106 protein-coding genes and 2 pseudogenes (1 of these 108 running past the window's edge) are annotated in these 101,135 nt (G+C 65.7%); 55 read left to right on the top strand and 53 right to left on the bottom strand.

All coding sequences use genetic code 11. The features are described from left to right. Positions 1–61 precede the first annotated feature (61 nt). From L0C21_RS17045 to L0C21_RS12985, 6 genes are all read left to right on the top strand, one after another. On the top strand, positions 62–148 hold the full coding sequence (locus L0C21_RS17045) for a small membrane protein YohP (protein ID WP_445557829.1): 87 nt from the start codon (positions 62–64) through the stop codon (positions 146–148). An 845-nt stretch (positions 149–993) separates the two neighbouring features. After that, positions 994–1,719, top strand: a complete 726-nt coding sequence (locus L0C21_RS13005) for a LuxR family transcriptional regulator (RefSeq protein ID WP_259276437.1) — start codon at positions 994–996, stop codon at positions 1,717–1,719. A gap of 223 nt (positions 1,720–1,942) precedes the next feature. Then, on the top strand, positions 1,943–2,608 hold the full coding sequence (locus tag L0C21_RS13000) for a GntR family transcriptional regulator (RefSeq protein ID WP_310593342.1): 666 nt from the start codon (positions 1,943–1,945) through the stop codon (positions 2,606–2,608). A 296-nt stretch (positions 2,609–2,904) separates the two neighbouring features. Next, a complete protein-coding gene (locus L0C21_RS12995; RefSeq protein WP_259278764.1) occupies positions 2,905–4,254 on the top strand; it encodes a PHP domain-containing protein in 1,350 nt (449 codons plus the stop codon). Next, positions 4,187–6,175: a helix-hairpin-helix domain-containing protein gene (locus L0C21_RS12990; protein ID WP_259278763.1), complete on the top strand. Its 1,989-nt coding sequence runs from the start codon at positions 4,187–4,189 to the stop codon at positions 6,173–6,175. The genes L0C21_RS12995 and L0C21_RS12990 overlap by 68 nt, the downstream gene beginning before the upstream one ends. Positions 6,176–6,387: 212 nt before the next feature. Further along, positions 6,388–7,200: a hypothetical protein gene (locus L0C21_RS12985; protein WP_259278762.1), complete on the top strand. Its 813-nt coding sequence runs from the start codon at positions 6,388–6,390 to the stop codon at positions 7,198–7,200. Positions 7,201–7,262: 62 nt separating this feature from the next. Here L0C21_RS12985 and L0C21_RS12980 read toward each other — a convergent pair whose 3' ends face one another. After that, on the bottom strand, positions 7,263–8,246 hold the full coding sequence (locus L0C21_RS12980) for a peptidoglycan-binding protein (protein ID WP_259278761.1): 984 nt from the start codon (positions 8,244–8,246) through the stop codon (positions 7,263–7,265). Between the two features lie 172 nt (positions 8,247–8,418). Here L0C21_RS12980 and L0C21_RS12975 point away from each other — a divergent pair, with 172 nt between their 5' ends. After that, positions 8,419–9,216, top strand: a complete 798-nt coding sequence (locus tag L0C21_RS12975; RefSeq protein ID WP_259278760.1) for a crotonase/enoyl-CoA hydratase family protein — start codon at positions 8,419–8,421, stop codon at positions 9,214–9,216. An 85-nt stretch (positions 9,217–9,301) separates the two neighbouring features. Here L0C21_RS12975 and L0C21_RS12970 read toward each other — a convergent pair whose 3' ends face one another. Continuing rightward, entirely contained in the window at positions 9,302–9,901 is a 600-nt protein-coding gene (locus L0C21_RS12970) for an NYN domain-containing protein (protein ID WP_259278759.1), read from the bottom strand. Positions 9,902–10,254: 353 nt separating this feature from the next. On the opposite strand from L0C21_RS12970, the gene L0C21_RS12965 reads away from it, so the two are divergent. Then, positions 10,255–10,485, top strand: a complete 231-nt coding sequence (locus L0C21_RS12965) for a sulfurtransferase TusA family protein (RefSeq protein ID WP_259278758.1) — start codon at positions 10,255–10,257, stop codon at positions 10,483–10,485. Positions 10,486–10,491: 6 nt separating this feature from the next. Here the strand turns inward: L0C21_RS12965 and L0C21_RS12960 are convergent, their stop codons facing one another. Continuing rightward, a complete protein-coding gene (locus L0C21_RS12960) occupies positions 10,492–11,484 on the bottom strand; it encodes a hypothetical protein (RefSeq protein WP_259278757.1) in 993 nt (330 codons plus the stop codon). Positions 11,485–11,723: 239 nt separating this feature from the next. On the opposite strand from L0C21_RS12960, the gene L0C21_RS12955 reads away from it, so the two are divergent. Next, positions 11,724–12,074 carry a GFA family protein gene (locus tag L0C21_RS12955; RefSeq protein ID WP_259278756.1) on the top strand — a complete coding sequence of 117 codons (351 nt, stop codon included), beginning with the start codon at positions 11,724–11,726 and terminating at the stop codon, positions 12,072–12,074. Between the two features lie 33 nt (positions 12,075–12,107). On the opposite strand, the gene curA is transcribed toward L0C21_RS12955, so the two are convergent. From curA to purL, 3 genes are all read right to left on the bottom strand, one after another. Continuing rightward, a complete protein-coding gene (curA, locus tag L0C21_RS12950) occupies positions 12,108–13,139 on the bottom strand; it encodes an NADPH-dependent curcumin/dihydrocurcumin reductase (RefSeq protein ID WP_259278755.1) in 1,032 nt (343 codons plus the stop codon). Positions 13,140–13,243: 104 nt separating this feature from the next. After that, positions 13,244–13,666: an organic hydroperoxide resistance protein gene (locus tag L0C21_RS12945; RefSeq protein ID WP_259278754.1), complete on the bottom strand. Its 423-nt coding sequence runs from the start codon at positions 13,664–13,666 to the stop codon at positions 13,244–13,246. Between the two features lie 454 nt (positions 13,667–14,120). Continuing rightward, complete coding sequence (gene purL, locus L0C21_RS12940) at positions 14,121–16,325, bottom strand: phosphoribosylformylglycinamidine synthase subunit PurL (protein ID WP_259278753.1); 2,205 nt, start codon at positions 16,323–16,325, stop codon at positions 14,121–14,123. Between the two features lie 219 nt (positions 16,326–16,544). Here purL and L0C21_RS12935 point away from each other — a divergent pair, with 219 nt between their 5' ends. After that, a complete protein-coding gene (locus L0C21_RS12935) occupies positions 16,545–16,898 on the top strand; it encodes a RidA family protein (protein ID WP_259278752.1) in 354 nt (117 codons plus the stop codon). A 77-nt stretch (positions 16,899–16,975) separates the two neighbouring features. Here the strand turns inward: L0C21_RS12935 and L0C21_RS12930 are convergent, their stop codons facing one another. Next, on the bottom strand, positions 16,976–17,302 hold the full coding sequence (locus L0C21_RS12930; protein ID WP_259278751.1) for a type II toxin-antitoxin system PemK/MazF family toxin: 327 nt from the start codon (positions 17,300–17,302) through the stop codon (positions 16,976–16,978). Beyond that, the gene (locus L0C21_RS12925; RefSeq protein ID WP_259278750.1) at positions 17,299–17,520 is read right to left on the bottom strand and encodes an antitoxin MazE family protein; all 222 of its coding nucleotides are present in this window, start codon (positions 17,518–17,520) and stop codon (positions 17,299–17,301) included. The genes L0C21_RS12930 and L0C21_RS12925 overlap by 4 nt, the downstream gene beginning before the upstream one ends. Positions 17,521–17,715: 195 nt before the next feature. Here L0C21_RS12925 and L0C21_RS12920 point away from each other — a divergent pair, with 195 nt between their 5' ends. After that, the gene (locus L0C21_RS12920; protein WP_259278749.1) at positions 17,716–18,702 is read left to right on the top strand and encodes a hypothetical protein; all 987 of its coding nucleotides are present in this window, start codon (positions 17,716–17,718) and stop codon (positions 18,700–18,702) included. 68 nt (positions 18,703–18,770) lie between these two features. Here the strand turns inward: L0C21_RS12920 and purQ are convergent, their stop codons facing one another. From purQ to purC, 3 genes are all read right to left on the bottom strand, one after another. Further along, positions 18,771–19,436 (bottom strand): phosphoribosylformylglycinamidine synthase subunit PurQ, encoded by a 666-nt coding sequence (purQ, locus tag L0C21_RS12915; RefSeq protein ID WP_259278748.1) that lies wholly within the window; start codon positions 19,434–19,436, stop codon positions 18,771–18,773. Between the two features lie 104 nt (positions 19,437–19,540). Further along, on the bottom strand, positions 19,541–19,780 hold the full coding sequence (gene purS / locus L0C21_RS12910) for a phosphoribosylformylglycinamidine synthase subunit PurS (RefSeq protein ID WP_259278747.1): 240 nt from the start codon (positions 19,778–19,780) through the stop codon (positions 19,541–19,543). Further along, positions 19,777–20,565 carry a phosphoribosylaminoimidazolesuccinocarboxamide synthase gene (purC, locus tag L0C21_RS12905; protein WP_259278746.1) on the bottom strand — a complete coding sequence of 263 codons (789 nt, stop codon included), beginning with the start codon at positions 20,563–20,565 and terminating at the stop codon, positions 19,777–19,779. Before purC ends, purS begins: the two co-directional genes overlap by 4 nt. Positions 20,566–20,844: 279 nt before the next feature. Between purC and L0C21_RS12900 the strand changes: the two genes are divergently transcribed. From L0C21_RS12900 to L0C21_RS12885, 4 genes are all read left to right on the top strand, one after another. After that, a complete protein-coding gene (locus L0C21_RS12900) occupies positions 20,845–21,168 on the top strand; it encodes a DUF1476 domain-containing protein (RefSeq protein WP_259278745.1) in 324 nt (107 codons plus the stop codon). Between the two features lie 52 nt (positions 21,169–21,220). After that, positions 21,221–21,457 carry a BolA family protein gene (locus tag L0C21_RS12895; protein WP_259278744.1) on the top strand — a complete coding sequence of 79 codons (237 nt, stop codon included), beginning with the start codon at positions 21,221–21,223 and terminating at the stop codon, positions 21,455–21,457. Positions 21,458–21,473: 16 nt separating this feature from the next. Further along, positions 21,474–21,806 carry a Grx4 family monothiol glutaredoxin gene (grxD, locus tag L0C21_RS12890; protein WP_259278743.1) on the top strand — a complete coding sequence of 111 codons (333 nt, stop codon included), beginning with the start codon at positions 21,474–21,476 and terminating at the stop codon, positions 21,804–21,806. 79 nt (positions 21,807–21,885) lie between these two features. After that, positions 21,886–23,304: a pyridoxal phosphate-dependent decarboxylase family protein gene (locus L0C21_RS12885; RefSeq protein ID WP_259278742.1), complete on the top strand. Its 1,419-nt coding sequence runs from the start codon at positions 21,886–21,888 to the stop codon at positions 23,302–23,304. A 182-nt stretch (positions 23,305–23,486) separates the two neighbouring features. On the opposite strand, the gene L0C21_RS12880 is transcribed toward L0C21_RS12885, so the two are convergent. The 6 genes from L0C21_RS12880 to L0C21_RS12855 form a co-directional block, all read right to left on the bottom strand. Then, positions 23,487–23,939 (bottom strand): OsmC family protein, encoded by a 453-nt coding sequence (locus tag L0C21_RS12880; protein ID WP_259278741.1) that lies wholly within the window; start codon positions 23,937–23,939, stop codon positions 23,487–23,489. Next, positions 23,936–24,562: a GntR family transcriptional regulator gene (locus L0C21_RS12875; RefSeq protein WP_259278740.1), complete on the bottom strand. Its 627-nt coding sequence runs from the start codon at positions 24,560–24,562 to the stop codon at positions 23,936–23,938. Before L0C21_RS12875 ends, L0C21_RS12880 begins: the two co-directional genes overlap by 4 nt. Before the next feature lie 124 nt (positions 24,563–24,686). Beyond that, positions 24,687–25,388, bottom strand: coding sequence for a haloacid dehalogenase type II (locus L0C21_RS12870; RefSeq protein WP_259278739.1), 702 nt, complete (start codon positions 25,386–25,388; stop codon positions 24,687–24,689). Then, on the bottom strand, positions 25,385–25,981 hold the full coding sequence (locus L0C21_RS12865; protein ID WP_259278738.1) for a GNAT family N-acetyltransferase: 597 nt from the start codon (positions 25,979–25,981) through the stop codon (positions 25,385–25,387). Before L0C21_RS12865 ends, L0C21_RS12870 begins: the two co-directional genes overlap by 4 nt. Before the next feature lie 127 nt (positions 25,982–26,108). Continuing rightward, positions 26,109–27,032 carry a cysteine synthase A gene (gene cysK, locus L0C21_RS12860; protein ID WP_259278737.1) on the bottom strand — a complete coding sequence of 308 codons (924 nt, stop codon included), beginning with the start codon at positions 27,030–27,032 and terminating at the stop codon, positions 26,109–26,111. A gap of 79 nt (positions 27,033–27,111) precedes the next feature. Beyond that, entirely contained in the window at positions 27,112–28,440 is a 1,329-nt protein-coding gene (locus tag L0C21_RS12855) for an MFS transporter (RefSeq protein WP_259278736.1), read from the bottom strand. Positions 28,441–28,711: 271 nt separating this feature from the next. Between L0C21_RS12855 and L0C21_RS12850 the strand changes: the two genes are divergently transcribed. Continuing rightward, positions 28,712–29,581, top strand: a complete 870-nt coding sequence (locus L0C21_RS12850) for an LOG family protein (RefSeq protein WP_374940237.1) — start codon at positions 28,712–28,714, stop codon at positions 29,579–29,581. Between the two features lie 19 nt (positions 29,582–29,600). On the opposite strand, the gene L0C21_RS12845 is transcribed toward L0C21_RS12850, so the two are convergent. Both L0C21_RS12845 and L0C21_RS12840 read right to left on the bottom strand, forming a co-directional pair. Beyond that, complete coding sequence (locus L0C21_RS12845; RefSeq protein WP_259278734.1) at positions 29,601–30,389, bottom strand: GntR family transcriptional regulator; 789 nt, start codon at positions 30,387–30,389, stop codon at positions 29,601–29,603. 189 nt (positions 30,390–30,578) lie between these two features. Continuing rightward, a complete protein-coding gene (locus L0C21_RS12840) occupies positions 30,579–31,115 on the bottom strand; it encodes an NUDIX hydrolase (protein WP_259278733.1) in 537 nt (178 codons plus the stop codon). Between the two features lie 48 nt (positions 31,116–31,163). Between L0C21_RS12840 and L0C21_RS12835 the strand changes: the two genes are divergently transcribed. Next, on the top strand, positions 31,164–32,102 hold the full coding sequence (locus tag L0C21_RS12835) for an isopenicillin N synthase family dioxygenase (RefSeq protein ID WP_259278732.1): 939 nt from the start codon (positions 31,164–31,166) through the stop codon (positions 32,100–32,102). 79 nt (positions 32,103–32,181) lie between these two features. Then, a complete protein-coding gene (locus L0C21_RS12830; RefSeq protein ID WP_259278731.1) occupies positions 32,182–32,982 on the top strand; it encodes a potassium channel family protein in 801 nt (266 codons plus the stop codon). Between the two features lie 48 nt (positions 32,983–33,030). On the opposite strand, the gene L0C21_RS12825 is transcribed toward L0C21_RS12830, so the two are convergent. Next, positions 33,031–33,531 (bottom strand): PRC-barrel domain-containing protein, encoded by a 501-nt coding sequence (locus tag L0C21_RS12825; protein ID WP_259278730.1) that lies wholly within the window; start codon positions 33,529–33,531, stop codon positions 33,031–33,033. 72 nt (positions 33,532–33,603) lie between these two features. Continuing rightward, the gene (nfi, locus tag L0C21_RS12820) at positions 33,604–34,326 is read right to left on the bottom strand and encodes a deoxyribonuclease V (protein WP_259278729.1); all 723 of its coding nucleotides are present in this window, start codon (positions 34,324–34,326) and stop codon (positions 33,604–33,606) included. A 91-nt stretch (positions 34,327–34,417) separates the two neighbouring features. Here nfi and L0C21_RS12815 point away from each other — a divergent pair, with 91 nt between their 5' ends. Next, positions 34,418–35,278 (top strand): HpcH/HpaI aldolase/citrate lyase family protein, encoded by an 861-nt coding sequence (locus L0C21_RS12815; RefSeq protein ID WP_259278728.1) that lies wholly within the window; start codon positions 34,418–34,420, stop codon positions 35,276–35,278. Positions 35,279–35,448: 170 nt separating this feature from the next. On the opposite strand, the gene L0C21_RS12810 is transcribed toward L0C21_RS12815, so the two are convergent. The 3 genes from L0C21_RS12810 to L0C21_RS12800 form a co-directional block, all read right to left on the bottom strand. Further along, positions 35,449–36,765, bottom strand: a complete 1,317-nt coding sequence (locus tag L0C21_RS12810) for a hypothetical protein (protein WP_259278727.1) — start codon at positions 36,763–36,765, stop codon at positions 35,449–35,451. 146 nt (positions 36,766–36,911) lie between these two features. After that, positions 36,912–37,373 (bottom strand): hypothetical protein, encoded by a 462-nt coding sequence (locus L0C21_RS12805; protein ID WP_259278726.1) that lies wholly within the window; start codon positions 37,371–37,373, stop codon positions 36,912–36,914. A gap of 85 nt (positions 37,374–37,458) precedes the next feature. Continuing rightward, the gene (locus L0C21_RS12800; RefSeq protein ID WP_259278725.1) at positions 37,459–37,839 is read right to left on the bottom strand and encodes an Mpo1-like protein; all 381 of its coding nucleotides are present in this window, start codon (positions 37,837–37,839) and stop codon (positions 37,459–37,461) included. A 181-nt stretch (positions 37,840–38,020) separates the two neighbouring features. On the opposite strand from L0C21_RS12800, the gene L0C21_RS12795 reads away from it, so the two are divergent. The 5 genes from L0C21_RS12795 to L0C21_RS12775 all read left to right on the top strand — a co-directional run bounded on the left by L0C21_RS12795 (position 38,021) and on the right by L0C21_RS12775 (position 44,807). Beyond that, positions 38,021–38,953 carry a DMT family transporter gene (locus L0C21_RS12795; RefSeq protein ID WP_259278724.1) on the top strand — a complete coding sequence of 311 codons (933 nt, stop codon included), beginning with the start codon at positions 38,021–38,023 and terminating at the stop codon, positions 38,951–38,953. 145 nt (positions 38,954–39,098) lie between these two features. After that, positions 39,099–39,506 (top strand): MerR family transcriptional regulator, encoded by a 408-nt coding sequence (locus L0C21_RS12790; RefSeq protein ID WP_310593388.1) that lies wholly within the window; start codon positions 39,099–39,101, stop codon positions 39,504–39,506. A gap of 14 nt (positions 39,507–39,520) precedes the next feature. Continuing rightward, entirely contained in the window at positions 39,521–41,314 is a 1,794-nt protein-coding gene (locus tag L0C21_RS12785; RefSeq protein WP_259278723.1) for an acyl-CoA dehydrogenase C-terminal domain-containing protein, read from the top strand. A 64-nt stretch (positions 41,315–41,378) separates the two neighbouring features. Next, positions 41,379–42,590, top strand: a complete 1,212-nt coding sequence (locus L0C21_RS12780) for an acetyl-CoA C-acetyltransferase (RefSeq protein WP_259278722.1) — start codon at positions 41,379–41,381, stop codon at positions 42,588–42,590. A gap of 24 nt (positions 42,591–42,614) precedes the next feature. After that, positions 42,615–44,807, top strand: a complete 2,193-nt coding sequence (locus L0C21_RS12775) for a 3-hydroxyacyl-CoA dehydrogenase NAD-binding domain-containing protein (RefSeq protein WP_259278721.1) — start codon at positions 42,615–42,617, stop codon at positions 44,805–44,807. Between the two features lie 65 nt (positions 44,808–44,872). On the opposite strand, the gene L0C21_RS12770 is transcribed toward L0C21_RS12775, so the two are convergent. The 5 genes from L0C21_RS12770 to L0C21_RS12750 all read right to left on the bottom strand — a co-directional run bounded on the left by L0C21_RS12770 (position 44,873) and on the right by L0C21_RS12750 (position 51,171). Further along, positions 44,873–46,012, bottom strand: a complete 1,140-nt coding sequence (locus tag L0C21_RS12770; protein ID WP_259278720.1) for a CDP-glycerol glycerophosphotransferase family protein — start codon at positions 46,010–46,012, stop codon at positions 44,873–44,875. A 290-nt stretch (positions 46,013–46,302) separates the two neighbouring features. Beyond that, positions 46,303–46,833: a GNAT family N-acetyltransferase gene (locus L0C21_RS12765; protein WP_259278719.1), complete on the bottom strand. Its 531-nt coding sequence runs from the start codon at positions 46,831–46,833 to the stop codon at positions 46,303–46,305. A gap of 152 nt (positions 46,834–46,985) precedes the next feature. Continuing rightward, on the bottom strand, positions 46,986–48,269 hold the full coding sequence (locus tag L0C21_RS12760; protein WP_259278718.1) for an alpha/beta hydrolase family protein: 1,284 nt from the start codon (positions 48,267–48,269) through the stop codon (positions 46,986–46,988). 69 nt (positions 48,270–48,338) lie between these two features. After that, positions 48,339–49,151 (bottom strand): AraC family transcriptional regulator, encoded by an 813-nt coding sequence (locus tag L0C21_RS12755; RefSeq protein ID WP_259278717.1) that lies wholly within the window; start codon positions 49,149–49,151, stop codon positions 48,339–48,341. Between the two features lie 190 nt (positions 49,152–49,341). Next, entirely contained in the window at positions 49,342–51,171 is a 1,830-nt protein-coding gene (locus tag L0C21_RS12750) for a M2 family metallopeptidase (protein WP_259278716.1), read from the bottom strand. Between the two features lie 216 nt (positions 51,172–51,387). Between L0C21_RS12750 and L0C21_RS12745 the strand changes: the two genes are divergently transcribed. Then, positions 51,388–51,858, top strand: a complete 471-nt coding sequence (locus L0C21_RS12745) for a group III truncated hemoglobin (protein WP_259278715.1) — start codon at positions 51,388–51,390, stop codon at positions 51,856–51,858. A gap of 27 nt (positions 51,859–51,885) precedes the next feature. Here the strand turns inward: L0C21_RS12745 and L0C21_RS12740 are convergent, their stop codons facing one another. Together L0C21_RS12740 and L0C21_RS12735 are read right to left on the bottom strand one after the other, a co-directional pair. Then, a complete protein-coding gene (locus L0C21_RS12740) occupies positions 51,886–52,980 on the bottom strand; it encodes a proteasome-type protease (RefSeq protein WP_259278714.1) in 1,095 nt (364 codons plus the stop codon). Between the two features lie 105 nt (positions 52,981–53,085). Further along, on the bottom strand, positions 53,086–53,826 hold the full coding sequence (locus tag L0C21_RS12735) for an alpha/beta fold hydrolase (protein WP_259278713.1): 741 nt from the start codon (positions 53,824–53,826) through the stop codon (positions 53,086–53,088). Between the two features lie 178 nt (positions 53,827–54,004). Here L0C21_RS12735 and L0C21_RS12730 point away from each other — a divergent pair, with 178 nt between their 5' ends. Further along, positions 54,005–54,532 (top strand): superoxide dismutase family protein, encoded by a 528-nt coding sequence (locus tag L0C21_RS12730; RefSeq protein ID WP_259278712.1) that lies wholly within the window; start codon positions 54,005–54,007, stop codon positions 54,530–54,532. Between the two features lie 76 nt (positions 54,533–54,608). Here L0C21_RS12730 and L0C21_RS12725 read toward each other — a convergent pair whose 3' ends face one another. Beyond that, positions 54,609–54,959, bottom strand: coding sequence for a YbaN family protein (locus tag L0C21_RS12725; RefSeq protein ID WP_259278711.1), 351 nt, complete (start codon positions 54,957–54,959; stop codon positions 54,609–54,611). 720 nt (positions 54,960–55,679) lie between these two features. Here L0C21_RS12725 and L0C21_RS12720 point away from each other — a divergent pair. From L0C21_RS12720 to L0C21_RS12675, 11 genes and pseudogenes are all read left to right on the top strand, one after another. Further along, the gene (locus L0C21_RS12720; RefSeq protein ID WP_259278710.1) at positions 55,680–56,132 is read left to right on the top strand and encodes an RrF2 family transcriptional regulator; all 453 of its coding nucleotides are present in this window, start codon (positions 55,680–55,682) and stop codon (positions 56,130–56,132) included. A 139-nt stretch (positions 56,133–56,271) separates the two neighbouring features. Beyond that, positions 56,272–57,303 carry a sulfate ABC transporter substrate-binding protein gene (locus tag L0C21_RS12715; protein WP_259278709.1) on the top strand — a complete coding sequence of 344 codons (1,032 nt, stop codon included), beginning with the start codon at positions 56,272–56,274 and terminating at the stop codon, positions 57,301–57,303. Positions 57,304–57,331: 28 nt separating this feature from the next. Continuing rightward, positions 57,332–58,675: an OprO/OprP family phosphate-selective porin gene (locus tag L0C21_RS12710; protein WP_259278708.1), complete on the top strand. Its 1,344-nt coding sequence runs from the start codon at positions 57,332–57,334 to the stop codon at positions 58,673–58,675. An 11-nt stretch (positions 58,676–58,686) separates the two neighbouring features. Then, the gene (cysT, locus tag L0C21_RS12705; RefSeq protein WP_259278707.1) at positions 58,687–59,547 is read left to right on the top strand and encodes a sulfate ABC transporter permease subunit CysT; all 861 of its coding nucleotides are present in this window, start codon (positions 58,687–58,689) and stop codon (positions 59,545–59,547) included. After that, on the top strand, positions 59,540–60,427 hold the full coding sequence (gene cysW / locus L0C21_RS12700) for a sulfate ABC transporter permease subunit CysW (protein ID WP_259278706.1): 888 nt from the start codon (positions 59,540–59,542) through the stop codon (positions 60,425–60,427). The genes cysT and cysW overlap by 8 nt, the downstream gene beginning before the upstream one ends. A 10-nt stretch (positions 60,428–60,437) precedes the next feature. Further along, positions 60,438–61,559 (top strand): sulfate/molybdate ABC transporter ATP-binding protein, encoded by a 1,122-nt coding sequence (locus L0C21_RS12695; RefSeq protein WP_259278705.1) that lies wholly within the window; start codon positions 60,438–60,440, stop codon positions 61,557–61,559. 63 nt (positions 61,560–61,622) lie between these two features. After that, complete coding sequence (locus tag L0C21_RS12690) at positions 61,623–63,371, top strand: SLC13 family permease (protein WP_259278704.1); 1,749 nt, start codon at positions 61,623–61,625, stop codon at positions 63,369–63,371. 486 nt (positions 63,372–63,857) lie between these two features. Next, positions 63,858–64,520 carry a hypothetical protein gene (locus L0C21_RS12685; protein ID WP_259278703.1) on the top strand — a complete coding sequence of 221 codons (663 nt, stop codon included), beginning with the start codon at positions 63,858–63,860 and terminating at the stop codon, positions 64,518–64,520. 560 nt (positions 64,521–65,080) lie between these two features. Then, positions 65,081–65,632, top strand: coding sequence for an anti-phage protein Upx-like protein (locus L0C21_RS12680; RefSeq protein WP_259278702.1), 552 nt, complete (start codon positions 65,081–65,083; stop codon positions 65,630–65,632). 31 nt (positions 65,633–65,663) lie between these two features. Continuing rightward, positions 65,664–66,809, top strand: a pseudogene (locus L0C21_RS17085) (anti-phage protein Upx-like protein); the annotation flags it as partial. Next, a complete protein-coding gene (locus L0C21_RS12675) occupies positions 66,718–68,826 on the top strand; it encodes an anti-phage protein Upx-like protein (RefSeq protein ID WP_510380960.1) in 2,109 nt (702 codons plus the stop codon). The pseudogene L0C21_RS17085 and the gene L0C21_RS12675, both read left to right, overlap by 92 nt. 537 nt (positions 68,827–69,363) lie before the next feature. Here L0C21_RS12675 and L0C21_RS12670 read toward each other — a convergent pair. From L0C21_RS12670 to trmD, 6 genes are all read right to left on the bottom strand, one after another. Beyond that, positions 69,364–70,389, bottom strand: coding sequence for an aspartate-semialdehyde dehydrogenase (locus L0C21_RS12670; protein WP_259278700.1), 1,026 nt, complete (start codon positions 70,387–70,389; stop codon positions 69,364–69,366). A 119-nt stretch (positions 70,390–70,508) separates the two neighbouring features. Beyond that, a complete protein-coding gene (leuB, locus tag L0C21_RS12665; protein WP_259278699.1) occupies positions 70,509–71,609 on the bottom strand; it encodes a 3-isopropylmalate dehydrogenase in 1,101 nt (366 codons plus the stop codon). Between the two features lie 260 nt (positions 71,610–71,869). Further along, positions 71,870–72,481 carry a 3-isopropylmalate dehydratase small subunit gene (gene leuD / locus L0C21_RS12660; protein WP_259278698.1) on the bottom strand — a complete coding sequence of 204 codons (612 nt, stop codon included), beginning with the start codon at positions 72,479–72,481 and terminating at the stop codon, positions 71,870–71,872. A gap of 18 nt (positions 72,482–72,499) precedes the next feature. Next, positions 72,500–73,927, bottom strand: coding sequence for a 3-isopropylmalate dehydratase large subunit (leuC, locus tag L0C21_RS12655; RefSeq protein WP_259278697.1), 1,428 nt, complete (start codon positions 73,925–73,927; stop codon positions 72,500–72,502). Between the two features lie 127 nt (positions 73,928–74,054). Further along, positions 74,055–74,453 carry a 50S ribosomal protein L19 gene (gene rplS, locus L0C21_RS12650; protein WP_259278696.1) on the bottom strand — a complete coding sequence of 133 codons (399 nt, stop codon included), beginning with the start codon at positions 74,451–74,453 and terminating at the stop codon, positions 74,055–74,057. Positions 74,454–74,517: 64 nt separating this feature from the next. Beyond that, positions 74,518–75,285, bottom strand: a complete 768-nt coding sequence (gene trmD / locus L0C21_RS12645) for a tRNA (guanosine(37)-N1)-methyltransferase TrmD (RefSeq protein WP_259278695.1) — start codon at positions 75,283–75,285, stop codon at positions 74,518–74,520. A gap of 305 nt (positions 75,286–75,590) precedes the next feature. Between trmD and L0C21_RS12640 the strand changes: the two genes are divergently transcribed. Beyond that, positions 75,591–75,974, top strand: a complete 384-nt coding sequence (locus L0C21_RS12640; RefSeq protein WP_259278694.1) for a hypothetical protein — start codon at positions 75,591–75,593, stop codon at positions 75,972–75,974. A gap of 82 nt (positions 75,975–76,056) precedes the next feature. Here the strand turns inward: L0C21_RS12640 and rimM are convergent, their stop codons facing one another. The 4 genes from rimM to L0C21_RS12620 all read right to left on the bottom strand — a co-directional run bounded on the left by rimM (position 76,057) and on the right by L0C21_RS12620 (position 79,779). Beyond that, positions 76,057–76,602, bottom strand: a complete 546-nt coding sequence (rimM, locus tag L0C21_RS12635; protein WP_259278882.1) for a ribosome maturation factor RimM — start codon at positions 76,600–76,602, stop codon at positions 76,057–76,059. 50 nt (positions 76,603–76,652) lie between these two features. After that, the gene (gene rpsP, locus L0C21_RS12630; RefSeq protein ID WP_259278693.1) at positions 76,653–77,039 is read right to left on the bottom strand and encodes a 30S ribosomal protein S16; all 387 of its coding nucleotides are present in this window, start codon (positions 77,037–77,039) and stop codon (positions 76,653–76,655) included. 108 nt (positions 77,040–77,147) lie between these two features. Then, positions 77,148–78,665, bottom strand: a complete 1,518-nt coding sequence (gene ffh / locus L0C21_RS12625; protein WP_259278692.1) for a signal recognition particle protein — start codon at positions 78,663–78,665, stop codon at positions 77,148–77,150. Positions 78,666–79,287: 622 nt separating this feature from the next. Then, a complete protein-coding gene (locus L0C21_RS12620; RefSeq protein ID WP_259278691.1) occupies positions 79,288–79,779 on the bottom strand; it encodes an SRPBCC family protein in 492 nt (163 codons plus the stop codon). A gap of 46 nt (positions 79,780–79,825) precedes the next feature. Between L0C21_RS12620 and L0C21_RS12615 the strand changes: the two genes are divergently transcribed. Continuing rightward, on the top strand, positions 79,826–80,149 hold the full coding sequence (locus L0C21_RS12615) for an ArsR/SmtB family transcription factor (protein ID WP_259278690.1): 324 nt from the start codon (positions 79,826–79,828) through the stop codon (positions 80,147–80,149). Positions 80,150–80,158: 9 nt separating this feature from the next. Here the strand turns inward: L0C21_RS12615 and L0C21_RS12610 are convergent, their stop codons facing one another. Further along, entirely contained in the window at positions 80,159–81,319 is a 1,161-nt protein-coding gene (locus L0C21_RS12610) for an aminotransferase (protein WP_259278689.1), read from the bottom strand. A 419-nt stretch (positions 81,320–81,738) separates the two neighbouring features. On the opposite strand from L0C21_RS12610, the gene dapF reads away from it, so the two are divergent. The 7 genes from dapF (at position 81,739) to alkB (ending at position 88,740) form a co-directional block, all read left to right on the top strand. Next, complete coding sequence (gene dapF, locus L0C21_RS12605) at positions 81,739–82,566, top strand: diaminopimelate epimerase (protein ID WP_259278688.1); 828 nt, start codon at positions 81,739–81,741, stop codon at positions 82,564–82,566. A gap of 32 nt (positions 82,567–82,598) precedes the next feature. Then, positions 82,599–83,987, top strand: coding sequence for a tRNA (N(6)-L-threonylcarbamoyladenosine(37)-C(2))-methylthiotransferase MtaB (gene mtaB / locus L0C21_RS12600; RefSeq protein WP_259278687.1), 1,389 nt, complete (start codon positions 82,599–82,601; stop codon positions 83,985–83,987). Then, positions 83,984–84,925, top strand: coding sequence for a signal recognition particle-docking protein FtsY (gene ftsY / locus L0C21_RS12595; protein ID WP_259278686.1), 942 nt, complete (start codon positions 83,984–83,986; stop codon positions 84,923–84,925). Before mtaB ends, ftsY begins: the two co-directional genes overlap by 4 nt. Positions 84,926–84,928: 3 nt before the next feature. Further along, complete coding sequence (locus L0C21_RS12590) at positions 84,929–85,582, top strand: septation protein A (RefSeq protein WP_259278685.1); 654 nt, start codon at positions 84,929–84,931, stop codon at positions 85,580–85,582. Between the two features lie 504 nt (positions 85,583–86,086). Next, positions 86,087–87,163 (top strand): bifunctional DNA-binding transcriptional regulator/O6-methylguanine-DNA methyltransferase Ada, encoded by a 1,077-nt coding sequence (gene ada, locus L0C21_RS12585; protein ID WP_259278684.1) that lies wholly within the window; start codon positions 86,087–86,089, stop codon positions 87,161–87,163. Continuing rightward, the gene (locus L0C21_RS12580) at positions 87,160–87,852 is read left to right on the top strand and encodes a 2OG-Fe(II) oxygenase (protein ID WP_259278683.1); all 693 of its coding nucleotides are present in this window, start codon (positions 87,160–87,162) and stop codon (positions 87,850–87,852) included. Before ada ends, L0C21_RS12580 begins: the two co-directional genes overlap by 4 nt. 12 nt (positions 87,853–87,864) lie before the next feature. Continuing rightward, a complete protein-coding gene (gene alkB, locus L0C21_RS12575) occupies positions 87,865–88,740 on the top strand; it encodes a DNA oxidative demethylase AlkB (RefSeq protein WP_259278682.1) in 876 nt (291 codons plus the stop codon). Here alkB and L0C21_RS12570 read toward each other — a convergent pair. From L0C21_RS12570 to pspF, 9 genes and pseudogenes are all read right to left on the bottom strand, one after another. Continuing rightward, a complete protein-coding gene (locus L0C21_RS12570) occupies positions 88,649–89,224 on the bottom strand; it encodes a DUF924 family protein (RefSeq protein WP_259278681.1) in 576 nt (191 codons plus the stop codon). The two genes, alkB and L0C21_RS12570, sit on opposite strands and share 92 nt — an antisense overlap. Positions 89,225–89,381: 157 nt before the next feature. Beyond that, complete coding sequence (locus L0C21_RS12565) at positions 89,382–89,933, bottom strand: hypothetical protein (protein WP_259278680.1); 552 nt, start codon at positions 89,931–89,933, stop codon at positions 89,382–89,384. Next, a complete protein-coding gene (locus L0C21_RS12560; protein WP_259278679.1) occupies positions 89,930–90,544 on the bottom strand; it encodes a hypothetical protein in 615 nt (204 codons plus the stop codon). The genes L0C21_RS12565 and L0C21_RS12560 overlap by 4 nt, the downstream gene beginning before the upstream one ends. A 350-nt stretch (positions 90,545–90,894) precedes the next feature. Next, a complete protein-coding gene (locus L0C21_RS12555) occupies positions 90,895–91,296 on the bottom strand; it encodes a DUF983 domain-containing protein (protein ID WP_259278678.1) in 402 nt (133 codons plus the stop codon). Between the two features lie 145 nt (positions 91,297–91,441). Further along, positions 91,442–92,734, bottom strand: a complete 1,293-nt coding sequence (locus tag L0C21_RS12550; RefSeq protein ID WP_259278677.1) for a nitroreductase family protein — start codon at positions 92,732–92,734, stop codon at positions 91,442–91,444. Positions 92,735–92,864: 130 nt separating this feature from the next. Continuing rightward, positions 92,865–94,344 (bottom strand): annotated as a pseudogene (locus tag L0C21_RS12545) (AMP nucleosidase). A gap of 29 nt (positions 94,345–94,373) precedes the next feature. Continuing rightward, entirely contained in the window at positions 94,374–94,913 is a 540-nt protein-coding gene (locus tag L0C21_RS12540; RefSeq protein ID WP_259278676.1) for an NUDIX hydrolase, read from the bottom strand. A 529-nt stretch (positions 94,914–95,442) separates the two neighbouring features. Then, positions 95,443–96,042, bottom strand: a complete 600-nt coding sequence (locus L0C21_RS12535) for a superoxide dismutase (protein ID WP_259278675.1) — start codon at positions 96,040–96,042, stop codon at positions 95,443–95,445. Between the two features lie 160 nt (positions 96,043–96,202). Continuing rightward, the gene (gene pspF, locus L0C21_RS12530) at positions 96,203–97,237 is read right to left on the bottom strand and encodes a phage shock protein operon transcriptional activator (protein ID WP_259278674.1); all 1,035 of its coding nucleotides are present in this window, start codon (positions 97,235–97,237) and stop codon (positions 96,203–96,205) included. A 209-nt stretch (positions 97,238–97,446) separates the two neighbouring features. Here pspF and L0C21_RS12525 point away from each other — a divergent pair, with 209 nt between their 5' ends. The 9 genes from L0C21_RS12525 to L0C21_RS12485 all read left to right on the top strand — a co-directional run bounded on the left by L0C21_RS12525 (position 97,447) and on the right by L0C21_RS12485 (position 100,899). Then, positions 97,447–97,620 carry a hypothetical protein gene (locus L0C21_RS12525; protein ID WP_259278673.1) on the top strand — a complete coding sequence of 58 codons (174 nt, stop codon included), beginning with the start codon at positions 97,447–97,449 and terminating at the stop codon, positions 97,618–97,620. 147 nt (positions 97,621–97,767) lie between these two features. After that, entirely contained in the window at positions 97,768–98,439 is a 672-nt protein-coding gene (pspA, locus tag L0C21_RS12520; protein ID WP_259278672.1) for a phage shock protein PspA, read from the top strand. A 27-nt stretch (positions 98,440–98,466) separates the two neighbouring features. Further along, complete coding sequence (gene pspB, locus L0C21_RS12515) at positions 98,467–98,730, top strand: envelope stress response membrane protein PspB (protein WP_259278671.1); 264 nt, start codon at positions 98,467–98,469, stop codon at positions 98,728–98,730. A gap of 2 nt (positions 98,731–98,732) precedes the next feature. Continuing rightward, complete coding sequence (gene pspC / locus L0C21_RS12510) at positions 98,733–99,113, top strand: envelope stress response membrane protein PspC (protein WP_259278670.1); 381 nt, start codon at positions 98,733–98,735, stop codon at positions 99,111–99,113. Between the two features lie 42 nt (positions 99,114–99,155). Then, positions 99,156–99,452 carry a hypothetical protein gene (locus tag L0C21_RS12505; protein WP_259278669.1) on the top strand — a complete coding sequence of 99 codons (297 nt, stop codon included), beginning with the start codon at positions 99,156–99,158 and terminating at the stop codon, positions 99,450–99,452. A gap of 21 nt (positions 99,453–99,473) precedes the next feature. Then, positions 99,474–99,740, top strand: coding sequence for a hypothetical protein (locus tag L0C21_RS12500; RefSeq protein WP_259278668.1), 267 nt, complete (start codon positions 99,474–99,476; stop codon positions 99,738–99,740). An 85-nt stretch (positions 99,741–99,825) separates the two neighbouring features. Next, positions 99,826–100,047 carry a hypothetical protein gene (locus L0C21_RS12495; protein WP_259278667.1) on the top strand — a complete coding sequence of 74 codons (222 nt, stop codon included), beginning with the start codon at positions 99,826–99,828 and terminating at the stop codon, positions 100,045–100,047. Between the two features lie 45 nt (positions 100,048–100,092). Beyond that, positions 100,093–100,308, top strand: a complete 216-nt coding sequence (locus L0C21_RS12490; protein WP_259278666.1) for a hypothetical protein — start codon at positions 100,093–100,095, stop codon at positions 100,306–100,308. Between the two features lie 168 nt (positions 100,309–100,476). Continuing rightward, positions 100,477–100,899: a SufE family protein gene (locus L0C21_RS12485; RefSeq protein ID WP_259278665.1), complete on the top strand. Its 423-nt coding sequence runs from the start codon at positions 100,477–100,479 to the stop codon at positions 100,897–100,899. Positions 100,900–100,982: 83 nt separating this feature from the next. Here L0C21_RS12485 and L0C21_RS12480 read toward each other — a convergent pair whose 3' ends face one another. Next, positions 100,983–101,135 carry the 3' end of a J domain-containing protein gene (locus L0C21_RS12480; RefSeq protein ID WP_259278664.1) on the bottom strand. 360 nt of this gene lie beyond the right edge of the window, so the window shows 153 of its 513 coding nt (coding positions 361–513); its start codon lies beyond the right edge, outside the window; the stop codon is at positions 100,983–100,985.

Below are 101,135 nucleotides of genomic sequence, written 5' to 3'. Positions count from 1 at the left end.
GCTTCCATGGACCGTTGAACCTTGGGCAATTGCCCAACCGGACGCTTGGAGGAGGACGACCATGCTGCGTATTCTGGGATGGGCGGTGCTGATCATCTTTATCATCGGCCTGCTGGTCGTCCTCGGCCTGTTCGACCTCGTCTTCTGACGTCCCGCCTGCTGCACTCCGACGCACCTTTCCTTTACGCAGGCTCGCTGCTGACCCCGCGCCAGCGCAACGGCTGGGATCGCCTGCCGCGACCCCGGCGCTTGCGGCTTGGGCGTGGCAGAATCGCGTCACAACCTTTTATAGATTCAATACACACTCGTTATCGGTTGCGGTGATTTTTGAGCGGTGGCAAAGTGCTAGTCTGGTTGGACTAAAGGTTTCGCCCTGGCGTTGGGCGAGGCCCGGGGTCGCTCTAAAGTTTGTCCAAGTCAGAGTTTCGTGCAGAAGGGCCTCTCGAGGCCTGCAGGTTAATGGGGAGGCATCCGGGCTGTGGCCAGCGGGACCCGGCGCGAACATGGACTGGCAAGGCCCGCGCGACCTTCGGGATGGCGCGGTCTGACTGGCATAGAAGGGCATCCTCTCCGCCCACCAGCTCATTCCCTGCCGGAGCAGGAAGGAGCAATCGTTTCTGCCGGGCGGGGCCAGGCCGTGCGATCGAGCCCGAGGACGGCCCCGAGAACGGCAAGGAAGGCGTTCTGTTTTCAGTACATCTGCCCGAGCGGGCATGGAGGTGTTGGTGGCTGGCAGGGGACTCAGGCGGCCCCAGGCACAGCCGTATTTTCAATTAAATCTATTATCAGTCGAGTTGATTGGGGCGCCTCGGGCGCCAGAACAGGGAAGACAGGCGGGCAATCCCGGGCTTCCGGTCCTGCAGAACCTTGCGTCGGAAACCCTCGTCCGACGCGGGAAGACGGGGATGTCTGGCTGCGGCTCTTCCCTCCCGCAAGACGGCAGGGCGCGCCGCCAGGACAAAGCTGCTCTGCCGTAGGTTCCGGAGCCTTGGTATGACCATCTCAGAGTTCATTGATTTTTCGAACCGGGCCGCTTCTCCTTTTGAGCTTTTCAATCGTCTTATCGATGCGGCCACGCCTATTGGCTATGACTACATTGCCTATGCCTCGCTGGAAGGCAGCGGCCGCTGGGGGCGCGATGCCAGTGCAGCCCCGGCCATGCTGCTGAATTTTCCGGCGGCGTGGGAGAAGCATTACCGATCGCGCAGCTACCACCGAATCGACCCGGTGTTCCAATTCGCCCACGTGTCGGGTCGGCCGTTCTTCTGGGCCGAGATGCCGCAGGTGATGGCCCTGAGCACCGAGCAGCAGGCGCTGCTGAAGGAAGCCATATCCTTCGGCCTGCTGGATGGCGCCTGCGTGCCGCTTTACGGGCCCAAGGGCGGCGTTGCCATCATGTCCTTCGCCGCCAGCCGGCCCAACCCGCATGCCGGCAGCAACCTTGGCTATCTGAACGCCCTGGCCGCGCAGTTTCACCTGGCCTACATGCGCTTCGCGCCCATCGAAACGGCGCCAGAGCCGTCACCGGTGATTACCCGGCGTGAGCGGGAATGTTTGCAGTGGATCGCCCGGGGAAAATCCTCGGCGGACATCGCCGTCATTCTCGGCATCAGCGAGAACACGGTGAACTTCCACATCAAGAAGTTGCTGGCCAAGCTGGAGGTGCACAGCCGCACGGTTGCCGTGCTGCGGGCACAGCAGCTGGGCCTGCTGGACTGAGCGGCTTGGTGGGGCGCAAGTCCTTAGCTCTGGTAGGTGAAATTACAATCATACAGTGGTAATATCGGCTCCTAAATTCAAACTATAATATATTATTTACCCTCGTGGCGGTTGTGCTCAAAGAGAAGAAGCCTGCCAATGGGCCAAAGTGTGCAGCTTTGAGAACGCTCCCAATATTTTCTGGGCGTTAGAACCGCGTCTTGCACAGAAGGAAAGGGCAGGAATGTTCATGCCTCGCAGCTCCGCAGGACATCGTACGGCGGAGGGGCCTTATCGGCGCCTCAAGGATTTGATTCTTCGGAATCATTACCAGCCGGGGATGCATTTGAAGGTGGCCGATCTGGCCGATGAACTGGGAGTGAGCACCACCCCGGTTCGTGAGGCCCTCAATCGGCTTGTGGTTGAACGACTGATTGATGGCGCGCCGGGCCTCGGCTTTTTCGCGCGCCAGCCATCTGAACTGGAGATCCGCAACCTTTACGATATGAACCAGTGGTATCTCGGCCTGGCGCTCAGCGAGGCGGAGAAATCGACGACGCCATCGGATTCCTCGCGCATCGCGGCATTGGTATCGGCCCTCAACGGGGGGCAGGCTGGCGATCCGCAGGTCCAGGAGGTGGTCCCCAACGCCACGGGAGAGTTCACGCTCCTGGTGGCGGAACAAGCCCGCAACTCCGAGATCTTCCGGTCCGTCGGCAACATCAATGACCGGCTGTACTATGTCAGGGTGTGCGAATGCCGCCTGCTGCCAGATACCGTCAGCCAGTTGCAAACCATGTTCCAGCAGTTCCAGGCGCGTCAGCTCGATGATCTGCGCCAGTCTATCAAGACCTATCATGAAGCCAGGTCGGCCCTGCTTCCCGATCTCATCCGGGAGCTGACCCGCTAAAGAACATCTGCCGGGTCAGTCCCCGGCCCAGCCTTGCCGGCACGAGAACCTGCCCCCTGCATGGTTCCTGTTTGCCGGCCTTTGGCTTTTAAGAGGGGGTGCATTGGCAGCGGCCGCATCCCCCGGATTTCCCTGAAAACCACGGGATCTTCGCCGCGTCCGTCGCTTGATGGAGGCTGGGGCGCGATGAGGCGCAGGATGGCGCTTTGTTCGCGGAAAGGCTTGTGATAAAGTGGAACAAATAGAGAACAAAGAAACGCGCGCAGAACAAGCCCACTCTTGCCCAGCAGGTGCTTATGAGCCGCTACGCCGAACTTCAGGTGACGACCAACTTCTCCTTCCTGCGAGGCGCGAGCCATGCGGAGGAACTGGTGGAGCGCGCGCAAGCGCTGGGCCTTGAGGCGCTCGCCATCACCGACCGCAACACCCTGGCCGGCATCGTGCGCGCTCATATGGAAGCGAAGAAGCGTGGGGTGCGGCTGGTGATCGGCTGCCGGGTCGATCTGGCGGACGCGCCCTCGCTGCTGGTCTACCCGACGGACCGCGCCGCCTATGGCCGGCTGTCGCAGTTGCTGACGCTGGGCAAGCGCCGCGCCCCCAAGGGGGAATGCCACCTGACGCTGGCCGACGTGGCGGCGCGCAGCGAGGGCCAGGTCATCGTCATCATTCCGCCCGAGCGGCGGGACCGCTCCACCATCGCCGACTTCATCAAGCAATTGCTGCTGATGAAGCAAATGCTCCGCCCGGCCACGCAAGTTTACCTTGCCGCCCAGCACCTCTACCGGGGGGACGACCGGCGCTGGCTCGGCCGCCTGCAGGCTATCGGCGACGGGCTCGGCCTGCCGCTGGTCGCCACCAACGACGTGCTCTATCACGACGCGGACCGCCGCCCGCTTCAGGACGTGCTCGCCTGCATTCGCGAGAAGACGACGCTGAGCGCGGCGGGTGCGGCGCTCGCCGCGCACAAGGAGCGGCATCTGAAGCCGCCTGAAGTGATGGCCGAGCTGTTCGCGGGGCATGAGGCGGCGCTGGACAACACCCTCAGGATCGTCAGCGCCTGTCGGTTCAGCCTTGATGAACTGCGCCATGAGTATCCGGAGGAAGCGGTGCCCGCCGGGCTGACCGCGCAGCAGCACTTGGAGTCGCTGGTATGGCAGGGTGCGGCGCAGCGGTATCCGGGCGGCCTGCCCGATGCGGTGCGGGAGGCGGCGCAGCGCGAGCTGGCGCTCATCGCCCGCATGGACTGCGCGCCTTATTTCCTGACGGTCCATGATATTGCCGCCTACGCGCGGGGGCAGAACATTCTGTGCCAGGGACGCGGCGCGGCTGCCAATTCGGTGGTGTGCTTCTGCCTTGGCATCACGGCGGTCAACCCGGCCGAATCGGACCTGCTGTTTGAGCCCTTCCTCAGCGAAGAGCGGCAGGAGCTGCCCGATATCGACATCGACCTCGAGCACGAGCGGCGCGAGGAAGTCATCCAGTACATCTACAACCGCTATGGCCGCCACCGGGCGGGCTTGGCGGCGACGGTCATTTCCTACCGTCCGCGCTCGGCGATTCTGGGACGTGGGCAAGGCCATGGGGCTGAGCGAGGACGTTACCGCCACGCTGGCGGGCGCCATCTGGGGCGCGGGGCAGGGCAGTGACCGGGGTGGCGAGATCGACGAGAAGCGCCTGCGCGCGGCCGGCATTCAGGTTCTGGACGCCAAGCTGATGCGGGCGCTGCATCTGGCCAACGCGCTCATCGGCTTCCCACGCCACCTCGCGCAGCATGTGGGCGGCTTCGTGCTGACGCGCGGGGCGCTGGACGAGACCGTGCCCATCGGCAATGCGGCCATGGCGGAGCGCACCTTCATCGAGTGGGACAAGGACGACATCAGCGTCCTTGGCCTCCTCAAGGTGGACGTGCTGGCGCTGGGGATGCTCACCGCGCTTCACAAGGCGTTTGATCTGGTGGGCAAGCATCACGGCCGCGCGCTCACGCTCGGCACCCTCCCGAGGGAGGAGGCTGCGGTCTACGACATGCTGTGCAACGGCGATTCGGTTGGCGTCTTCCAGCTGGAAAGCCGGGCGCAGGCGACCATGCTGCCGCGCCTCAAGCCGTGCAGTTTCCGGGACCTGGCCATTCAAATGGCGATCGTGCGCCCCGGCCCGGTGCAGGGCGACATGGTGCAGCCTTACCTGCGCCGCCGCGACGGGCTGGAGGCGGTGTCCTGCCCCGCGCCCGCGCCGGAGCACGGCCCGGCGGGCGAGCTGGAACCCATCCTTGCCAAGACCCTCGGCGTCCCCCTGTTCCAGGAACAGGCCTTGCATATCGCCATCGTGGCGGCCCGGTTCACGCCGACGGAGGCTGACGGGCTTCGCCGGGCCATGGCCGCTTCCCGCCGCCGGGGCCTTCAGGCCTACGAAGGGATGATGACCCAGCGCATGACAGCGCGCGGCTATGACCCAGGCTTTGCCAAACGCTGCTTTGAGCAGATCAAGGGCTTTGGCGAATATGGCTTTCCTGAAAGCCATGCGACGAGCTTCGCGCTGCTGGCCTATGCCTCGGCCTGGCTGAAGCGCCATTACCCGGATGTATTCTGCGCCGCGCTGCTCAACGCCCAACCGCTTGGCTTCCATGCGCCGGCCCAGATCGTGCGCGATGCGCGCGAGCACGGCGTCGAGGTGCGCGAGCCGGACATCAACCGCTCCCATTGGGATTGCACGCTGGAGGCGGCGGGTGAGGGCCGTTATGCGGTGCGACTCGGCCTGCGGATGATCGACGGGCTCAGCCAGAACGCCGGACAGGCGTTGGTGGAGGCTCGCCGCGAAGGGCTGTTCCGCACCGTTGAGGAGCTGCGCCGCCGCTCCGGCCTGCCGGTCGATGCGCTGGAGAAGCTGGCCGCCGCCGATGCCTTCCGCTCGCTGGGGCATGACCGGCGGCAGGCCCATGTGGCTGTGCGCTCCGTGCCCAAGGCCAAGCCGCTGCCGCTGTTCGAGCATGTGGGCGAGGTGGTGCCCGAGCCCACCATGTCCTTGCCGGACATGGCGCTCGCGGAAGAGACGGTGGTGGACTCCCACGCGCTGGGCCAGTCGCTGAAGGCGCATCCCATGGAACTGCTGCGGCCCCGCTATGCAGGCCTTGGCATCCGCACCTGCGCCTCGCTCCAGACGGCGGTTGATGGCGTGCGCGCCAGCGTCATCGGCGTGGTGCTGGCGCACCAGCGGCCCGAGAACGCCGGCGGTGTGGTGTTCCTGACCCTGGAAGACGAGACCGGCACCGCCAGCATCATGTTCTGGCCTAGCGTGTTCGAGAAGTACCGCGCCGCCGTCATGGAAGGGCGCTTGGTGCGGATCGAAGGGCGGGTACAGCGGCTGGAGGCAAGGCCGGGCGGTCGCGGGTCATCAGGGTCGGCAGTGCATCTGGTGGCGGTCCGTATTCTCGACCAGACGCCAGACCTGAAGCGCCTGACCGATGGCCAACCCTCTCCGGGCAGCGGGCGGGACCGCGCGGCGAGCCTGCCCGCCCGCAAGCCGCAGGGCCGCCCGGCCCGCGCCGCGTCCCGCTCGCGGGGGCTTCATTGAGGAGCCTCAGGCTCCCTCCCGATTGCGGAGGCAAGCAAGCAAAAGACCAAGGGGGACTTGGCCCCGCCTGCGAAACAAAACAATTCAGTTACTTCCCTTTAAAAAGCGAAGCGGCGGGCCCCCGGTGGGGAGCCCGGCAGATTTCACGCTGACGCCCCCGCCCAAATCGGTTAGGATGAATACCGGGCAAATGTAACGGGGCAAGAGGGGGCATGGACGGACCATTGCGCCGGACTCTTCTGGTATTGGCCGTGATCGCGACCGCCGCGCCGGTCAGCGCCGGTTTCGCAGCCACGCCCGGTGACGCGCCAGCCGCCGCCGCATCCCGGCAGGCTCCCAATCTCTACGGTGCGCTTACGCAGAAGAACCCATCCTCCGATGTGATCGCGCCGCTCATCGAGCAGGCAATCCGTCAGGCGGGCTTCGCCTGCGCGCCGCTGCGTGACTATCAGATTTTCCGCGTCGACGCGCAAAGCCAGACGCTCAAGGCCAAGTGCGCCGAACGGCCGACCTACGCGCTCACCGTTGCCTCCCAGGGCAGCATCCGGGTAGGGGGCGGCGATGGCACCGTTCAGCCGATGAACCCGCAGGATGGCCCTATCGTGCCGGTTTGGGGCATTCGCGCCGACCGCTATCTTGCCCAGGCGGCGAAAACCGAGGCGGTGGCCCCGCAGCCAGCCGCTGCTGCAACGACTCGTCATGCGACGGCGGCCGGAGCGATTCCAGCTCTCCCGGCCGGGCAGGAATGGGGACCAACGCTCTGGGCGGGCCTGCTGCTGGCGGTTCTGCTGGCGCTGCCCCTGCTGGTCTGGTTCAACGCGCGACCATCGGAAGCGCAGGGCTTCACCAGCCATGACAAGGACCTGCTGATGGAGGAATCGCAGGAGATCCTGCCGGAAATCTATCAGCACCCGGAAGGCTGGTTCATCGTACGGGGGCGGCGCGGCAAGCGGCGGGTCTTCCGCACGCTGTTCTTCGCTTATCTCTACCGAAGGTATGGCCTGAAGCTGGGGGAAGTGCGCTGACCCCGGGCGGGCAGGGACGAACTCTCCCGCGCCCGCTGCGCCGCGTTCGGCCTGCTTGCGCGCTACACCGTGATGGTGCGGCGCTGATGATCCTCAAGGCGGATCTTGCGATCCACATAGGCGGTCAGCCACTGCCGGTGCGCGGCGGTTGCATCGCCTGCCGCCTGGATGCGGTGGGCGGCGGCATTGCCGCCAATCTGCGAGGCCAGGAGCACGCGCGCGCGCGAGGGGTCCAGCCCGGTGGTCAGGAAGCGGGCGGCATCGCCCACGCCCAGATGGTGGGCGAGATAGGCCCGCTTCGCCAGCTCCTCCGGCGGCAGGCCATCGTGCACCAGCCCCTGATTTTCAAGCGCACTGAGGTTGGCGCGGGCATAGTCCGCCGCCGCCTCGATGGAGGAGCGGGGATCGAAGCGCAGCGCCAGAAGGTCCTCCCGAGCCGCGGGCAAAACCCGCCCGTTCTGGTCCAGCCAGCCGCGCTCCCTGGCGACGCCGTTGAGAAATGTGCCCGGCCGCTCGGTCTCGCTCTCCCAGGTGGAGGCGAGGAACTGGGTCAGCCCCGCCGCCGAGGAGCGGGGGTTGCGGCTGCCCGGATCCCACACGCCGTTGTGGGAGGCGGCTTCGGCGTCGACGATGCTCGCCAGCATGGCGGCGGGAAGGCCGGTGCGGGCCGAGGCGCTTTCCAGATAGGGTTGGTAGATGGCGTTGCCTTCCAGCGCCAGGGGCGCATTCGGGTCCGTGCCGGAGGCGCGCAGGCCAGTGCCCCCCATGGCGAAGGGCGCAAGGCCGGCAGCCTGAGCCACGGCCGCGTCGCCGGCGTTCTCGCCTTGCAGGGCCAGCAGAATGGCAGGGTCGATGCCCAGCATCTGGGCCGAGGCGGCAGCGTTCTGGGCCGGGCTGAGGTTGGCGTCGGCCTCGCCCAGCACCGCCTGCCAGAGCTGGCGCAGCATATCCTGGCGCATGTCCGACCAGGCAAGGGCGGCGCGGCCCTCGGGCGAGAGCTGCGGGGCGGACAGGGATTGCATGGGCAGTTGGGTGGCGCTGGTCATGACCGGCGAAAATCTCCTTGGCCCTACCATCCCCTGATGTGGTGAAGAAAAGGTTTACGCGGCTCGTGCCGCACCAGGGTTGGAGGTAAGCTTGGCGTAGCCGGTAACGGAACAGGACCGAGGATAAGGACTGGAAAGGTCCCGGGTCCGGAAAAAGGGGAGGAACCACGCCATGACACACGAGGCAAGCGCCGGATCGGTGACGGTTGAAACCTTCGGCCACATCCTGCTCATTGGCATCAACCGCCCGAGCAAGCGCAACGGGCTGACGCCGGAGATGCTGGCCGCGCTGGCGAAAAGCTACCAGCGGCTGGAAGACGAGCCGGACCTGCGCGTCGGCGTTCTCTACGGGCACGGCACGGACTTCTGCGCCGGGCTGGACCTGCCCCGCTTTCGGGAGGCCTTTGCTGCCGGCGATGTGTTCATGAGCGATGAAGGCCAGCCGGATATCTTCGCGCGCCGGCCACCGTGGCGGCAGAAGCCGCTGATCGCGGCGGTGAAAGGCGTCACCTTCACCGCCGGGCTGGAGCTGGCGCTGGCGGCGGATGTCGTCGTCGCGGCCACGGATGCGCGCCTTGCGATGCTGGAGCCGAGCCGCGGCCTCATGCCGGTGGGCGGGGCGACCTACCGCTTCATCCAGCGGGGCGGCTGGGGCAACGCCATGCGCTGGCTGCTCACGGGCGAGGAGTTCGGGGCTGATGAGGCCCAGCGCATCGGCCTGGTGCAGGAAATCGTGCCGCCAGGGTTCGAGTTGAACCGGGCCATCGCCATTGCGGAGGCCATCGCGGCGCAGGCCCCGCTGGCGGTGGCGGCCATTCGCGCCAACGCGCTTACCTATGTGCAATCGGGCGAGGCCGCCTGCGTTGCCGAGTTTGGCGATGTGGCCCGCCGCCTCGCCGCCACCGCCGACTTTGCCGAAGGCATCGCCAGCTTTCAGGAAAAACGCGAGGCCGTGTTCACGGGGCACTAAGGGGGCACGGGAAGGCTTTTAGTGCAGAGGGACGCTCAGCCAGTGGCTTTGCCCCTCTGCATTGCTGCCCTCAAGCGGTTGCCGTTCAGTCCCGCGGGTCGGGCTTCGGCCACTCCACCTCGCGCATCACATCGAAGTGGGCGAGGATTTCGCCATGCAGCGGCGCGTTCGGGAAATCGATGCCGATGAGCTGCACGCTTGAGTTCCGGGCCCGCGCCATGGCCGGGATGAGGTCGGTGTCAGCGGCCACCAGCACCACGCGGTCGGCTGCCTGCCTGTCGATAACCTGGGTCAGGTCAAGGCCCAGCTGCAGGTCGATGCCCTTCTGCTCGAAGTCCGGGCGGAAGTGCTGGTCGGTCAGGCCGCCGGTGGGCATGGGCAGCATCTTCGGCTTCCAGCCCCGGAACTTCAGCATGCCGGTGCGGACGCACAGATAGTCCCGGCTGGCCAGTTCATCGAGCCAGCCGCCACCCGACTTGAAGTGATAGGTGTCGCCTGAAACCGGAAGCTGCGCTTCGCCCTGGAAGGGGCGGCAGTCGTAGTAGAAGACGCGGACCAGCTCTTCCTGCTTCTCGAGCACGGCGTGGGCAAAATCTTCAATAAGGTCAACTGTATAGTCAACGCCATCCCGGCGGGCTTGGGCACGCAGATGGCCACCGTCAATCTGGACGATAACACGCTTCATAAAACAAACTCCCCGCGAAGAATAAAGAGACGCTGGCAAAAATCTAAAGCAGCAAGATCATTACCATAGCGGCGGATTCTCACTCGTGCCAGAGCCTCAACAAGCCTGAGCCGGTATATTTACAAAACCGTTCACCGGGCCGGATCGGCCCTTTTGTCAGAACGTCTCAGCGACCTGTTGCGTGCAGAAAAACCCGCGAAAACCCTGCCCGTCGGGCGCGGCAAAGTGGCTGTGCGCCGCATCGATGCGCGCGGCATGGGCGGGAGTTTCTCCGGTGTATTTTCGGCAGGCGGTTTCGTGCTAGGGGAGAGGCCTTGGCCCCGTGGCGGGCGCAAGGATCGGAAGGCGGAAACATGGAAGACGTGCGCCGTATCGATGCGCGTGGGCTGCGCTGCCCGCTGCCGGTGCTGCGCCTGCGCCGGGAGGCGGAGGGCGCAGGCCCCGGCGCCTGCCTTGAATTGCTGGCGACCGATCCGGCCGCGCGCCGCGACGTGCCGGCCTTCTGTGCCGAGAAAGGCTGGACACTCGAAAGCGCGGCCGATCTGGATGAGGGCATCACCCTCTATCGGGTGCGGATCGCCTGACCGCGGTCAGCGGTCACCCATCTCTCCGCCGCTCGCCATCCGGCGCAGGAAGCTCTCTGCCGCGCGGCGTACCTCTTCAGGCTGCATCCGGGCCAGTTCCGCCAGCGGGCGGCCATCGCCCACTTCCTTCGCCAGCAGATAGCCCATGTAATAGCCGCTGCGGGGCGGCAGGCCTTCCGGCGCCGTTCCGCTTTGGAAGTAAAGGGCCGCCTTATCCTCCCCTTCGTTGAAATCGGCCAGAAGGCGGGCGGCGATCGCCATGCGGTGCCGCTCTCCCGCATCGGCCAGATCCGCCGGAAACCATAGGGTTTCCTGCAGCGAGAGGCCGGGGTTCATCCGGTGGCTCACGTAGGTTGCGAGCCCTTCCTTCCACAGCGACCACCAGATGGGAGAGTCGTTCTCCGACGGCTCCGCATCGCCCAGCGCCTCGCTCTGGTAGATGTGAAATAATTCATGGTGGAAGAAGGCGGGCAGCGTCCGCCCGGTGTGGATCATGGAGATGAGGTCGGTGCCGAACAGCAGCCGGGCGCGCCCGTCCTTCCCCTCGTAGACGTGGCCATCGAAGTGGAACAGCGAGGGGCCGAGCGCCACGAAAGTGTCGCAGCGAAAATCGGGAAACTCCGCGAGAAAACTGGCCTGCGCGCTGGCGAAGGCCGCATCGATGGTCCGGCCGCGCTCCAGCATCTTCTCCATGCTGAACGGCGGGAAGCCCGCGAAGGTGCGCCGGGCCTTGGGATCAAGGAAGCGAGCTGCCTTGGCGGCAATCTTCTCCGGCCCGCCGAAGGTGGGCGCGCCGTAAAATGCAGGAAATCTGGCGGCGAACTGCCGGGCGAAGGCCTTGCCCTGCGCTTCTGGCGGCGCATCGCCTTGGCTTTGCAGGAACTGCTCGAAGGCGGGCATCAGCGTCTCGAAGCGGCATCCGGCGGCGAGCGCAGGCGCGGCGGACACGCAGACGGAAAGGACGGCGAGGGCGAACCCCGCCCGTTGGGCGCGGAGCATTGCTGCATCCCCTTTTAAGTCAAGAGAACTACGCTGTCCGTTGTATGGCACAGGCCGATTCTCCGAGCCAGCCGCCTCGCTATTGGCTGGCGCAGCTTTCGAGCAGGATGTTAGGAAAGCGCGGCCAGTAAGGAATTTAGGGCCGTGGCCTGCTGCAAGCAGGCCGAAAAGGCTCTAGGATGCCTTTCCGACATTTCCCGGCGTATCGGGAACAGCATGCCAAAGGGAGCAGTATGCAAATGCAACGATATCACGGCGGATGCCAGTGTGGCGCGGTCGCCTATGAGGTGGAGGCGAGCCTCGATCAGGCCGTCACCTGCAACTGCTCGCGGTGCCAGCGCATGGGGTTCGTGCTCACCTTCACGCCGCGCGAGAAGTTCGAGCTGAAATCCGGGCAGGAGAACCTGACCGAGTACCGCTTCAACAAAAAGGCGATCCAGCACCTGTTCTGCGCCACCTGCGGGGTGGAGAGCTTCGCCTACGGCAAGATGCCGGATGGCACGGAGATCGTCGCCATCAATGTCAATTGCCTTGAGGGCGTGGACCCGCGGGCGATCCCGGCTCATGCCGTGGACGGCCGCAGCTTCTGATCCGGCAGGGGCGGTACGGGAGGCGGTAGGGGCTCAGTCCCCCACCTTTACCACCAGCTTGCCGAAGTTCTGCCCCTCCAGCAGCCCCATGAAGGCGGCGGGCGCATTCTCCAGCCCGTCCGTCACGTCTTCCTTGTAGCGAATGCGGCCGTCCTTGACCCATTGGGTCATGTCCGCATTGAACTCGGCGGCGCGGTGGCCGTAGTCCAGCGTCACGATGAAGCCCTGTACCTTGAGGCGGCGAATGAGGATGGTGGTGAGCAGTTGGGGCATGCGATCCGGCCCCGGCGGCAGCTGGGTCATGTTGTACTGGGCGATGAGCCCGCACAGCGGCACGCGCCCGCCGGGATTGAGGCGCGGCAGCACCGCCTCGAACACCTTGCCGCCCACGTTCTCGAAGTAGACATCGATACCATCCGGGCAGGCTTCGGCCAGTCTGTGTTTCAGGTCGTCGCTGCGGTGATCGACACAGGCATCGAACCCCAGCTCCTCGACGGCATAACGGCATTTCTCCGCCCCGCCCGCGATGCCGACGACGTGGCAGCCCTTGAGCTTGGCGATCTGCCCGACGACGGACCCCACCGCGCCCGTGGCGGCGGCGACGGCGACCGTCTCGCCCGCCTTGGGCTGGCCGATATCGAGGAGGCCGAAGTAGGCGGTCATGCCCGGCATGCCGAGCACGCCAAGCGCATGGGAGGGGTTCTCCATGGAAGGGTCGAGCTTGATAAGTTCCCGGCCGTCCGAGATGCCGTAGTCCTGCCAGCCGCAGTAGGAGAGCACCAGATCGCCCGGCGCAAAGCCGGGATGGTTGGAAGCCTCCACCCGGCTTACCGTGCCGCCCACCATCACCCCGCCCAGCGAAACCGGCTCGGCGTAGGACGGGCCTTCGTCCATCCGCCCACGCATGTAGGGGTCGAGTGAGAGGTACAGCGTCCGCAGCAGCACCTGCCCGTTGCCGGGTTGCGGCACGGGCGCTTCCTCCAGCCGGAAATTCTCCGGTGTCGGCGCGCCCTTGGGCCGCGCGGCCAGAACGATGCGGCGGTTAATGTCGCGGGATTGCGGCATGGCTCTCCTTCCCCATGGAGCAGGTTTCGAGCAGGGTGCAATGGAAGGGGCGGGCGGTCAAACCAGCCCCCCATCGGGCGTGGTTTCCTTTGAGACGCAGCGTCTCAGATGACGCCCAGATCTACTTCCACATTGCCCTTGATGGCGTGGGAGTAGGGGCACACCTCGTGGGCCGCCCGCACCACCGCCTCGGCCTGTTCCGGCTCGATGCCCGGCATCTCGACGGTGAGGCGCACGGCAAGGCCGTAGCCCACGCCGTCATCCCGTCGCCCGATGCCAACCGTCGCCGTCACCTTGGCGTCTTCGGGCACCTCCACGTTGTGCTTGGGGGCGGCGGCCTTTACCGCGCTCAGGAAGCAGGCGGCATAGCCCGCCGCGAACAGCTGCTCCGGGTTGGCGCCGGAGCCGCCCTTGCCGCCCAGCCCCTCGGGGATGGAGAGGTCGAATGCCACCCTGCCGTCTTCCGTTTCGGTGTGGCCTTCCCGCCCGCCGGTCGCCGTGGCCCTGGTTTCGTAAAGCGTCTTCACGAGGCAGCCTCCTCACTACACTGCAACAGGCGGAGAAACGCAGGGAGGGAAGGATCGCTTCGCGGGGCTTTGGTGCGCCATGACAACATGCGCGCGCTTAACATAAAGCGAAATCGCCGCTAGTGTGGTTTAAACGCTCACTGAGAGGTTTTTGCCTATGTCGGCTAGGGTGGTAGCAGGCAGACTCGGAATCGCGCTGTAAGGGGCCTTTACGGGCCTTCACGGGGCATGCGAGGCGGGGAGGGGGCGGGTCTTCTTGTTTTGCAGAGGGTATTGGACCCTCTGCACTCCCTTTCCGTTTGTCGGGCCGTGTTTCCGGCGCATACCGGGGAGGGGTCGTTTTTCTTTTGGTTGGGAAATTGGGCCGTGCGCGTGATGAGGGGCGTGGCCCGATAGAAAAAATGGGAGGTGCAGGAGGGTCCAAGACCCTCCTGCAAAACAAACCAGCCTGCGCTTACGCCATCAGCGACGGCAGCCACTCTTCGTGGGCCTGCCGCAGGTCGGCGATGGCGACGCTGAACAGGTCGCGGGCGGTCACGTGGTCGCCGTCGGTCTCGCCGATGACGGTGGCGGCGACGCCCGCCGCCGAAGCTGCGGCCAGCAGGGCTTCCACATTCCGGGTGGTGACGACGTAGCGGCCCTGATCCTCGCCGAACAGCCAGGCGTGGGGCGCGGTGACTTCGGCCGGGATGGCCAGTTCCGCGCCGATTTTGCCCGCCAGGGCCATCTCGACCACGGCAGCGATGATGCCGCCGTCCGAGCAGTCGTGCACGGCGGTCAGCGCCCCGGCGCGGATCTGCTCGCGCACGAAGTCGCCGGTCTTGCGCTCAAGGCTCAGGTCAACCGGCGGCGGCGCGCCTTCCTCGCGGCCAAGGATTTCCCGCAGATAAAGCGACTGGCCGAGGTGGCCTTTGGTTTCGCCCAGCACCACGATGGTCTCGCCCGCCGCCTTGAAGGCGACGGTCGCCATGGTCTCGTAGTTTTCCAAGAGGCCGACGCCGCCGATGGCCGGGGTCGGCAGGATGCCGGAGCCGTTGGTCTCGTTGTAGAGCGACACGTTGCCGGAGACGACCGGGAAGTCGAGCGCGTTGCAGGCGTCCGCCATGCCCTCGATGCAGCCGACGAACTGGCCCATGATCTCGGGGCGCTGCGGGTTGCCGAAGTTCATGCAGTCGGTGATCGCCAGCGGCTTGGCGCCGACGGCGGTGATGTTGCGCCATACCTCGGCCACGGCCTGCTTGCCGCCCTCGACCGGGTCCGCGAAGCAGTAGCGCGGGGTGCAGTCGGTGGAGATGGCGAGCGCCTTCTTGCTCTGGGTGCCGTCCTGCACGCGCACGACCGCCGCGTCGCCGCCGGGGCGCTGGATGGTGTTGGCCATGACCATGTGATCATACTGTTCCCAGATCCAGCGGCGCGAGGCCATGTCCGGCGAGCCGACGAGCTTGAGCAGCGCCGCGCCGTAATCGTTGGGCGCGGGCACCGCCTCGGCGGACAGCTCGGCAGGCTTCGGCGTCGGCACATACGGGCGCTCGTAGGCCGGGGCGTTGTCGCCGAGCGGACCCAGCGGAATGTCCGCCGCCACTTCGCCCTTGAACTTCAGCACCAGCCGCTCGGTGTCGGTGATGGTGCCGATGACGGCGAAATCCAGCCCCCACTTGTGGAAGATCTTCTCCGCCTCGGCCTCGCGGCCGGGCTTCAGGATCATCAGCATGCGCTCCTGGGATTCGGAGAGCATCATCTCATAGGGCACCATACCCTCTTCGCGGCACGGCACCTTGTCGAGGTCCAGCTCGAGGCCGACGCCGCCCTTGGACGCCATCTCGACCGACGAGGAGGTGAGGCCCGCCGCGCCCATGTCCTGAATGGCGACGATCGCGTCCGACGCCATCAGCTCGAGGCAGGCTTCGATCAGCAGCTTCTCGGTGAAGGGGTCGCCCACCTGCACGGTGGGGCGCTTCTCCTCCGAATCCTCGGTGAACTCGGCGGACGCCATGGTCGCGCCGTGGATGCCGTCGCGGCCGGTCTTGGAGCCGACGTAGACCACCGGATTCCCCAGCCCTGCGGCGGCCGAGTAGAAGATCTTGTCCGTGCGGGCGATGCCCACCGTCATGGCGTTGACGAGGATGTTGCCGTTGTAGGAGGCGTGGAAGTTCACCTCGCCGCCGACCGTCGGCACGCCGACGCAGTTGCCGTAGCCGCCGATGCCGGAGACCACGCCCGAGATGAGGTGGCGCATCTTCGGGTGCGTCGGCTCACCGAAGCGCAGGGCGTTCATGTTGGCGATGGGGCGCGCGCCCATGGTGAACACGTCGCGCAGGATGCCGCCGACGCCCGTCGCCGCGCCCTGGTAGGGCTCGATGTAGGACGGGTGGTTGTGGCTCTCCATCTTGAAGATGGCGGCCCAGCCGTCGCCGATGTCGATGACGCCCGCGTTCTCGCCCGGGCCCTGGATGACCCACGGGGCCTTGGTCGGCAGCTTCTTCAGGTGCACGCGGCTCGACTTGTAGGAGCAGTGCTCCGACCACATGACGGAGAAGATGCCGAGTTCGGTGAGGTTCGGCTCCCGGCCGAGGCTCTTGAGGATGACCTCGTATTCCTCGTTGGTGAGGCCGTGTTCGGCGACGACTTCGGGCGTAATGGCTGGGGAGGACACGGACATTCAGTCTCTCAATCCAAAAAGCGCGGGACAATTGGGCACGCTCATAGCGGCTTGGGGAACAGAACGCCAGCCTGCGATGGCCGTTCTGTGGCGTTCTGTGACGATGCGCGCCACTCATGCCCCGCCCCGCCCGGCCGCCTCCTTTTGCCGCCCTTGATTATCGGGCCGGAACCGGCCATGGCCTTGATCCAGTTCGTTCCACACAGCAAAGGATCAGCCATGTCCACCACCATCACCCGCCTCGAAACCGGAGCCCGCATGAGCCAGGCGGTCATCCACAACGGCACCGTCTATCTGGCGGGGCAGGTGGGCGAGACCGGCGCAAGCGTCGCCGAGCAGACCGCCAGCGCGCTGGCCGAGGTCGATCGCCTGTTGGCGCTCGCGGGCAGCGACAAGACCCGCATCCTCTCCGCCCAGATCATCCTCGCCGACATCTCGACCTTTCCTGAGATGAACAAGGTGTGGGACGCCTGGGTCGCCCCCGGCCACGCGCCCGCCCGCGCCACCATCGAGGGCAAGCTCGCCGCGCCGGAGTATCTGGTGGAGGTTATCGTCACGGCAGCGGTGGGGTAACGCCGGGAAGCCAGCCCTTCGGGCCTTGATGCAAGGGGTTGCACAGCCAGTGGCTTCGCCCCCTTGCGATCCGGCGGTTACCCCGCCAACCCGAGGAAGACGAGGACCGCGCGGTTGAGGCGGACCATGTCCTGCGCGGCCAGCTCGCCGATGCGCTGATCGACTTGGCTGCGGCGCACGGTCACGATCTTGTCGACCATGAGCCAGGACGGCTGTTGCAGGCCGTTGGAAGGGCTCGGCTCGATGGGAAGCCGGATGAGCGGGGCGTCGACGGCGGTGGTTGTCAGCAGGCAGACCGTCACCGAATCCGTGCCGTCAAAGGCGTCGCTCTGGAGGATGACGGCGGGCCGTGGCTTTCCGGCATAGCCGCCGGCGGCAACCGTGACGATCGCGCCGCGCTTCATTCATCGTTCCAGTCCGCGACGGCATCGACGAACGCCTGGTCCTCCTCCGCCGAAGGGGAGCGGGAAACGGCAAGGCTTTGCAGATGGGCCTGCTCCAGAAAGGCGCGCGAGCGCACATCCGGAACCCAGATCTGAATGGGCTTTAATCCTTGGGCGCGCAGCCGTGCGCGGTAATCGCTCACGCGGCGTCGGGTGTCGTTCGGATGAGGCTGGGCCATGGAACCTCCGTTACATGTAACATAACGGATAACGGGAGATCTCTCAAGCGAGGGCCGCCGTGGCGCATTGGCCGGGAAACGGCCTGTGGTCTTCGGCCGCCGTGCGGCAACGCTGGTTTCGCTGGACAGCCTGCTCGGGGCAAGGCAAATGGCAAACATTCCTCGTATGACATAAAGATGATGAAAGGCGCCCCGATGCCCTCATGTCTACGTTCCACGGCCGCCGTGGCGGTCGGTATCGCCTGCGCTGTCGGCGCGGTGCTACCGCACTCGGCGGTTGCCGTGCAGAGCGCCGCTTCGGCGGCCGCGAAAGGGCGGATTACGCCGCTCTCGGTGCAGGTGACGGACCCTGCGCTGCCCGTCGCCGCGCGCAAGACGCTGACGAGCAAGATCGACGCCCTCGTGGCGCGCGTGCTCGCAACGCCGGCGCTCACCGATCCGCGCGGCTTCAGCATCCGGCGCAGCGCGCGCATCGACACCCTGCCCGAGGGCTTCCCCGCCAGCCACCCGGCCCGCGCCGAAGCCATTATCCTGCCGCAGGAGATCGATCTGGAGCACGGGGCCAAGCCGGACGCCGCCGGAGCCTATATGGGGAGGCTCGAGGGCCCGACCTTCCGGATCTTCATCAACGACCTGATGGCCTTTTACGCCAATGCGGCGGGCAGCGACCCTGTCCGGGACATCCAGTACTTGCCGCTCAAGACCGGATCGGTTCAGGGCTTCCCGGTCTACCGCGTGGGCGTGCGCGACGTGGTGGTGGTGACCAAGCCCGGCCGCGAGCCGTTCGTCAACGTGACGAAGGGCGAATATCTCCAGAAGCTCATCGACGAGACGCGCGCCACCATTGCCGAGATCGGCGGCACGCCGCACCCGAAGATGCAGGCGACGCTCGACGAGCAGACAGCGGCGCTGGCGGCGCTCAGCCCGCTGGAGCGCGCCGAACCCGCCTGCGTCAGCGCCCGGCTGCGGCAGGTCTTCGGGGACTGCAGCGCCGCGGACGCCAGCTTCTATGTCCGCCCCAACCTGGACTATTTCGACAAGGGCGCACCGAAGGGAGCGGTTCAGCTGGTCGCCATCTCCAGCCCGGCCGAGGGCGGCCATGGCCATCCGAGGCTGGAGCCGAGGCTCCGCGCCGCAGCCGCCGCGCTCGACTTTCAGGCCATTCAGGCGAGCCTCGATTGATTCACTCCAAAACGAAAAGGCCGGGGGCAAACCCTCCGGCCTTTCGTGTAACCAGCGAAGCGCAAGCCTTACTTCAGCGAGGCGATCACGCTCTCGAAGAGGGCGCGGCCGTCGGTGCCGCCCTGTTCCGGCTCGATGAGCCGTTCCGGGTGGGGCATCATGCCGATGACGTTGCCCTTTTCGTTGATGATGCCGGCGATGTCGTTGCGCGAGCCGTTGGGGTTTTCAACATAGCGGAACACCACCCGGCCCTCGCCTTCGAGGCGGGCCAGCGTCTCATCGTCGGCGAAGTAGTTGCCGTCGTGGTGGGCGACCGGGAACACCACTTCCTGACCAGGCTGGTAGTGGCTGGTGTAGGCGGTATCGGCGCTTTCCACTTTCAGCGCCACGTCGCGGCAGATGAACTTGAGGCCGGCGTTCCGCATCAGAGCGCCCGGCAGCAGCCCGGCTTCAGTGACGATCTGGAAGCCATTGCACACGCCCAGCACCTTGACGCCGCGCTCGGCGGCCTTGACCACCTCGCGCATGATCGGCGACTGGGCGGCCATCGCGCCGGAGCGCAGGTAGTCGCCGTAGGAGAAGCCGCCGGGCAGGGCGATCAGATCCAGACCCTCGGGCAGGGTGCTGTCGCCGTGCCAGACCATGGCGGGCGCGTTGCCGCTGATCTTGTGCAGGGCAGCGGCCATGTCGCGGTCGCAGTTGGAACCCGGAAAGACGATAACGGCGGATTTCATAACCTTGACCCTAGTTTTGGGACCCTAGTTCTGGGTGTTGCACTCGGGGCTGGCCCGAAAGCGGATCGGCCGCCCGGCGGGGCGGGCGGCGTCCTGACCGGCTCTCAGGCCAGTTCGATCCGGTAGTTCTCGATGACGGTGTTGGCCAGCAGCTTGCGGCACATCTCATCGATCTGGGCCTTGGCCTTGGCCTCGTCGGTCTCGGCCACTTCCAGTTCGATGAACTTGCCCTGACGCACGTCCTCAACACCGCTGAAGCCCAGGCCATGGAGCGCACCCTCAATGGCCTTGCCCTGGGGGTCGAGCACCCCGTTCTTCAGCGTCACGTAAACCTTGGCTTTCATCCCCGTCCTTCCTCGCGTGCCTTGCGGTGCTGTTCCAGATCAAGAACCGTCGAGACCGAACCTTCCGGCAGCAGGCCGAGGCGGCGCGCGACTTCCTGATAGGCTTCCACTTCACCGCCGAGGTCGCGGCGGAAGCGGTCCTTGTCGAGCTTCTCGCCGGTGGCGGCGTCCCACAGGCGGCAGCCGTCGGGGCTGATCTCGTCCGCCAGCAGGATGCGGCTGTAGTCGCCTTCCCACAGGCGGCCGAACTCCAGCTTGAAATCGACGAGCTTGATGCCGATGCCGGCGAACAGGCCCGACAGGAAATCGTTGATGCGGATCGCGAGGTCCGCGATGTCATGCATCTCTTCCTGGGTCGCCCAGCCGAAGGCGGCGATGTGCTCGTCGGTGATCATCGGATCGCCGAGGGCATCGTTCTTGTAATAATATTCGATGATGGTGCGCGGCAGCGGCATGCCTTCTTCCAGGCCCAGCCGCTTGGCCAGCGAGCCCGCCACCACGTTGCGGACAACCACCTCGATCGGCACGATTTCCACCTGCCGCACCAGCTGCTCGCGCATGTTCAGGCGGCGGATGAAATGGGTCGGAATGCCCATGTTGCCGAGGAGCGTGAACACATGCTCCGAGATGCGGTTGTTGAGCACGCCCTTGCCGGAGATCGTGCCCTTCTTCTGCGCGTTGAAGGCGGTCGCGTCATCCTTGAAATACTGGATGAGAGTGCCAGGCTCGGGTCCTTCGTAAAGGATCTTGGCCTTGCCTTCGTAAATTTGGCGACGGCGAGACATAATTGGGTCCACTGAGTCGGAAGTGTCTATGCTGACGGGCCTGATACGCTTGTAACGCTCGGTTCCTGATATGTCCCTTCGGCAGATCAGGGCCAAGCCGCGAGGGCCGCCCCAGCGAGTCGGGTCCTCCATACTCCAAAGGGTCCTGGGGAACAATTGAAGATTGTCATCCCGTTATCAGGCAGCGATTCGCGCACTCCAGCCTGGCTGGATGTTGATATGGCCCAGGCGGCTCTCTATGTAGGGAATGAGATCGATCAGTTCCAAGAGAAAGAGGCCATGACCACGTTCGACAACCGGGAGAAGGCGTTCGAGGATAAGTTCGCGCGGGATGCGGAGCTGCAGTTCAAGGTGGCAGCCCGGCGCAACAAGCTCCTGGGTTTGTGGGCGGCCGAGCTTTTGAAGCTGACGCCGGAAGAGGCGGAAACCTACGCCAAGTCGGTGATCCATGCCGATTTCGAGGAAGCGGGCGACGATGACGTGTTCCGCAAGATTTACGGCGACCTGACCGCCCGTGGCATCGAGATTTCGGAGCACCAGGTGCGTCGCGTGATGGAAGAGAAGATGGCGGAAGCCCGCCGTCAGTTCTTCGAGAGCATTTGAGCACCGGCCTCGGCAAAACGGGGCGGATGCGGACAAGGTAGAGTATCGTACCATGCCAATGGCAGCTGACGACATCGCGCGCCTCATCAAGGAGGCCCTGCCGGACGCCGAGGTCACCATCGATGACCTGGCGGGCGACGGCGACCACTATGCGGCGACCGTGGTGTCGTCCGCCTTCGCAGGGCTGCCGCGGGTGCGGCAGCATCAATTGGTTTATCAGGCGTTGCAGGGCCGGATGGGCGGCGAGTTGCACGCGCTGGCGCTGACCACCAAGGCACCGGCGGCCTGAGCTTGGAGTAGAACATATGAGCGAAAACGTTTTCGACAGCATCCGTCAGGCGGTTGATACCTACGACGTGGTGCTTTTCATGAAGGGCACGCCGGACTTCCCGCAGTGCGGCTTCTCGTCGCGCGCCGTGGCGATTCTGGAGCGTCTGGACGTCTCCTACGCCAGCTACAACGTGCTGGAAAACCCGGAGCTGCGCGAGGGCATCAAGCAGTTCTCCAACTGGCCGACCATTCCCCAGCTCTACGTGAAGGGCGAGTTTATCGGCGGCTCGGACATCATGATGGAAATGTTCGAGTCCGGCGAGCTGGCGCAGCTTCTGGATGAGAAGGGCGTGACCGCTGCCGAGTAAGCGGTTGCCGTCGTCCCGGAATATCCTAGACAAGGCCCGATGCTCCTGCGTCGGGCCTTGTCGTTTATGGAGATGAGTGTTGGATACCGAGACGTTTCGCCGCCACGCCCACGCGCTGGTGGACTGGATGGCGGACTATATGGCGGGCGTGGAAGAATACCCGGTGCGGGCCAGCGTTGCGCCGGGCAGCATTGCCGCCCAACTGCCCGAAGCGCCACCTGAGCAGGGCGAGCCGTTCGAAGCGATCTTCAAGGACTTCACGGATATCGTGCTGCCGGGCATGACCCACTGGCAGCACCCCAGCTTCTTCGCCTACTTCCCGGCCAACGCCAGCCCGCCCTCCGTGCTGGCGGAAATGCTGACCTCGACGCTGGCCGCCCAGTGCATGCTGTGGCAGACCTCCCCCGCCGCCACCGAAATGGAAGGGCGGATGATGGAGTGGCTGGCCCGCGCGCTCGACCTGCCGCAGGACTTCCGTGGCTCCATTCAAGCCAGCGCGTCGGAGGCGACGCTCTCGGCCCTGCTGATGGCGCGGGAGAGAGCGACCGGCGATGCCGCCAACAAGGAAGGGCTCTCCAGCACCGGCCAGCGGCTGGCGGTCTATTGCAGCGAGGACGCCCACTCATCGGTGGAGAAAGGCGCGCGGGTAGCGGGCTTCGGCGCCGATATGGTCCGCAAGATCCCCGTGGACGAAAACCGCGCCGTGCGGCTCGATGCGCTGGAAGCGGCCATTCGCCGAGACGTGGCGGCGGGCATCACGCCCGCCTGCGTCGTTGCCTGCATCGGCGGCACCGGCACCGGCGGCATGGACGACGTGTGGGCGGTCTCGCAGATCGCCCGCTCCCACGGGGCCTTCGTGCACGTGGACGCCGCCTGGGCGGGCTCGGCCCTCATCCTGCCGGAATGGCGCTGGATGGCGGACGGGCTGGAACTGGCGGACAGCTTCGTCTTCAACCCGCACAAGTGGCTGCTCACCAACTTCGACTGCTCGGCCCACTATGTGCGCGACCCTGAAGCGCTGATGCGGACCCTCTCGCTGGTGCCGGAATACCTCCGCACCCACGGCGCGAACGGCGTCACCGACTACAGCAACTGGAGCGTGCCGCTGGGCCGCCGCTTCCGCGCGCTCAAGCTGTGGTTCGTGCTGCGCTCCTACGGCCTTTCAGGGCTGCAAACGCTCCTCCGCCGCCACATCGAACTGGCCAAGCACGCCCACGATACGCTGGCGGCGGAGCCGGGCTTCGAGATCACCTCGCCGCTGAAGCTGGCCCTCTTCACCTTCCGTCACCGACCCGAAGGGCTGCCCGAAGAGGAACTGGACGCCCACAACGAGCGGCTGCTCACCGCGCTCAATGATACGGGCAAGGCCTACTTCACCCAAACCCGCCTGGGCGGCCGCTACGTCATCCGCTTTCAGGTGGGCCAGACCAACACCGAAACCCGCCACGTAAACGCCGCGCTGGACCTGATCCGTGAGACGGCCCGGGGTTTTAGGTAAAGGTTAGTTCGTGGGGGTCTTAACCCCCACACCCCCATTCGTTTTAAGGGCCGTGTCCGTTATGGCGGGTGCGGCCCTTTTCTTGGGGGTGATCTTAATGGGCCGTGCGTGGGGAAAGGGCGCGGCCCGATAAACGCAAGGGAGGTGCAGGAGGGGCGAGCCCCTCCTGCAAAACAAGAAATCTAGAAATTCACCTCGATCTCGGTCTTCACCGAGTTGGCGAGGAAGCACAGCTCGTGGGAGCGGTGGTGGAGGTCGGCTTCGGTGTCCCGATTGGGCGCCTGGCCCGCGTAGGCGACGCGCGGGTTGAGGGTGACGTGGGTGACCTGCGTCTTGCCGCCGATGGTCTCCATCACGCCTTCGGCCTTGTCCGTGTAGCTGTCGACGATGAGGCCCTTCTTGGCCGCAAGCGACAGGAAGAACAGCATGTGGCAGCTGGAAAGCGCGGCGACGAAGGCTTCCTCGGGGTCCACGTTCTCCGCGACCGAGTAGGGCAGCGGCACCACGTGGGGCGAGGAGGAGGCGGGGACGACGTGGCCGCCATCGAAGCTCCAGCGATGGGCGCGGCTATAGCGGTTGTCCGTAAAGCGGGCGTCGCCGCGCTCCCATGCCACTTCGGCGCTGAAGCTGCTCATGCGGGGTCTCCTTCCGGTTGCTGGATGAGGGGCGGGGTGTCTGACAGGTGGGCCGAGAGGGCGTCGACGGCCCTGTCGATGTCCTTGTTCATGCAGGCCGACAGAAGGGCCTGATGCTCCTTGTAGAGAGTGGTGCGCGTCATGCTTCCCCTGGGCTGCATGGCATAGATGCGGCGGCCTTCGCGGCGCAGATCCTCGATCATCGCCAGCAGGCGGTCATTAGCGCAGCCGCTGTAAAGAAGGCGGTGGAACTGAATGTCCAGCTCCTCAATCTCGGCCGGGTCGTCCTCGTCCAGCAGCGCCTCGCAGATGCGGCGGGCCTTGCGGAGTGTGCGCTCGTCCAGCCGGGGCAGGGACAGGCGCAGGGCATGGGTTTCGAGCGCCACCCGAACGCCGATCAGCTCAAGCGCTTGCCTGGCGCTCCATTCGGCGACAACGACGGTGCGGTCTGACCGGCGTGTGAGAAACCCGGCGACCAGCAGGCGCTCCAGCACGCGGCGGACAGGCTGGCGGCTCACCTTGAAGCGGGCAGCGAGGTCTTCCTGCTTCAGCGGCGTGCCAGGGGCCAGCCGCCCCTGTTCAATCTCGTCGCGCAGAATCGCTTCGATAGAGTTTGGATCCATGGATCCAAACTAAGGCAAGAGAACCTCCCGGTCAATGCCGGCCGCAAAGGCGGCAGACAGGCGAAAGGCGGTAGGTAGGAGCTTGCTGGGAAGGGCAAGCCTTGCTTGTGCGAGAACTGGGTGCTCAGTGCGTGGTGACGGCGCGGGCGGCGAACTCGCCCAGCGTCTCGAAGCGCAGGTCAAAGGGCGGCAGGGGGTGGGGCAGGCGGGTGGCGCCCGGCTTGCCCTGGGTGCGGTCGATCCACACCGTCTTGAGGCCGGCGGCCTGGGCGGGGCCGTGGTCGTGGTAGAGGGACTGGGCCACGTGGACGATCTGCTGGGGCGTGATGCCGCGCGCCGCCATCTGCGCCAGCAGGAAATCGAAGTTGCGGGGGTTGGGCTTGTAGGAGCCGATCTGCTCGGCGGTAAACACGCCGTCGAACGGCACGGCCAGCAGCTTTAGCGAGCCGAGGATGCTGGCTTCGTCCACGTTCGAGAGGATGAACAGCTGGAACCGGCTTTTCAGCTTCCGGAGGGCGGCGATGGTGTCGGGAAACGGTGGCCAGTTGGCGATGGAGTCGGCGAAGCGGACGGCGGCCGCGTCATCGCTGGCAACGTCCAGCTCCCGCGCCATCTGGCGGTAGACCTCTGCCACCACCTGCCGATAGGGCCAGATGGGGTGGGCATGCTCCAGATCCGGCTCCACCGCGCCGAAGCCGGCCAGCACCTTGGCGGACCCGAAGCGGCTGACCCAGGGGGCGAGCGCCTGGAGGATGCCGCTTTCCCAGTCGATCAGCGTGCCGTAGCAGTCAAAGCTGAGGGCGCGGACTTGAGACCAGTCGATCATGCTGTCTCTCCGATCACGGGAACGTGCGGGGCGGCGTCTGGCGGAAGCAGGCCAGTAAGGCGGGGGTCTGGCGCGATCTCCACCTTGCGGGCGTAGGGGCGAAAGCCGTGCTTTTGATAAAACGCCAGGGCGCGCGGGTGGTCAAGGCTGCAGGTGTGCAGCCACACCCGCCGGGGCTTCTTCGCCCAGGCGAGCGCCAGCGCCTGCGCCATCAGCCACGAACCCGCGCCGCGGCCGGTGCAGTGCGGCGCAAGACCGAAGAAGCTGATTTCCACCTCGTCTTGCGCTGAAAAGTCCAGCTCCAGCAGCCCCACGTCTACCTTGCGCTCCTGCACTGCATAAAGGGCAACGCCAGGCGCGGTCAGCCTGGCGCGTAAGGACGCATCATCCAGCTGCAGCCGGCTGAACCACAGCCACGGCGCGCCGATGGCGCGGAACAGGGCGCGGTAGCGCTCGGGATCGGGGTCGCTCATCGGCACAAGGTGCAAACCCATCATCACCGGGCCCGGCCGGGGGCGGGGGCGCTCGGTCATCTCCAGGTAAGTGACGACGCTGGCAATGGCGCCGGGGGGAACATCAAGAAGCTCGACCATCACAACCACATGCCAGGCAGAAACGGATTGGGGGCCCTTCTTGTGCCGCAAGCGGGCCAAATGGAAAAGGGGGCGTTGCCGCCCCCCTTCGCCAGTAAGCCGAGTGTCTGTGGCTTTGCTGCCCGGATCAGCTCTCGCTGGGCAGGAAATCCGGCACGGAGAGGTAACGCTCGCCCGTGTCGTAGTTGAAGCCGAGGATGCGGCTGCCCGCCGGAATGTCCTTCAGCTTCTGGGCGATGGCGGCGAGCGTCGCGCCCGAGGAAATGCCGACGAGGAGGCCTTCCTCCTTCGCTGCGCGGCGGGCCATCTCGCGGGCGTCTTCTGCTTCCACCTGCACGACGCCATCGAGCAGGCTGGTGTCCATGATGACCGGCACGAAACCCGCGCCAAGGCCCTGGATGGGGTGCGGGCCGGGCTGGCCGCCGGAGAGCACGGGGGACTGGGTGGGTTCGACCGCGAGCACCTGGAGGTTCGGCCACTTCTTCTTCAGCACCTTGGCGACGCCGGTGATGTGGCCGCCGGTGCCGACGCCGGTGATGATGTAATCCAGCCCCTCGGGGAAGTCGGCGAGGATTTCCTGTGCCGTTGTCTGCTCGTGCACCGTCACGTTGGCTGGGTTCTCGAACTGCTGGGGCATCCATGCGCCCGGCGTTTCATTGACGATTTCGGTCGCCTTCTCGACCGCACCCTTCATGCCCTTCTCGCGCGGGGTGAGCACGAAGGTGGCACCGTAGGCCAGCATCAGGCGGCGGCGCTCGATCGACATGCTGTCGGGCATGACGAGGATGATCTTGTAGCCCTTCACGGCGGCGACCATCGCCAGGCCGATGCCGGTGTTGCCCGAGGTGGGCTCGACGATCACCCCGCCGGGCTTCAGCGCGCCGGAGCGCTCGGCGTCCTCGATCATGGCAAGGGCGATACGATCCTTGATCGACCCGCCGGGGTTCGACCGCTCGGACTTGATCCACACTTCATGCGAGCCGTCGAAGAGACGGTTGACGCGGATGTGCGGCGTGTTGCCGATGGTCTCGAGAACGCTGTTCGCTTTCATGAATGCCTCCAAATGCGGAACCGGCCAATCTGCAGACAAGATAAGGCCATGCTTTCCAAGGCCAAGCGAGAATTTCTTCTCACGAGGCCGGTGAGGCTTTGCCGTTGTCGGTTGATACAGGCTTTGCAGGTATGGGCTCGGGCGGCACCAGCTTGTTGGCCTTGCGAAGCTCGGGGAAGGCCCAGGCCCACAGGCCGGTGACGATGAGCGCGCCGATGCCGCCGACGATGACGGACGGCACAGCGCCGAGCAGCCGCGCCATGAGGCCGGACTGGAACTCGCCCAGCTCATTAGAAGCGCTGACGAACAGGGTGCTGACCGAGGCGACGCGCCCGCGCATGTCATCAGGCGTGTAGAGCTGCTCGAGCGATTGGCGGACGTAGACGCTGATCATGTCCGCCCCGCCGAGGACGATGAGCGCCGCCATCGACAGCGGGAAGGATTTGGACAGGCCGAACACCACCGTGCACAGGCCGAAGAGGCCGACGCAAGAGAACATCCACAGGCCGACGTTGTGGCGCAGCCCGCCGCGCGTGAGCACCAGCGCCACCAGCGCCGCGCCGACGGCCGGCGCCGCGCGCAGGTTGCCGAGGCCTTCGGGGCCCACCATCAGCACATCGCGGGCGAAGACCGGCAGCATGGCCGTGGCCGAGCCCAGCAGCACGGCGAACAGGTCGAGCGAGATCGCGCCCAGAATGATGCGGTTGGTGCGGATGTACTTGAGGCCCGCGACGATGGAGCGCCATGGCTTGGCCTTGTGCGCGACGGCGGTGCGGGCAACCGGGCGGATGCAGAACATGCAGAGGAGCGCAAGGCACAGCATCACAAGGCAGGTGCCGAACACCCACTGGGGGCCGAGCGCCATCAGGTAGCCGCAGGCGGCGGGGCCGCCGACGGCTGCCGTTTGCCAGGCGATGGAGTTCCAGGCGATGGCCGAGGGCAGGATATCGCGCGGCACCAGGTTGGGCGCGAGCGACTGCAGCGCCGGCCCCATGAAGGCGCGCCCGACGCCCATGAGCGCGGCCGAGACGAAGATGGGCCACAGCACGTCGATGCCGGTGACGGTGTGGGTGAACAGCCAGGCGGCGGAGAAGATCTCGACCATGATGGCGCCGCGCGCAACCCAGCGCCGGTCCACATGGTCGGCGACATAGCCGGCGAACAGGGTGCATCCGGCCAGCGCCGCGAACTGCACCAGGCCGATGAGGCCAAGATACAGCGAGGCTTCCTTGATGCTGTGGGTGCGCCGGGCGATTTCGTAGACCAGCCAGCCGATGCCGACAACGGACATGAGGGTGGAGAAGCTGCCCAGGAAACGGGCTGCCCAAAAGAAGCGGAAATCCCGAAAGGCGAAGGCCGTTTTCGGTTGAGCGCCGGGGTCGGGCGCGGCGGTGTCAAGGGTAGGCATGGTTCGGCTATGGCAGTCGCGCGCGCGTAAGTCGAGATGCTTCCTTGCGGCCAATCGCGACATGCCGTTCACGAACCGTCAACAGTTGCACAGGCGCGGCGAGTTTCCGGCCCCGCTCCGGACGGGCAGTGGCGGTATGGCGCGTTCTGGGCGATGATGCGGGCGGGCATTGGTCTGGCCCAGCGGCCTTCCCGCAACAAAGAACGGGCTTTGATCGACCGGCTGCGGTAAATCCGGCGTGCCTTATCAAGTTCAACAAACGATGGACTCTATGACTGCCGATGTCTCCCCACCCCGACGGATCTTCCCCAGCGCAAGCGCGGAAGCGGACCTAGCGGAACGGGTCGAGGGTACGCCCCAGACCAACCACCCGAGCTATCGGCTGGCCTTTGCGGATAATGATTTCCTGCTGCGGGAAGAACTGCGCCCGGTTCGCTTCCAGCTGGAGCTGCTGAAGCCGGAGATGATCCTGCAGGAGCACCGCATCGCCTCGACAGTGGTGTTCTACGGCTCGGCCCGCATTCCCTCTCCGCCCGAGGCAGAGGCGCTGCTGGCGGCGGCCAAGACCCCGCGCGAGAAACTGGTGGCCGAGCGGCTGAAGGAGAAGGCGCACTATTACGACGAGGCTTACAAGCTTGCCCGCCGCTTCTCCAGCATGCCGCAGGACGCGGACGGGGAGCGGCATTTCGTGGTGTGCTCCGGCGGCGGGCCGAGCATCATGGAGGCGGCGAACAAGGGCGCCTATGACGTGGGCGCGCCCAGCATCGGCCTCAACATCGTGCTGCCGCACGAGCAGTATCCGAACGAATACGTCACCCCGTCGCTGAGCTTCCAGTTCCACTATTTCGCCCTCAGGAAGATGCACTTCCTGATGCGGGCGCGGGCGGTGGTGGTGTTCCCCGGCGGCTTCGGCACGTTCGATGAGCTGTTCGAGACCCTCACCCTCATCCAGACGGGCAAGATATCGCCCATTCCGGTGCTGCTGTTCGGCAAGGCCTTCTGGAACCGGGTGGTGAACTTCGAGGCGCTGGCGGAGGAAGGCACCATCTCGCCGCGCGATCTGGAACTGTTCAGGTTCGTGGAGACGGCTGACGAGGCCTGGAAGATCCTCCACGAATGCTGGGGGCTACCGGCCGAGTAAAGGGCTGCGGAAAGGTGGCCTATTGGTGGCGCCAGTAGGCTGCCTTGCCGGGCGGAATGTCGGTCTCGTAGACGAAGCTGTGGCCGGGATGCAGGTGGGTGGCGCAGGCGAGCAGCTCGCCCGCCAGGTCGTGGCACAGGGTGGTGATCCGCAGGCACGGCGCCAGCGCTGCCACGTTCAGCAGCCGCGCCTCGCTCTGGTTGGGAGTGACGGACTGCACCTTCACCTGCACGCGCCCCAGCGGCCGGCCAAGGCGCTCCAACTGCTCCCACAACGGCTCCTGACCGGGAGTAACCTGCCCGGCCAGCGACCGCAGGGTCTCTGACAGGTAGATTTCCACCAGCGCGGCCGGCGCGGCATAGACCGCGGAGCGCACCAGCCAGCGGCTGCCGGCAGCGCAGCCGAGCCGCTGGGACAAGCGCTCGTCCGCCACGAGCGTGGTGGAACCGCCGAAGCGCCCCGGCTGCAGGCTGTCAGCCATCGTGGTGGCGGCAGCGGCGTCATCAGGGGCGGCTTGCGGCGTGGCGGCCCCATCGTGCCGGATGCCATCGTGCCGGATGAGCGTGCCTGCGCCGCGACGGCGGGAAATCAGCCCCTCCTGCTGCAACTGGCGCAGGGCCTCGCGGATGGTGAAGCGGCTCACCTGGTAGTGAGCGCACAGCTTCTCCTCGGTGGGAAGGTAGGAGCCGGCGGCAAATTCCTGTCCCGTGATGCGCGACCGAAGGTCCCTAGCAATCTGCTGGTAGAGCGGCTGGCCGGATAATCCGGCCGGGGGAGCCGCTTCGGTTAATGTCTCGCCTATCGCCATCGCCGTCGACGCCCGTATCGCCATTAACCTACACAGACTAGAATGTTTCGTGCTGTTTTCAACCTTTTGCGATATGGCGGCGGGTGGGTGACGCGAGGCGTATCCCATACCTGATCCGGTAGGGACGGCGCGGCTGGGCCGGCGGCTTCGAGGGAAGGCCAGCCCGGCGCTAAGATCCTATAAAAGCTATTATTCCGCAGGCTTGATCGCGCCGCGCGCGACGGCAAGCGCGCCGTAGACCTTAATGTCGATCATCGCGCCGCGCTGGCGCTGGGCGGCCAGCCAGTTCTCGATGCCATCGAGCGGCACGACGTGAACGATGATGTTCTCGTGGCTCGTGCCGCCGCCCTCGCCGATTCGGGTCAGCCCGGTGGCGAGGTAGATGTGGACCGTCTCCGAGGTCAGACCGGCGGAGGTGGTGCCGTCGTAAAGGTGGGTCCACGCTTCGGCGTGGAAGCCGGTTTCCTCCTCCAGCTCGCGGCGGGCGGCCACCAGCATTTCCTCGTCTGTGTCGTCCTCGTCGCCAACGAGGCCGGCCGGGAGCTCGATCGACTGGCCGTCCAGCGCGGCGCGCCACTGCTCCACCAGCACCAGTTCGCCCGCATCCGTTACCGGAACGATGCCGACGGCCCCGCTGCCCCGGTTGCGCTCGACGAATTCCCAGCCGTCCTCGCGCACCAGTTCCAGATAGTTGCCGGTGCCGAGCACCTCCCTGTTGCCTGCCATACGGTCCACCCTTTCTCAAAGCGTACGCACTGTTTAAACGCTCAAGCTATGACCAGCGCCATACCACCCGTCAGCTATCATCTCTACGATGCAGATTTTCCAGCCTTTGCCAGGGCCCTCGGCGAGTCCTACGCCCGGTATGGCTTTGCCGTCGTCTCTGACCACGGCCTGCCGGGCGACCTGATCGAAGGGACGCTCGCCCGGTTCAAGACCTTCTTCGCCTGGCCGGAGGAGGCGAAGCAACGCTACCACCGCCCCGGCCTGGCGGGCGCACGGGGCTACACGCCGTTCGGCATCGAGACGGCCAAGGGTGCCAAAGCGCACGACCTCAAGGAGTTCTGGCATATGGGGCGCGAGCTGCCGCCGGGGCACGCCTACCGCGCTTTCATGCCCGAGAACGTATGGGTGGAAGAGATCGACGGCTTTCGCGAGGCAGCCTATGGCCTGTACGCAGCGCTCGATGGTTTCGGCCAGCGGATGCTGCGGGCGATCGCCCAGTATCTCGGCCTCGCGCCGGATTTCTTCGATGCCAGGGTGAACGCGGGCAACAGCCTGCTTCGCGTGCTGCACTACCCGCCGGTGCCCGAGGACGCGGCGGGCGCGGTGCGCGCGGCGGCGCATGAGGACATCAACGTCATCACGCTGCTGCTGGGCGCGGAGGAAGGCGGGCTGGAAATTCTGACGAAGGACGGCCGCTGGCTGCCGATCAACCCGCCGCCGGGATGCATCGTCGTCAACATCGGCGATATGCTCCAGCGGATGACCAATCACGTGCTGCCCTCCACCACCCACCGGGTGGTGAACCCGCCGCCCGAGCGGGCCAGGCGGCCGCGCTACTCCATGCCGTTCTTTCTGCATTTCAATCCGGACGTGGTGATCGAGCCGCTGCCCGGCTGCGTTTCGCCGGACAACCCCAGCCGCTACCCGGAGCCGATCACGGCGCAGGACTACCTGGAGGAGCGTCTGCGGGAGATCCGGTTGCTGTAAGGCGCAGCAAAAACGGTAACCGCTGGCGGCGTCAGGGGTTTTCCTTTCGGGCAGGGAGGAGACCGGAGGGAAGGCGCGCATGGAGGACAGGCAGGCTCCCAAGACGGAATATCAGGCGGAAGAGGAACGGCTGACGGCGCTCGAGCAGTTGGAGGTGATGCTGCGGACGCCCATGATCGTGCTCAGCTTCCTATGGCTGGTGCTGGTGGTCGTGGAGCTGGTCTGGAAAACGCCGCGTGCGCTGGAGGCGTTCGGCACGATCATCTGGATCATCTTCATTCTGGAGTTCGGCCTGCGGCTGTGGCTTGCGCCGCACAAGCTGCCCTTCCTGCGGAAGAATTGGCTGACCATCATTGCGCTGGTCGTGCCCGCCGTGCGCCTGTTGCAGGCGTTTCGGGCATTGCGGGCGCTGCGTCTCCTCCGCATGGGACGGGGCGCGCAGCTGGTGCGGATCGTCGGCACCGCCAACCGGGGCATGAATGCGCTGAGGAACACGCTCAGTCGCCGGGGCCTCGGCTATGTGGGAGGGCTGACCCTGGCGGTGGTGCTGCTGGGCGCGGCGGGCATGCTGTTTTTCGAGCCGGCCCGGCCAGGGGGCGGGGGCTTCACGTCCTTCGGCCATGCGCTGTGGTGGACCGGCATGCTTATCACCGGCATGGGGACCGATATCTGGCCGGTAACGCCGGAGGGGCGGATTCTCGCCTTCCTGCTGGCGCTCTACGGCTTTGCCGTTTTCGGCTACATCACGGCGAGCCTTGCCAGTTTCTTCATTGGACAGGACGCAAGCGACCGCGACGCGCCGGTGGCGGGACACGCGGAGCTGGAGGCGCTGCGGGCGGAAATTGCCGCATTGCGCCAGACGCTGGAGAAGCGGCCCTAAACCTGAGCGCCCGCCGGGAAAATACCGGGCAGGCGGTCCGGCGGCGGGTCAGTCGTCGTCCCAGCGGGGCAGGGCCTTCAACTGCTCCTGCGTCAGGTCGGTCTGGAATTGTCCGTTCCGCACAGTCAGATGCTCAAGCGGAATGAGCACCTCCTTCTCGCCCACGCCGAGAAAGCCGCCAACCTCCGCCGTCACGCCGACAATACGGCCACGGTTGTTGGCAATGACCTCCTCAACCTCGCCCATCGCCTGCCCGCGCGAATCCATCACCCGGGCATCCTCCATCTGGCGTACCGTCAGGTTGCCGGGGCCGAGCAGGGGTTCGTTCTCATCCACTTCGCGCAGGTAGCTGCCGGTCAGCACCGTGGTGCCGGTCTTCTGGCCGATGGCATCGGTGACGGAGCGGGGAATGCCCGGCATGCCGGGCATGTTCGGCGCGGGTGCGGTCGTCGGCGGGGATGCTGCCGGCTGGCTGGCCGTCTGGGCCAGAACGGGAAAACCACCGCCCAACGCCACCAGAACAGTTGCGAACGCGATTGCCGTTTTCATGGCGCACCTCGCTTGTGAGGAAATGTGCAATCCCCTTCCAACGAGGTGGCCATGGCTTGCGTTCCCCGCCACTCAGGGGCTGATTTCCGCGCTCTCCGACGCAAGGGCCTGGCGGCGATGGGCATTGGCGGCCTCGTGCGCGAGGCGGGTTGGCTCGGGCAGGCGATAGCCGCGCGCGGTCCGCATGACCCACTCGACGGCCGTTTCCAGCGATACCCGGTGGCCGGTGGAAATATAAAGCGGGCGGGCCCGCCGCCGGGTGCGAAGCACCATGGCGATGGTCTCGCCCTTCCACACCAGCGGCGTGCGGTCGCCCGGCTCCTCGCCCAGCGGCCCGGCCGGTTCGCCGATGAGAATGCTCTTGGCAACGCCGATGCTTGGCCGGTCGAGCAGCACGCCCAGGTGGCAGGCGATGCCGAGCCCGCGCGGGTGGCTGATGCCGTGACCGTCAACAAAGATGAGGTCGGGAGGAACGGGCAGCTTGCGATACGCCCCAACGAGGCTGGGGCATTCCCGAAAGCCGAGGAAGCCCGGCACATAGGGGATGGGGCTGGGAGCGCTGAGGCCGGAGCTGGCCTCGACGGCCAGCGAGGGCCAGCCGATCAGCACCACGGCGGCGTGAATGGGGCCGGTCGTGTCCCGCCATTTCATGCTGGTGTCAACGCCCGCCAGCCGATTCACCGGGTCGAGAGCATCCTCCCGCACGACGCGCCGGGCCAGCTCGCGCTGCACCTGCGCCGCGACGGAAAGGGATGGCGGATACAGCCACTCATCGGGAATATGCGGGTCGATCATCGTTCAGCTCACCCTATCCTTCTTGCAGCGTCCGGCAGCTTCCCGGCAAGAGCCATTCTCTGCTAGGACGCGTTTAAAGAAGGAGGGTTTCATGATCGCATCGAGCCGCCCGCGCCGCAGCGCGCTTTACATGCCGGCCTCCAATGCCCGCGCGCTCGAGAAGGCCAAAACGCTCGATTGCGACGTGGTCATCATGGACCTTGAGGACGCGGTGGCGCCCGAGGCCAAGGCGGAGGCCCGCGCGGCTGCCGCCGAGGCGGTGCGCGGCGGCGACTATGGCGAGCGCGAACTGGTGATCCGCATCAACCGGCTCGATACCGAATGGGGCATCGCCGACGTTCAGGCGGCGGTTGGTGCCAGCCCGCATGCCATCCTGCTGCCCAAGGTGGAAAGCGCCTCCGAGGTGCTACAGCTGGAGGCGATGATGGAAGGGCTGAAGGCGCGGCCCGAGACGCGCATCTGGTGCATGATCGAAACTCCGCGCGGCTTCCTAAAGCTGGAGAAGATCGCCGCCGCCAGCCCCCGGCTCGCCTGCCTCGTCATGGGTCTCGCCGACCTTGTGAAGGACCTGCGCGCGCTCGACACCGTGGACCGCGCGCCGCTGCACTTTGCCATGAGCCGCGCGGTGATGGTTGCGCGCGCCATGGGCCTTGACGTGCTCGATGGCATGTACCCCAACATCAAGGACGAGGATGGCCTCGTGCGCCAGTGCCGGCAGGCGCGCGCCTTCGGCTTTGACGGCAAGACGCTGATTCACCCCAGCCAGATCGCGCCCACCAACGCCGCTTTCGCCCCCTCGGACGCTGAGGTGGAACAGGCGCGCCGTATCATCGCCGCCTTCGAGGCGGCCGAGCAGGCCGGCAAGGGGCTGGCCGTGCTCAATGGACAGATGATCGAGGCGCTGCACGCGCAAACGGCGCGGCGGGTGCTGGCCATGGCGGGAGAGCGTTGAGGGGTTTTGTTTCGGGTTTTATTTTTGCAGGAGGGACTCAGTCCCTCCGCACTCCCTACCTTTTATCGGGCCGTGCGCGGCATGAAGGGCGCGGCCCATAAAACGAGCGGGAGGTGCAGGAGGGGCAAGCCCCTCCTGCAAACAAACCACGAAAATACGTGGCGCGAGTGTCAGGACCGGCGGCGGCTGGCGGTGCCGCCACCGCCCTTGCGCGGGTCGCCCAGATCGTCGTCCTGAATGCGGTCGGCGACGGCTTCGGCGCGCTGGCCGCCGGAGCCGGGCTGACGGTCAGGATCCTGCCCGCCTGCGCCGCCCTGCCGCTGCTGCTGATCGATATTGGGCGCTGCCTGACCCTGCGAGCGCTGCTCGACGCCGGCCCTGTCGTCGGTCTCGCCGCGCAGGCCGCGCCGCTGTTCCAGCATCTCGCCGGACTCCTGACTGCGCGCCGCCTGATTCTGCTGCTTGCGGGTGCCGGCGTCCTCGATGTCGCCGCGGCTGGTGGCGAAGTGCTGCTGGTGCGAGCCTTCCTCCGGGTGCCGGCCCTGGCTGTCGCGGTTCTCCCAGGCGTCCTGGCGCATCTGCTCGCGCAGGTCGGTGGTCGAGTAGCGCACCTCCGGCTGGTTTTGCTGCAGGGTTTGCCGGCCGCTCTGGGCCTGATCTTCGCCCTGGGATTGGCTTTGATTCTGCTGGCCCTGGGTGTAGCCCGGATTCTGGGCCGCGCGCTGGTCCGGGTTCTTGTCCAGCATCTGCTCGGGATCCTGCCAGCGGGCCTGGCCCTGCTGCTGCTCCTTGCCGGGCCCGCGCGCCTGGCTCGGCTCCTGTTGCTGGGGCACGCCCTGGCCCTGGTTCTGGCCTTCACTTTGCCCCTGCGCCTGGGCGGGCCACTGGCCGCCCTGCAGGCTGGTCTGCGTCGCCTGCTGGCCGCCGCTGGTTTGGGTCCAGGTGCGGTTGGATTTGAAGCCGGGCGCCAGCGAGGTTTGATACATTGCGCCCCGCTCGCCGCTTTCGGTCGGCTGGGTCTGGCCGCCCTGCGCCCGCTGGCCGCTGGTGCCGAGATCCTGCCCGCGCACATGCTGCTCGCGGTCGGCGTTCACCTCCTGCGTCTGGTTCTGCTGCTGGCCCTGCTGGGTGGCGAACGGCGCATTCTGATCAGCAATGCCCTGTACCGCCTGCGCCTGGCGCGGCACCCGAGGCACCGAGCCCGCCTGCCGCAGCTGCTGGTTCTCCTCGGCCATGCCGCCGGTGCGCTGGCTGCTCTGCAGCCGCTCCATCCGGTCGCGGTGGGCGGCTTGCGCCTGCTGGTTGGAACCCGAGCCTTCGCCCCAGATATTCTGCTGGGAGTCCGTCTCGTTCGCGCGGCTCTGGCTCTGCTGGCGGTCGGACTGAAGGGGCTGGCCGAACTGTCCCTGCTGCCGGTTCTGCTGGTTCTGCTGCTGCCCCTGCTGAGCCTGCCCGCCCTGGCCCTGGTTCCGCTTGTCATCGGTCATGATACGTCTCTCCCGCTACGCGATCGGGGGGTTGCTGTTTCAAGGAAAGGCAACGGATCGCGGGGCGGCCTGTTCCGCAAAGCCAAGGCGAAGCGCCACCGCCCGACCCTCAAATGGGATGGGCGGCCGGGACGGCAGCGCGCCTGCTACTTCGTGACGTCAGGATTGCGGGCGAGAACATCCGGCGGGGTGGTCTCGTCCAGCGAGGGCTGGCGGGGCGGATTGGCGCCTGCCTGGTTGGCCAGATCAGACCGCGCGCCGCCCAGGTTCTGCTGTTGCTGCTTCTGCTCCTGTTCCTGATGGAACTGGCGCTGGCGGGCCCGCTCGTCCGGCGCGGTGTCCGGCCCGGTGCTGATGGTGCCGCGATCGTCCTGCCCCGGCTCGCCGCCCGCATCCCAGTTGCGGCCGAGAGAGGACTCGCCAAGGCCGCGCCCGCTCTGCTGGGCGCTGGCGCTCATTCCCATGCCATGGAGCACATGGCCCCCGGCGGCGCGCATGCCTTGCTTCAGCGGGTCCGGCACCTCGCCGCGCCGGGGCTGATTGGCCTGATTCTGGTTGGTCTGGGAGGATTGGTTCTGCTGGTCGGGGATTTTCCGGTCTTCGGTCATGGAGGCTCCTTGTGGGAGAGAAAGGGGGCTCTCCCAAAGGCAACGCCGCCGGGGAAGGCGCTGTTCCGCCCGCCGGGCCGAGGGTTCAGCGATGGACGGCGGCCTGAGACGTGGGAACGCCGGCCCGCTCCAGCCAGGGGCGCAGGCGGCCGGTGAGCCACAGGCCGAACATGCGGAAGTCCGAGATCAGCGACCAGAAGGGATGGCGGAAGGTGGCGGGACGGTTCTTCTCGATAAAGAAGTGGCTGATCCATGCCGGGCCGTAGCCCGCCAGCAGCAGGATCGGCAGCCAGATCAAATGCCCGGTGGCAAGGATGGCCGCGGCTGCCAGAATGACCAGCGCAGTGCCCGCGTAGTGCCAGCGCCGCGTGGCCGGGCGGGCATGTTCGCGCAGATAGTAGAGGAAGAACTCATCGTAGGTTTCGATACGGTTGCTTGGGCGTTTGCCTGGCCGGTGCTCTGCCATATCCGTGCCTCCCAGCGCTCGACTGCCAAGGGCTAGCATAGCACATTCGGGATGGGTGGGGATCGCCCGGCCGGGGGGCATCGCCACAAATGCATAGGAGGTATCGCGGAAGAGAGCTTTCCGGCGCTTGCCGGGGACAACGGCCGGGCGTATCGCAGGATGTTACAAGGAGTTATCGCCCATGTCCGGATTGCGTGCCCGTTTGCAAGCCATTCCCACCGGAGGCTATGCGGCGGCTTTCTGCATCGCGCTGTGCGCCACCACCTTCTATTCGATGAAGCCGGTGTTCATCAAACTGGCCTTCGCGAACGGCGCATCGGTAAACGCGGTCATGGCCTGGCGCATGGCGCTGTCGCTTCCCGTTTTTCTCGCCGTGGGCGTGAAGGCGTGGCAGCGGCGGACGGAAAAACCGTCCGCCCGGCAGGTGGCCCAGGCCGCGTTTGTCGGCATCCTCGGCTACTATGGCGCATCGTATCTGGATGTTCTGGGCCTTCAGTATGTCTCGGCCCAGCTGGAACGGCTGATCCTCTTTTGCTACCCGGCGCTGGTCATCCTGGCGACCGCCTTCATCCGCCGCCAGCCCATTTCGGCCCAGACCTCGGGCGCCTTGGGGCTGGCCTATGCGGGCCTTGGCCTGCTGTTCGGGCACGATTTGCAGCTGGGCGGGGCAGACACGCTGCTGGGCACCGCGCTGGTGTTCGGCTCCGCCGTTGCCTACGCCGGCTACCTGATGCTGAGCGGCGGGCCGATCGCCGCCATGGGCAGCCTGCTGTTCACCGCCATCGCCATGTCCGCCGCGTGCTTTGCCGTGCTGGCGCAGGCCGTGGCGGTGGAGGGGCTGGTGGGCCTTGCCATTACGCCCGCCGCGCTCGCCTGGATGGCAGCGGTGGCGCTCATCTCGACGGTGCTTGCCTCCTTCCTGCAATCGGAAGCCATTGCCCGGCTCGGCGCGGCGCGCTCCAGCGTTGTCGGCAGCACCGGGCCGCTGCTCACCAGCGTCGCCGCTGTTGTTCTGCTGGGCGAGCCGTTCGGCCCCTATCACGCGGCAGGGCTGGCGCTGGCAACGGCGGGCATGGTGGTGCTGAGCCGCAAGAAGCAGCAGAAGAAGGCCTGACCCCGTGGCCACAGCGTTTCTGCCCGGCGCCCTTCCGTCAGGGGGGCACCTTTGGCGCTGATTGACGTTTACGTAAACGTCAACTAGAGTTCCGCCCATGACACTGGAAGCTGAAGATCGCGCGCAGTCCTTCTTTTCGGGCCTCATGGTTCCGGACCTGCCGGGACCGTTCACGATTACCGATCTGGCGGTGGCGTTCAACATCACGCCGCGCGCCATCCGTTTCTATGAGGACCAGGGGCTCATCAACCCGGAGCGGCGCGGCCAAAGCCGCATCTACAACCGCCGGGATTTCGTGCGCCTTGCCTGGATTTTGCGCGGCAAGCGGGTAGGCTTTTCGCTCGCTGAAATCCGCGAGATGCTCGACCTTTATCATCTGGATGACGGCCGCACGCGCCAGCTTCAGGTAACGCTGGAGAAATGCCGCGGCCGCATCGCGGCGCTGCAGGAACAGCGTGACGACATCCAGAACATGATCGAAGAGCTGGAACAGTTCTGCGCCATACTCGAGTCCGTTGGACCCGATACCGGGTGCACGAAGAAAAATTCATAAGGGAGTGAGTGATTATGCCCGTCTATGCCGCACCGGTGAAGGACACCCTGTTCATCCTCAACAATGTTTTGAAGCTGGACACCTACTCCAACCTTCCCGGTTTCGCCGAGGCGACGCCCGACATGGTGCAGGCGATCCTCGAGCAGGCGGCGACCTTCGCCGAGGAAGTCGTGCAGCCGACGAACCAGGCGGGCGACGAGCACGGTTGCACCCGGCATGAAGACGGCAGCGTCACCACGCCGCCGGGCTTCAAGGAGGCATACACTCAGTTCGTCGAGGGCGGCTGGGGCACGCTGACCGCCCCTCCCGAATACGGCGGGCAGGGCCTGCCCTTCGTTCTGGGTACCGCCCTTGAGGAATATCTGATTTCGGCGAACCTTGCCTTCGCCATGTATCCCGGCCTCACCCACGGCGCGACGGCGGCGATCGAGGTGGTGGGCTCGGACGAGCAGAAGAAAAAATATCTGCCCAACATGATCTCGGGCAAATGGTGCGGCACTATGAACCTGACCGAGCCGCACTGCGGCACGGATCTGGGCCTCATCCGCACCAAGGCCGAACCGCAGGCGGACGGCACCTATAAAATCACCGGCACCAAGATTTTCATTTCCGCCGGCGAGCACGATCTGGCGGAAAATATCATCCACCTCGTGCTGGCGAAAATGCCGGACTCGCCGGACAACGTGAAGGGCATCTCCCTCTTCCTCGTGCCGAAATTCCTGGTGAACGAGGATGGGTCGCTGGGCGCGCGCAACGCCGTTTCCTGCGGCTCCATCGAGAAGAAAATGGGCATTCACGGCAACGCCACCTGCGTGCTGAACTACGACGGCGCGACCGGCTGGCTGGTGGGCGAGAAGGAAAAGGGCTTGGCGGCCATGTTCATCATGATGAACGCGGCGCGCCTGGGCGTGGGGCTGCAGGGCCTCGCCATTTCCGAGGCCGCCTACCAGAACGCCGTCATCTACGCCCGCGAGCGGCTGCAGGGCCGGGCGCTCACGGGCCCGGTGAACAAGGAGGGCAAGGCCGATCCCATCATCGTCCACCCGGACGTGCGGCGGATGCTCATGGACATTCGCGCCTTCAACGAGGGCGCGCGGGCGATGGCCATGTGGGCAGGCCTGCTGGTGGACCTGGTGCACAAGGCGCCAACCGAGGAGGACCGCCAGCACGCCGATGATCTGATTGGCCTGCTGACGCCGGTCATCAAGGGCTACTTCACCGACAAGGGCTTCGAGAACGCCGTGCTGGCCCAGCAGGTGTTCGGCGGGCACGGTTATATCCGCGAGCACGGCATGGAGCAGTTCGTGCGCGATGCCCGCATCGCCCAGATCTACGAGGGCGCCAACGGCATTCAGGCGCTCGACCTCGTGGGCCGCAAGCTGGCGAAGAACGGCGGCCGGGCGCTGCAGGCCTTCAACAAGCTGGTGACGCAGGCGATCAACGACGGCAAGGGCCGCGAGGAGCTGAAGCCGGTGGCGGAAGCGCTGGAGCGCTCGCTCGGCCACCTGCAGGCGGCAACCATGTGGCTGATGCAGAACGCCATGGCCAACCCCAACAACGCGGGCGCGGCGGCTTACCCCTACATGCATCTGGCCGGGCTCGTTGGCCTTGGCCTGATGTGGCTGAAAATCGGCAGCGCCAGCCTCGATGCCCTGGCGAGCGGCAATGGCGACGAGCGCTACCTGCGGAACAAGCTGACGACCGCCCGCTATTTCGCCGACCGGCACCTGCCCGATACGGCGAGCCTGCGCCGCAAGGTGGAGGCGGGCGCAGAGACGGTGATGGCGCTGGCCGCAGAGGATTTCTGAGGCGAGGGTTTTTGAGACGCACCCTGACGGCATTTGAAGAAGGGCCAAGGAGAAGGGACGGCACATGGCTGAAGCCTATATTTATGACGCGGTTCGCACGCCGCGCGGACGGGGCAAGCCCGACGGCGCGCTGCATGAAATCACCCCCGTGCAGTTGGCGACGCAGGTTCTGCAAAGCTTGCGCGACCGCAATCACATCGACACGGCGGACGTGGACGATGTGATCCTCGGCTGCGTGACCCCGGTCGCCGAACAGGGGGCGGACATCGCCCGCATCGCGGTGCTGAACGCCGACTATGCGGAGACCACCGGCGGCGTGCAGATCAACCGCTTCTGCGCCTCGGGCCTTGAGGCGGTGAACATGGCGGCGGCCAAGGTGATCTCGGGCGAGGCCGACATGGCGATCGGCGGCGGCGTTGAATCCATGAGCCGCGTGCCCATGGCCTCGGACGGCGCTGCGTGGGCGACCGACCCGGCCGTTGCCATCAAGACCTATTTCGTGCCGCAGGGCATTTCCGCCGATCTCATCGCCACCAAATACGGCTTCAGCCGCGACGACGTGGACGCCTATGCGGTGGAGAGCCAGAAGCGCGCCGCCAAGGCCTGGGCCGAGGGGCGGTTCAACAAGTCCATCCTGCCGGTGAAGGACGTGATGGGCGAGGTGATCCTGAACCACGACGAGCACATGCGGCCCGAGACCGACATGCAGTCGCTGGCGCAGCTGCGGCCCTCGTTCATCGATCTGGGCGAGACCATGCCGGGCTTCGACCACGTGGCCCTGCTGAAATATCCGGAAGTGGCGCGCATCAACCACGTGCACCACGCGGGCAATTCCTCCGGCATTGTCGATGGCGCGGCGGGCGTGCTCATCGGCACCAAGGAAATGGGCGAGAAATACGGGATCAAGCCCCGAGCCCGCATCAAGGCCATGGCCTCCATCGGCTCCGAGCCGACCATCATGCTGACCGGGCCTTCGTTCGCCACCGAAAAGGCGCTGAAAAAACTGGGCATGACGGCGGGTGACATCGACCTGTTCGAGCTGAACGAGGCCTTCGCCGCCGTGGTGCTGCGCTACATGCAGGCGCTCGACGTGCCGCACGACAAGATCAACGTAAACGGCGGCGCCATCGCCATGGGGCACCCGCTGGGCGCAACCGGCGCGATGATCCTGGGCACCGCGCTCGATGAACTGGAGCGACGCGATCTGGCGACGGCAGTTGTCACCCTGTGCATCGGCGCAGGCATGGGCACCGCCACGGTGATCGAGCGGGTCTGATTTTTGCGCGAAGGAACGGTTCCCATGTTTGACACGATCAAATTCGACGTGGATGCGGACGGCGTTGCGCTGCTGACCATCGACGTGCCCGGCCAGTCGATGAACGTCATCACGCCGGATTTCATCCGCGATCTGCACGCCTGCATCGACCGGATCAGCGGCGAGGAAAATATCAAGGGCGCGGTCATCACCTCGGGCAAGGACAGCGGCTTCATGGCCGGGGCCGACCTGAAGTGGATCGGCGGCCTTATCGCCAGCGTGCGGGAAGAGGGCGGCGCGAACGCGGCCCGGATTTTCGAGCAGGCCTTCACGTTGAATGCGGTGTTCCGGCGGCTCGAGACCTGCGGCAAGCCGGTGGCGGTTGCCATCAACGGGTTGGCGCTGGGCGGCGGCTTGGAACTCTCGCTCGCCTGCCACTACCGCGTGGTGGCGGATAATCCGAAAATCCAGCTGGGCCTGCCAGAAGTGCTGGTGGGCCTGCTGCCGGGCGCGGGCGGCAGCCAGCGCCTGCCGCGCCTCATGGGTATCCAGTCCGCGCTGATGACCATGGCGCAGGGCAAGAGCCTGCGGCCGGCCGAGGCCAAGGCGATGAACGTCGTCAACGAGGTGGCCCCGGCGGAAGAGATCGTGGCCCGCGCCAAGGCCTGGGTGCTCGCCAACCCGAAGGCGGTGCAGCCGTGGGATGTGAAGGGCTTCAAGGTGCCGGGCGGCTCCGGCGCGTTCAACCCGGCCGTTGCTCAGCTGTTCATGGGGGCCACCCCCATGCTGATGAAGGAAACGCTGGGCAATTACAACGCGCCCAAGGCCATTCTCTCGGCGGTTTACGAAGGCACGCAGCTGCCGTTCGACCGCGCGATCCGACTGGAGAGCAAATATTTCACCAAGCTGCTGATGGACCCGCAGGCGGGCAACATGATCCGCACGCTGTTCGTCAACAAGCAGGCGGCCGAGCGCGGCGCGCGCCGCCCGCAGGGCATCGAGAAACTGCCGACGAAAAAGCTCGGTATGCTGGGCGCGGGGCTGATGGGCGCAGGCATCGCCTATGTGTCGGCGAAGGCAGGCATCGAGGTGGTGCTGCTGGATCGGGACATGGCCAGCGCCGAAAAGGGCAAGGACTACTCCCGCAAGCTGGTGGAAAAGGATGTGAAGCGCGGCAAGCTCAGCCCGGAAAAGGGCGAGGCGCTGCTGGCCCGCATCACGCCGACGGCGGACTTCGAGGCGCTCAAGGGCTGCGATCTCATCATCGAGGCGGTGTTCGAAGACCGCGCGGTGAAGGCCGAGACCACGAAGAAAACCGAAGCCGTGGTGGGGGCGGAGACGATCTTCGGCTCCAACACCTCGACGCTGCCGATCATCTCGCTGGCCGAGGCGTGGAGCAAGCAGGACAATTTCATCGGCATTCACTTCTTCTCGCCGGTTGAGAAAATGCCGCTGGTGGAAATCATCACCGGCAAGAACACCGGTCCTAAGGCCATCGCCAAGGCGCTGGACTATGTGGCGCAGATCAAGAAGACGCCCATCGTCGTCAACGACAGCCGCGGCTTCTACACCTCGCGCTGCTTCGGCACCTATGTGATGGAAGGCTACACGCTGGTGGGCGAGGGCGTCGCGCCCGCACTCATCGAGAACTGCGGGCGGCAGGCGGGGATGCCGGTCGGCTCGCTGGCGGTGGGCGACGAGACCGCCATTGACCTCGCCTGGAAAATCAAGAAGCAGGCGATGCTCGACATGGGCGATGCCTACCGGCCGACCGAAGGCGACCGGGTGATCGACCGCATGTACGAACTTGGCCGCTACGGCCGCAAGGCGGGCAAGGGCTTCTACGAATACCCGAGCGACGGCAGCAAAAAATACTTGTGGCCGGATATCGAGAAGGAATTCGGCCGCCTGCCCGAAGAGGAGCAGCCGGACCCGGCCGAAGTGCGCCAGCGCCTCATCTACCGCCAGCTGGTCGAGTGCGCCCGCTGCTACGAGGAAGGCGTGCTGACGACACCTGAGGACGGCGACATCGGCGCGATTTTCGGCTGGGGCTTCGCGCCCTTCACCGGCGGCCCGTTCAGCATGATGGACACCATCGGCATCGCAAAGGTGGTGGAGGAGCTGGATCGCCTTGCCCAGCAATACGGAGAGCGCTTCGCTCCCCCGAAGCTGCTGCGCGATATGGCAGCGCGCGGCGAGACCTTCTACGACGGGCTCTCGGCCAAAAAGGCGGCGTGACGCCGAGCTGCTGAATTGCATGGAAGGGGGCGCAGGGGCTGAGGCTGCTGCGCCCCTTTTCTCTTTCAGGATGCGGCTGTTATTGGCGCGTCGGCGCTTTGCAGCAGCACGCGCTCGATAATGGTTGCGACATGAGCGATCGGCTCCGGCGCATTCGGGCCGATTTCGCCCAGCGCATACCGGGCGCGCGCCTCCTGAACCGGGCGGTATTGGGCATGGCTTGCGAAGCTGCGCTCCACCGCTGCCAGAATATCACTCCTGGGGGTGATAACCTCGCCGCACCGCCACATCGCATAGTCCTCGCTGCCTTCCCACCGAGCATCGTGGGAGTTGATGAACAGGCACGGGCGGGGCTTGATGAGAAACTCGTAAACCTGGCTGCTGACATCGCCGATGTAGAGATCGGCGGCCAGCGTATAGCTCATGTCGATCGAGCGCGTGGACCCCATGTCCACCAGAATCCGGCCGGGAACCGACAGGGACTCCCAGCGCTCGCGCTCGGCCTGGCTCCAATGGCGGGCGAGACGCACATGGGGAGCGACGATCAGGTTGTAGCGATCCTGATGCCTGAACGCCTCGATCAGCGACCGTGCCGAGGCGTTGAAGGAACTAAGGGTCGGATCGAAATGCGGATTGTAGAGAACGACCGGACGGTCGTTGGCAAACAGTGGCTCCGCAGCCTGCCTAAGCTTTATCATCGAGGCGATTTTGATGGGGCCACCGATATGGCAGCGATCCTTGGACACCAGGCCGCTGGCAACCAGGCGATCGCGGTCCTTCGCGCCGGTCACGATGACATGATCGAAGAGGGAGAAGCGCTTCTCGAACCCCACAGCCCTGTCGCCTGCGCCGTGGGGAATGTGGATGAGAAGGGGGCAGTGCCCCGGCAGCCGGCGTAGCAGCGAACTGGTCCGCTCGGCCGTCAGGAGGCTGTCGGCATCGCACAGGCGCCGGGCCCAGAGCAGCAATCGCGCCAGCTTCTGCAAGGCGCATGGCAGGTGGCGGGCCAGCGGCGCGGGCAGGGACATCGTGACAATATCCGGCAATGGCAGGCCCAGCTGCTCGGCCAGAGCAATGGCGGTCTGTTTATCGGTTTCATCGTTGACGAAGACGGTGATCTTCGTCCGGCCGCGCCGGTGTAGCTCAAAGGCCGCCGGGAGAAAGTGTGCAAACTGATGGCTGCCGCCCAGGGCCAGAACATTCATGTGCCCCGTTTGGCCCCGCCTTTTCTGGCGGCTGTTCGCTCCAGCTTGCTCAGCGTCGGGCAAGCCCGTTGCTAATGGCTGGTCGCTGGCGAAACCATCCCGATACATTCAATGCTCATCACTTGAAAATGTCAGCTGCCATGAAGCTGAGGTTGACCAAGATTTAATAGGCCGCGTTCACGCGCGCAAGCCAATGCTGACTGCGAACAGGCGGCAAAGCCCCGGATTTCAGCTTAATCAGGGGGTGGGGACGGAAAAGGGGGCGTCTCCGCTGCCCCCGGAGCGGGAGGCTACCCGGCCTTGCGCGCCGCTTCTGCCCATGCGCTGCGGGGCAGGCCCATGGTGGCTGTATTCCAGCATTCATCGCCCACGCGCGCGGAAGACAGGCGCACGCCCTCCATCCTGAAGCCCAGCCGCTCGTAGGTTCTTATCGCGGGGACATTGAAGTCGTAGACGAAGAGGCTGACCCGCTCGATACCGGCAAAGGCGAAGGCCTGATCGATGACGAGGCGCAGCATGGGGGCGGCAAGCCCACGGCCCCGCGCATCGGGCGCGATTGCGACCCGTGAGAGCCGCGCGCTGCCGTTCTGCCAATCGAACACGAGCTGTGCATGGCCGATGAAACCGGCGTCGTCAGCCACCATCCAGCACAGGCGCGCCGGGGGAGAGGCGGCGCCTTCCTCAAGCATTGCCTCGAACTGGTCGTCCGTCAGCGGATGGGTCAGGGCAGGGCCGCCCCATTGCACCACGTCTCTCTGGCTCTCGAACCAGGCGGAGAGAAGGGGGAAATGGGCGGTCGTGAAGGGAACTAGCGTCAACATCTGCCTCTAGCATATTGGCGGCGGGCCGCTCGCTCAAGCGCGGACGGCGTGACGGAGCGCCAACATGGGCCGCCATGCCTTCTAGGGACACCAAAAAGCAAGGCCCGCAGGTGGAAGCGGGCCTTGGGATAGCGTGCCGGATCGGGCGGAACTCAACGCCCGCTGTCGCTGTCGCTGCCGATGCGGAGGCGCCCGCGCCCGTAGGGGCCGTTCACTTCCCCGCGTATCCAGTCGCCGATGAGCCGGAAATAGCCGTCAGTGACGCGCGTGTAGGTGCGCTGGCCATCGCTGGCCTCCTCGAACTCCCACATGCCGTGGTCCGTGTCCGGGAAGCTGTAGACGGTGATATCCGCGCCTTGTGCATGCAGGTCCTGGAGCCGGGATAGCGTGGCCGCGGGCGGGGCCTCCCGGTCGGCCTCGGCGGCGACCCACAGAAGCGGAACCTTGAGGGTGCGGATGGCCGGGCGGGAATCGTAGTCCCAAATCAGCTCCACGTTGTCGAAGCGGGCGCGTCCCAGCCGGCGCAGGTCGGCCTCGGGCATCCGGAGAAGCTCACCGGTGAACTCGCCCCGAATCTCGTTGAACCAGGACTCGTCCGCATAGCGCCGCTTCACGTCGGCAAGCTGCTCGAAACCGTTCGAGAAGTGAGACCGCATCACGGCGGCGGTCGCGTTCGTGACATCGCGCGCCTTGGAGATGACCTGGTCGTCGTAGCCGCGTTCGCGCAGTTCGGTGAAAACCTGATCGCGATCCTCCTCGATCGGGCTGGCGACCAGACCAAAGCCGACGGCGACGAAATCGGCCGGGGCACGCGTTGCGGCAAGCGGCGCGATCCACCCACCCTGACTGCCGCCATAGAAGCCGATGCGGGCATGGCGGCCCGCCGACAGGCGCTGCGCTTCCCTCAATGCGGCGGCGGCGTCCTCGGCCAGCAACTCGAAGTTCTGGGTGTATTCCCCCTCGGACAGGCCCGTGCCGCGCTTGTCGTAGATAAAGACATCGAGGCCATGGGCCAGGAAGAGCAGGGGGTAGACGGACCCCCGAGGCGAGGTCCGCTCGGAGCCATGCACCATCACCACCAATGGGCGCGCCGCGCCGCTGTTCACGCCTTCCATCAGCACGCCGCTCAGTCTGGTCCCCAGGCTGCTGAAGGTGGTGGCCGTCCTTCTCAGTGGCACCTCCGACAGAAGATCTTGCCTGCCGCCGGGCTCCTGCAAGAGCAGGCTGCCAGCGGCGCAGCGGACGAGGGCATCCGGAGCGCCAACCGTACCCTTGCGCCCGTCCGTCAGCATGTACCGGTCCTCGCCGGAGGCTAGAGGGGCAACCGCCACTTTGATGGAGCCGTCCGCAGGCTCATAAAGCCCAGGCTCGCAGGCAACCGCCGGATGGGCGAGGCACGCCAGCACGCCCGCCGCCAAGGCAAATATCTTCCTCATGACGCTCTTTCCCTTACTTCCCGCCAAGAGGGAGGACGCTACCACCTCCGGAAAGCATGGGCTTGAACATTATTGCTGCCGATACCGGGCGGGCGAGACGCCCATCAGCCGCTGGAAACTGCGGGTGAGGTGGCTCTGGTCCGCGAAGCCCGATGCGACTGCGACTTCAGCGATCGGCATAGTGCTCTGGAGAAGTTCCCGCGCATTTAGAACCCGCCGCAGCAGACGGTAGGCGACGGGTGTCAACCCCACCTCCGCCTTGAACGTACGCAGCAGATGATAGGGGCTGAGCCCGGCAATCGCCGCCAGGTCGTCAAGGCCGAAATCCTCCGCGAAGTGCCGGTCGATGAACGCCTTCGTGCGCCCGATGCGACCGCTGCATCGGGGGAGCGCGCCCTTCGCCGCGTCCTCTGTGCCGAAGCGGAGGATCCCGATCAGCCGGTCGAGCAGGCTTTCCTGCTCAAGCCGCCCGGTTTCCCGCTGGAGCGAGCGATGCACATCGAGAATTCCCCGATACAGCGCTGCCGACCTGCTGACCGGCGCGGGAAAGGACATGGGGCGGTCCGCCAGCGCCGGGTTGCACGACGCCGGAATGTAAAGCACCCGATAGCGCAGCACGCCGTCGCCGACGCAGGCGTTCGCATGGGCCTCGCCGGGCTGGAGGAGCAGCGTGTGCCCGGCCGCGACGATGTGGCGCTCGCCGCGGACAAGCAGTTCCTCCGCTCCCTCCACAACGACGCCGACGACGTACTCATCGTGGCTGTGAACCGGAAAGTCACGGCGGCGATAGGCCACGGTCACCGCTTCCAGGCCGTTGAGAAAGGCCGGGCGATGGAACTGGGCCGTATCTGGTCCGGATTGGCTGATGGGCTGTCTCGGCATCGGTTGGAACCCGCTTCCCTTATAAGGGGATTGCGAGGCGCTCAACAGGGGCGGCATGCGCGCCGGGAGCGCGAGCGAGAAATCAAGCGGACAGAAAAAACAAGGCCCGCCGGTGAGGCGGGCCTTGCTGTTTCAGGCAGTGCCGCAAGTACGGCTTACCAGCCGCAAAGAGCTGCCGGTTTCGTGCGGCTTACCAGCCGCACTGGCGGCCCTTGTTCTGCTCCTTCAGGTACGCCATCAGCGGCGCGAAGTAGTTCTGCATGGAGCGGGCGCTCATCTGGCTGGTGCCGGTGAAGGCCTTCAGCGCCTCCGGCCACGGCTTGGATGCGCCCATCTTCAGCATCTCGTTGAGCTTCGCGCCCACTTCCTTGTTGCCGTAGATGGAGCAGCGGTGGAGCGGGCCCTTCCAGCCGGCCATCTTGCACGCGGCCTCGTGGAACTGGAACTGGAGGATGCGGGCGAGGAAGTAGCGCATGTAGGGCGTGTTGCCCGCCACGTGGAACTTCGCGCCCGGATCAAAGTCTTCCTCGCTGCGCGGAGCCGGCGGCACGATGCCCTGGTATTCCTCGCGCAGCTGGGTCCAGGCCGCGTTGTAGTTGGCCGGGGTCACCTCGCCCGAGAACACCTTCCAGCGCCACTTGTCGACCAGGAGGCCGAACGGCAGGAAGGCCACCTTGTCCAGCGCCTGGGCCATCAGGAGGCCGACGTCGCCCTTGGCGTCCGGCTCCTTGTCGAGGAGGCCGATCTTCACCAGGTAGTCCGGCGTTACCGAGAGGGCGATGAAGTCGCCGATGGCCTCGTGGAAGCCGTCGTTCGCGCCGTTCATGTAGAGCAGCGGCTGCTGGTTGTAGGCGCGCTGATAGAAGTTGTGGCCCAGCTCGTGGTGGGCGGTGACGAAATCGTCGCCGTTCACCTTGGTGCACATCTTCACGCGCAGGTCGTTCTTGTTGTCCACGTTCCAGGCGCTGGCGTGGCACACCACCTCGCGGTCGCGCGGCTTCACGATCATCGAGCGCTCCCAGAAGGTCTGGGGCAGCGGATCAAAGCCGAGCGAGGTGAAGAAGCCCTCGGCGGTCTGCATGATCTTGACGGGCGTGTAGTTCTTGGCGACCAGGCGGTCGGTCAGGTCATAGCCCTTGTCCGCATTCGGCGGGGCCACCACTTCGTAGATGTTGCCCCACTCCTGCGCCCACATGTTGCCAAGGAGGTCGGCGCGGATCGGGCCGGTCTTGGCCTGCACCTGATCGCCGTACTTCTCGTTGAGTTCGGCGCGGACGTAGCAGTGCAGCTGCTCATAGAGCGGCTTCACGTCGGCCCACAGGCCGTCGACCATCTTCTCGAACTCTTCCGGCTTCATGTCGTAGCCGCTGCGCCACATGGCGCCGGTGTCGGCATAGCCCAGCTCGCGCGCGCCCTCGTTGGCGATCTCGACCAGGCGGGCGTAGTCCTGCCGCATCGGGCGGCCGACGTTGTTATGCCAGCTGACCCACATTTCCTTCAGCTTGGCCGGATCGCGGACCAGCCCCATCTGCTCCTCGATGTCCGAGCCGGAGATCTCCTTGCCGTCCAGCGTGCCGCGGCCCTTGCCGTAGGTGGACTGGAGGCGGGTGGCGATCTCGCTCAGCTCCTGCGCCGCGCCCGGCTTGGAGGGAGCAGCCAGGGTGAGGCCCTGCTTCAGGATTTCGAGCTTGCGGCGGGTGTCGTAGTCCAGCTGCAGGTTGTTGAAGCGGGCGGCTTCCTTGGCGAACTTCACGCCCAGCTCGGTCATCTCCGCGCCGGACTTGGAGGCCAGCCAGTCGGAATCGTAGTTGATGTAGGTCGCATTCAGCCAGGCGATGCGGGACGCATATTCGGTGAGGTCCCCGAAGGTCTTCTCGGCCTGCGCCACGAAGGCGGCGGCGTCGGCCGCAGTCGGCTTGGCCGCCGGAGCCTGCTGGGCCGGGGCCTGTTGCGCCACGGCCTGGCCAGCCAGGGCCGGAAGGCTCAGCGCCAGGGCAATTGCGGTTGCGGTTCTACGCATGGGTTCGTTCCCCCGATTGTCTTGTTCGGTAATGGCGTGCAGGAAACTCTGTTTCGCCGTCAGCGTCAACGGCGCAACCGGCCAAGCCGCTCAATTCATCGTAGTATTCGAGGCGGCCCGGACCGGCGGGGCACTGCGTCGCGTTGGCAGGCCGGGCCGGGCATGGCATGATGAAGGCGATTTCCAGGCCCTTGAGCCTCAGGAGGCAGCGTTCCGATGTCCCTTTCCATTCCCGCCCGTCCTGCGCCTCAGGCGCTCAGCCCCGAGGACCAGCGCGCGCGCGCCCAGATCGACGACGCGCTGATCGAACGGCTGGTGCGGGGCTTCTACGATAAGGTGCGGGCCGATGACCTTATCGGCCCGGTGTTCGAGGAGCGCATCGAGGATTGGGAGCCTCACCTCCAGAAGATGTTCGCCTTCTGGTCATCCGTCGCGCTGGGCACGGGACGCTACGAGGGCAACCCCATGGGCGCGCACCTGCCGCTGCCGGTGGACAGCCAGCACTTCGACCGCTGGCTGGCGCTGTTCGAGGAAACGGCGCAGGAGGTCTGCCCCCCGGACGTGGCGGAGTATTTCATCACGCGCGCCTGGCGCATCGCCGCCAGCTTCGAGATGGGCATATACGCGCGGCGGGGCGAGGTGCTGCCCACCCGCCAGCGGCCCTGGACGCCCGGCCAGTCCCGCTAGGGGCGCAGCGCCTCCCGCGCCCGGCCGTCAGCCGGACGTGGGGATGCCCTTTTCCGCCGGGGGCGTTGACGGTGCCGGCCGGGCGTCCGACGCGCGACGACCCGGCGTGGCAGCGGCAAGGCCGCCGACCGGCTCCGGCCCGGTCGTTCCCGTTCTGAAGGGTTCAGCCGCTGCGCCGGCAGCGCCCGCGCCCAGCGATGGCTCCGGCATCCTGTCGCCTTCCGTTGCCGGTACGGGCTGGCCGCGCCGCTCGATGCCGGGCGCATTGGGCGCATCGCTGGCGCGCCGGTTCAGCGGCGAGGGAGGCTGGCGGCGCATGGCGGCGATATCCTCCGGCGACAGGGGTGGATCGTCCCACCGGCGGCGCATGGCATTGGGCGCATGGGCCGGCCAGTCCGGCGAGGGAATGGAGCGGTAGACCTCGCGCAGGGCCTCGCCCCAGCGCTGGCGCAGCATGGTGTAATAGGGGTCATGCTCGTGCAGCCGCTGGCGGTAGCCCACCTGAAGGCTGTCCCGCTTGTAGATCAGAACGTCGATGGGCATCCCCACAGTCAGGTTGGAGCGGATGGTGGCGTCCATCGACAGGAGGCACAGCTTGACGCCGTCCATCGGTGAGGTTTCGAAGGTGGCGTTACGGTCCAGAACGGGCTTGCCGTACTTGGTCTCGCCAATCTGCATGAAGGGCGTGTCAGCCGTGGCCTGGATGAAATTGCCCGCCGAGTAGATGTGGAACAGCTTCATCGGCCCGCCCTGCACCTGGCCGCCCAGGATCACCGAGATATCGAAGTGCACGTGCTGCTCGCGCAGGGCCTCGCCGTCGTAGTCATGCACCTTGCGGATGGCCGCCCCCATCAGCTGGGCCGCGCGCAGGATGGAGGGGACGGAGTAGATGGTCTCGGTCCGGCCGGTCTCCGGGTCGTCCAGACCGTCCTCGATCAGGCTCATCACATGCTGGGTGACGGCCAGGTTGCCCGAGGTCATGGCGACGATGACCCGCTCGCCCGCCCGCTCGAACACATGCATCTTGTTGTAGACGGCGATGTTGTCCACGCCCGCGCTGGTGCGGGTGTCGGACACCAGCACCAGCCCTTCCCGCAGGAATAGCCCTACGCAATAGGTCATCTCCTCTCTCCTACGCCGGGGACCGCTGTTACAGGGATAACGCCCGAGGGTGGGAAACGGTGAAGCCGGATGCGCCAATTGCCGGCCGGTGCCGGACAATGCGTTCTATTCGCTAAGGAAATCCGCGATTGCCATGCGGAACTCCGGCACGGTGATGGCGCTCATGTGGTCGCCCGGCACCGCCGCATAGCGCGCGCCGGGGATCAGCTTCGCCAGTTCGGCGGCGGAGCCGTTATCGTCGTCCTTCTCACCCGCCACGACGAGGACCGGCAGGTCGAGCCGCGCCAGCACATCAGGGGGCGTGTTCACGTGGCTTTGCAGCACGTAAATGGCGGCGTCCGGGTTGGTGCCGGTGGTCTTGAGGAAGCGGGCGACGCGCCCTTCGGGCGTCAGCGGCCTGGCGGTCTCGCGGTTGCGGATGGTCTCGACAAACCAGTCGATGCGCGGGCCGGCATCCACGATGCCCGCCGCGCCCATCCCGGCCAGAACCAGGCGGCGGGGCACAAGGCCATGGGCGACAACCGCCCGCAGCACCGTGCGGGAGCCGAGCGAGTAGCCGACGAGGTCGTAGTCCGCCAGCCCGAGGTGCTCAATGAGCGTGGCGAGGTCCCGCGCCAGCACGTCGGGCGGGTAGGCGGACGGCTCCGTCGGCACGTCGGAGCCGCCATGGCCGCGCAGGTCCGGCAGGATGACCTGGAAGCCCCGCTCCGCCAGCAGCGTGGCAGTGCCGTAATCTTCCCAGTTCACCTTGCCCGACGACAGGAAACCGTGAACCAGCACGACGGGGCGGCCTTCACCGATGATCTTGACCGAGAGGCTGGTGCCGTCGAAACTCTTGATACGCATGTCAAATCCATGTCGCTGGCGGGGAAGGGGCGGCCCCGCATGGTGTGAAGCCCTTGGGAGAGGGCGGTTATGCCTGTTCCTCCTCTCGGGTGGCAATACAATGCCCGTTGAACTATGCAATCAACGAACAAGTTCATTACAGGATCGCACTCTGCGCCATTGAAAAGGGAGACTTGCCATGCATACCCGAACCATTGCTTCGCTCGCCCTGGTTGCCGCCGTTCTGGGCAGCGCCAGCGCCATGGCCAAGGGCGAAACCGCCACGGCGGACCTGCGGAACCGTGAAGGCGCGGTCGTGGGCCATGCCGAACTGACCCAGCAGGGTGAGGACGTGGTGGTAAAGGGCACGGTGAAGGGCCTGCCCGCCGGCGTGCACGCCTTCCATATCCATCAGACCGGCAAGTGCGAGCCGCCGTTCACTTCCGCCGGCGGCCACTACAATCCGCACCACAAGGCCCATGGCCACGAGAACCCGCAAGGGTCGCATGTGGGCGACCTGATGAACGTCGAGGTGAAATCCGAGGGGGCGGAGACCGCCTTCGAGCAGACGGTGAAGGCCGTGCGCCTGCAGGCCGACCAGGGCCCGGCGATTCTCGACGCCGACGGCGCGGCAGTGGTGTTCCACGCCAAGGCGGACGACTACAAGTCCGACCCGGCGGGCAACGCGGGCGACCGCCTGGTCTGCGGCGTGGTCGAGATGAAGTAAGCCGCAAGGCGCTGTTCTGAACGAAGGGGCTGGCCGCCGGAGAGGTGGCTGGCCCCTTTTCTGTTTGTGGCGGGCTTCAGACCGTGGGGCGGGTGGCAACCCAAGTGCCGCCGATGAGGGCGGCAAGCGCGGGGATGTAGGCGACAGGCGGCTGCAGCGTGACGAAGCCGATGATGGCGCTTCCCGCGAAGGTGATGAGCGCAAAGACCTTGCCCTTGCGGCTGATGGCGCCCTTCTCGCGCCAGGCGATGATGTGGGGGCCGAGGGTGGGGTGCTCCAGCAGGCGGCGCTCCAGCGCCGGGTTGCCCTTGGCGAAGAAGAAGGCCGCGAGAATGACGAACGGCACCGTTGGCAGCAGCGGCAGGATCGCGCCGAACACGGCGAGCACGAGGCTTGCATAACCCAGAATGGCGTAAACGCGGCGCATGAGCGGAGCCTAGCAGAGCCGGAGGCCGGAACCAAAGGAACAGTAAGAGCTGTTCGCAAAAACGCCGGGGAGGGTGGTGGCGGGCACACAGGCGACGGATTTGGGGACCGCCTGCGATAATTGCAAAAAACCTATTGACTATCGTCACGATACGATGGTAGGTTTTGGGTATGGTGGGAAGGTGTGAGTTGGTTCGGTTGGGGCGGCGACCGGCTGCGTCAGCGCAACTGTGGTTGGGAGGAGGGCTTAAGATATCTGCAGTGGGGCGCTCGGCCTGGATCGTGACACCTGATGGCCGATTGTTGATGGTCGGCTTTCAGATCGGCGGTGAGGCAAGCGGCCATTCATTTGACAAAGACACTGCAACGGTCGCTGGATCGCGACGTAACTAAACGCCGCCCGAGGCAGCGGGACACAAAAGAGCCTCTCCGTGTCGGCTGAAAATTGCAGAGAGCCCATACCGGCAACGAGTAAATGCCAAGGGAACCGTTGCTCCTTGGGTAGCAGGATGAATTGGCGAGGAAATGCCTACCGGGCGGGCTTGGAAACAGGTTTGAAATCAGCACGCCCATGGGTGGGCGGCTCTCTGCCTCGGCAAAGTAGGCGTCGCCAAAAGCCGGGCGGGGGCTTATATGTATGGATAGGGGCTGATCGTTCATGCTGGGCCGATGCGGCCCATTGTCAGGTAACTGCGGCGGTGACCCGAGGAGCAGCACGTCAATGATTTCGCAGAAAGCCAAATATGCTCTGCGAGCCTTGCTGGAGTTGGCACGGGCAGGTGAGGGCGAGGCGCTGCTCATCACTGACATTGCGGAGCAGCAGCACATTCCGAAAAAGTTTCTGGAGCAGATTCTGCTCGATCTCAGGAACCGGGGTCTGGTGCACAGCCGGCGCGGCCGGGGCGGGGGATACAGTCTGCTGAAAGATCCGCGCGAAATCACCCTCGGGCAGATCCTGCGGATTGTCGACGGACCGCAAGCGCCGCTGCCGTGCCTGAGCCGCATGGCTTACCGCCGCTGCGACGACTGCGAGGACGAGACCCGGTGCGGCATCCGCCGGGTGTTCGCCGAGGCCTATGCGGCCACCGCCCAGGTGCTTGATACGAAGACGCTTTATGACACGTTGATGGCCGAGAACCGGACCAGCGACCCGGTGCGCGCCCTCATCGCGTAGGGTACCGCACGGCCCCGCAGATTCCTTTCCAATCATTTCGCTTGCAAAGCCTCACTTGGTCGAAGAAGGCTTTTTCTTTCTCGACATTCTCTGTAAAATTAGTCGAGATATAGCCCGCAACCAATCAACGGAGTTGGCAATGGCTATAACTCGCGACACGACCCGCCGATCCGCGCTCATCTACGCGGCGGTGGCGGCTATTTCGATTCTGGGCGCAGGGCCGGCAAGTGCCGCCACGACCCTGCTCAATGTCTCCTACGATCCGACGCGGGAATTCTACCGCGAATACAACGCTGCGTTCGTCAGTCATTGGAAGCAGAAGACCGGAGAGACGGTAACCGTGCGCCAGTCCCACGGCGGATCGGGCAAGCAGGCCCGGGCCGTGATCGACGGTCTGCCCGCCGATGTGGTGACGCTGGCGCTGGAGGCGGACATCGACGCCATTGCGCAGAAGACGGGCAAGATTTCCGTAAACTGGCGCAAGAGCCTGCCGAACAACAGCGCGCCCTATCTGTCGACGATCGTGTTCCTGGTGCGCAAGGATAACCCTAAGGCCATTCGCGATTGGGGCGATCTGGTAAAGCCGGGCATCCAGGTCATTACGCCCAACCCCAAGACCTCGGGCGGAGCGCGCTGGAATTTCCTCGCCGCCTGGGGCTGGGCGTTGAAGCATTACAAGGGCGATGAGGTCAAGGCCCGCCAGTATGTGACGGCGCTGTTCAAGAACGTGCCGGTGCTGGACACGGGCGCGCGTGGGTCCACCATCACCTTCGTGCAGCGGGGCATCGGCGACGTGCTGCTGGCGTGGGAGAACGAGGCGTTCCTGGCGCTGAACGAGCTGGGGCCGGACAAGTTCGAGATCATTGCTCCGTCTCTCTCCATCAAGGCCGAGCCGCCGGTCGCGCTCGTGCCGGGCAACGCCAAGGCCAAGGGCACGCTGAAGGCGGCGCAGGAATATCTCGATTTCCTCTATTCGCCTCAGGGGCAGAAGCTGGCGGCCAGGCACTTCTATCGCCCCTTCAAGCCGGAGCTGGCCGATCCGAAGGATCTGAAGCGGTTCCCGAAGCTCGAACTGGTCTCGATCGACGACTTCGGCGGCTGGGCGACCGTACAGCCCAGGTTCTTCGCCGACGGCGGCCTGTTCGACCAGATTTACCGGCCCGCGAAATAACGCGCAGGAGGCGATGGGAATGAACGCCATGATACAACAGACGCGCGCGCGGCTGCTGCTGACCACCGGCCTGACGCTGTTTGCAGCCAGTCCCGCCTTTGCTGACAACGGGCCGGACCCGCGCATCGAGGCGCTGGAGCGGCAGATCGAGGCTCTGCGGAGCGAGGTCGAAACCCTGAAGGCGGAAAAGGCGGCCCCCGCGCCGCGGCAGGCGGAGGCGGTGAAGTTCTCGCCCGTGCCGCAATGGACCAGCGCCGACAAGGCCTTCAGCCTCAAGCTGCGGGGCCGGGTGGAGCTGGACACCGCCTTCTTCGACGTGCGCCGGGGAGCTCGCGACTTCAACAACGGCACCGAGTTGCGCCGGGCGCGCCTCGGCATCGACGGCAAGCTGTTCACCGACTGGGCCTACCGGCTGGAGGCGGATGTCGCCGCCGGCAGCCGGGATGACAGCAGCGGCTCGGAACTGGACGTGAAGGATGCCTATATCCAGTATGCCGGGTTGCCCCACCTCACCATCACCGCCGGTCAGCACAAGACACCCAACGGGCTCGACCAGCTGACCTCTTCTACCAACCTGACGTTCCTGGAGCGGGCCTCCTTTTCGGAAGCCTTCCTCGACCGCCGCAATGCGGGCGGGGACTTCAAGCTGGGCGTCTCGGCCCGCTATGCACAGGACATCTGGAGCCTCACCGCAGGGATATTCGGCGAGAACACGGCCGTTACCGGCTCCGCTGGCGCGGATGAAGGCTACGGCTTCCACGGCCGGGCCACCGTCACGCCCGTCAACACCGACAGGAACCTGATCCATCTTGGCGTGTCCGGCTTCTGGCGCAATACGGGCGGGCGCGAAACCGTGCGCTTCGGCGACCGCCCGGAGGTGCGCGTGGACAATGCCCGCCTCGTCGACACCGCTGCCATCGCCGCCGACAGCTACACCTTCCTCGGGGGAGAGGTCATCGGCGCATCGGGCCCGCTTTTCCTTCAAGGGGAATATGGCCGCACCTCGGTCAATCGCCCGTCCGGCTTCGCCAATGTCTCGTTCGACGGCGGCTATGTGGCGGCCGGGTGGTTCCTGACCGGCGAGCGCCTCCCTTACAAGGACGGCGTGCTGGGGCGACTGGAGCCGAAGCGCAACTTTTCCCTGAAGGACGGCGGCTGGGGCGCGTGGCAGCTGGCGGCGCGCTACAGCCGGCTCGACCTCGACGACGAGGCCGTGCGTGGCGGGCGCTCGAAGAACGTCACACTCGGCCTCAACTGGTACGCCAACCCTTACGTGCGGGTGCTGTTCAACTGGGTGCGGTTCGACACCGAGCGCCAGGGCGTGGAGACCGACGGCGACGCCTTCGCCACCCGCCTTGCGGTCAACTGGTGAGGGAGGCGGCCATGACCACCTTGTCTCCCGCGAACAGCCCCTCGTGGTTCCGCGAGCCGAGCATCCTGCCCGGCTTCGGCATCACGCTGGGGCTGGCACTGGCCTATCTCGGCATGATCGTTCTGGTGCCCTTGGCCGTCCTTTTTTTCCACAGCGCCGGACTGGGCTGGGCAGGGTTCTGGGATCTCGTGACGGAGGAGCGCACCCTGGGTGCGCTCCGCCTTAGCTTCGCGACCGCATTCATCGCGGCCGCAATCAACGGGGTGATGGGCGTGCTGCTGGCCTGGGTGCTGGTGCGCTACCGCTTCCCCGGGCGGCGACTTATCGATGCGGCCATCGACCTGCCCTTTGCCCTGCCGACGGCAGTGGCGGGCATTGCGCTGACGACTCTCTATGCTCCCAACGGCTGGATCGGACGCCTGCTGGAGCCGCTGGGGCTGAAGGTGGCCTACACGCCGCTCGGCATCGTGGTCGCGCTGGTGTTCATCGGCCTGCCGTTCGTGGTGCGGACGGTCCAGCCGGTGCTGGAGGAGCTGGACCGGGAGCTGGAGGAGGCGGCGGCCACGCTGGGCGCGTCGCGCTGGCAGACGATCGGCCGGGTGATCCTGCCGACGGTTCTGCCGGCGCTGCTGACCGGCTTTGCCCTCGCGCTCGCCCGGGGCGTCGGGGAATATGGCTCGGTCATCTTCATTGCGGGCAACATCCCCTACGTTTCGGAGATCGCTCCGCTGCTCATCGTCATTCGGCTGGAGGAGTTCGACTATCAGGGCGCAACCGCCGTGGCGGTCGCCATGCTCCTGATCTCCTTTGCGCTGCTGCTGTTCATCAACCTGCTGCAAGCATGGAACCGGCGGAGGCATGGTCATGGCTGAAGCAACGCTTGTGATCCTTGAGAAAGCCGCCGTGCGACAGGCGGCGTCTGCTACCGGCGAACGCCGGGGTGTCCGGGTGCTGCTGATCGCAACGGCGATCGTGTTCCTCGCCCTGCTGCTGTTCCTGCCGCTGGCCGTGGTGTTCGCCGAGGCGCTGCGTCATGGCTGGGGCGAATTCTTAGCGGCGCTCGACGAGCCCGATGCCCTTGCCGCGGTGCGGCTGACCCTTCTGGTCGCGGCCATCGCCGTTCCGCTCAACACCCTTTTCGGCGTGGCTGTCGCCTGGGCGGTCGCCAAGTTCGAGTTCCGCGGCAAGAGCCTGCTGGTCAGCCTCATCGACCTGCCGTTCTCGGTCTCGCCGGTGATCTCGGGGCTGATCTACGTCATCCTGTTCGGCACCCACAGCGTCATCGGCCAGTGGTTTGCCGGGCGAGGCATCGAGATTGTCTTTGCCGTGCCGGGCATCGTGCTGGCGACCATCTTCGTCACCGTGCCGTTCGTCGCCCGCGAACTGATCCCCTTGATGCAGGAGCAGGGAACCAAGGAGGAGGAAGCCGCCCTGTCCCTAGGGGCGAGCGGCTGGCAGACCTTCCGGCATGTCACCCTGCCCAACATCCGCTGGGGGCTGCTCTACGGCGTGCTGCTGTGCAATGCGCGGGCCATGGGGGAGTTCGGCGCGGTTTCGGTGGTGTCGGGCCATATCCGGGGGCTCACCAACACCGTGCCGCTGCACGTGGAGATTCTCTACAATGAATACAACTTCGTCGCGGCCTTTGCCGTCGCCTGCCTGCTGGCCCTGCTGGCCTTCCTGACCCTCGGCCTCAAATCCCTGCTCGAATGGCGGCACGGCGCGGAGCTTGCCGCCAGCCGCCGCCTCTAGGAGTGCTGCCATGGACGTAACCATCCGCAACCTGAGCAAGGCGTTTCGCGGCACCCCGGTGCTGCGCGACCTCAGCCTCGACATCCGCGACGGCGAACTGATCGCGCTGCTCGGCCCCTCCGGCTCGGGCAAGACGACGCTCCTGCGCCTGATCGCCGGGCTGGAGTTTCCCAGCCACGGCTCCATCCTGTTCGGGGGCGAGGACGCCTTCGCCAAAACCGTGCAGGAGCGGCACATCGGCTTCGTGTTCCAGCACTATGCCCTGTTCCGCCACATGACCGTGTTCGACAACATCGCCTTCGGCCTCAGAGTGCGCCCGCGCGGCCTGCGCCCCGGGCGGGAGGAAATCGCCGCCAAGGTGCGCGAGCTGCTGACGCTGGTGCAGCTGGAAGGGCTGGATGCCCGGTATCCCGCCCAGCTTTCCGGCGGCCAGCGCCAGCGCGTGGCGCTGGCCCGGGCGCTGGCCATCGACCCCTCCATCCTGCTGCTCGACGAGCCCTTCGGCGCGCTCGATGCGCAGGTGCGCAAGGACCTGCGCCGCTGGCTGCGCGACCTGCACGACAAGACCCGCCACACCACCGTGTTCGTCACCCACGATCAGGAGGAGGCGCTGGAGCTGGCGGACCGGGTGGTCATCATCCATGACGGGCAGATCGCGCAGGTGGGCACGCCGGACGAGGTCTACAACGAACCGGCAACGCCGTTCGTCTATGGCTTCCTGGGCGCGGTCAACGTGCTGCCCGTCGAGGTGAGGGATGGCCATGTGGTGCTGGACGGCTACGAGACCATCCTGCCCGCCGCCCGCCCCCACGGCCTCGAAGGGGCGGCCAACCTTTATGTGCGCGCCCACGACCTTGAACTGGGCGACGACCGGGCCCGGTCCATACCCGGCGTGGTGCGGACAAGCCGCCGTCTGGCGGGCCTCATCCGGCTGGAGGTGGAGATTCCGGGCGGTCACGGTCCGCTCAGCGTGGAGCTGCCCGAGGCGGCGGTGGACGGCCGCCTGCGGCTCGCCCCGGGCACGCGCGTGCTGCTGTGCCCCCGGCGCTACGGCGTGTTCCCGCGCGGGGGCGAACCGGGCGAGAGCAATGGGTGGATCACGGCTGAGCCGCGTCTGGCGGCGGTCTCCTGAAAAAGCGGCGGCGGCGGCGGAAAGCCACTCGCAAAACGCAGAATCCTGACGCACCTTGCGGGCATGATTCCAAGCCAGGGACTACTGCTGCTGATCCTAGCCGGCACGCTCACTGCAATGAGCCTCGACCGGTGGCGTTACGATCTGATCGCGGTCATCAGCCTGATATTGTGCGTCCTCGCTGGCCTCGTGCCGGCGCAGGACGCCTTCTCGGGCTTCGGCAATCCGGCGGTGATCACGGTGGCCGCCGTGCTGGTCATCAGCGCGGCGGTCTCCGGTTCCGGCGCGGTGGCGCGGCTGGGACAGCGCATGACGGCGCTGACCGCCAGCCCCTTTCACCACATGGCGCTCCTGTGCACGCTCGGGCTGGCGCTTTCGGCCTTCATGAATAATGTGGCGGCGCTCACCCTCGTTCTGCCGCTGGCGCTCGCGGCGGCAAGGCGGTTCCGGTACACTCCCGGCCTCCTGCTCATGCCGCTCTCCTTCGCCACCCTGCTGGGCGGCATGATCACCCTTATCGGCACGCCGCCCAACCTGCTCATTTCCAACTTCCGGTATCAGGAAACGGGGTTGCGGTTCTCCCTGTTCGACTTCGCGCCCGTGGGGCTGGCGGTTGCCGGCGTGGGGTTGGCCTATCTGCTCGTGGTGGGCTGGTTCCGCACCCGCCGGGCAAGCGAGGAGGAGGAGACCTTGCCCGACGCCTTCGATGTGATGGATTACGTCACGGAGGTCGAGATCGCGCTCGGCTCTCCGCTCGCGGGACAGACAGTGGAGGCCGCGGCCCGCGCCTTCGGCATCGAGGTCCACGGCGTGGTGCGGGAGGGCATGCGCCTGTTCGGGCGGCTGGCGGAGCAGCGGCTGGCCAGTGGGGATATTCTGCTCATCGAGGCGGAAACCCGGCGGCTGGAGGCGCTGCTGCAATCGGGCGTGGCGGCGCTGGCAGGCGTGCCGCCGGTGCAGGGCACCGCGATGATGGAGGCCGTGGTCACCCCGGGCTCGCTGGTGCCGGGCAGCACCCCGGACTCGCTCGACCTGCCGGGGCGCTTCGGCATCCGCCTGCTCGCCGCCGCGCGTCAGGGCCGCCGCTTCGAGGGGCGCTTTCACGAGGAAAGCCTGGGCGTTGGCGACGTGCTCCTGCTGCAGGGCGAGCCGCAGGCCATGCACGACGCGGTGAAATATCTCGGCTGCCTGCCGCTCGCGCCGCGCCGCCTTCAGCTGTCGGCCACGCGGCAGGCGCTGCCGATCCTGCTGTTTGCCGGGGCGATCGTGCTGGCGGCGGCAGACATCGTGCCGACGGCCATCGCCTTCGTGCTGTGCGTTGTTGGCCTGGCGCTGGCCCGGGTCATCCGCGCGAGCGAGGCACCGGCACAGATCGACTGGTCGGTGATCGTTTTACTCGGCGCGATGATCCCTATCGGCACTGCGCTGCAAACCTCGGGCACGGCCGACCTGATCGCCCACCGGGTGCTGGGGCTGGCGGGCGATGCCGGGCCATATGCGCTGCTGGCGGGTGTGCTCTTCGCCTCCATGGCCATCACGCCGGTGCTGAACAACCCGGCGACGGTCATCCTCATGGCCCCCATCGCGCTGAGCGTGGCGGAGGGCGCGAGCCTGCGGCCGGAGGCGTTCCTGATGGCCGTGGCGGTGGGAGCCTCGACCGACTTCCTCACCCCCTTCGGGCACCAGAACAATACCATCATTATGGGGCCGGGGCGCTACCGCTTTACCGACTTCGGCAAGCTCGGACTGCCGCTTGCCGTGCTCACGGCTGCCACCGCCCTGGCCGTCATTCCTGCCGTGTGGCCGATGTAGCGGCAACAACGAACCGGGAGGAAAACGTAAATATCAATTCTTAACCAGCTTATAGCCTGGTTTGATCTGGTGCATGATGGCTCCCGTTGGCAATGGCCACCAACGGATATCCCGATCAACTGATGCACGTTCGAGCATTCCCGAAAATCTAGGAGGATGTCCGATTTGGGCGCGCTGCGGTCCGGTGGTTCCTCGGCTTTTGGCCGAAAACGGATAGGCAGCTTTCAGGCCAAGAGAGTCGGATAGTTGCCCTTTCTAGGCGGATCTTAGCTAAGACAGCTGCCGACCAGTAATAGACATTCAGCCCCGATTTTTCTGCTTCCAGCTGCGGACAGTCTCCTTTGCTAGTCCGTCGCGCGCCTCCAGGCCGGCCCGATAATTGTTCCTCATACCCAGGAGAGATAACTTTCGTTGCGACTATGCACTGAAAGTCGGTTCCCCCGTTCTTGCCGAGCTGATATAAAGACCGAGAAATGGGGGGGAAACTTGTCCGATTCTATCTACACCATCAAGCCACGGAACGGCGCCAAACCGCCAGAGGATTTTGTCGTACTGCTCCACCAATCTGAGCTGTTCGAACATTTCGAATTTCACCAAATTTCGCATCCGATGCTCTATTTTCGCGACGAGATTGCGGAGTACATCACGCAGCATGGCCTAGCATCGCTCTACAAATATTCCACATTGACGGAGGACGTAACCTCCCCATCGCTCAGCGTCGACGATATTGAGAAGCTCGTCGCCAAGTTCGTCACGCTTCTCAATGGGGCCAAGCGGATATTGATCATAGATCCGTATTTCTACGCGTCGTCGAGCAGCGTAAACGTCGCTGATCTGTTCAAGAATCTGCTCGGTCATGCCTCGTCTGAGCTGGAGGAAGTCATCTTCGTAACAAACGGCAAAAAGGTCGATGCGCGGGCGGACATTCATGCCGCTGTCAAAGCCTTGGTACCCGACTGCGAAATTACCGAGTTCGTTACCGATGATTTCCACGATCGCTACTGGATCGATCCCGACAGCGACAAGGGCTTCGTGATGGGAACATCATTGAACGGACTTGGTCGAAAGGTGGCTTTGGTCGACCGATTACAGGGCTCCGATGTGGTCGATATCGTCAGCCTAGCCAAGGCATCCGGCGCGCAGATCTGATCCTCAACTGCTGATTTAGGTCTCGCCCGACGTAGAGGCGATAACATGCCCGACCCTATGCCGTGATGGACCTTGTCATCTAAGGACCATCACGGCTGACAAGGCGATAGCGCGACATACCCGCAAGCCGCTATAAGCCAGGCAAGTCCGCTTCCAGTCTTTGACCGCAGAACTTGCTGCAACGGCATAGCCCGTGCGGATTATGAATATGAGGTGGCGGCGAATGGTGGGCCGGGAGGGGGTCGAACGACCACTTCATCTTGGAAGTGCCGAAAACTGACCGCGTCCCATTTCTTGCCGGAACTTTCCGAAGCGGACAGCCTGCAAAGTCCCAATTGTCGCTGACCAGCTCTGCGCCGCCGGTATTCGTCGCGGGTCGCTTGATCTCAGGGTTCCTCTGGGTCATGCGGACATGCTTGCCGCTCGTCGTCGAGAAATACTAAAATTTTAGATTTAGGGCCGTGTCCGCTCTTGCGCGGCGCCCGCGTCGCCACCATTTCGGGGGCGTTTCGTCGGCCCGTCGCTGTCACGCGTCGGCTTCGCCGTGCGAGGATGGTTCGATGGCTGGCATGGAAATGATGTTCGACGCGATGATGTCGGCGGGCGGCGCGATGGCCGTCGGCGCCGTCGAGGAGCGTCTGCCGAGGCTCGCTGCGCGGCTGGGCAAGTTCGACCGGGCGGCGACGCTGGCGAAGCTAGGTGGTCTTCTGACCGACCCTGGGCTGCATGCTAACACCGTCCGGATCGAGGCGTTGATCCACCTCGTCATGTTGCGCGCCGAGGGTAGAGTCCAGCCGACGGCGGCGCAGCTGCGCGAATGGCTGAACGAAATTCTCAGACGCGACGACGTCGGCCGCATGGAGGATCCGCCTGAGGACCTCTTCGTCGCTAACGTGGTGTCCGGCATCGGCAATTCGCTGCTATTCGAGGGGATCTGGGAGGCGAACGCCGGTTACGTACAGGCGGCGCTGTACGCCGTCACGGCCTGCGACCGCACGTGCCGGGAGTGGGCGGCACACTGTCTGCGCCAGTCATCAGCGCTGCTGCGCTTGAGCACCGCGGTTGCCGAGCGTTCCGGCCTGAAGCGTAACGAAATGGGGGGGTGGCCTTAGGCTCGGGCGCGTCCAGTTTCCCACCAGCCGCATCGAGGAGCTCGCGGGCCGCGTCCGGTTCACTCCGGCGGACCTCGCCGCCATCGGCATCCACCCCTTCGATCTGACGCCGTTCGTCTTCGATCTGCGGAACGCCCCCGTTCTCCGCCAGGAGACGATGACCTGGACGTCGCTCGAGGAACGGCCGATCCTCAAGGACGGGGACGACTTCATCGTCGCGCTGCCGACCGCGATTGGCGCGGCGATCCGGCGGCGCGCCGTCCGCATGGCGCTCGACAACGGCGATGGCGGGATGCTCCAGGATGCCGTAACCGACTACCAGTTCGGCAGCTCCGTCGCGTGCGCGCGGAGGGGGCTGGACCTCGACACGGTTGACGGCCCGCACACCGACGACGCGTCGGGTTGCATCGGCATGATCTGCAGCTTCGACGTCGGGGCTTATGCCCATGTGCTCTTCGTGCCCGATGACATCGCCGCGATCGGCGCCGGGGGCTTCAGGTCGATCAACGACGCCTCGCCCGCCGTGAGCCGGCTCGTCGCGGCGGGCGTCGCGGCCATCCAGGCCATTCCCGACTTCCGCATCGGCATGACCATTCTGGTTTTCGGCGGCCTCGGCCGCGGCTATCGGGCGGTCCCCGGACCGCTGCCGCCCGGTTGGCGCTTAGTCGGACTCGGCTGCGAGGACCTCGAGCTGTTCGCCGACGACGCGAACACGTCCGCGCTGCAGATGTTTCGCCTGCTCGATCAGGAGCAGGAGCTGCTCGCGAGCCGCACCAAGTTCGTGAACCCGAACGGGTTCCTTAACCTCTACGGCTTCGCCAAGGCGAACGACTTCGCGTTGCTGCCGGACGACGCTCACAGGGCGGGGACGCTGATTTCCATCGGGACCGACCATCTCACCTCTGTGAGAACGGGGATCAGGCGGGCGCTCGACAGGCACGCCGTCCATGTCGTGCCGAGGAACGCCTGGGTCGAGGTCCGGCGCCCTTCCACCGAAACCTTCTTCGCCGACCTCGCCGACGAGCCGTCCTACGTCAGTGTCGCCGACGCGCTGGCCGGGCGCCCCGCTGCCGCGATCGAGGTTGGTGAACGCACGTGGTGGATCACCGTCGCGGAGATTGGCCGGACGCCGTACGGCTCGCTCTCCTACCGGGTCTGGGACATGGCCAGGAACTGGGCCGTGCTCGTCGCGCGGAGGGTGGCGGAGGCCGCACCAGGCCTGCCCGTCTTTGTCGAAGTCGAGATCGCGTTTCCGGGCGGCGCCGCCCCTGGATGCAGCGGGCGCAGCCGACCCGTCCAAGCCCGTGAGGCCCGTGGTGTCCGTCGAGGAAGACCGGATCCGCGTCGACTGTCCGATAGACTATCTCCACGCGTTCGGGCGGGCGGACAACGTTGGCGACCGCTGGATGGTGGAGGCGCTGATCGAGGGTGCACTCGTCCTGACCGGAGCGGCGCCGCAGGACCTGGTGGAGGGAATCGCCTCGTCCGTCGTTACGGACGGCTCGTCCCGGCACCTTCACGTTCTCACTCCGCGGAGCGCCAGCGAGTACATCCTGGCGACGGCCGAGCTTCCCCACCCGCGCCTCATGCAGCCTGAGGTCAGGGGATGGGCGGACATCGGACTCGCCCAGCGCAGCGGCGTGCCGCAAGGCGTGGTGGGCGTCATCGCCGACAGGAGGGCGGCGGGCGACCTCCTGCGCACGGCGGTCGAGGCGATCTGGGGGGAGGTGCGCGAGCGTCTGGAGTTCCTCGACCGCGCGTCGTTGATCGGTATCTGCATCGACAACCACAACGCCATCGACCGCGAACGGGCGACGTGGCGGCACACGGCGGCGGCGGTTCTGCAGCTGCATTCGCGTGAGGACGTCATGAGCGCGGCAGTGCGGCGCGAGAGCGAGCGGGCCGAGGCGGGGCAGTGCTCGCGGGTGATCGTCGAGATGGCGGTCTGCACCTCGCCAGTCGTCGGAGGCCGGACCTGCTCGCTCGACGATCTCGACTTCCTGATGGCCCGCGTCTCGCTCCTGACCGGCGTCGCGGGCCGGGCGGACGAGATCCACCATGGCTTCGCGGAGAAAGTGGAGATCAGGCCTAGCGGCGCGCTCCGCTTCGAGGACGACTTCGCACAGGGTGTCCACGGGCCCTTCATGGTGGCGCTCTCGCGCGACCAGTTCGACGCAGCGGCCGGCAGCTACACCTCGTTCTACGAGGTGCCAGAGGAGCTCGACGACGAGAAGTACGAGCGCCAGCGAAATGCGGATTTCGACGCGGCTTTCGTCGCCGAATACGGAATCACACCGCTGCGAATGACTGATTTCGTTGCGAGACTCGGCGAGCGCGCGGCTGAGGCGGGCAACGGCCGCGCGACCCTGCGCCGCTCGGCGCTGAAGGCCGACCTGCTCGCGCTCGGCGGCGTTGACGAGGCAGCCGCGGAGATCTTCCTCGCGAACTGGACACTGGTGCCTCGGGCGAAGTGGGATGAGCAGAAGCTCGAAGGCGCGAGCGCCAGGGACTGGTTTCCGTGGCGATTCGCCCGACGCCTGAGCCTGCTCTCCCGTCCGATCGTACAGCTGACGCAGGAGGACGATCCGTTGTGCGTGGTATCGCCCGTTATCGCCGAGCATGGACTGCACTATGCCCTCCGCGCCTACGACGCGCGGCTGCCGGACTCCTACTTCCGCACAGAGGCGATGCGGAGCTGGATCGGCACTGCAATTGATCGGCTGGGGCACGCATTCAACCACAGGGTGGCCGATCGGCTACGCGAACTTGGCCTGCAGGCCGAGCCGGACTACCTGATGACGCGGCTCGGAGGCGTCGCCAGGGACGGAGACGTTGACGTCCTTGCTTGGAACGCGCAGACCGGCGAGGTCTTCGTGATCGAGTGCAAGCGCCTACTGGCCGACAAGACCGTTGGGGAGGTGGCTGAGCGCCTCGTCGAGTTCGGTCCAGACCACAAGGAGCGGAACGGGCGGCGAGGCCCAACCAGACGGCACCTCGACCGGGTAGCGAAACTGCGCGATGACGTCGCCGTGCTGGCCGACGCCACCGGCATGCCCGAGGCCTCGATCAGGCTCCGCTCATGCCTTGTCACCTCGGCATTGGTCCCCATGCAGTTCCAGCGTGAAGCATCCGGGTACTTCGACGTGGTCTCCGATTTCGACGGGTTGGCCGGACACTTCACACTCCGCCGCTGACGATCCAGCAAGCCCGCACTGATTTCGGTGCCGACTGCCTCTCGGTCTGCATTCGTTCTTTCGGGGCGAAGCCCGTCCGACTATCGCTCCCGAAGGTAGGGATGCACCTATGCACGAACACGACCTTGGGTCGATCTCTCCGGTGCAAGGGGCGCGACGGATCGGGCGTTCGGCAGCTCGGAAGCGACGGGTTTAACTGATACTCGTCATTTACAGACAGCGAGGGAATGACTGGAACGTCCCACGCCCGGTCACTCAGGGTAGCCATTACCTAACCTTTCGCAAATGGCAGCTTTCAAGATCGCCGACCGGAGCGTTGAGGGGCCAGTTTGGGCGCATTGCAGACTTACGTGGTTTTCAGATTCTTCGGGGAATGATGTCTCGGGACTGCCCGCATTCCTTGGAAAAACAAAAAGCCCGCCGATTGGCGGGCTTTTTGTTTTCGGTGTGGCGGGATGTGGGGGCATCCCGTCACCTGTCTTGGCCGCCGGCAGGCGTTGCGGCTTGCGCCGCGCGGCCAATGACGCCTCCTCAGGCTTACGCCTTCTTGAGGTGGCGGCGGCCGAGAAGTTCGGCGATCTGCACGGCGTTGAGCGCCGCGCCCTTGCGGAGGTTGTCGGACACGCACCAGAGGGCAAGGCCGTTCTCGACGGTCGGGTCGCGGCGGATGCGGCTGATGTAGGTGGCGAAGTCGCCCACGCACTCAACCGGGGTGGTGTAGCCGCCGTTCTCGCGCTTATCGACAACCATGATGCCCGGCGCCTCGCGCAGAATCTCACGGGCCTGTTTCTCGGTGATCGGGTTCTCGAACTCGATGTTGATGGCCTCGGAGTGGCCGACAAACACCGGCACGCGCACGCAGGTGGCGGTCACCTTGATGTCGGGGTCGAGAATCTTGTTGGTCTCGGCCGACATCTTCCACTCTTCCTTGGTGTAGCCATCATCCAGGAACACGTCGATGTGCGGGATCACATTGAACGCGATGGGCTTGGAGAACTTCTTCGGCTCCTGGCGGTCGCCGACGAAAATGGCGCGGGTCTGCTCGAACAGCTCGTCCATGCCGTCCTTGCCCGCGCCGGAAACCGACTGGTAGGTGGAGACGACGACGCGCTTGATCTTCGCCGCATCGTGCAGCGGCTTCAGCGCCACCACCATCTGCGCCGTGGAGCAGTTGGGATTGGCGATGATGTTCTTCTTGGTATAGCCGTCGATCGCTTCCGGGTTCACCTCGGGCACGATGAGGGGAACATCCGGGTCCATGCGGTAAAGGGAAGCGTTATCGATGACGACGCAGCCCGTCGCCGCGATCTTGGGGGCATACTGCTTCGACACGTCCGAGCCCGCCGACATGAGGGCGATGTCGACGCCGGTGAAGTCGAAGTTCTCCAGGTTCTTGCACTTGAGGGTCTTGCCGGTCTCGCCCAGATCCACCTCGATGCCGACGGAGCGCGAGGAGGCAAGGGGGATGATCTCGTCCGCCGGGAATTCCCGCTCGGCAAGAATGTTCAGCATTTCGCGGCCCACGTTCCCGGTGGCGCCGACGACAGCAACACGGTAGCCCATGTCAGTCTCCAGTTACATCATGCGCGTGGGTTATGTCCGCACGCCCTGAATATTTCAAGAAACGAAATGTTTCTTATCTAAAATAGTAATTTTATTGCCCCGATTCGCTTCGGGCCTCGTTACGCCGCAAGACGCTCAAGGATGGCATCGCCCATCTCGGAGGTGCCGACGCGGGTGCAGCCATCAAGCCAGATGTCGGCCGTGCGGATGCCGTCGGCAAGCGTCTGGGCAACGGCCGCTTCCAGCTTGTCCGCATCCTCGCCTCGACCAAAGCTGAAACGCAGGCACATGGCCAGCGACAGGATGGTCGCGCAGGGGTTGGCAACACCCTTGCCGGCAATATCCGGCGCGGAGCCGTGAATCGGCTCGTAGAGCGAGGCCTGCTTGCCGGTCGCGGCATCCTTCGCGCCGAGCGAGGCGGAGGGCAGCATGCCGAGAGAGCCGGTGAGCATCGCCGCCTGATCGGAGAGAATGTCGCCGAACAGGTTGTCGGTGAGGATGACGTCGAACTGCTTCGGGTTCTTCACCAGCTGCATGGCGCAGTTGTCCGCCAGCATGTGCTCCAGCTCAACGGACGCGTAATCGGCATCGTGCAGCTTCTGCACCTCTTCCTTCCACAGCAGGCCCGATTCCATGACGTTGTGCTTCTCGGCAGACGTCACCTTGTTGCGGCGCTTGGCGGCCAGATCGAAGGCGACGCGGGCGACGCGGTGAATCTCGCTGGTGGTGTAGACCTGCGTGTTGATGCCCCGGCGCTCGCCGTTGGGCAGGTTTTCAATGCCGCGGGGCGTGCCGAAGTAGACGCCGCCGGTCAGCTCGCGCACGAAGAGCAGGTCGAGCCCCTCGACGAACTCGCGCTTGAGGGAGGAGCTGTCCGCCAGCGCGGGAAAGCAGATGGCCGGGCGCAGGTTGGCGAACAGGTCCAGATCCTTCCGCAGGCGCAAGAGGCCCGCCTCCGGGCGCTTGTCGTACGGCTGGCCGACCCACTTCGGGCCGCCGACCGCCCCCATCAGCACGGCATCGGCGGCCTTGGCCTTGTCGAGCGCCGCATCGGTCAGCGGCACGCCGGTGGCGTCGATGGACGCGCCGCCCAGAAGGTCCTGCGAAATCTCAACGTCGAAGCCGCGATGCTCGCGCAGCCAGTTCACCACCTTGATGGCCTCGGCCGTCACTTCCGGGCCAATGCCGTCGCCGGGGAGAATCAAAAGGGATTTGGTCATGCTCATGCCCCTTGTGTTGTGTTGCCTGTCCCTGTTCGGGCAGGAAAATCTTATGGCCTTCGGTCCCGCCTGCGGCGGGCTTTTACGGGGGATTTTCAATCCCCCGGACCCCCTTTTATGAATAGGGACGCACGCTTCAGGACGGGCGCGGCCCTATGGAAAATCGGGGTGCGGGGGTCAAGGACCCCCGCGAAATGCCCTTCCGCTTGTTTGCCTCCGCAAACGGGGCGCAGCCGAGCCGAAGGCTAAGTTACGTTCGCTCAGGCCGCCTTGCCGGCAAGCCACGGTTTGCCGGTTTTCTGGGTTGCTTCGTAGGCGGTGATTTTGTCGGCCATCTGGAGGGTGATGCCGATCTCGTCGAGCCCGTTCAGCAGGCAGTGCTTGCGGAACGGGTCGATCTCGAACGGGAAGCGGTCCTGGAAGGGCGTGGTCACCACCTGGTTTTCCAGATCGATGGTGATTTCGGTCTCCTTGGCCACGTCCAGCAGCCGGTCGACGGCCTCCTGCGGCAGCACCACGGCGAGGATGCCGTTCTTGAAGGCGTTGCCGGAGAAGATGTCGGAGTAGGAGGGGGCGATGATGGCTTTGACCCCCATGTCGCCCAGCGCCCAGGCCGCGTGCTCGCGGGAGGAGCCGCAGCCGAAGTTGTCACCCGCAATCAGAATGGGCGCGCCACGGTAGCGCTCCTGATTGAAGAGGGCGTCCGGGTTCTCGGTGCCGTCCTCGCGCAAGCGGATGGTCTCGAACGCCCACTTGCCGAGGCCGGAGCGGGTGATGGACTTGAGATGGCGCGCCGGGATGATGACGTCCGTATCCACGTTGCGCTGGCCGAAGGGAATGGCCGTGCCGGTGAGCAGTTGGAATGCCTGCATGGATTACACTCCTTATCCTTAGCCGACCAGCTGGCGCACGTCGGTGAGGTGGCCGGTGACGGCCGCGGCTGCCGCCATCGCGGGCGAGAGCAGGTGGGTGCGCGCGCCGGGGCCCTGACGGCCGACGAAGTTGCGGTTGGAGGTGGAGGCGCAGCGCTCGCCCGCCGGGACCTTGTCCGGGTTCATGGCCAGGCACATGGAGCAGCCGGGCTCGCGCCATTCAAAGCCTGCTTCCATGAAGATGCGGTCCAGCCCCTCGGCTTCCGCCTGGCGCTTCACGAGGCCGGAGCCGGGAACGATGAGCGCCTGCCGGATGGTGTCGGCGACCTTCCGGCCCTTCACCACGGCGGCGGCGGCGCGCAGATCCTCGATGCGGCTGTTGGTGCAGGAGCCGATGAAGACGTGCTGTACCTCCACATCCTCCAGCCGCTGGCCGGGGGTGAGGCCCAGATACTCCAGCGCCTTGGCAACGGCCGCCTGCTTGGAGGGCTCGGCGAAGTCGGCGGGAGACGGCACGACGGCGGTGATGGGGGCAACGTCCTCCGGGCTGGTGCCCCAGGTGACGAGCGGGGCGATTTTGGTCGCATCGATGAACACCGAGCGGGCGTACTGCGCCCCGGCGTCGGTGGGGAGGGTGCGCCACCAGGCCACCGCCTGCTCCCACTCCGCGCCCTTGGGGGCGCGGGGCTTGTCGCGGAAGTAGGCGAAGGTCTTCTCATCCGGCGCGACGAGGCCGGAGCGGGCCCCGGCTTCGATCGACATGTTGCAGACGGTCATGCGGCCTTCGATGGACATGTCGCGCATGGTCGAGCCGGTATATTCCAGCACGTAGCCGGTGCCGCCCGCCGCGCCCAGCTCACCGCTGATGGCCAGCGCCACGTCCTTCGGCGTGATGGAGAAGCCAAGCGCGCCTTCCACCCGCACTTCCATCGGCTTGGAGCGCTTCAGGAGCAGGGTTTGGGTCGCCAGCACATGCTCGACCTCGGACGTGCCGATGCCGAAGGCCAACGCGCCGAACGCGCCGTGGGTGGAGGTGTGGCTGTCGCCGCAGACGACGGTGGTGCCGGGGAGCGTAAAGCCCTGTTCCGGGCCGACCACGTGGACGATGCCCTGCTCGGCGGCCGTCATCTCGATGTGCTCGATGCCGAACTCGGCGCAGTTGGCGCGCAAGGTCGCGACCTGCGTTGCAGACTGCGGGTCGTTGATCGGCAGCACCTGGCCGTCCGCCACGCGGGTGGTGGTCGGCACGTTGTGATCGGGCACGGCAAGGACAAGATCCGGGCGGCGCACGCGGCGGCCAGCGGCGCGAAGGCCCTCGAACGCCTGCGGGGTCGTTACCTCGTGGATGATGTGACGGTCGATGTAGAGGAGGCTGGTGCCGTCTGGCCGGGTTTCCACCACATGATCGTCCCAAATCTTTTCATAAAGGGTACGCGGACCGCTCATGATCTGTCCTTCAAAGTGCCGTCAGTGATATTTTCTGTCTGGTAAAGCCCAAAGAAAAACCGCGCCAGTGGAATTTCCACCGGCGCGGCTCTTTGTCTTTTTTGCCTGTATCCGCGGGTTCGCGGAATTAGGCCTCGCCGCCGCCGGCTGCCGTATCAGCTGTCGGTTTGTCACGAAGCTCGGCAATACGCGCGGACTTACCCGAGCGCTGGCGCAGGTAGTAAAGCTTCGCGCGACGCACGTCACCACGGCGGACCACTTCGATCGAATCGATCACCGGGCCATAGAGCGGGAACACGCGCTCGACACCTTCACCGAAGGAGATCTTGCGAACGGTGAAGCTGGAGCCCAGGCCCTTGTTCGAGCGGGCAATGCACATGCCCTCGAAATACTGGACGCGGCTGCGCTCGCCTTCCTTGACGCGCACGCCGACGCGCAGGGTGTCGCCTGCGCGGAACTGGGGAACGGCCTTGCTCTCGGTGAGCTTGGCAATCTGCTCTTGTTCGAGCTTTTCGATCAGGTTCATGGTCCTGTCCTTACCTTCTCAAGCTGCTCGCCAGAGGGCGACCGTGCTGATCTCCAAAAGCGCTTTACGAACGGCCCTTGCGGGTCTGGCCCTTGGGAGTTGCCTCCCGGCGGGCCTCGTAAGCCTCCCAGAGATCCGGCCGCCATAGCCGGGTTCTCTCCTCCGCCTGCGCCCTTCGCCAGGCGGAGATCCGCGCATGATTTCCGGAGAGCAGCACCTCCGGGATCGTGCGCCCCTCCCACTCCCGTGGTCGGGTGTAGTGCGGATACTCCAGGAGCCCGTCCCACGAGGCATCCACACTGAAACTCTCTTCGGACTCGCTTTCCGCCGCGCCCATGACGCCGGGCAGCAGGCGGACGACCGAGTCCAATATAACCATTGCCGCCATCTCGCCGCCGGAGAGCACATAGTCTCCGATCGAAACCTGCTCGATCCGGGCCCCGTTGCTGAACGTGTGCTCAAACACCCGCTCGTCGATGCCCTCGAACCGGCCACACAGCAAAATGGCACCCGGCCCCTCACTCAAGGCCTTGACCCGTTCCTGAGTCAAAGGCTTGCCCCGAGGGGTCGGTGCGATCACCGGAACATCCGGCTGCTCTGCAATGGCTGCCTCGACGCTACGACCCACCACATCGGCCCGCATGACCATGCCGGGGCCTCCGCCAGCGGGCGTGTCGTCGACGGATCGGTGCTTATCGCTCGCAAATTCCCGGATGTCCAGCGTTTTTAGGCCCCACAAACCCTTGGAAAGAGCGGTGCCTGCCAGGCTGTGGCCAAGGGGGCCGGGGAACATGTCCGGCAGGATGGTCAGCACGGTGGCAGCAAATGGCATGGGATCGGTCTCTTCGTGTTCAGCGGGCGGTCTCGTGTTAGCGGCCCGGCCGGGCATTGGCCAGCCCCGGCATTGGTCGTTGCCGGAACGGGAAAACCGTGAAGGAGGTGGAACGGCTGTAAGTCCTTGTTCATACAGCGTTCATGCATTCGTCGGCGCAGAAAGCCCATCCATCAGATGGTCGCTCGCAAGCGGCGTTCCGTCCGGTGCGGATGCGACGAATGAGGGGGTACGCAGTTTCTGCTCTTGGGTAACAGGCTTCCACTCAGCCAACCCTCCTTCCCAGGCTTCAATGATGGAGAAGTATGATGACTATGCTGAAAACCGCGCTTTATGCTGGTGTCGCGGGCTTGCTGCTGTCCTCTGGGGCTGTCTACGCCCAGACCACGGGTTCCACCGGTACGACGTCGCAGGATACCACCACGCCGGGCACGACTCCGGGCACCACAATGCCGGACACCACTACGCCGGGCACGACAACTCCGGGCACCACCTCGCCGACCGATCCGTATGGCGACGTGAACCCCAGCGCGGGCACGGCCACTGAGTCCGGCTCATCCGCGTCCGGCTCGGCCACCCAGGGCACCGAGCAGGGCAGCACCACCCGCAGCAAGAGCAAGGCGGAGAAGAAGCGCGAGAAGCAGCGCGAGCAGGAAGAGCAGGGTCCGGAACAGGGGCCGCAGCTTTAATCTGGCAACATTCACTTGGTATCCGGGTCGGCCCGGCATGAGCCTTGATCCGCGATACCCTTTGCAGGACGAGTCTGTTGCGTCAGGCGAGGAAGGCCGGGTCAATCACGATCCGGCCTTCGTCCTGCAGGACGTCAGGCACGGCTTCGTCGATGAACGGCACGAGGCAGGTCTTGCCCTTGGTCGTGCGGATTTCCAAAAGATCGCTTGAGCCGTAGTTGGGAATGGCGATGACCTCGCCGATCACCTCGCCCTCGGGCGAGACGGCGGTCATGCCGATCAGGTCAATCTGGTAAAATTCGTCTTCCTCCGGCGGAGGCAGGGCCTCGCGGGGAATGGAAAGCTCAAGGCCGCGCAGGCCTTCGGCGGCGGTGCGGTCCGTGATTTCCTTGAACCGGGCAATAACGCCGTTGGGCTGAACCCGGACGCGGGAGACGGTGAGCAGCTGCTTGCCCGCATGAAGCGTCTTGTAACGCTCCAGCCCCTTGGGGTCATCGGTGTAGGGGCGGATGCGAACCTCCCCCTGCAGGCCCTGCGGCCCGGTGATGACCCCCCAAGAGGATGGTCTTTCCAGCGGCCGTGTCGCCGCCGGCCGTTCGCGCGGTGCGGGTTCCCTTCTCGGGGGCATCGTCACGAACGGCCATGCAGCAAACCTCCGCTTGGGAATAAGCTTGAAGCTTACTCGGCAGTGCCTTCGCCAGCGGCCTCGGCGGCAGCCGCAGCGGCGGCGGCAGCCTTCTCGGCGCGCTCTTCAGCGCGTTCCTTGGCCTTCTGACCCGGCTCGGCCTTCTTCGGGTTGTTGCGGGCCGGGCGCTTGGCAACGCCAGCGGCATCCAGGAAGCGCAGCACGCGGTCGGTCGGCTGAGCGCCCTTTTCCAGCCACTCCTTGGCCTTCTCGGCGTCCAGCGTCACGCGCTCCGGATTGTCCTTCGCCAGCAGCGGGTTGTAGGTGCCGATCTTCTCGATGAAGCGGCCGTCGCGCGGAGAGCGCGAGTCGGCAACCACGATCCGGTAGTACGGACGCTTCTTGGCACCGCCGCGCGCCAGACGAATTGAAAGAGCCATTGGTTAGTTTCCTTCCTAACGTAACGAGCCTGTCGTGTTCCGTTTCGTGCCGTGGCACGGATCGCCGTCCTTCCCGCGACAGGGGCCGGTCGGACGGCGGTTGTTCCCTTATTTCTTGCCGAACTTCTGCCAGCCCGGCGGAAGCTTGGGGCCGCCCAAACCCGGCATCCCACTGGGAAGCCCGCCCGGCAGGCCACCCGGCATTCCCGGCGGCATCCCGCCTGGCAGGTCGCCGCCCGGCATGCCGCCGAGACCGCCCGGCAGGCCTTTGCCGCCCTTGCCGCCAAACATGCCGGCCAGCGCGCCAAGGCCGCCCATCTTCTTGATCTTCTTCATCGCCGTCGACATGTCCTGATGCATCTTCAGGAGCTTGTTGACCTCCTGCACCGTGGTGCCGGAGCCCTTGGCAATGCGGATCTTGCGCTTGGCATTGATGAGGCCGGGGTTGGCGCGCTCCTTCGGCGTCATCGAGAGGATGATCGCCTCCAGCCGGTTCAGCGCCTTGTCATCGACGCCCGCGGCGTCCACCTGCTTCTGCATCTTGCCGAGGCCCGGCAGCAGGCCCATCACGCCCTTGAGGCCGCCGATGCGCTTCATCTGCCGGAACTGCATCCGCAGGTCATCCATGTCGAACTTGCCCGCCGCCATCTTCTTGGCGAGCTTTTCGACCTCGTCCGCCTCAACCGCTTCGGCTGCCTTTTCAACGAGGCTGACGACATCGCCCATGCCGAGGATGCGGCCGGCAACGCGGGAGGGGTTGAATTCTTCCAGCGCATCCAGCTTTTCGCCGACGCCGACGAACTTGATCGGCTGGCCGGTGACCGCGCGCATGGAAAGCGCCGCGCCGCCGCGCCCGTCGCCGTCCATACGGGTGAGCACAACGCCGGAGAGGCCCACCTGATCGGTGAACTGGCGGGCGACATTCACCGCGTCCTGACCGGTGAGGGCATCGACCACCAGCAGCGATTCCTGCGGCTTGGCCTCCGCCTTCACGGCGGCGAGTTCCGCCATCAGCTGGGCATCGATGTGCAGGCGGCCCGCGGTGTCGAGCATCAGCACGTCGAAGCCCTGAAGCTTTGCTGCCTGCAGCGCACGCTTGGTGATATCGACCGGCATCTGGCCGGGGATGATCGGCAGGGTGGCGACGCCGATCTGCTCGCCGAGGACCCGCAGCTGCTCCTGCGCGGCGGGGCGCTGCACGTCGAGCGAGGCCATCAGCACCTTCTTGCGCTCGCGCGTCGAAAGGCGGCGGGCGATCTTGGCGGTGGAGGTGGTCTTACCCGAGCCCTGGAGGCCGATCATCATGATGACGGCGGGCGGGGTGATGTCGACATTGAGCTTGCCGGCCTCGGCGGCTTCCTCGCCGCCCAGCATCTCGACCAGGGCATCGTTGACGATCTTGACGACCATCTGGCCCGGCTTGACCGACTTGATGACTTCCTGGCCGACGGCGCGCTCGGTGGCCTTCGCCACGAATTCCTTCACGACGGGCAGGGCAACGTCCGCCTCCAGAAGCGCCACGCGCACCTCGCGCATCGCCTCCTTGACGTCCGCCTCGCTCAACGCACCACGGCCCGTCAGCTTGTCGAAAACTGATCCCAGCCGTTCGCTCAGAGACTCGAACATGCCTGTTCCCCGTCTGGCCCTTGTCCGTTGCCGGTCAGGGCCGTTTGTACACAAAACACGAATGGCGCCGGTGGGCGAAACCTCGCTGACCGGCGGGCATCCGTGGATGCTTCTAACAATATCGCTTCTTTGGAAGCTTGCTGGCGATACACCTCTCTACCCATGGAGTCAATGTGGGCGGGATGGGAAAGCCCTGGGCCGGGCCCAATTGACGCTCCGGGCGGCGCCTGAACGAGAAGACCCCGCAGGACAGGAACCCGCGGGGTCTTTGTAGAAAGGAGGCCATTTGCATGACCAATCTGGATGTAAGGACAGAATAAGTCATCGCCCTGATGGTGCAACAGTTTGATAGTCGAATATGCGGCCTGTGCTTCCGATCACCTGTTTTAAATTACTTTAATTACAAAGGCATACGACCATGGGGCTCTTGCACGACCTAGCCTCGTCTGTTCCCATGGTCCAGTCCGACTGGCTGGCTGACAGGAGCGGCAGCGCGTCTGCCCGCTTCGGACAATCGCTTGAGCGGCGTCGCAGGGACTAACCTGTCAGCGGGGGAAGGGCCGGGCGGCGGCTGGACGCGTCGGATGCCGTCTGGCGTCCCTCGAATGTGTGCCAGTCCGCCTTACTTGAACATGCCCTCGCGCAGGTTGATGCCGTGCTCCAGCCACGCCTTCATGGCGCAGGCCATCTGCATCCAGCCCTGACAGTTGCCGTAGGATGCCTGAAGTCCCTCCGGCGTCTGCCGCCAGCCTGCCTCCGCAATGGAGACGAGGGTGCGCGTGCCGCCGTCCAGCGGCTCGAAGGTCATGGTGACGGTGGTGTCGTAACTGCCTGACTGCGCTTCTCCGGCCTGCACGTCGCCCGCCTCGGCCGCGCAATCCGTGGCGGCCCACCGTAAAACAATGCGGCGCTCCGGCTCGACTTCCATCACATGCACCGGGAAGGCGCCGGGGAAGTCGTGAAAGTCCCAATAGACGGTGGCGCCGGTCTCGATACGCCCCTTGGCGCCGCCGGTGGTGAAATAGCGCGACAGGTGATCGGGATTGACGACGGCCTCGAACACCTCGGCCACGGGTTTGGCGATGCGCGCCGATACCTTGAAGGATAGATCCATGCTCTTTCTCCTTGGTTTCGGGTCAATCGTGTTATAAAAATATAACATGTCAAGAGGCGGAACGGACGACGCGGTTTTCAAGGCCCTGGCGGCTCCGGTGCGGCGGGAAATGCTGGATGCGTTGAAAGACTCACCCCTGACCACGGGTGATCTGTGCGCGCGCTTTCCCGCGCTCGACCGCTGCACGGTGATGCAGCATCTGAGGGTGCTGGAGAAAGCGGAGCTGGTGATCGTCCAGCGCAAGGGGCGGGAGCGGTGGAACCACCTCAACCCGCTGCCCATCAAGCAGATTCACGACCGGTGGATCGGCCCCTATGCGGCCCGCGCGGTCGATATGCTGGGTCGCCTCAAGGCTGACCTGGAAGAGTAGGGCCGGGCCTTACGTGCCGAAATAACGGCGCAGGCGGGCCAGCCCCTCCTCCAGCACCGCGTCCTGCTTGGCGAAGCAGAAGCGGATGAGGCGGTGGGGCCAGCCGCCCTCAACGAAGGGGCTCAAGGGAATAGTGGCAACGCCCACCTCTACCACCAGCCGCTTGGCGAAGGTGACGTCATCCTCGCTCGACAGCTTCGCGTAGTCACAGGTGAGGAAGTAGGTGCCCTCGGAGGGGAGGACGTTAAAGCCGAGCGGGGCAAGGCCCGCGCTCAGGCGATCCCGCTTGGCCTGCATGTCAGCGATGAGGCCGTCGAAGTAGGCGTCTTCCTTCCCCAGCCCGTAGGCGACGGCCGCCTGCAGGTTGGGCGGGGTGGTGAAGGTGAGGAACTGGTGGACCTTGGCCACCTGATCGATGAGCGCGGGCGCGGCCGTCACCATGCCCACCTTCCAGCCGGTGAGCGAGAAGGTCTTGCCCGCCGAGGCGATCTTCAGCGTGCGCTCCCCCATGCCGGGGAAGGTGATGAGCGGGCGGTGGCGTTTGCCGTCGAACACGATGTGCTCGTAGACCTCGTCCGACACCACGAGGAAACCATGGTGGCAGGTGAGGCGGGAGACCATCTCCAGCTCTTCCTCCGAAAACACCCGGCCGACCGGATTGTGCGGCGTGTTGAGGATGAGCAGCTTGGTTTTCGGCGTGATGAGAGCGGCGAGCCGGTCCTCCTCCAGCCGCCAGCGGGGCGGCTCAAGGCGCAGAAAGCGCGGCGTCGCCCCCGCCTGCCGCACGATGGGCAGGTATGAGTCATACGCCGGTTCAATGAGGATCACCTCATCGCCGGGGTTCACGAACGCCATGATGGAGGCGGTCAGCGCCTCCGTCGCGCCCGAGGTGACGAGCACGCCCCGGTCCGGGTCCACCTCCAGCCCATAGAACCGCGCCTCATGCCTTGCTACCGCCTGCCGCAGGGCGGGCAGGCCGCGCATGGGCGGATACTGGTTGGAGGCTTCCATCAGCGCGCGGGCGGCGACGGCGCGCACGTCCTCCGGCCCGTCCGTATCCGGAAAGCCCTGCCCCAGGTTCACTGCGTTATGCTCGTTGGCGAGCGCCGACATGACGGTGAACACAGTGGTGCCAAGGGCGGCGAAGGTGGCGTTCGGGATGATGTTCATGGCGCGCAGCCTAGCGGTTTCTTGTGCTGGTTTGCAGGGGTCTTGGACCCGTGCGATCCCTTTCGTTTTCTGGCTGCGTGTCCAGTGCTCGCTGGAATCACGTCCCTTAACCTCCGAATGGGTAATTGGGCCGCGCTGTCCATGCGAGCGGAGCAAACGCTCCTTAAAATCATTCAACAATCAAGAGCGAGGCAGGGAACGAGCGGCGGGGTGAGGGGGCGTTGGGAAAAGGGCATGGAGAAAGAGGTGGCGCGATTGCCGCCCCGCTATTCCCCACATCCAGAAGACGCCGGATACGCGGCCCTGAAAGGCCGGGGTGCAAGGGGTAAGCCCCCTGCAAGAAAACAACGATCTTACCCAACCCTTCCCAGCGTGCGCCGTCTGGACAGTCGCCGAGCGGAGGCATAAAGCTGCGCCTCATGACACACGCTGCTTCCTCCCTGTGGCCGTTCCGCAAGATGCACGGCCTTGGCAATGATTTCGTGATTTTCGACGCGCGCGAGCGCGGGCTACCGCTCACCACCGACATGGTGCGGCGGCTGAGCCATCGGCAGACCGGCATCGGCTGCGACCAGCTGATCGTGATGGAGCCGTCTTCGAGCGCGGACGTGTTCATGCGGATTTACAACGCGGACGGCAGCGAGGTTTCGGCCTGCGGCAACGCCACGCGCTGTGTCGCCTCGCTGATGGGCAACGATCGGGTGGAGGTGCAGACCAAGGTCGGGGTGTTGAAGGCTTCGCTGAGCGACGGCACGGCGACGGTCGACATGGGCGTGCCGCGCTATGGGTGGGATGAGATTCCGCTGTCCATGCCGATGGACACCCTCTCCATGCCGGTGGGGTGGGAGCTGCTGGGCACGCCCTCGGCGGTGAACGTGGGCAACCCGCACGTCATCTTCTTCGTCGAGAACGTAGACAAGGTGGACCTGGGCCGCCTCGGCCCGCTGATCGAGCGGGACCCGCTGTTCCCGGAGCGGATCAACGTGAACATCGCGCAGGTGAACGAGCGCAATGAGATCCGCCTGCGCGTGTGGGAGCGCGGCGCGGGGCTCACGCTCGCCTGCGGCACCGGCGCGTGCGCGACCGTTGCGGCGGCGGTGCGGCGGCGGCTGACCGAGCGGCGGGTGACGGTGCGCCTGCCGGGCGGGGTGCTGAACATCGAGATTACGGACGACAACCGCATCCTGATGGGCGGTCCTGTCGCCACGGCGTTCACCGGACAGGTTGATCTGGCGCTCTACGCCTGACAAGAGCGCGATTTTAGGTTAAGGAGCGCGCCATGACCGCGCTTCAGCCCCATCTGCACAAGGCGCGTGGTGCCCCTGACAAAGGGCATCACGAGCATGACCACGCCGAGACTTCGGCGCCGGAGACGCATGTCTCGGGCACGGGCGCAAAGATCGTCACCTTCGGCTGCCGGCTGAACACCTACGAGTCCGAGGCGATGCGGGCCCATGCCGATGCCAGCGGCGACCCCAACCTGGTGGTCGTCAACACCTGCGCGGTGACGGCCGAGGCCGTGCGGCAGGCGCGCCAGCAGATCCGCAAGATGAAGCGCGAGAACCCGGAGGCGAAGATCATCGTCACCGGCTGCGCGGCGCAGATCGAGCCCGAAACCTTCGCGGGCATGGGCGAGGTCTCGCGCGTGCTCGGCAACATGGAGAAGTTCGACCCGAAGAACTTCCGCTTCGACGACGGCTCCAACGCGTACGTGCGCGTCAACGACATCATGAGCGTGAAGGAGACGGCGGGCCACCTGATCGATGGCTTCGCCGAGCGGGCGCGCGCGTTCGTCGAGGTCCAGAACGGCTGCGATCACCGCTGCACCTTCTGCATCATTCCCTACGGCCGGGGCAATTCCCGCAGCGTTCCCGCCGGGCTGGCGGTTGAGCGCATCAAGCGGCTGGTGGACAAGGGCTACAATGAGGTGGTGCTGACCGGCGTCGACATCACTTCCTACGGCGGCGACCTGCCGGGCAAGCCGAGCCTCGGCAACCTGGTGCAGCGCATTTTGAAGCTGGTGCCGGACCTGCCGCGCCTGCGGCTTTCCTCCATCGACTCGATCGAGGCGGACGAGGCGCTGATGGAGGCCATCGTCGGCGAGGCGCGGCTGATGCCGCACCTGCATCTCTCGCTTCAGGCGGGCGATGACATGATCCTCAAGCGGATGAAGCGCCGCCACCTGCGCGATGACGCCATCCGTTTCTGCGAAACCGTTCGCGCCGCCCGGCCCGAGGTGGCGTTCGGCGCGGACCTGATCGCCGGTTTCCCGACCGAAACCGAGGAGATGTTCGGGAACACGCTCAAGCTGGTGGACGAATGCGGCCTCACCTACCTGCACGTCTTCCCCTATTCGGAGCGGGAGGGCACGCCCGCAGCAAAAATGCCGCCGGTGGACAAGGCCGTCCGCAAGGCTCGCGCGGCCCGGCTGCGCGCGCTTGGCGAGGCGCGGCTTGCGGCCTATCTGAAGGGTTTGACCGGAACGCGCGCCGAGGTTCTGGTGGAAACCGTGGAAGCAGGCGAGGCCGCGGGCCACACGCCGACCTTCGCGCCGGTGCGTTTCACGGTTGAGGGGGAGAGCGTCGTGCCGGGCGCGATCGTGACGGTGGAGATTACGGGCACGGCCACAGGCACGGGCGGAAATCATCTGCAAGGCAGGGTTGCGTGAGCGAAGAAGTAACCGAAAAGAAGGGCTGGTTCGGCCGGCTGCGGCAAGGGCTTTCCCGGTCGGCGGAGAAGCTGACCGGCGGCATTACGGGCCTGTTCACCAAGGCCAAGCTGGACGCCGAGACGCTGGAGAACCTGGAAGAGTGGCTGATCGCCTCCGACCTTGGCGTGGCGACCGCTGCGGAAGTCTGCGACCGTCTGCGCCGCGAGCGCTACGAGAAGGACATCAGCCCTGAGGAAGTCCGCCAGGTGCTGGCCGACACGGTGGTCGAGGTGCTCGATCCCGTTGCCAAAGCGCTGGAGGTGCGGCGCGATCTGAAGCCCCACGTGGTGCTGGTTGTTGGCGTCAACGGCTCGGGCAAGACCACCACCATCGCCAAGCTGGCCGCGCTCTACAAGGAGCAGGGGCTGAAGGTGATGCTGGCGGCGGGCGATACCTTCCGCGCGGCGGCGGTGGAGCAGCTGCAGGTGTGGGGCAACCGCATTGACGCGCCGGTTATCACCACCAAGGTGGGCGGCGACGCGGCGGGCCTGGCCTACGGCGCGCTCGAAAAGGCGAAGGCGGAGGGCTACGATCTGCTGCTCATTGACACGGCGGGCCGCCTCCAGAACAAAAGCCACCTGATGGACGAACTGGCGAAGATCCGCCGCGTGATCGCCAAGCTGGACCCGGACGCGCCGCATGATACCTTGCTGGTGCTGGACGCGACGACCGGCCAGAACGCGCTCAACCAGATCGAGGTGTTCCGCGAGGTGGCGGGCGTGACCGGCCTCGTGATGACCAAGCTGGACGGTACGGCGCGCGGCGGCGTGCTGGTGGCGGCGGCGGAGAAGTTCAAGCTGCCGATCCATGCCATCGGCGTCGGTGAGAAGATCGGCGACCTGCGCCCGTTCGAGCCGCGCAACTTTGCGCGGGCGCTGGTGGGCCTGGAAGGGTAATTCATGGCGCGCGAACAGAAAGACCCGATGCTGATGCCGGACCCGGAAGCAACGCCGGTGCCGCTGGTGGACGATAAGGCCCCCAAGAACCCGTGGGTGCGCCTCGCCATCGATTTCGTGCCACTGCTTGTCTTCTTCGCCATGAACAGCTGGCTCGGCATCTACTGGGCAACCGGCACCTTCATGGCGGCGATGATCGGCTCCATGATCGCCTCGCGCGTGCTGCTGCACGAAATCCCGAAAATGCTGTGGGTCAACGCCGCCATCGTGCTGGTGTTCGGCGGCCTGACGCTGTGGCTGCACAACGACCTGTTCATCAAGATCAAGCCCACCATCCTTTACACCATGTTCGCCATCATCCTGTTCTACGGGCTGATTACCGGCCGCCCGGTGCTGAAGGCGGTGCTGGAAGCCGCCTACCCGGCGATGAAGGACGAAGGCTGGCGGCTGCTCACCCGCAACTGGGCGTGGTTCTTCCTCGTCATGGCCGTGCTCAACGAAGCGGTGTGGCGCAATGTCTCCACCGACACGTGGGTGACGTTCAAGGCATGGGCGGTGCTGCCGCTCTCCATGCTGTTCGCCATCACCCAGGCGCCGATCATGACCCGCTATGCGGCAGAAGAGAGCAGGAAAGAGGCGGAAACGCCCAAGGCGTAATTTTTCAGGATTTCTTGCAGGGGTCCTGGACCCCCTTCCTTTTGAAGGGCCGCGCCCGGCATCCGCCGCGTGCAGGCTGGATTGAGCGCTGAAATCGCTCCTTACAATCATTCAGGATTTTCTGGTTAGCCGGTGGAGCGCGGCGGCTGGGAACGGATTCAGTCCCCTGTGCCCCGGTTTCATTATCGGGCCGCGTTCCCAGATGCCGTTCCGTTTGCTGGTTCAGGTTGCACGAACGCTCCTTAAAATCATTCAAAACACACTTGTCTGCCGGTGAAGCGCGATGTTTGCTGCCGGGCGCGGCCCTGTCATTCAAAGATTCCAGCTTGGCGTCACGGCCCATAACGGGCTCGGCCCGATAAATGAATGGGAGTGCAGAGGGTCCAAGACCCTCTGCAAGAACAAAAGCTTGAGCCAAAAAAATTCCACAGCAAGGAGCGGGGTGCGGGCAGGCATAGCATCCGCCATTCTTCCGGCCGATTGGCAAGGAAGAGGATCGAGGCCATGTTGAACGTTATGGCAACGCCGGAAACCCTGATGACTGATGACGACGCGCGGTGGGACGCCGTGCTGCGGCGCGATGCGGCGATGGACGGGCGGTTCTTCACCTGCGTGAAGACGACCGGAATTTACTGCCGCCCGTCGTGCACGGCGCGCAAGCCGCTGCGGGAGAACGTGTTTTTCGTCGAGACGCGGGAGGAGGCGGAAAGGGCGGGGTTTCGCGCCTGCCTGCGTTGCCGCCCGGATGCCATGCCGATGGCGGATGAGCGGGCGGAGCTTGTCGCCAAGGCCTGCCGGATGCTGGAAGAGGCGGAGGAGCCGATGACGCTCGACGCGCTGGCCGCGACGACGGGCCTCAGCCCGTTCCATTTCCACCGCATCTTCCGGCAGACGACGGGTGTGACGCCGAAGGCCTACGCCGATGCGGCGCGCGCCCGGCGGCTGCGGGAAAACCTGTCCGCCAGCGATAGCGTGACGGGGGCGCTCTATGAGGCCGGGTTCGGCTCCAGCAGCCGGTTCTACGCGAAGGCCGAGGGGATGCTGGGCATGGAGCCGAAGCGCTACCGCAAAGGCGGGGAGGGAGAGGTGATCCGCCACGCCATCGTGCCGTGCTCGCTGGGGCTCTTGTCGGTGGCGGCGACAGCGCGGGGCATCTGCTCCATGATGCTGGACGACGCACCGGAGCCGCTGATTGCCGAGCTGCGCCAGCGGTTTCCGCTGGCCCAGATCGTGGAGGGGGACGGGGACTTCGCCGCGCTGGTGGAGCAGGCGGTGCGGCTGGTGGAAGCGCCCGGCTCGAACATAACACTCCCGCTCGACGTGCGCGGCACGGCGCTGCAACAGAAGGTGTGGGCAGCCTTGCGCGACATCCCGCCGGGCGAGACGCTGAGCTACGCCCAACTGGCAGAGAAGGTGGGCGCGCCCAAGGCGGTGCGGGCGGTGGCGAGCGCGTGCGCGAAGAACACCGTGGCAGTCGCCATTCCTTGCCACCGGGCGGTGCGCGGCACCGGCGCGCTGGCGGGCTACCGCTGGGGCCTGGCGCGCAAGCAGGCGCTGCTGGAGCGGGAGCGCAAGAAGTGAGGCGTGATATCGACTGGGCGGCGGTAGCCGAGGCGCTGGACACAGCGGGTTACGCCATCCTGCCCGCCCTGCTGACGGCGGACGAATGCGCGCAAGTGGCGGCTCTGTATGACCGGGAGGATCTGTTCCGCAGCAAGGTTGTGATGGCGCGGCACAACTTCGGGCGGGGCGAATACCAGTATTTCGCCTATCCGCACCCGCCGCTCATCGCCGGGCTGCGGGAGGCGCTGTATCCACCGCTTGCCAGTATCGCCAATCGCTGGGCTGAGCGGCTGGGGGAAGAGGCGCGGTTTCCGGAAAGCCACGCCGACTATCTCGCCCGCTGCCATGCGGCGGGCCAAGTGCGCCCCACGCCCCTGCTGCTGCGCTATGGGCCGGGGGATTACAACTGCCTGCATCAGGACCTCTACGGCGACCTGGTGTTTCCCCTGCAGGCGGCGGTGCTTTTGAGCGAGCCGGGGCGGGACTTCACCGGCGGCGAATTCGTGCTGACCGAGCAGCGCCCCCGGATGCAGAGCCGCGCCATGGTGGTGCCGCTGCGCGCAGGCGACGCGGTAGTGTTTCCGGTGAACCAGCGCCCGGTGCGGGGCAGCCGGGGGGACTATCGCGTGGCCATGCGCCATGGCGTCAGCGAGATGCGCTCCGGCAAGCGGCACGTGCTCGGGCTGATCTTCCATGATGCACGGTAAAGGCGAGCGCGCGTGATTGGGGACCTGTTCGCGGAGATGGGCTCGCCCGATGCAGGCAAGGCGGAGGTGCTCGCCGAAGGGGCGGTGGTGCTGCGCGGCTTTGCGCTGGGCGACGCCCCGGCGCTGCTGGAAGCGGTGGAGCGGATTGCGGCGGCGGCTCCCTTCCGGCATCTGGAGACGCCGGGCGGCTTTCGCATGTCCGTCGCCATGACCAACTGCGGCGATGTGGGCTGGGTGTCGGACAGGCGCGGCTATCGCTACCAGCCGCTCGACCCGCTGACCGGCAATCCCTGGCCGCCCATGCCGCCGCTGTTTCTTGGTCTGGCGCGGCGGGCAGCCACGGCTGCGGGCTTCCGCGACTTCCACACCGATGTGTGCCTCATCAACCGCTACGCTCCGGCTGCGCGGCTGACTTTGCATCAGGACAAGGACGAGAAGGGCTATACCGACCCCATCGTCTCCGTCTCCCTCGGCCTACCGGCCACCTTCCTGTTCGGCGGCCTCAGCCGTTCGGACAAAACCCGCCGCGTGCGGCTGGAGCATGGGGACGTGACCGTGTGGGGCGGCCCCTCCCGCCTCGCCTTCCATGGCGTTGCGCCCTTGGGCGAAGGCGAGCACCCGGCAACCGGCCAATGCCGCATCAACCTCACGTTCAGGAGGCGCTGTAGGTTTATTTCATTATGCAGGGGACTCGGTCCCCTGCACCCCGTTCGTTTTAGGGCCGTGCGTGGGGAAAGGGCGCGTTCCGATAAAAATGGAAGGGGGTTCCAAGGGGGTCTGAGACCCCCTTGGTGGATCAGAAACTCGACCCCGGCTGTTTCAGAAACTCGATTTCCTCCGGTGTCGACTCCCGGCCCAGCACGGCGTTGCGGTGGGGGTAGCGCTTGAAGCGGTCGATGATGGCCTTGTGCTGGAGGGCGTAGTCGTAAGCCTCGTCGTTGCCGATAGTGGCGAACAGCTCGACCGACAAGGCCTGATCCGCCGCGTCCTCGCTGTGCATCAGCGGCATGTAGAGGAACTGAAGCTGATCGCCGCGCAGCTGCTTGTCAAAGCCGCGCTCGATGGCGTCCTTGGTGAGCGCCAGCGCCGCCGGATCGCAGGCGAAGGTGCGCGGCGAGCCGCGGTGGAGATTGCGGGAGAACTGGTCGAGCACGATGATGGCGGCGAGCAGCCGCTCCGGCGTTTGCCGCCAGTCCTGCGGCACGGTCGTGCACAGCCGCTCGTGCAGTGCACCGAAGCGCTGGCGGATTTGCGCGTCCAGCGCCGCATCGACGACGAAGCGCCGCTCGGGCGGGACCTCGCCCAGCCAGAAGGCAAGAACCTCGATCGCCTCGGCGGCGGTCGAAGCGATGGCGGTTGTCGCTGCGTGCATTGGTCCCCTCCCTATCTTGCCCGCGCGACTGTAGCGCATCGAGGCGGAAGGGGGGCGAGAAAAGTCCGGCGCGCGGGTTGCCAGCCGTTACTGGTGCTGCCCGCCGCTGCCGGGTCGGTTGGCGACCGGGCCGCGTGGGGCGCGGTTGGGCGGCTTGTCATCGTAGGGGCAGGGGTGTGTGCAACGACCCGACACGGGGCAACAGCACATAGGTCAGGGAGCGGCGGGCTGATGCGCGGGCCGGCCTGAGGGCGTGGCCGACGCGCAGGCCGATGGCCATGGTGCCGGGGCCGTGGGCCAAGGCCGCGGTGCGACGGCGAAACTCCCCGGTGGTCCCCCGTGCTTCCTCCCGATCCGCCATCCAGTTCAACTGAGAGATGGGCTGGAAGCCCAGGCCGCGCGTGGTGGCTTCGAGGTGGAGCCGTTGCAGCAGCCGCCCGGCTTCCACCAGCTGGACCGGATCGGTGATGTCCTTGACCGTGATTGTGCCGAACAACGGGGTGTTGGGCATCTGTACGTTGGCGATCTGGTCCAGCGCAAAGCGGGCATAGTCGTCCTCGCCCAGTTCCGGCAGGGCCATGGCCGTGCGCACCTGTAGGTCGGTGAGGCCGGTGGCGATGAAACTGATGCCGTCCATGGTGGCCTGTATCTGATCCAGGGTCTGGCGACACCAGCGAAACTGCTCGGCGAGCATGGCGGGTTCGTTCATGGCCGCCTGGGCCGCAAGAGTGGTGCCCTCGGCAAAATATTGGCTCTTTTTGGTATCGGCGGCGAATAGGTCAAGGCGAACCGGGCCACCAGGCGAGAGGCTTTGCAAGGCCGCGATCGCCTCCGGCGGAGGCAGGCGGTGTGTATCATAGGCGCCGCGGTTGGTGTGCCGCCGGGCAATGGCGTGAAAGTGGGGCGTTTTCTCAGGGGGGCACTGCCGAGGCTGAGGCGGGCTACGGTGTCGTCTGCGGGGCCGTTGGGGAACAGCGTGACGGAGGCGGGGTGGCCCAGCCCCCGCGCGCCGACGACCATGTTCTCGATGCAAGCGCCCAGGCCCATGAGCGCGACCCGGTTGAATGGGTCAAGCAGCGCGGTGTAGCTGTGGTGGTTGAAGAACAGGTCGATCGTGTTGTCGTAAACCCGTATCAGCCATGGCTGGGTGTTGAAGTTGGAAGGGGCCAACGTGCCGGCCAGGGCCACGGCCTCAATGCCGTGCACGCGCCCCAACTGCCACTCGACCCAAGACTCGTACGCCCGACCGTCCTGCAGATTGGAGAAACTACCGCGGTCTACGGCGCGGTAGACGAAACCCGCCGCCGTGAGGGTTGCCATGGTAGCACCGCCTACGCCCAGAAAGAGCATAAAATTCCGTCGGCTGGTGGGCATGCGCCCTCTCCGCACCATCCCTGCTTTCAAGGAAAGAACGCCCGGAGCGAGTCTTGGAACCAGGCGAGAGGGTCTAAAAGCGAATCCGGCCCATCAGGGCCTTGGCGGAATGGCAGCGCGCCGAAGCGCGGGGACCTCGCCCAGCCAGAAGGCAAGAATCTTGATCGCCTCGGCGGCGGTTGAAGCGATGGCGGTTGTCGCTGCGTGCATCGGTCCCCTCCCTATCTTGCCCGCGCGACTGTAGCGCATCGAGGCGGAAGGGGGCGAGAAAAGTCCGGTGCGCGGGTTGCCAGCCGTTACTGGTGCTGCCCGCCGCTGCCGAAGCCGTGCATCCGGTACGCCCATTGCAGGCCGATCACCGCCCCCTTGAAGGGCTGGATGAGGGCGGTCGCCATGACGAGCGTGACCAGCGGCCAGGTAATCATGTGGAAGGCCATGGACGGGTGAAAGGCCGATTCCACCTCCAGCAGGATCGTCACCACCACGTGGCCGGTGGCGATGATGGAGAGGTAGGGCGGCAGATCGTCGGCGGCATGGAGGGTCATGTCCGCGCCGCAGGAGGCGCAGGCGGGCGTCGCCTTCAGGAAGCGGGCGAACAGGCGGCCCTTGCCGCAGGCGGGACAGCGGCCCAAGAAGCCGCGCAGCAGGGCGGGCTTGAGGGGGCGCTCGGCGGCATCCTTCGTGCTGTGGTCTGTCATCGTGCCTTGGCCTGTTCGGTGAACGGGGGCAACCCCTGGGCCCAAAGTCCGAGATTGTCTAGTCCCTGGGGCGGGATGCGGCACTATGGATGCTGATTGTAACGGGCCGGGGCGCAGCGAAGGGCGGCGGGCGCCGCAGGGCGCGCTACTTCTTCGGCGGGTTGGAGACAGGGCCATTCATGCGCGGGTTGGGCGCTTTCGAGGGGCCGGAAGGCGGCGGAGCACCATGTACATGAGTGGGGCGCAGTGGCCCCAGACGCGGCACCAGCACGGTCGGGAAAGGACGGCGCGGCGAGATGCGGGCAGGCCGCTTCGGGTATCCGAGGCGCAGGCCGAGCACCACGTATCCCTGGCCGCCGGACAGCGAGGCAAGGCGCTCGCGAAAGACCGGCAGGCCGCCGCGCGCTTCCTCCCGGTCCGCGATCCGGTTCATTTGCGAGAGGGGCTGGAGCGCAAGGTTGCGGGCTGTCACTTCCAGGTGCAGCCGCTGAAGGAGCCGGCCCGCCTCCAGCAGATGGGTCGGATTGCTGAGGTCGTCCACGCACAGGAGACCGAACATGGGCGTGTAGGGCATCTGGTCATTGCGGGTGGTCTCGAGCCACATCTGGCTGTAGCTGTTCATATTGATATCGGGCAGGGCGATGCCGGTTCGCACCTGCAGATCCGTCAGCCCGCTGCTGAGAAAGCTGGTGCCGTCCCTCGCGGCCTTCACCTGGTCCATGGTCTGGCGGAACCAGCGGAAGCTCTCCGTCATCATGCTGGGGTCGGACGTAAACTCCTCGGTGGCGGCGAGCGTGCCTTCAATGAAGCTCTGCCCGGCCGGGCTTTCGGCGGCAAACAGCCTGAAGCTGGCAGGCCCGCTCGGGGACAGGCGCTTGAGCGTGGCAAGAATGCTGGCGGACGGCATCCTATCGCGGTGATAACGGCTGCGATTGGTGTGGCGGTTGGCAATGGCGAGAAAGCGGGGCGTCTCGTTGGGCGCGCCCGTGCCCAGCGTCAGGCGGGCCACATGATCGCTGTTGTCAGGGTTGGGAAAGTAGCGAAGGCTGGCCGGAGTGCCCAGGCCTTCGGCCGCCGTCATCATGTTCTCGATGCAGCAGCCCAGCCCCAGCAGCACGTCGCGGTCGTAAGGGTCGATGAACAGGGCATAGCTGCGCCGGTTGAGGTAGAGATCAACAACATGCCTTTCCAGCCGGAACAGCCAGGGCTGGGTGTTGAGGGAGGAGGCTGCCAGCGTGCCGGCCAGGGCCACGCCTTCCGAGTCGAGCAAGCGTCCTTCCTGCCACTCGCGCCAGGGTTCGAAGGGCCCGCCGCCCTGCAGATCGGAAAAGCTGCCGCGATCAACCGCCCGGTAAAGGAAACCGGCTGCCGTCAGCGAAGCAACGGTTGCGCCGCCGATGCCAAGGAAGAACACGACTGTTCGGCGGCTGGTGGGCATGTGCCTCTCGCATTTTCCTTGCGACAAGCAATAAAACGCGCGGGCGCGCCTCGTGGCTGCCGAGTGCCGCCTATAAAACGGACCAGCGTGCCGCAATGGCGAGGCCGGGACCCATCAGGAAAAGGCGGGGTCAGCGGAATGGCGGCTCATCGAAGCTCCGCAGCTTGCGGGAGTGGAGGCCGCCCATCTCCCCGCGCAGCAGCCCGATGGTTTTGAGGCCAATGGCCAGATGCTCGCCAATGGCCCGTTCATAAAAGGCATTGGCGCTGCCGGGCAGCTTGATCTCGCCGTGCAGCGGCTTGTCGGAGACGCAGAGCAAGGTGCCATAGGGCACGCGCAGGCGGTAGCCTTGCGCGGCGATGGTGCCGCTTTCCATGTCGATGGCAATGGCGCGGGAGAGGTTGATGTGCCGCCGCTCCTGCGCCCAGCGCAGTTCCCAGTTGCGATCATCGTTGGTGACGACCGTGCCGGTTCGCAGGCGTCGCTTCAGCTCGGCGCCATGCTCGCCGGTGACGGTGGCGGCGGCCTCCTGCAGTGCGGTCTGGATTTCGGCGAGCGCGGGCAGGGGGGATGTGCGGCGGCACGGCGTCGTCCAGAATATGATCCAGCCGCAGATAGGCGTGGGCTAGCACATAATCGCCAATGCGCTGGGAAGCGCGCAGGCCGCCGCAATGCCCCACCATCAGCCAGCAGTGAGGGCGCAGCACGGCCAGGTGGTCGGTGATGGTCTTGGCATTGGAAGGCCCGACGCCGATGTTGACGAGGCTGACGCCCTGGTTGTCCGGCGTGACGAGGTGATAGGCAGGCATCTGGTGCCTGCGCCACGGCGCGGCGGCGATGCGCTCGAAGGCGTTCTCCGGCACTTCGCCGCGCTCGATCCGCACCCCGCCCGAGGCGATGAGGGCGGAGTAGGGCCCGTCCTCCCGCGTCAGCTGGGCAATGCCCCAGCGAATGAATTCGTCCACGTAGCGGTGGTAGTTGGTGAAGAGAATCCACGGCTGGACGGCGCGCCAGTTCGTGCCGGTGTAGTGGATGAGGCGCTTCAGCGAATAATCCACCCGCAGCGCATCGAACAGCGCCAGCGGGCGCGGCGCATCCGGCGGGGCATCCCACAGGCCGTCGGCGATCTCGTCGCTCACCTGGGCGAGCGCGGTGGTGGGGAACCAGCGGGCCAGCTCGGCGGGCGGCATACTGCCGGCCATGAGCTCGTCCCCACCCTCCAGCACGAAGGGGTAGGGGATCTCCTGCCGGCTGGGGCCGACTTCGATGCTTGCGCCGTAATCTTCCACCAACAACGTGAGCTGTTCGACCAGATAGGCGCGGAATGCCTCGGGCTGGGTGACGGTGGTGGTATAGACGCCTGGGGCCTGGAACTTGGCATAGGCGCGCGGACCCGGTGTGCGGGCGACCCGTCCCGAATAGGTGACGCGCAGCAGGGGATAGCAGAAGTTCTGCCGCTCCTCCGGCGTTGGCGGGGTGCCGGTGGCGACGAACCGCTCCAGGGCCTCGCGCAAGGCTTCAACCGCCGCGCTGTGCAGGCTGTCAAGCGCGGTCACGGCCTCTTCGGGAGTAAGGGAGGAGGCGATGCCGTCAGTCTCGGGGTCGATCATGGCGCTCTCAGCGGAGTTGCGACGTCAGGCTAACATCCGGGGAAGGCGTCGCCAAGCATCCCCGGCGGATTGACAAAGGGCGCGCAGGCGGTTTTCTCCCACACCTCGCGGCGGTGGCGCAGCGCCCAATGAACGCTGGGAAAGGCCAGTTCGTCCCAGGGAATGTCGTCCCAATCGAACAGGCGTACCTCCAGGCTCTCGGGGCCGGGCGCGAAGCCGCCCGTCAGTTCGGCGACGTAAATGAGCTGGACCTGCGAAATGCGCGGGATGGAATAGACCGCCAGCAGACCGGTAATGCGGATATCGGCGCAGGCCTCCTCCCGCGCCTCGCGCCGGGCCCCTTCCTCGGCGGTTTCGTTCAGTTCCATGAAGCCGGCGGGAATGGTCCAGAAGCCGTGGCGCGGCTCGATGGCGCGGCGGCACAGCAGGACCTGCTCGCCCTGGCGGACGACCGCGCCCACCACGATTTTGGGGTTCTCGTAGTCAACGAAACCGCAGGTATCGCACACGCGCCGGAGCAGGGTATCGCCAGGCGGAATACGGCGGGAAAAGCTGTGGTCTTCGCTCATGTCCCGAATCTAGCGAGAGTTGCTGGCAAGGAAAGCCCGTGAGGCATTGCGGGTGAGGGAGAGGGTAGGGATTGCCCTCCCTTGGTTGGGGTGTTTGACCGGACGAAGTGAGCGCGGTAAGCTGAGCCTATTCAGCGATGAAGTGACCGCGAAGCCAAGACGAGCTTCCGGTATGGGGGGCAAGCATGGGGAAGAACCTGCAATCGCTTGAACGGCGCATCGGGACGGAGCTGTCAATCGCTGCCGTTGCCGTTGTTGCGCTCCATGTTGCGAACTGAAGCGACGCCATTGAGAACGCCGGGGCAGGACGCGCCGTCGTGCAGGATGATCCCTGGGGAATCCGCATGATAGGCAGCCTGGCCTTCTAGGTTTCGGGATGCTGGTCTCCGGGCGTCAGGTCAGCTCTGTCACCCGGAAAGCAAAGGCCGCCGGTGGGGTGTTACCGGCGGCCTCTTTTTAGCTTTTTAGCGCTTCGTGCGCCGCGCCCTTGGCGCGGCTTTCAAGCAGGGTGGCGCACCCTGCGGGAACCTTAGGCCGAGGCCAGGTTCTGGTTCACGAAGTCCCAGTTGACCAGATGGTCGAGGAACGCCTGGACGAAGTCCGGGCGGCGGTTCTGGTAATCCAGGTAGTAGGCGTGTTCCCACACGTCGCAGGTGAGCAGCGCCACCTGGCCGTGGACCATCGGCAGGTCGGCGTTGCCGGTCTTCACCACCTTCAGCTTGCCGTTCTCCAGCACCAGCCAGGCCCAGCCGGAGCCGAACTGGGTGGTGGCGGCCGTCTTGAACTGCTCGACGAAGGCGTCGTAACCGCCAAGGTCGGCGTCGATCTTCTCGGCGATGGCGCCCGTCGGCTTGCCGCCGCCGTTCGGCTTCATGCAGTTCCAGAAGAAGGTGTGGTTCCACACCTGGGCGGCGTTGTTGAACACCGGCGTCATGGACGGGTCCTTGGAGGATTCCTGGATGACCGTCTCGAGCGGCTGACCCTCAAGCGGCTTGCCTTCGAGCAGCTTGTTGAGGGTGTTCACATAGGCAGCATGGTGCTTGTCGTGATGGAAGCTGAAGGTCTTGGCCGACATGTGCGGCTCAAGGGCGTCGGCGGGATAGGGCAGATCGGGAAGCGTAAACGGCATCGGGGACGACCTCCTTGAATTGTATGGTAGAAATACTCGGCCTCTGATTTAGGCCCTGGCAGGCTCAAGGGCAACTAGCGCCGAAACGAGTACGCACGATTTCTGTCAAACGCGCAGAAGCGTATCCAGGCTGCGTTTGGGGGCGTATCAGCGAAATGGCCTAGAGCAGCCCCTGCTTCCGCAGGGCGTGGCGCAGCTGGTCGTAGGTGAGGCCGAGGGCGCTGGCGGCTTCCCGCTGGTTGAAGCGGGCGCGCTCCAGCGCGGCGCTCAGCAGTTGGCGCTCGTAGGCGGCGACGGCGGCGCGAAAGTCGCTGGCCGGCTCGGGCGCGGGCACAGCGGATGTGGGCTGGGCCGGGGAGGGGGCGGTGCCCGCCTTGCTGCCGGTCTCCTGCGGCGCTTTTGGAAGGGGTTTCGGCCGCCACGGCGACTCGAAGGGGTCGAGCACCAGCCGCTCGATGGGGCTGTAGGGATCGCCCCAGCGGTAGACGGCGCGCTCCACCGCGTTCTTCAGCTCGCGCACGTTGCCGGGCCAGGGATGCTCAAGCAGCTGCGCCATGCAGGCCTCGCTGAATCCGGGAAAGCCGTCCCACCCCATCTCCACCGCCATGCGCTGGCCGAAATGCTCGGCGAGCACGGGGATGTCCTCCTGCCGGTGGCGCAGGGGCGGCAGCGTGACGACATCGAAGGAGAGGCGGTCCAGAAGGTCGGCGCGGAAGCGGCCTTCCTCGGCGAGGCGCGGCAGGTCCTCGTTGGTTGCGCCCACCACCCGCACGTCCACCTCGATGGGGCGGCTCGCGCCAATGCGCTGGAGCTGGCCGTACTCGATCACCCGCAGCAGCTTCTCCTGCGCCTGGGGCGTGAGGGTGGCGATTTCATCGAGGAACAGCGTGCCGCCGTCGGCCTCCTCGAAGCGGCCCGCGCGGGCCTTGGTCGCACCGGTGAACGCGCCCGCCTCGTGGCCGAAGAGTTCGGCGTCGATCAGCGTCTCAGGCAGGGTGGCGCAGTTCAGCTGCACGAACGGACCATCCCAGCGGGTGGAGAGGCGGTGAAGCCGCTCGGCGATCAGCTCCTTGCCGGTGCCGCGCTCCCCAATCACCAGCACGGAGCGGTTGAGCGGCGCGATCAGCGAAACGCGATCGAGCGCGTCGAGAAACGGTCCGGCCTGGCCGACAAGGCGTGGAGCTTCCGCAATCATTGCCAATGTTTAGCAAAAATCGCTAACCCTTGGCAAACGACAAAACGATCCGGAACAGCGGTCAAAAAATAAAATTGGCCATTTTCAGTGGCTTAGTTCGTTACGGGCAAGTTGGCACGCTTCCTGCTTTTATCCTGGCATAGCGGACGGGACAGCCCACCGCACAAGGATAACAGCCCCACGGGGCTACGAGCTAAAGGGGAAGAGACATGAACACCAACCTGAACGTCATTATCGAAAACGTATCGCGTCATCTGGTGTGCGGCCTGGCCGCGCTGATCGCCGGCGGCATCGCCCTCAGTGTGGCGGCGGGCCCGGTGGAGGCCAAGTCCAGCCTGCCGGTCGCCGCCAAGGCGCCCGCCCAGATCACCATCGCTCTGTAACCGGCTGCCGGGCGGCGCACCCTTCCGACAGCCTTGGGGTAAGGCGCGGACTTGGGGTAGCATCCGCACAACAACCGGCAGCGGGAAATACCAAGGCAGGGTCTGGCATAGCATCCGGTGAGGCGCACAGTCGAAGGAGACTAAAAGATGGGAATTTTCTCGCGCCTGGGCGACATCATCGCCGCGAATATGAATGATATTCTGGACCGGGCCGAAGATCCGGCCAAGATGATCCGCCTCATCATCATGGAGATGGAGGAAACGCTGGTGGAGGTGCGGGCTTCGGCCGCGCGCACCATCGCGGATCAGAAGGAGGCGCGGCGCAATCTGGTGCGGCTGGAAGCGGCGCAGCAGTCCTGGGCCGAAAAGGCGGAGCTGGCGCTCTCCAAGGGCCGGGAAGACCTGGCCAAGGCCGCGCTGGTGGAAAAGCAGAAACTGGCGCAGATGTCAGCGCAGATCGAGCACGACATGCTGCTGATGGACGAGGCGCTGTCCAAGCACGAGGAGGACATCCAGAAGCTGGAGGCCAAGCTGCGCGAGGCGCGGGCCCGGCAGACGACGATCCTCAACCGGCTGGAGACGCTGGAGAACCGGGCGCGGATGCGCCGGATGATGTCCAGCCCGCGCATCGACGAGGCCTTCCAGCGCTTCGAGATGATGGAGCGCCGGGTCGATCTGGCCGAGGGCCGGGTGGAATCCTACGACCTGGGTCGCACCCGCACGCTGGAGGAGGAGTTCGCCGAACTCAAGGCCAACGACGAGGTGGAGGCGGAACTCGCCGCCCTCAAGGCTCGCGTCGGCGGAGACGACAAGAAGTAAGGGCAGACGCCGCGTGGGCCGGGGGCAATGCACCGGCCCGGCGGCGGGCGGCAAGGGGGAGAGGCTGTGGAAGAGCTTACTGGAATTATAATCGTGGCGATCCTGTTCCTGGGGATGCCGATGGTGGTGATGCATTACGCGGTTCAGTGGAAGCGGGCGCGCTCCCTGTCGGAAGACGACGAACAGTTGATGGATCACCTCCAGGAAAAAGCCCGCAGGCTCGAAGCCCGGCTGCACTCGGTGGAACGCATTCTGGATGCGGAGAACCCGCACTGGCGCAAGGATATTTGAACATGGTCCGCAAAACGAAATTCTATCTCGACAAGCGCAACGGCAAGCTGATGGGCGTATGCAGCGGCATCGCCGACTACATGGGGGTTGATACCCTGTGGATCCGGGTGGGCATGGTTGGCCTCACCCTGCTGGGCGCAGGCTGGCTGACCATCCCCGGCTACGTCATCGTCGGCCTGGTGGCGGACAAGAAGCCGCGCGAGCTGTACGACGTCGGCCCCGCGGAGGACGCCTTCTGGCGCAGCGCCCGCACCAGCCCGGCCTCGACCATCCGGAGCGTGCGCGGCGACTTCCGCGACATCGACCGCCGCCTGCAGAACGTGGAGGTTTATCTCACCTCCTCCAGCCGCAACCTGGCCTCGGAAATTGACCGGCTGCGGTAAGTTGACGGCAACAGCGAGGACGGCGGCAGGGAGGGGGATGACATGACCGATGTTCTGCTTGGGGTGATTGTTGTTGCGTGCATCGTGGGCTGGATCGTGACGACCTGGATCCGGGCGAAGAACGGCTATCCGGTTGAGGACATGCTGGGCTTCAAGGACCACAAGACCGGCGACAGCCCGGACAAGATCAAGGCCGCCTTCCTTGCCGAGATTGCCCGGCGTGACGAACGGATCGAGGCGCTGGAGCTGCGGGTGCAGGTGCTGGAGCGGATCGCCACCGATCGCTCCGGCCTCCTCTCCGAAGAGATCGAGCGCCTGCGCTCCGGCCCGGTGAATTGAGCAGAAACAGGGAGACCCGCCATGCCGGACTGGATTTTGTTCTTCGTGATCGTGGTTGGCATTCCGGTTGTGTTCGGCGTTCTCGGCGACGTGGGCAAACGGTGGCTGAAGCTGAAGGAAAAGCAGCTGAACCTCGCCGTTGAACAGGCCGGGCAGCAGGCGGCCCAATCCGCCGCCCGTATGGAGCGGCTGGAGCAGCGGGTCCGGGTGCTGGAGCGGATCGTCACCGATCGGTCAGGCCATCTCGCCGAAGAGATCGAGCGGTTGCGGGACGAGCCCCTCAATTAATGCTGGAAAACTGTTCCGGCTCTGCGATGAGAAGGCTGATGGCCCTGGGGAGGGCCGGCACAGCTGGAATAAAGAGAGGGATACCATGGGTCCGTTTGAAATGGTCGTCGCAATCGTGCTCATCGTTGCCATTGCGGGCGTGATGAAGGCGCGGGCAAGCAGCGGGCCGAGCCAGGAGGCGATGGAGCAGGTTGCGCGGCTCCGGGCCCGGGTGGACGAGTTGAATGACAGGGTAAAGGTGCTTGAGAAGCTGGCGACGGACCCGGCCAAGCGCCTTTCGGATGAAATCGAGCGGCTGCGGGGATAAGGCCGGGCGGCGAGCCCGGCGCAGCCGAGGGAGAGGGAAAACATCATGTCGGTGACATGGGCAATCTTGGGCCTTGGCGCTTTTCTGGCGGTAATGGCCATCGGAGCCGGGCTGTGGGTCTGGACGGTGCGGCAGCTGATGCGGCTGCGCGATGCGGAGCTGGAGGTGCGCGCCGCCGCCATCGCCTGCAGCACGCAGGAGTTCGCCGGTCTGCGGAGCCGGGTGGCGCGGCTGGAAGCCATCGCCGACGGCATCAACTGAGCCTGCCCCGTTCTTTAAGGGCAAGAGAACAGCGCGGCTGTTCTGAGATGAACAGGGCGTGGGGATCCAATCCCCCGCCTGAGGAAATTTCCCCCTCCTGCGCCATTTTTTGCGCCCGGCCCCCGGCTCGGGTTGACGCTGGGCGGAGGCTTCGCCAAATCAGAGGCCATGACCAAGCCGCTTTCGTTTGATGACCTCCAGGCCGATTTCGAGCTGTTCGAGGACTGGGAGGACAAGTACCGGACGCTCATCGAGCTGGGCCGGACGCTGGAGCCCATGCCCGATGCGCTGAAGACCGACGCCACCAAGGTGCGCGGCTGTTCGAGCCAGGTGTGGTTCTTCGCGGAGCCGCGCGAGGGCGGGAGGCTGCATTTCCTTGGCGACAGCGACGCGCATATCGTGCGTGGGCTGATCGCGGTCTTGTTCCTGCTGTTCCAGGACAAGACGCCCGCCGAGATTCAGACTATCGATGCCAGGGCGCGCCTGGGCGACCTGGGGCTGGCGGGGCACCTCTCCCCCACCCGCACCAACGGGCTCTACTCGATGGTGGCCAAGATCCAGTCCCTGGCGCAGGAAGCTGCCGCGGCGTGAAACGGGGCGAGGGCATACCCTCGCACGGTGCAAAAAGAATGGGGTGCAGAGGGCCGAATCCCTGCAAATCTGAATAGTCCCGCTTAATCTTGGCCAGCGCCGTTGCCGCGCTTGTTCAGCAACTCGTAGGCCTTCTGCACTTCGTGGAAGCGAGCGGCGGCGGCGGGGTCGTTAGGGTTGTGGTCCGGGTGGTTCTGCTTGGCGAGCTTGCGGTAGGCGGATTTGATCTGCGTCTC

The sequence above is a fragment of the Pedomonas mirosovicensis genome (assembly GCF_022569295.1).
Taxonomy (GTDB): Bacteria; Pseudomonadota; Alphaproteobacteria; order Sphingomonadales; family Sphingomonadaceae; genus Pedomonas; species Pedomonas mirosovicensis.
Note: the sequence above shows the minus strand (reverse complement) of the source record. Positions and strands in the feature narration are given on the sequence as shown.

Bases quoted from the DNA above. Each gene is read 5' to 3' on its own strand.
- L0C21_RS12775 (WP_259278721.1), top strand. From the start codon at position 42,615: ATGTTTGACACGATCAAATTCGACGTGGATGCGGACGGCGTTGCGCTG.
- L0C21_RS12925 (WP_259278750.1), bottom strand. From the start codon at position 17,520: ATGGCCCAGCCTCATCCGAACGACACCCGACGCCGCGTGAGCGATTAC.
- L0C21_RS12540 (WP_259278676.1), bottom strand. From the start codon at position 94,913: ATGAGCGAAGACCACAGCTTTTCCCGCCGTATTCCGCCTGGCGATACC.
- L0C21_RS12750 (WP_259278716.1), bottom strand. From the start codon at position 51,171: ATGCGTAGAACCGCAACCGCAATTGCCCTGGCGCTGAGCCTTCCGGCC.
- rplS (WP_259278696.1), bottom strand. From the start codon at position 74,453: ATGAACCTGATCGAAAAGCTCGAACAAGAGCAGATTGCCAAGCTCACC.
- L0C21_RS12795 (WP_259278724.1), top strand. From the start codon at position 38,021: ATGTCCGGATTGCGTGCCCGTTTGCAAGCCATTCCCACCGGAGGCTAT.
- L0C21_RS12745 (WP_259278715.1), top strand. From the start codon at position 51,388: ATGTCCCTTTCCATTCCCGCCCGTCCTGCGCCTCAGGCGCTCAGCCCC.
- L0C21_RS12970 (WP_259278759.1), bottom strand. From the start codon at position 9,901: ATGAAGCGTGTTATCGTCCAGATTGACGGTGGCCATCTGCGTGCCCAA.
- L0C21_RS12730 (WP_259278712.1), top strand. From the start codon at position 54,005: ATGCATACCCGAACCATTGCTTCGCTCGCCCTGGTTGCCGCCGTTCTG.
- L0C21_RS12740 (WP_259278714.1), bottom strand. From the start codon at position 52,980: ATGACCTATTGCGTAGGGCTATTCCTGCGGGAAGGGCTGGTGCTGGTG.
- purL (WP_259278753.1), bottom strand. From the start codon at position 16,325: ATGTCCGTGTCCTCCCCAGCCATTACGCCCGAAGTCGTCGCCGAACAC.
- L0C21_RS12830 (WP_259278731.1), top strand. From the start codon at position 32,182: ATGGAGGACAGGCAGGCTCCCAAGACGGAATATCAGGCGGAAGAGGAA.
- L0C21_RS12835 (WP_259278732.1), top strand. From the start codon at position 31,164: ATGACCAGCGCCATACCACCCGTCAGCTATCATCTCTACGATGCAGAT.
- L0C21_RS12525 (WP_259278673.1), top strand. From the start codon at position 97,447: ATGAACACCAACCTGAACGTCATTATCGAAAACGTATCGCGTCATCTG.
- L0C21_RS12855 (WP_259278736.1), bottom strand. From the start codon at position 28,440: ATGCCTACCCTTGACACCGCCGCGCCCGACCCCGGCGCTCAACCGAAA.
- L0C21_RS12560 (WP_259278679.1), bottom strand. From the start codon at position 90,544: ATGGCAACCCTCACGGCGGCGGGTTTCGTCTACCGCGCCGTAGACCGC.
- mtaB (WP_259278687.1), top strand. From the start codon at position 82,599: ATGACCGCGCTTCAGCCCCATCTGCACAAGGCGCGTGGTGCCCCTGAC.
- L0C21_RS12690 (WP_259278704.1), top strand. From the start codon at position 61,623: ATGATTCCAAGCCAGGGACTACTGCTGCTGATCCTAGCCGGCACGCTC.
- L0C21_RS12810 (WP_259278727.1), bottom strand. From the start codon at position 36,765: ATGACCGATGACAAGCGGAACCAGGGCCAGGGCGGGCAGGCTCAGCAG.
- L0C21_RS12990 (WP_259278763.1), top strand. From the start codon at position 4,187: ATGGGGCTGAGCGAGGACGTTACCGCCACGCTGGCGGGCGCCATCTGG.
- L0C21_RS12900 (WP_259278745.1), top strand. From the start codon at position 20,845: ATGACCACGTTCGACAACCGGGAGAAGGCGTTCGAGGATAAGTTCGCG.
- ffh (WP_259278692.1), bottom strand. From the start codon at position 78,665: ATGTTCGAGTCTCTGAGCGAACGGCTGGGATCAGTTTTCGACAAGCTG.
- L0C21_RS12980 (WP_259278761.1), bottom strand. From the start codon at position 8,246: ATGACCAGCGCCACCCAACTGCCCATGCAATCCCTGTCCGCCCCGCAG.
- L0C21_RS12960 (WP_259278757.1), bottom strand. From the start codon at position 11,484: ATGCTCCGCGCCCAACGGGCGGGGTTCGCCCTCGCCGTCCTTTCCGTC.
- curA (WP_259278755.1), bottom strand. From the start codon at position 13,139: ATGCCGCAATCCCGCGACATTAACCGCCGCATCGTTCTGGCCGCGCGG.
- pspF (WP_259278674.1), bottom strand. From the start codon at position 97,237: ATGATTGCGGAAGCTCCACGCCTTGTCGGCCAGGCCGGACCGTTTCTC.
- L0C21_RS12870 (WP_259278739.1), bottom strand. From the start codon at position 25,388: ATGATCGACTGGTCTCAAGTCCGCGCCCTCAGCTTTGACTGCTACGGC.
- L0C21_RS12715 (WP_259278709.1), top strand. From the start codon at position 56,272: ATGGCTATAACTCGCGACACGACCCGCCGATCCGCGCTCATCTACGCG.
- L0C21_RS12550 (WP_259278677.1), bottom strand. From the start codon at position 92,734: ATGCCCACCAGCCGCCGAACAGTCGTGTTCTTCCTTGGCATCGGCGGC.
- L0C21_RS17045 (WP_445557829.1), top strand. From the start codon at position 62: ATGCTGCGTATTCTGGGATGGGCGGTGCTGATCATCTTTATCATCGGC.
- L0C21_RS12790 (WP_310593388.1), top strand. From the start codon at position 39,099: ATGGTTCCGGACCTGCCGGGACCGTTCACGATTACCGATCTGGCGGTG.
- L0C21_RS12620 (WP_259278691.1), bottom strand. From the start codon at position 79,779: ATGGATCTATCCTTCAAGGTATCGGCGCGCATCGCCAAACCCGTGGCC.
- L0C21_RS12485 (WP_259278665.1), top strand. From the start codon at position 100,477: ATGACCAAGCCGCTTTCGTTTGATGACCTCCAGGCCGATTTCGAGCTG.
- L0C21_RS12615 (WP_259278690.1), top strand. From the start codon at position 79,826: ATGTCAAGAGGCGGAACGGACGACGCGGTTTTCAAGGCCCTGGCGGCT.
- L0C21_RS12825 (WP_259278730.1), bottom strand. From the start codon at position 33,531: ATGAAAACGGCAATCGCGTTCGCAACTGTTCTGGTGGCGTTGGGCGGT.
- purQ (WP_259278748.1), bottom strand. From the start codon at position 19,436: ATGAAATCCGCCGTTATCGTCTTTCCGGGTTCCAACTGCGACCGCGAC.
- L0C21_RS12495 (WP_259278667.1), top strand. From the start codon at position 99,826: ATGGGTCCGTTTGAAATGGTCGTCGCAATCGTGCTCATCGTTGCCATT.
- L0C21_RS12760 (WP_259278718.1), bottom strand. From the start codon at position 48,269: ATGAGGAAGATATTTGCCTTGGCGGCGGGCGTGCTGGCGTGCCTCGCC.
- L0C21_RS12640 (WP_259278694.1), top strand. From the start codon at position 75,591: ATGATGACTATGCTGAAAACCGCGCTTTATGCTGGTGTCGCGGGCTTG.
- L0C21_RS12935 (WP_259278752.1), top strand. From the start codon at position 16,545: ATGTCCACCACCATCACCCGCCTCGAAACCGGAGCCCGCATGAGCCAG.
- L0C21_RS12555 (WP_259278678.1), bottom strand. From the start codon at position 91,296: ATGACAGACCACAGCACGAAGGATGCCGCCGAGCGCCCCCTCAAGCCC.
- L0C21_RS12995 (WP_259278764.1), top strand. From the start codon at position 2,905: ATGAGCCGCTACGCCGAACTTCAGGTGACGACCAACTTCTCCTTCCTG.
- L0C21_RS12505 (WP_259278669.1), top strand. From the start codon at position 99,156: ATGACCGATGTTCTGCTTGGGGTGATTGTTGTTGCGTGCATCGTGGGC.
- leuB (WP_259278699.1), bottom strand. From the start codon at position 71,609: ATGACCAAATCCCTTTTGATTCTCCCCGGCGACGGCATTGGCCCGGAA.
- L0C21_RS12720 (WP_259278710.1), top strand. From the start codon at position 55,680: ATGATTTCGCAGAAAGCCAAATATGCTCTGCGAGCCTTGCTGGAGTTG.
- L0C21_RS13005 (WP_259276437.1), top strand. From the start codon at position 994: ATGACCATCTCAGAGTTCATTGATTTTTCGAACCGGGCCGCTTCTCCT.
- L0C21_RS12780 (WP_259278722.1), top strand. From the start codon at position 41,379: ATGGCTGAAGCCTATATTTATGACGCGGTTCGCACGCCGCGCGGACGG.
- L0C21_RS12755 (WP_259278717.1), bottom strand. From the start codon at position 49,151: ATGCCGAGACAGCCCATCAGCCAATCCGGACCAGATACGGCCCAGTTC.
- L0C21_RS12865 (WP_259278738.1), bottom strand. From the start codon at position 25,981: ATGGTCGAGCTTCTTGATGTTCCCCCCGGCGCCATTGCCAGCGTCGTC.
- L0C21_RS12570 (WP_259278681.1), bottom strand. From the start codon at position 89,224: ATGCACGCAGCGACAACCGCCATCGCTTCGACCGCCGCCGAGGCGATC.
- cysK (WP_259278737.1), bottom strand. From the start codon at position 27,032: ATGAAAGCGAACAGCGTTCTCGAGACCATCGGCAACACGCCGCACATC.
- purS (WP_259278747.1), bottom strand. From the start codon at position 19,780: ATGAAAGCCAAGGTTTACGTGACGCTGAAGAACGGGGTGCTCGACCCC.
- ada (WP_259278684.1), top strand. From the start codon at position 86,087: ATGTTGAACGTTATGGCAACGCCGGAAACCCTGATGACTGATGACGAC.
- L0C21_RS12500 (WP_259278668.1), top strand. From the start codon at position 99,474: ATGCCGGACTGGATTTTGTTCTTCGTGATCGTGGTTGGCATTCCGGTT.
- trmD (WP_259278695.1), bottom strand. From the start codon at position 75,285: ATGCCATTTGCTGCCACCGTGCTGACCATCCTGCCGGACATGTTCCCC.
- L0C21_RS12920 (WP_259278749.1), top strand. From the start codon at position 17,716: ATGCCCTCATGTCTACGTTCCACGGCCGCCGTGGCGGTCGGTATCGCC.
- L0C21_RS12725 (WP_259278711.1), bottom strand. From the start codon at position 54,959: ATGCGCCGCGTTTACGCCATTCTGGGTTATGCAAGCCTCGTGCTCGCC.
- L0C21_RS12710 (WP_259278708.1), top strand. From the start codon at position 57,332: ATGATACAACAGACGCGCGCGCGGCTGCTGCTGACCACCGGCCTGACG.
- L0C21_RS12805 (WP_259278726.1), bottom strand. From the start codon at position 37,373: ATGACCGAAGACCGGAAAATCCCCGACCAGCAGAACCAATCCTCCCAG.
- L0C21_RS12565 (WP_259278680.1), bottom strand. From the start codon at position 89,933: ATGAACGAACCCGCCATGCTCGCCGAGCAGTTTCGCTGGTGTCGCCAG.
- L0C21_RS13000 (WP_310593342.1), top strand. From the start codon at position 1,943: ATGTTCATGCCTCGCAGCTCCGCAGGACATCGTACGGCGGAGGGGCCT.
- L0C21_RS12985 (WP_259278762.1), top strand. From the start codon at position 6,388: ATGGACGGACCATTGCGCCGGACTCTTCTGGTATTGGCCGTGATCGCG.
- L0C21_RS12815 (WP_259278728.1), top strand. From the start codon at position 34,418: ATGATCGCATCGAGCCGCCCGCGCCGCAGCGCGCTTTACATGCCGGCC.
- L0C21_RS12800 (WP_259278725.1), bottom strand. From the start codon at position 37,839: ATGGCAGAGCACCGGCCAGGCAAACGCCCAAGCAACCGTATCGAAACC.
- dapF (WP_259278688.1), top strand. From the start codon at position 81,739: ATGACACACGCTGCTTCCTCCCTGTGGCCGTTCCGCAAGATGCACGGC.
- L0C21_RS12955 (WP_259278756.1), top strand. From the start codon at position 11,724: ATGCAACGATATCACGGCGGATGCCAGTGTGGCGCGGTCGCCTATGAG.
- L0C21_RS12610 (WP_259278689.1), bottom strand. From the start codon at position 81,319: ATGAACATCATCCCGAACGCCACCTTCGCCGCCCTTGGCACCACTGTG.
- L0C21_RS12490 (WP_259278666.1), top strand. From the start codon at position 100,093: ATGTCGGTGACATGGGCAATCTTGGGCCTTGGCGCTTTTCTGGCGGTA.
- rpsP (WP_259278693.1), bottom strand. From the start codon at position 77,039: ATGGCTCTTTCAATTCGTCTGGCGCGCGGCGGTGCCAAGAAGCGTCCG.
- L0C21_RS12965 (WP_259278758.1), top strand. From the start codon at position 10,255: ATGGAAGACGTGCGCCGTATCGATGCGCGTGGGCTGCGCTGCCCGCTG.
- L0C21_RS12875 (WP_259278740.1), bottom strand. From the start codon at position 24,562: ATGGATCCAAACTCTATCGAAGCGATTCTGCGCGACGAGATTGAACAG.
- L0C21_RS12695 (WP_259278705.1), top strand. From the start codon at position 60,438: ATGGACGTAACCATCCGCAACCTGAGCAAGGCGTTTCGCGGCACCCCG.
- cysW (WP_259278706.1), top strand. From the start codon at position 59,540: ATGGCTGAAGCAACGCTTGTGATCCTTGAGAAAGCCGCCGTGCGACAG.
- pspC (WP_259278670.1), top strand. From the start codon at position 98,733: ATGGTCCGCAAAACGAAATTCTATCTCGACAAGCGCAACGGCAAGCTG.
- cysT (WP_259278707.1), top strand. From the start codon at position 58,687: ATGACCACCTTGTCTCCCGCGAACAGCCCCTCGTGGTTCCGCGAGCCG.
- L0C21_RS12770 (WP_259278720.1), bottom strand. From the start codon at position 46,012: ATGAATGTTCTGGCCCTGGGCGGCAGCCATCAGTTTGCACACTTTCTC.
- leuC (WP_259278697.1), bottom strand. From the start codon at position 73,927: ATGAGCGGTCCGCGTACCCTTTATGAAAAGATTTGGGACGATCATGTG.
- L0C21_RS12895 (WP_259278744.1), top strand. From the start codon at position 21,221: ATGCCAATGGCAGCTGACGACATCGCGCGCCTCATCAAGGAGGCCCTG.
- L0C21_RS12680 (WP_259278702.1), top strand. From the start codon at position 65,081: ATGGCTGGCATGGAAATGATGTTCGACGCGATGATGTCGGCGGGCGGC.
- L0C21_RS12845 (WP_259278734.1), bottom strand. From the start codon at position 30,389: ATGGCGATAGGCGAGACATTAACCGAAGCGGCTCCCCCGGCCGGATTA.
- L0C21_RS12670 (WP_259278700.1), bottom strand. From the start codon at position 70,389: ATGGGCTACCGTGTTGCTGTCGTCGGCGCCACCGGGAACGTGGGCCGC.
- L0C21_RS12535 (WP_259278675.1), bottom strand. From the start codon at position 96,042: ATGCCGTTTACGCTTCCCGATCTGCCCTATCCCGCCGACGCCCTTGAG.
- L0C21_RS12785 (WP_259278723.1), top strand. From the start codon at position 39,521: ATGCCCGTCTATGCCGCACCGGTGAAGGACACCCTGTTCATCCTCAAC.
- pspA (WP_259278672.1), top strand. From the start codon at position 97,768: ATGGGAATTTTCTCGCGCCTGGGCGACATCATCGCCGCGAATATGAAT.
- L0C21_RS12590 (WP_259278685.1), top strand. From the start codon at position 84,929: ATGGCGCGCGAACAGAAAGACCCGATGCTGATGCCGGACCCGGAAGCA.
- nfi (WP_259278729.1), bottom strand. From the start codon at position 34,326: ATGATCGACCCGCATATTCCCGATGAGTGGCTGTATCCGCCATCCCTT.
- L0C21_RS12850 (WP_374940237.1), top strand. From the start codon at position 28,712: ATGACTGCCGATGTCTCCCCACCCCGACGGATCTTCCCCAGCGCAAGC.
- L0C21_RS12735 (WP_259278713.1), bottom strand. From the start codon at position 53,826: ATGCGTATCAAGAGTTTCGACGGCACCAGCCTCTCGGTCAAGATCATC.
- L0C21_RS12880 (WP_259278741.1), bottom strand. From the start codon at position 23,939: ATGAGCAGCTTCAGCGCCGAAGTGGCATGGGAGCGCGGCGACGCCCGC.
- grxD (WP_259278743.1), top strand. From the start codon at position 21,474: ATGAGCGAAAACGTTTTCGACAGCATCCGTCAGGCGGTTGATACCTAC.
- pspB (WP_259278671.1), top strand. From the start codon at position 98,467: ATGCACCGGCCCGGCGGCGGGCGGCAAGGGGGAGAGGCTGTGGAAGAG.
- leuD (WP_259278698.1), bottom strand. From the start codon at position 72,481: ATGCAGGCATTCCAACTGCTCACCGGCACGGCCATTCCCTTCGGCCAG.
- L0C21_RS12765 (WP_259278719.1), bottom strand. From the start codon at position 46,833: ATGTTGACGCTAGTTCCCTTCACGACCGCCCATTTCCCCCTTCTCTCC.
- L0C21_RS12840 (WP_259278733.1), bottom strand. From the start codon at position 31,115: ATGGCAGGCAACAGGGAGGTGCTCGGCACCGGCAACTATCTGGAACTG.
- L0C21_RS12930 (WP_259278751.1), bottom strand. From the start codon at position 17,302: ATGAAGCGCGGCGCGATCGTCACGGTTGCCGCCGGCGGCTATGCCGGA.
- rimM (WP_259278882.1), bottom strand. From the start codon at position 76,602: ATGCCCCCGAGAAGGGAACCCGCACCGCGCGAACGGCCGGCGGCGACA.
- purC (WP_259278746.1), bottom strand. From the start codon at position 20,565: ATGTCTCGCCGTCGCCAAATTTACGAAGGCAAGGCCAAGATCCTTTAC.
- L0C21_RS12975 (WP_259278760.1), top strand. From the start codon at position 8,419: ATGACACACGAGGCAAGCGCCGGATCGGTGACGGTTGAAACCTTCGGC.